The sequence below is a fragment of the Rhizobium leguminosarum bv. trifolii WSM2297 genome (assembly GCF_000271845.1).
This window is the reverse complement of sequence record NZ_JH719392.1, coordinates 463,807-578,540: the sequence shown is the minus strand read 5'-3', so window position 1 is coordinate 578,540 and position 114,734 is coordinate 463,807. Positions and strand designations below refer to the sequence as shown.

Here is a 114,734-nt window from a genome sequence, read left to right as displayed (position 1 = left end):
CTGCTCGCCGCCCAAAAGATGCTGATCGGCCATCGCGCCGAGGCGATCATAATCCTGTCCGGCTCGCCGCCGGCAAGTTTCCTTGAACTCGCCCAGCGAAACGGTCAGCCGCTTGTCGTCATCGGCCGGTCGGAGCCCGACGCCGACCATGTGCGTGCCGGCAATTCCGAAGCCTCGCGCAAGGCGGCAACTGCCTTCTACGCCAGCGGCCGGCGGCGGCTGGCGGTGATCGGCTCCAATTCCAGAACGCCTGCGATCGTCGAGCGCGAAAACGCCTTCCTTTCGGCAGCCGAGTCGCTCGGCGCGTCCGTTGTTATCGCCCGCGGTGAAGATTCCGATTACGAGGGCGGCGTCACCGCCGGTCGCGCGCTGTTTTCGGAGCAAATAAAGCCCGACGCCGTCTTTTGCGCCAATGATCTGATCGCCTTCGGGCTGATGGATGTCCTGCGCCTGGAAGCGCGGCTGCGCGTCTCCGAGGATGTCGCCGTCATCGGTTTCGACGACGTGCCTGAATCCGCCTGGCTGAGCTATCAGCTGACCACCTTCCGCCAGGACCCGCTGATCATGGCGCAACGCGCCGTCGCGCTCATGGAGCGGCGGCTTGAAAATCCCGATGCCCCTCCGGCTTCCGAACGCGTCATCCCCGAGCTGGTCTTCCGCCAAAGCTTCAGACAGTGACCTCTTCCCGCACGGCTTTTCGCAGGGGTCATCCTGTGGCAAGAAGGGCAGAACGCTTAGATCAAAGTGTTACAGCGCCCTGTGCGCGGCTAAAAAGACGCGCGGCGCCGTAACGGGAGGAAGATCGCCTGAGATGAAAGGAATCCGCCAGCTCGCCGAGCATCTCGACATTTCGATCGGAACCGTGTCGCGGGCGTTGAACGGCAAGCCCGACGTCAACGAAGAGACGCGCCGGCGTGTGCTCGCCGCAGCCGAAGAACTCGGTTATGTCGCCAACCAATCGGGCCGCAGCCTCCGCCAGGGCATGACCAACGTCATCGGGCTGATGCTCGAAGTCAGCCGCGAGACGGTCGAAAACAGCGACGACTTCTTCCTCGGCGTCATCGATGGACTGCAGAGCGTCTTTTCCCGCCACAAGCTCGATCTGGTCATGCTGCCCTGCCCCGATGACGAGGATCCGCACGAATATCTGAAGCGCATGGTGGCGCGCCGGCTTGTCGACGCGCTGATCATCTCGGCGACACGCCGCACCGACCGACGCATCGAGCTTCTGGAAAAGGCCCGCATTCCCTTCGTGGCGCTCGGCCGCAGCGCGTCCGGCGGCAGCTACACCTGGATGGACCTCGATTTCGAGGGCGTGGCGGCGCGCGGCGTCGACCGGCTGGTCGCCAAGGGCCATCGGCGGATCGCGGTGGCCGCCCCCTCCTCCGACATCAATCTCGGCTACATCTTCCTCGACAGTTACCGTCAGGCGCTGAAACGCCACGATATCCCGTTCGACCCGGCCCTCGTCATCCGTGTCAAATCGAGCGAACAGGGCGGCTATCAGGCCGGCCACGAATTGCTGATGATTAAAGAACAGCCGACCGCAATCATCCTGATCCACGAGCTGATGGCGATCGGACTTTACCGCAGGCTGGCCGAGGCCGGCATCGTGCCCGGCCGCGACCTCGCCGTTGTCGGTTTCCGCGAGGAGCCGCGTACACATTTCCTGCAGCCATCGCTGACTTCCTTCCGCATGTCGCTGCGCGATCTCGGCGCCCAGCTCGGCGAAACCCTGCTTGCCAGCATGCCGGCCTATGCCGAGCACTACCCGCAGGGCGCCCGCAACCGGATCTGGCCGCTGGAACTCGTTCCAGGCGAAAGCGATGCTTTCTCACTGAAGGGCTAATACGCCCTCAAACCCGGCTCGGCGCCGCCGGCGGCTCCCGGCTCGACAGCTGACGCGTGACGAAGAACACCAGCAGGGCGCCGGCGGCAAGGCAGGCGGCGAGGAAGAACATCGGCGCGATCGTGCTGCCGCTTGCATCCTTGATCCAGGGAACGACGTTCTGGGCGACGAAACCGCCGAGGTTTCCGACCGAATTGATGGCGGCGAGGCCGGCTGCAGCACCCGCACCTTTGAGGAAACGCGAGGGCAGGCTCCAGAATACCGGCTGCGGTGCGAAGATGCCGGCGGCGGCCACACAGAGGAAGGCGAATTGAAGCGTGTGGCTCGGGATCAGCGCCGAGAGCAGCAGGCAGGCGGCGCCGATGAAAGCCGGAATGACGATATAGGGCGTCTTCGATTGTGCCTTGTCGGCCATCGTGGGCACGGCATAAAGCGCCACCGCCACCAGCAGCCAGGGAATAATGTTGAGGAAACCGTTGACCGTGTTGCTGACGCCGAAGGCCTTGACGATGGTCGGGAGCCAGTAGCTCAGCCCATAGGCCGACAGCGGAAAAGCGATATAGCAGAGCGCCATCAGCAGAACGCGCGGGTCGACGAGCGCCTTAAAGCCGTTTCCGGCATGTTCGCCCATGCCGGCATTTTCCGAGGCGAGCCGGCGTTCGAGCCAGGTCTTTTCCTCGTCGTTCAAAAAACCAGCGTTTTCAGGCTTGCCGGGAAGATAGAAGAAGGTCACGATACCGGCAATCACGGCCGGAATGCCGGTCGCCAGGAACACCCATTCCCAGCCGGCAAAGCCATAGAGACCGTCGAGATCGAGCAGCACGCCGCCGAGCGGCGCGCCGACGGCGTTGGCGATGGCGCTGAAGATCATGAACAGCCCGACCATCCTGCCGCGATAGTCCGCGGGGAACCAGAGCGTCAGCAGATAGAGCACGCCGGGAAAGAAGCCGGCTTCGCAGACGCCGAGCAGAAAGCGCAGGATATAAAACATCGTCGCGTTCTGGGTGAAGGCCAGCGCAATGGTGACGATGCCCCAGGAGACCAGGATGCGGGCGAACCAGACACGGGCGCCGAGCCTGTCGAGGAACAGGTTGCTGGGCACCTCGAAAAGAAAATAGCCGATGAAAAAGAGAGACGCGCCGAGACCGTATGCGTATTCGCTCATCCCGAGCGCATCGACCATCTGCAGCTTGGCGAAGCTGACGTTCTGACGGTCGATATAGGCGATCAGATAGAGGATGCCGAGAAACGGCATCAGCTTCCAGGTGATTTTCGAGATCAGCCGTTTCTCGTCGACCATGCGTATTCTCCGGACTATCAATGTTTCGTCAGGGGTAGATAGCGCGGTCGGGCAATATTCAATTGCGCGAGGTATTTTCTCCGAAGCCGCAACCCTGATTGGTAGCCGCACCCGAGACCGGGTGCGGCCAGCCCTTGATCATTCGGCAGCGGCAACGGCGGCGCGGCGGCCGATCGTCGCCTGGGTCAGCACGAAGGCTGCGAAGGCGCAGAGTGCGATGCCGGCGGCCATCGGAACGGCAGTGCCGTCGAAGAACAGGCTCGAGATTACCATGGCGACGGCGGCAATGACGAAATGCAGCGTGCCCATCAGCGACGAGGCGGTGCCGGCGATGGCGCCATGATCCTCAAGGGCGAGCACCGCGCTCGTCGGAATGACGAGGCCGAGGAAGCCGTAGCCGATGAAGAGGAAACTCGCCATGACGGGCAGCTGGTTGAAGCCTGCAGCCATCGTGACCGCCATGACCACCATGGCAAGCGCGAAGGCGCTGACGGCAATCCGCATGACCCGCACCAGGCCGAAACGCTCGCCGAGCCAGCCGGTCGCCTGCGACACCGCAAAGAAGGACACGGCGTTGATCGAGAAGGCGAAGCTGTATTCGGTCGGGGTCAGCCCGTAATGCTGGATCAACACGAAGGGCGAGTTGGCGAGATAGACGAGGAAGCTCGAAATCCCCAGGCCACCGATGAAGGTCAGCGTCAGAAAATTGCGGTCGGAAAGCAGCAGCCGGTAGGCCGCCATGGCGCTCTTGAGGCCGCTGCCGCTGCGCTCCTTGGCCGGACGGGTTTCCTCAAGCTGGGTGGCGAGCAGGACAAGGCCGATGGAGGCCGCGATCGTCACCGCCCAGAACACCCCGCGCCAGCCGTAGAATTCGATGACGGCGCTGCCGGTCAGCGGTGCCAGGATCGGCGAGATCGAAAAGACCAGCATCAGCAGCGACATCAGCCGCGCCGCCTGCACGCCGGTATGCATGTCGCGGACGATGGCGCGCGGAATAACCATTCCGGCAGCACCGCCGATGCCCTGGACGAAACGGAAGGCGATCAGCGTTTCGATATTGGTCGCAAGCGCGCAGCCGATCGAGGCGACGGCGAAAATGCCGATGCCGAGGTAAAGCGGCAGCTTGCGGCCCCACATATCCGACAGCGGACCGTAGACGAGCTGAGCGAGCGCAAAGGAGATGAAGAAAGCGAGAAGTGTCAGCTGGGTGACATTGTTATCGGCATGCAGGTCCTGGCCGATGGAGGGCAGAGCGGGCAGATACATGTCGATGGCGAAAGGCCCGATGGCAGAGAGAAGGCCGAGAATGAGGGCCATGCGAAAGAAGGAAGCCGTCATAGGGGTGATCTTTCATAAAAGCGCAGCGGAGGCGCCGGATCGTCGCTCCGTCGCATTCTCTTAAGGGTTCAATGATGATCGTTCGCGCGAAGACGAAGTTGGGAGCTCATATCTCCAGCGCGGAAACCAAGCGTGTCAATAATTTTGGACACTGATGTAAAACTAGACGCCATTGTCTAATACGTCAAAACGCCTTATCCTCGTCTTCATGAAAGATCGCATGACACCGGCAGGCACGGCTGGGCATACGCAGCGCGGACAATGCGCCAAGCGCATGTCGATCCTCGATGCCGCCGCCGACGTGTTCTGCCGCCAGGGTTTTGCCGGCGCCAGCATCGACGAGATCGCCGCCGTTGCCTGCGTCTCCCGCCAGACAATCTACAATCACTACCGCGAAAAAGAGACGCTGTTCGTCGCCGTCGTCGAGGACGTCATGAACCGCGCCAATGCCATGCTCTTCTCCGTGCTGTCGAGTTTCCCTGAGAAGGCCGACAATCTGGAGGACGGGCTGACGGAATTTGCCGTGCGCCTCAACAAGAATTGCATCTGCAATCACGACGGAAAATTCCTGCGCAAGCTGGTGCAGACCGAGGGTGAACGCTATCCGCACCTGTTCGAAAGCTGGCGCCAGCAGGGTCCGGGCAAGCTGACCACTGCCCTTTCAGCACTTCTCGCGCGGCTTGCGCATAAGGGCGCGCTCGTCATCGACGATTTCGACGTCGCCGCAAGGCAGTTCGTGGCGCTCGCCAATGCCGATCTGCAGATGATGACGCTTTTCGGCGAAACCCCCACCGATGAAGAGCTTGATAAGGCGGCGCGTAACGCCGTCCGTACTTTTCTCAAGGCCTATGGCAGGCCTGGGGCGGATATTGCCGGCCGTCCGCCGGAGCTTGCAGCCATCGCCGGCTGATCAGGCAAAGACCGTCATCTGCGAAGGCACGACAGCGAACATGCCGACGCGGCGTGCTGCGAGATAATTTACCAGTTGCTGTACGACAGAGGGCATGACCGGCTTCTGCACGACCCCGACTGCGCCCTCGACGCCCTCGGCGACAACCTCCGGATTGCCGGTCATGAAGACCACCGCAACGCCGTGCTCTTGCGCCAGCCGCCGGCCGATCTCGGGCCCAGTCGGGCCGTCGGCGAGATTGACGTCGACGAAGGCGATATCGGCCAGCGGTGCCAGCCGCAGCGCCTGTTCGCGATCGCTCGCAAGGCCTGCCACCTGCATGCCCATGCCTTCCACCGTCGCCCCGAGATCGAGCGCGATCAGGAATTCATCTTCGACGATTAATACTCTCTGTCTCATGAGATCATCTCGTTGCCAGCGCCGCACGACATTGGTGGCCATGATACGTCCCCTTGTTACGCCATAATCCGAAAGAGGGATCCGCTTCGGCAGCTGTCCTGCTCGAAACTCATTGTCGTAACGGGTAACTAAACGATATGTTCCGCGGTGGAACGCGATTTGTCAGAATTAAGATATTGTTAACGTTGACGAATTCCTAACAAGGAGGCCGCAAAGAAAAACTGGCGGCGGATTGTTCTAAATCTCAAGGGCACTGGTGGATGAGGGCGCGATGGCGCGATATGATTATTTCCTTGGCTTGAGGATCGAGGATCGGGATTGAGAAAAAGACTCATAGTACTGGCCATCGTGGTCGTCAGTCTTTTCGCCTATACGAAATTGATGGCCAGGATCGGCTCGGGCTCACTGCCCCCGGATGCGCCGCAGGAGCAACAAGCCGATCTCATTCGAGTTTATAAATCCGAACGGCGCATGGTCCTTCTCAAAGGAGATGTTCCAATCTCGACCTACCGGATTTCGCTGGGACAGGCTGCCGATGCCGGGCCAAAGCACCAGGAAGGCGACGAAAAAACACCGGAAGGGCGGTATGAAATCGACTGGCGCAATCCCAAGTCGATGGCGCATCTCAGCCTGCATATTTCCTATCCGAACCCGGACGATCGGCGGAACGCGCAATCCCATGGCTTTCCGCCCGGCTGGGGCCTGTTCGGCAATACCCATCGCCTATGGGATTGGACGGATGGCTGTATTGCCGTCACCAACGCCGAGATGCGCGATATCTGGGCCCGCGTTCCCGATCATACGCCCATCGACATCATGCCCTGACGGGAGTCATCCCTTGGCCTTCCTGACGAGAACCGGCTCGTTGCGGTAATCGGCCGGAAATAGCGACTTCAGGTTCTCGATTTTCGGCAGATCGTTGTAGACGATATAGGGATAGGTTGGATTGAGCGTTAGAAAATCCTGATGATAGGCTTCGGCGGGATAGAAGCCGGCGGCATCAGACACCTTGGTGACGATCGGTTTGGCAAAGACATGTGCCTTGTCGAGCTGGTCGATATAATGCTCAGCCACCTTTCGCTGCTCGGGACCGGCGACGAACAGCGCCGAACGGTATTGCGTTCCCTGATCCGGACCCTGGAAATTCAGCTGCGTCGGGTTATGCGCCACTGAGAAGAAGATCTGCAGCAATTTCCCGTAGCTCACTTGTTTCGGATCGAACTTCACCTCGACGGATTCGGCATGACCTGTCGAACCGGTGCTGACGGTTTCGTACTGCGCCGAAGCCGCCTCGCCGCCGGCATAACCGGAGACGGCGCTCTTGACGCCCTTCACGTGTTGGAAGACGCCCTGGACGCCCCAGAAGCAACCGCCGGCGAAAATGGCGGTCTCGGTCCCCGCCCCGGCGGCCTCGTCGACGGCGGGCGGCGGGATGGTGACGGCATCTTCAGCCGCGCCTGCGGCACCCGCAGCGATTGAAAAGACTGCGGCAGCCAGGAGCGCGACAAGGCTCCGGCGACGAGATGATGTGGACATGGCGCTACCTCCTGCGATCGTCCAAATACTTGCCTATTCCTGCAAAAGCCGCAAATCACAAGGCGATCACTCACGCCGATGTGACAGCCGCACGAAAGTGCCTGTGCGAAGATGAAACAGCGCCCGAGTGGAGATTGACAATCTCTCGTGGAGTGAGGAGAGTGCCCGCCGGTCAGAGCCTGCATCGCCTGTATCCTTGGGGGGAACCAATGTCCGTGCGCTCGTTCTTTGCTTTCGTGACAATCGCATTTTTTTCCACGATCGCCGTCAGTTTTCCCGCCGCGGCTGCGGAAACCAAGCGCGACATCCAGACGATCAAGGACGCCGATTTCTTCGGTTTCGATCTTCGCACCGAGCAGAACGTCTCGCTCGATCAGTGCAAGACCTCCTGCATCGGCGACAAGAGCTGCAAGGCCTTTACCTACAATCCCAAGGTGAAGTGGTGTTTCCTGAAATCGGACTTCAAGACGATGAACGCCTTCCCCGGCGCCATCGCCGGCAAGATCGTCGAAACCGCCGGCCAGAAGGAGCCGGATCTCGGCGCCGCGCCGCGCCTGACCTTCCTGACCAACGACCTCATTCAGCAGGCCCACGATTACAAGGACAATCTGGAGCTTGCCGACGGCCAGCAGGGCCAGGGCGTCGACAGCCTGACGGCCAACGCCCGTCTCGACATGACCGCCAACAATATGAACGATGCGTTGATTGCCTTCCACGGCGCGCTGTCGCTCACACCCGACGATCCCGATCTCTGGCTTGAAACCGCTCGTGCTGCAATTTCGTACGGCAGCACCGAGAGCAGCGTCACGGGCCAGGCGGTGGTCGACGCGCTGAACGGCTACGAGCTGACCCGCACCAAGGCCAAGCGCGCCGAGGCGCTCTCCGTGCTGGCCACTGCTCTGGAACGAAACGCCAATTACCGCCCGGCGCTCGACGCCTACAAGGCTAGCCTGGCGCTCGTTGCCTCCGACGATGTGCAGGCGGCCTACCTGCAGCTGAAAGCGACGCAGGGCTTCCGCATCACCGAACACACGGTCGATGCCGACAGCGCCACGCCGCGGGCCTGCGTCACCTTCTCCGAGGCGCTCATCAAAACAACCGACTACACGCCCTTCGTGACGCTGAACGGTGCAGCACCCAAGGCGCTGGAAACCAAAGACAAGCAGATCTGCGTCGAGGGGCTGACGCATGGCGAGACCTATAAGATCGCCTTCCGCACCGGCCTGCCGTCAGCCGTCGACGAGGCGCTCGAAGCCCCCGTCAGCATCGACGTCTATATCAAGGACCGCAGCCAGATGGTGCGTTTCACCGGCGACAGCTTCGTGCTGCCCTCGACGGCGCGCCGCGGCATCCCGATCGTCTCGGTCAACATGGCGTCGGCCAACCTCAAACTCTACCGCATCGGCGATCGCGCCATTGCGCCGCTCTTGACCAATTCGCAGTTCCTGACCCAGCTCGACGGCTACAGCGCCCAGAACATTCAGGACCAGAACGGCGAACTCGTCTGGCAGGGCTCGATCGACATCGCCAACGAGCTCAATAAGGACATCGTCACCAGCTTCCCGGTCGATGAGGCGCTGCCCGAGCGCAAGCCCGGCATCTACGTGATGACGGCGACCGGCCCGAACGGCCCGACGCAGGAGTGGGATTCGCAGGCGACGCAATGGTTCCTCGTCTCCGATATCGGCGTCACCACCTATGCTGGCACCGACGGGCTCAATGTCTTCACCCGTTCGCTCGCCTCGGCCAAACCGATAGCAGGCGTCGAGCTGCAGCTGCTTGCCAAGAACAATGAAGTGCTCGGCACTGCGACCACTGACGCGGACGGCCGCGCCACCTTCACCGCCGGCCTGATCCGTGGCACGGCGGCGCTGACGCCCGCCGTCATCACCGCTAAAAACGGCGCCTCGGACTATGTCTTCCTCGACATGACGCGCGCCGGTTTCGACCTCTCCGACCGCGGCGTCACCGGCCGCGCCGCACCCGGCGCGATCGACGTCCTGACCTTCACCGAACGCGGCATCTACCGCGCCGGCGAAACGGTGCATACGCAGGCGCTCGCCCGCGACACCGACGGCAACGCCATCGAGAACCTGCCGCTCACCTTCATCTTCAGCCGCCCGGATGGCGTCGAAGACCGGCGGATCGTCAGTGAGACCAGCAATCTCGGCGGTTACAGCGTCGATTTCGCCACCCAGGAAAACGCCATGCGCGGCACCTGGACGATGAACATCTATACCGATCCCAAGGGCAGTGCGATCGCCAGCAAGAGCTTCCTCGTCGACGATTTCGTACCCGATCGCACCGACATGGAGATCAAGACCGAGGCCAAGGAAATCGGTCCGGATACGCCGGCAACGATCACCATATCCGGCAAGTATCTTTATGGCGCGCCGGCCGCCGGCCTGACGCTCGAAGGCGATGTCGTCGTCAAGCCGACGCGCGAGAGCGCGGCTTACAAGGGCTTTCTCTTCGGGCTCGCCGACGAGGAGGCGAGCGAGGATTCGCGCCTGCCGATCGACGGGCTGCCCGAACTCGACGAGAACGGCGAAGCCTCGACCGACCTCACCGTCGGCGACCTGCCGGCGACGACACAGCTGCTCAACGCCACCGTCTATGTGAGAATGCAGGAGGCGGGCGGGCGCGCCATCGAGCGCTCGCTGGTGCTTCCGGTGAAGAGCGATCGCGCTTCGATCGGCATCAAGCCGGAATTTTCCGACGAGCTGCCCGAAAACTCCATCGCCAACTTCACGGTGATCGGTGTCGACGCCAACGGACAGAAGCAGGAGAGCAAGGGCCTGCGCTGGAAATTCTACAGCCTCAACCGCGAGTACCAATGGTATCGCGAGGGAACCGCGTGGAAATATGAGCCGGTCTATACCGCCGAGCAGGTTGCCAACGGCAGCGTCGATGCGACGATGGATGGCGGCAAGATCTCCGTGCCGGTGAAATGGGGCCGCTATCGCCTCGAAGTGGAAAGCTCGGATGCCGACGGCCCGACCTCGAGCGTCGAATTCGACGCCGGCTGGTTCGTCACCTCGACCTCCACCGAAACACCCGACGGGCTGGAAATCGCCCTCGACAAGGACAGCTACAAGATTGGCGACACGGCCAAGCTGAAAGTCACCTCGCGCTACGGCGGCGAATTGATGGTGACGGCCGGGACAGAAAAGCTGGTCGCCGTTCAGAATGCGACGATGGGCGAGACCGGCGGCGAGGTCGACATCCCCGTCACCGCGGACTGGGGCGCCGGCGCCTATGTCACCGCCACCCTCTTCCGCCCCGGCGATGCCCAGGACAGCCATATGCCAATGCGCTCGATCGGCATCAAGTGGCTGAAGGTCGATCCCGAACAGCGCGCATTGCAGGTCAAGCTCGACACGCCGGAAAAGATGCTGCCGCGCGGACCGCTTGATATTAACCTGCAGGTGGCGGGCGCCGGCGCCAATGAAGATGCATATGTCACGGTTGCCGCCGTCGACGTCGGCATTCTCAACCTGACGCGCTACGAACCGCCGAACCCCGAGGACTGGTATTTCGGCCAGCGCCAGCTCGGCCTTGAAATCCGCGACCTCTATGGCCGGCTGATCGACGGCTCGCTGGGTGCGACCGGCAAGCTCCGCACCGGCGGCGACGGCGGCGCGGTGGCGCTGCAGGCAAGCCCGCCGACGCAGAAGCTCGTCGCTTACTTCTCCGGCCCGGTGAAGCTCGACGCCGAGGGCAAGGCGCATGTTTCCTTCGACATTCCGCAATTCAACGGCACGGCCCGCGTCATGGCGGTGGCATGGTCGAAATCAGGTGTCGGCCACGGCGTCAAGGATGTCATCATCCGCGATCCCGTCGTGGTCACCGCCAGCCTGCCGAAATTCATGGCCCCCGGCGACAAGGCCAATCTGCGCCTCGACATCGCCAACACCGATGCGCCGGCCGGCGACTACAAGCTGCAGCTGACCGGCAACGACGCCGTCGGCATTGAAGCAGCCTCCGCCGCGCAGACGATCCGCCTCGAAGCAGGCGCCAAATCCGAACTGACGCTGTCGCTGATCGGCAAGCAGCCGGGCGCCGGCAGCGTCTCGATCAATCTCTCCGACGCCTCCGGCCTGTCGCTCGACCAGACCGTCGACGTGCCGGTGCGCCCGTCATCCCTGCCGATCACCGAACGCAGGGTGCTGGCCCTGAAGCCCGGGGCCAAGCTCACCGTCGACAAGAATCTGCTTGCCGACAGCGTGCTGCCCGGCGCTTCGATCAGCGTCAACGTCACCCGTTCGGCCGCTTTCGACATTCCGGCACTGCTGATGACGCTCGACCGCTATCCCTTCGGCTGCGCCGAGCAGACCACCAGCCGGGCGCTGCCGCTGCTCTACCTCGCCGAAGTGGCGAAGCAGGCCGGCATCGAAAATGACGACGACGTGCACAAGCGTGTGCAGGATGCGATCTACCGCGTGCTCTCCTACCAGGCCTCGGCCGGCAGCTTCGGTCTCTGGGGACCGGATTCGGGCGACGTCTGGCTCGATTCCTACGTCACCGATTTCCTGACGCGGGCCCGCGAAATGAAATACGACGTGCCGGAAAGGGCCTTCGTGCAGGCGCTCGAAAACCTGCAGAACACGCTCTCCTACACCACCGACATCAAGGGCCAGGGCGACCAGATCGCCTATGCCGTCTATGTGCTTGCCCGCAACAAGAAGGCGGCGATCAGTGATCTGCGTTATTATGCCGATACGATGATCAACGACTTCCCGACGCCGCTCGCCAAGGCGCATATCGCCGCCGCATTGGCGCTCTACGGCGATGCCCAGCGTTCGAAGAACATCTTCCTCGACGCGCTGCAGATGTCGCAGCAATCGATGGTGTCGCGGGTGAACCTGTCGCGCACCGATTACGGCACGATCCTGCGCGATGGTGCTGCGATCCTGGCGCTTGCCGCCGAAAGCCGGCCGGTACCGCCGGTCATTCCGGAGCTCTCCAAGGCCGTCGCCAAGGAATGGGGACGCAGCAAATACAAGAGCACCCAGGAAGAAACCTGGATGCTGCTTGCCGCGCGCGCCATCCAGGGCGGCGATGACGACCTGAAAATCGATGTCAACGGCGCCGCCCATACCGGCGCCTATATGGCCCGCATGACCGGCGATGCCCTCGCCGACCATCCGCTGACACTGACCAACCAGACGAGTGACGAGGTCTCGGCCATTGTCACCACCGTTGCCGCCCCGGCCGTGCCGCTGCCGGCCGGCGGCGACGGTTTCCTCATCGAGCGCAGCTATTACACGCTCGACGGCGAAGAGGCGAATGTCAGCGAAGCCAAGCAGAACGAGCGTTACGTCGTCGTCATCCATGTGCGCGAAACCAACGACTGGCCGTCGCGCATCGTCATCACCGACCTTCTGCCGGCCGGTTTCGAGATCGACAATCCGAACCTGGTCGACAGCGCCCAGATGACGAATTTCGACTGGATCGGCGAAATATCAGCGGCCCATACCGAATTCCGCTACGACCGCTTCGTCGCCGCCTTCAACCGCGCTCAGGGCGACGAACGCGAATTCAACGTCGCCTATGTCGTGCGCGCCGTCACCCCAGGCACCTACGACCATCCGGCCGCAACCGTCGAGGACATGTACCGGCCGGAGCTTTCGGCCCGCACGGCGACCGGCAAGATGGAGGTCGTGACAGCGCAATAATGAGGCTGTGGCACAAGTTTGCGATTGGGTCCGCCGCCGGCATCGTTCTTGCCGGCGCGGCCCTCTTTGCGCTCGACGCCGCCGACAAGGCCTTTCCGCCGCCGCTTGAAAAAGCGGACCTCGTCTCCGCCGAGGTACTCGATGCCGACGGCCAATTGCTGCGCGCCTTTGCGACATCGGAAGGACGCTGGCGACTGAAGACGACGGTCGCCGACGTCGATCCGCAATTCCTGCGCATGCTTGTTGCCTATGAGGACCAGCGTTTCTACGATCACAGCGGTGTCGACGCCTGGGCGCTCGGGCGGGCAGCCACGCAATTCATCAGGAACGGCCGCATCGTCTCCGGCGCCTCGACGCTGTCGATGCAGGTGGCGCGGCTTATCGAGCCCCGCGCCGGGCGCTCGCTTTCGGCAAAACTGCTGCAGCTCGCACGCGCCGTGCAGATCGAGCGGCGGTTGTCGAAAGAGGAGATCCTCGATCTCTATCTCACCCATGCGCCCTATGGCGGCAATCTCGAAGGCGTGCGCGCCGCAAGCCTTGCCTATTTCGGCAAGGAGCCGCGGCGCCTGACGGTCGCCGAAGCCGCCCTGCTCGTCGCCCTGCCGCAATTGCCGGAACGGCGACGGCCGGACCGCAATCTGAAGGCGGCGCAAGAGGCACGTAAACGCGTGCTCGAGCGTGTCGCCGTGGCTGAGGCCGTCGGCGACGGCGAGGCGGAGCGGGCCGAGGCTGTCGCGATCCCGCCGCGGCGCCTGCAGTTGCCGGCGCTCGCCGCCCATGTCGCCGAAGCGGCTCTGCGTGAGGAACCGACTGTCCTCAAGCACCAGACTACCTTGAAGAAGCAGGTGCAGCAGGGGCTGGAATCGGTGGCGCGGGCGGCGGCGATGAAACTTGGGCCGAAGCTTTCGCTCGCCATGGTGATGGCGGATGCGCAAACCGGCGCGATCGTCGGCGAGGTCGGCTCGGCCGATTACTTCGACGCCAGCCGCTCCGGCTGGATCGACATGACGCGCGTCAACCGCTCGCCGGGCTCGACGCTGAAGCCCTTCATCTACGGGCTCGCCTTCGAGCAGGGCCTCGTCTCCCAGGAGACGATCATCGAAGACCGGCCGGCCGATTTCTTCGGCTACCGGCCGCGCAATTTCGATATGAGCTATCAGGGCGACGTCACTGTGCGCGAGGCCTTGCAACTCTCCTTGAACGTGCCGGCCGTCAAGCTGCTCGACGCCGTCGGTCCGTCGCGGCTGCTGGTGCGCTTCCGCCGCGCCGAGGTGCGGCCGGTGCTGCCGCCGAACGAGACGCCGGGACTGGCGATCGGTCTTGGCGGCATCGGCATCACGCTCAAGGATCTGGTGCAGCTCTATACGGCGCTTGCCAATCGCGGCCAGCCGGCAAGGCTCGGCGACGGCATTACCGGTCAACCGGGCAAGCTCGACGGCGAAGCCCTGCTGGAGCCGGTGGCGGTCTGGAACGTCGCCGATATTCTCTCCGGCGTCATTCCCCCCGCCGGCGCGCCGCAGCGCGGCATCGCCTACAAGACCGGCACGAGCTACGGCTATCGCGACGCCTGGTCGGTCGGCTATGACGGGCGATACGTGCTCGGCGTCTGGGTCGGACGGCCCGATAACAGCGCCGTGCCGGGTTTGACCGGCTACGGCACCGCCGCACCGATCCTGTTCGAGGGTTTCGCCAAATCCGGCATCGCCACCACCCCCCTGCCCCGCCCGCCCGCCGGGGCCGTGCGCATCGCCCAATCCGAGCTGCCGATCAGCCAGCGGCGTTTTGCGCTGAATGCCAGCGGCCTGCTCGTCGCCTCCGGCCGCGAGGCCGCGCCACAGATCGTCTATCCGCCCGAAGGCGCCCATATCGATCTCGGCGCCGGAGCAGGCGACCTGTCGCCACTGATGCTGAAGCTGCAGGGCGGCCGCGCCCCCTTCCGCTGGCTTGCCAACGGCAAGCCGCTGCCCGACCTCTCCCGCCGCCGCACCCAGCAATGGCTGCCGGACGGCGGCGGCTACTCGAAACTGACGGTCATCGATTCAGCCGGACGCGCCGCAAGCGTGGGCGTTTTCATCGACTGAGGGAACCAAAACCCGGCCACAACCGTTGGAATGGGTCTCCCTCCAACGTCAGACGGCCTCATGACACTTCCGACAGCGACCTACCGGATCCAATTCCGCAACGGCATGACGTTCGATCGTGCCTGCGGCCTCATTCCCTATCTCAAGACGCTTGGCATCAGCCACCTCTACGCCTCGCCGATCTTCACCGCCGTCAGCGGCTCGACCCACGGCTATGACGTCACCGACGCCAACGAAATCGACCCGGCGCTCGGCGGCCGGGCGGGGTTCGAGCGGCTGACGGAAAGCCTCGCCGCAGCGGGCATGGGCCTCATCCTCGACATCGTTCCGAACCATATGGCCGCCTCGCCGGAAAACGGCTGGTGGCGCGACGTGCTGGCAATCGGCCGGCAAAGCGCCTATGCCGGCCACTTCGACATCGACTGGAGCGAGCCGCTGACCCTGCCGCAGCTCGGCCAGGATTTTGAAGCGGCGCTCGACGCCGGGGAGCTGCGGGTCGTGCTCGACGAAACGCATGGCAATTTCGCGCTTGGTTATTTCGAAACGCTGCTGCCCCTGAACCCCAGCAGTTACGGCGCGATCGCAAACCGGCTCGACGATCCGGTGGCGACGAGAATGGCGGAGGCTGCAGCCATAAGCTCCGGCGAGGACTTCGCCCGCGCCATGCGCGACATTCTCTTCGAAGGCGGCGATCGGGCACTCCTCCGGCAAAAGCTCGAAGATGTCTCGTCCGACCGCGATTTCGTCAAAAGCCTGCACGAGGCACAGCATTGGCGGCTGACCCATTGGAAAGAAGCGGCACGGCATCTGAGCTATCGCCGTTTTTTCGAGGTGACCGGGCTGGTCGGCACCCGCGTCGAAGATCCCCCGGTGTTCGAGGACATGCACCGGCTGACGATCGAGCTGGTGCGCCATGGCAAGGTGCAGGGCCTGCGCATCGACCATGTCGACGGGCTGGCCGAACCCAAGGCTTATCTCGACAGGCTGAGGGAGGCGGTCGGGCCGGACACCTATATGGTCGTCGAAAAGATCCTAGGGCCCGCCGAGGTGCTGCCGGAGAACTGGCCGGTCTCGGGCACGACCGGATATGAGTTCATTGCGGCGCTGAGCGAACTGTTCATCGACGGCGGCGGCCTGCGCAGATTGGACGATGCCTATCGCAGCCTCGCAGGCGAGACCGGCAATCTGGAGGAAGGCCGGCGGCTTGCCAAGCGGCTGATGGTCGAGCGCAATTTCGCCGGCGAGGCCGGCAGGCTGGCAGCAATCGCGGCCGGCATCTTTCCCGATATAAACAAAGACGAGATCGCCGCCGCCATCAGCGAACTGCTGATCGCCTTTCCGGTCTACCGCACGTATGGCGACGGCGGTCCGCTCGCCTGGCAGGATTCAGCCGTGCTTGCCGCCACCGCATCGCAAGTCATGGCGCAGCTTGATGATCGGCGCGCGCTCGACCATGTGCTGAAGCTTCTCGAAGGCAAGGTCGACGGTGATGCTGCCCATGAGTTCCGGATCCGCTTCCAGCAATTGAGCGGGCCCGTGATGGCGAAGGCGACGGAAGATACGCTGTTCTACCGTTACAACCGGCTGCTTGCTGCAAACGAAGTCGGCGGCGAACCCGGCAAGGGGCCTGATGGCCCGGAGGGATTTCATCGCCGCATGGCCGAGCGGGCGCGGCTGCAGCCGCATGGGCTGTCGGCAAGCGCCACCCACGATACCAAACGCGGCGAAGATGCGCGCGCCAGGCTGTATGCTTTAACCGAGGGCGCCGATGTTTTCGTGCAGGCGGTGGCGCGCTGGCGTGAGATGAACCGGCCATGGCTGAAAGATCTGCCGGACGGCCCGGCACCGGAGCCGAATGTCGAATGGATGCTCTATCAGGCGCTGGCCGGCGCCTGGCCGGAGGATTTCGACCGCGGGCAGACGCAAGAACTTCGCGAGCGCTTCACCGATTACGCGGTCAAGGCGGTGCGCGAGGCAAAACTCCACACCGGTTGGGTCGATCAGGATGCCGCCTACGAGCAAGCGGTCACGGCCTATGCGGCGGCGCTGATTTCACCCGAGAATGACGCCTTCCTCGAGGATTTCGAAAGGCAGCTGCAGCCTTTCATCGCAGCGGGCTACCTCAACAGCCTGTCGCAGACGCTGCTCAAGCTGACCGCGCCCGGCATTCCCGACATCTACCAGGGCTCCGAGGGTTTCGATTTCAGCCTCGTCGATCCCGACAACCGCCGGCCCGCCGATCATGAACGGCTAGCGGCCTGGCTCGGTCAAACCGGCCCCATTGCCAAGCTTCAGGCGGCCGCGTTAAAGCAGCGCATCGTCGCAATCGGCTTGCAGTTGCGTCAGCGGCAACCGGACCTCTTTGCCAAGGGCGACTATCTGCCGCTGAAGGTGACGGGCAGCCGGCGCGAGCACGTGTTGGCGTTTGCCCGGGTGCACAAGGATAATTTCTCGATTGTCGCCGCACCCCGGCTGATGTTCGGCTGGCTCGACCCCGGCGTGCTCTTTGCCGGCCCGGAATTCTGGGAGGATACGGCGATCGCCGTCCCCTCCCCTCTCCATGGGCTGAAGGCGGATCTGGTGACCGGAAAGACGATCGAACCCGGCGGCAGCATTACGATCGCGGCTCTGCTCGGCAGCCAGCCGGTCGGGTTGATCAGCCCGATCTGAGGGTCAGCCGAGACAGCGATGGTCTTCGAAAAATTGGCCTGGTCAAAATTAGCGCTTGACCTTCCAGTTGCTGGAAGGTGGATAAGCCTCTCCAACTGCCCCTAGGGCATCGGAGATAGTTATGAATATCAAACACGATCACGACCACGCCCATGGCGACGATGCCAGCTGTTGCAGCCATGGCCGGGAAAAGACTGCCACCGTCATAATCCGTGATCCGGTCTGCGGCATGACCGTTGATCCGCAGGCCGGCAAGCCTTCGCTCGACCATCAGGGCCGCATGTATCATTTCTGCTCGGAAGGCTGCCGGACGAAGTTTGCGGTTCAGCCGCAGGATTACCTGACGGCAAAGGATCCCGTTTGCGGCATGGACGTCGATCGCTCGACGGCAAAACATTTCCTGAAAGTCGAAGGCGAGAAATTCTATTTCTGCTCCGCAAGCTGCCAGGCGAAGTTCGAAGCCGATCCCTCGGCCTATCGCGACGGCAAGCGCCCCCCGGCAAAGCCGGCGCCGAAGGGCACGCTCTATACCTGCCCGATGCACCCTGAGGTGGTCAGCGACCGCCCCGGCGACTGCCCGAAATGCGGCATGGCGCTCGAGCCGATGGGCATTCCTCCAGCCGACGAAGGTCCGAATCCGGAGCTCGTCGATTTCACCAGACGGCTTTGGGTAAGCGCCATCCTTGCGGTGCCGCTGCTGGCACTCAGCATGGGACCGATGCTTGGCCTGCCGCTCCGGGAGGCGATCGGTGAGCCGCTGGCCACCTACATCGAACTGCTGCTGGCGAGCCCGGTGGTCCTTTGGGCGGCCCTGCCCTTCTTCCGCCGCGCCTGGTCTTCCCTCGTCAACCGAAGCCCGAACATGTGGACGCTGATCGGTCTCGGCGTCGGCACCGCCTATGTCTACAGCCTCGTCGCCACGCTTGCGCCGGACATTTTCCCTATGAGTTTTCGCGGCCATGGGGCGGCCGTGCCCGTCTATTTCGAGGCGGCGGCTGTCATCGTCGCCCTCGTCTTCGTCGGCCAGGTGCTGGAATTGAAGGCACGCGAGCGCACCGGTTCGGCGATCCGCGCTCTGCTCGACCTCGCGCCGAAGACGGCGCGGCGCATCGATGCCGACGGCAATGAGAGTGACGTCGAGGTGGAGGAGATCAAGACCGGCGACCGGCTGCGCGTGCGCCCGGGCGAACGGGTGCCGGTGGATGGCTCTGTGCTGGAGGGCCAGTCGACCGTCGATGAATCGATGATTACAGGCGAGCCTATGCCCGTCGAGAAGTCGAAAGGCGACGGACTGACCGGCGGCACGATCAACAAGAACGGCAGCCTCGTGATGTCAGCCGAGAAGGTCGGAGCCGACACCGTGCTGTCGCGCATCGTCGACATGGTCGCCAAGGCGCAACGCTCGCGGGCGCCGATCCAGGGCGCGGTCGACCGGGTGTCGGCGTTCTTCGTGCCGGCCGTCGTCGTCGCAGCCATCCTTGCCTTCATCGTCTGGGCCGTGATCGGGCCGGAGCCGAGCCTGGCCAATGCCCTGCTGGCCGCCGTCGCCGTCCTGATTATCGCCTGCCCCTGCGCGCTCGGTCTGGCGACGCCGATGTCGATCATGATCGCGACAGGACGCGGCGCCCACGAAGGCGTGCTGATCAAGGACGCCGAAGCGCTGGAGCGTTTCTCCAAGGTCGACACGCTGATCGTCGACAAGACCGGCACGCTGACCGAGGGAAAGCCGAAGCTTACCGACATCGTCGCCGTGGGCGGGGTCGAGGAAGACCGGCTGCTGTCGCTGGCGGCAAGCCTGGAGCGCGGTTCCGAACATCCGCTGGCCGAAGCGATCGTCTCCGGCGCCGAGGGGCGCGGCGTCACCTTCGTCGAGGTCACCGGCTTCGAGGCAAAGACCGGCAAGGGCGTTCAAGGCCTTGCCGACGGCACGGTGGTGGCGCTCGGCAATGCGGCGATGCTCGCCGAGCTCGGCGTCGATCCGGCAGCGCTTGCCGAAAAGACCGAAGCCCTGCGTGGCGACGGCAAGACGGTGATGTTCGTGGTCTTCGACGGCGCGCTTGCCGGCCTCGTCGCTGTTGCCGACCGGATCAAGCCGACGACATCAGCCGCTATCAAGGCGCTGCATGACAGCGGGCTGAAGATCATCATGGCGACGGGCGATAACAAGCGCACGGCGGATGCGGTGGCAAAGAGCCTCGGGATCGACGAGGTCCGCGCCGACATGCTCCCGGAAGCAAAGCAGGCGCTGATCGACGAACTGCGCGCCAAAGGCGCCGTTATTGCCATGGCCGGAGACGGCGTCAACGATGCGCCGGCGCTTGCGGCTGCCGATGTGGGCATCGCCATGGGCACCGGCGCCGACGTTGCGATGGAAAGCGCCGGCATCACCCTGGTGAAGGGCGATCTCACCGGCATCGTCAGGGCGCGGCGGCTGGCAGACGCAACGATGCGCAACATCCGCCAGAACCTCGGCTTCGCCTTCGGCTATAATGCGCTCGGCGTTCCGGTCGCCGCCGGCATCCTCTATCCCGTCTTCGGCTTGCTGCTGTCGCCGATGATCGCGGCGGCGGCGATGAGCCTCTCGTCGGTCTCGGTGATATCGAATGCGCTGAGACTGCGTTTTGCGAAACTATAGGAGACGGCGATGAATATCGGCGAAGCATCGGAGCGTTCCGGCCTGCCTTCCAAGACCATCCGCTATTACGAGGATATCGGCCTCATCCGCCCCGAAAGGGGCGGAAACGGCTACCGCGACTATGCCGCGACCGACGTTCACAAGCTGCGCTTCCTGCAGCGCTCGCGCGGTCTCGGCTTCTCCGTCGAGGAATGCCGGCAGTTGCTGGCGCTCTACGAGGACAAAAGCCGCGCAAGCGCCGACGTCAAGGATATTGCCGAGACCAAGCTTGCCGAGATCGACCGCAAAATTCGCGATCTCACTGAACTGCGCCGCACGCTGGAGCACCTCGTGCATGCCTGTCACGGCAATGACCGGCCGGACTGTCCGATCCTCGAAGGGCTTTCGCACAGTGGCTGAGCATTTCGGGAGAGCAGGCGGCGCGCTTCAGGAAAGCTGCGGCATGTTCTGGTTGGCTGCCAGCGAGCCGGAAACCCGCTCGTCGGCCTCCTCGTCTTCGCCGTCATCCAGCACGCCGTCATCCAGCCGATGCTTGATCGCCAGCGCGTAGATCACGTCGAGAATATTGCGGTCCTTGAGATGAGGATCGAGGAGAGCGAGAAGCGAGGCCCGAACGATCTTCTTGCTGGTGGCCTTCGGACAACGCGACTTGACGAAATCATAAAGCGCCTGATCTGTCAGCCCTTCCATGGCGCCGTCTACGAGAGCTTCGTAGACTCGCTTCTTTTCCTTCATTCTTGATTTTCCCCTTCAAATCAGCGGCGTTATGATCTGTCATGTAATTGTCATAAACAATCGCGGATTTGAGGCGTCCGTCCGCAGAAGAGGATATTTCGGGCTTTCCGGGGATGTACCTCGGCCGGCATGATTTTTTTATCCCTGCCTGGAATAAAACGCATCGGACTTCCGTATACTCAATCATGGAACGGAAAGAACGCCCCTTCGACGTCATCGGACAGCTTGCAGCGCTCAGGCGCTACGCTCGCTCGCTGGTGCGCAATTCGGACGAGGCAGAGGATCTGGTGCATGACGCGCTGGTGCGCGCGCTCGAAAAGAAAAAGAGCTTCCGCAGCGGCGGCAATCTGCGCACCTGGCTGCTCTCCATCCTGCACAATGCACATATCGACCGCCTGCGCCAAAACCGGTCGCTGACGCGCCGCCATGACGAGGCGGCTGTCGAGGCCGAGCAGTCTCTGCCGGCCGGCCAGGAACATGCCGTGCGGCTGCAGCAGGTGCGCGACGCCTTTTTCGACCTGCCGGAGGAACAGCGCGAGGCGCTGCATCTGGTTGCGATCGAAGACTTTTCCTACCAGGAAGCCGCCAATGCGCTCGGCATCCCTGTGGGGACGCTGATGTCGCGTATCTCGCGTGCCCGCGCGCAGCTGCGCGAATTCGAGGCGAAGACACCGCGCGTTTCGCATCTGAGACTGATCGGAGGGGATGGCAATGAAAGCAATTGATCCGATCCTCGATGCCGATCTCGACGCCTATGTCGATGGCGAGCTCGATGTGGCCCGCCGCATCCAGGTGGAATCCTATCTTTCCGACCACCCGGCGATTGCCGCCAAGGTGATGGCCGACCTCAGCGTCAAGGGTGAACTGCGCCTGGCGCTTGCCGGCGAAAGCGCCTTCGGCCGCCCCGAGACCCGCGATGCTGCCCGCCGGCTGGAACGGGGCCTTTCCTATGGCCACATCTTCCATTCCCTGCAGCGCATTGCCGCTGTCGGTATTCTGGTTACCGCCGGCTGGGTGGCGCATAATTCCTTCGGCGCTTTCTCGGCGACGGAAGTGTCGGCATCGGTGCCGGCGCCCGCCTATGTCGAGGATGCCGTGCGCGCCTATCAGACCGCCGTCCTGCGCCAATCAATGCCTGCGCAGACGCCGGCGACCTACAGCGCTGACGACATTCGCGCCGCCACCGCGATCGTGATGCCGGAACTGCCTGGGGATTGGAAGGTCGCCGACGTGCAGATCTTCCCGTCCGAATTCGGCCCCAGCGTCGAGATGGCGATCGAGCAGTCGGATGGAAAGCGGCTATCGCTTTTCGCCGTTCGCCCGGGCACCTTCGAGGTCAAGCCGGTCAGCCATCTCGCACTTGAGAAAGCAGAAGCCGCCTATTGGCAGATCGGCGAGGTCGCCTATGCGCTGATCGCCGCCGATAGCGGTCTCAATCTCGATCAGGCGGCCGAACGGCTCGCCCGCTCGCTCTATTAGTTCAAACCGAGGAGATCAGCATGAACCCGATCAATTCCCGCTACGGTGCCGTCGCCGGCTCCCAGGCCGTCTTCGACGAAGGCCTGCGCCAGCACATGCTGCGCGTCTACAATTACATGGCTCTCGGCCTCGTCATAACCGGCCTCGTCGCCTTCGTCGTCGGCTCGACGCCAGCCCTCTATGTCCCGATCTTCGGCTCGCCGTTGAAGTGGGTGGTGATGCTGGCGCCGCTCGCCTTTGTCTTCTTCTTCTCGTTCCGCATCCAGACGATGTCGGCCAGCACCGCGCAGATCACCTTCTGGGCCTTCTGCGCCGTGATGGGCCTGTCGCTCGCCTCCGTTTTCCTGGTCTTCACCGGGACGAGCATCGCGCGGACCTTCTTCATCACTGCAACGATGTTCGGCGCCACCAGCCTTTACGGCTATGTGACGAAGCGTGACCTCTCGCGCATGGGCTCGTTCCTGATGATGGGCCTCATCGGCGTTGTCATCGCCAGCATCGTCAACATCTTCCTCGGTTCGTCCGCGCTGCAGTTCGCCATCTCGGTGATCGGTATCGTCGTCTTCGTCGGCCTCACCGCCTACGACACGCAGAACATCAAGGAACAGTATTCGGAAAACTACGATCAGGAATCGAACCAGAAACTCGCCGTCTTCGGCGCACTCTCGCTCTACCTGAACTTCGTCAACATCTTCCAGCTTCTGCTCAACTTCACGGGCGAGCGGGAATAGGACCGCGCTTCCGGGGGCAATGGAAGCGCAAGAGCGCCCGGTCTGCCGATCCGTAACAGGGTGGCAGATCGGGTGTTCACTTAAAGGAGATGGCCGGGCTCGATGCCCGGCCGTCTTCGTTTCAGATGATGCCCCAGGCGCGATAGCGGCCGCGGCCGGTGATTTCACGAATGCCGATCTCGTTGACGAGGTTCAGCGCGCCGCGTGGGGTGATGCGCAGATGGCGGGCAATCATCGCCGCCGAGACCATCGGCCGCGACAGGATAAAATCGGCAAGGTCCGGCAGGCTGCTGTTCGACCGGCGGCCGCGAAAGCGCAGCTCCATCTGAGTGCGCGCCAGCGTCAACCGGTCGAGTTCCTTCAATCCGGCAGTAGCCCCAAGATGCATCGCCTCCAGAAAGGCCTGCAGCCGCGTTGCCCGGTCGCGTGACCGGCGACGCTCATGGCGCACCAGCTTCAGCCCGCCGTAGAAAGAAAAGAGATGCGAGGCGATCTTGCCGCGGGCACGCAGATGACTAGCGACCAGAAGACCGCCGAGCCAATGCTGACGCCGCAGCGGCTCGATCCTCTCCCACGCTTCGAAAAGGATGATCGCGCCGAGAACCGCCGGCAAGCTATCCGCCAATGGCAATAGCCCGCGCCACTCGGCCAGCCGCTGTTCCTCGTTCCATTCGTCATCGCCGAGCAGGCCCAGAGGATCCTCGTTTCGCCGTGCCGCCGCGACTGCGACCTGTTCGCCGGCCGGCGTCTTACCCGTGTGGATATCGAGGAGCTTCTGCGAGCGCGCGAGGATGGCGTCGATCTCCGCCATCTCGGAGGCGAGCGGCCCGTCTTGATCCTCGCCCTCGTCGTCGGTCTCGGCGGGCACCTCGGGAGGCTTCGGTTCCCGCGTATCCCCCTCCCCTTCCCCGAGCGTCGCCGTCAACGTTGCCAGTCCCGGCGCTCCAAGCGCCCAGGAGGGGTCGCCGGTCCAGATGCGCCGACGTGCCCGCAGCACGGCGTGGGCGATGGTCAGCTCGTGGCTCGGGGCGCGACTGTCCATATGCGCATCGTGCAACACTAGATCCTCGACATGCACGAGTTCGCCGGCCACCCACAGCGCGCCGGCGGAATCGAAGAAATGGCTGCGTTCGGCAAACCCCTCCCCGACCGGCGAACGCAACACTCGCTCGTCCAGCCGTGCCAGCGCATCCTCTGCCGCGGCAAAGGATGGAAGCAGAGTTTGAAGCATCGCACTGTCGAGTTCGTAGCGCATTGTTAAGCTTTACGGTTTTTCACAAATGGAAGCAAAACGCATGTTTTCTTCCGTCATCTATGACATGGTTAACGGCATATTTCAACAAAAGTGCTGGGAAAGGATGCGGTTAGGTGGCTGATTGCCAGGCCGCACCTTCTTCTAACCGCCGCAACTGGCGCGAAGCTTTTTTCGCCTCCGCTCATCCGGTTTTCCCCACCAACGGACCATTGGCCCGCATCAGCGCCATCAGCATCGGCCCGAGCGAGAATTCGCCCCGCTCCGCCCGCCGCGTCAGATCACGCAGGTAGCCGCCGGCCGAGTTGATATGTCCGCCTCGTTCCAGAATGCAGGCGATCACCGTGGCGGCGTTTTCCGGCCCCATGACGTCACAGGCCAGCTGATAGGCGCTCGGGCTGACACCCAGCGTCGAACGGACGATGACGGCCGCCGCCATCAGATCCCGCCAGCTGCCGATCTTGCCGCCTGGGCCGTAAGCTGCGACCTCCGGGCAGGCCTGTAGCACCATGGCGAGCGGGAAGGATTTTGGCGGCTCCCGCCACGGCCGCGGTTCTTCCTCCGACTTTACGCCCTGCTTCGTTTCGAAGCTTGGTTCAAGTTCAGATAAGGCGTGTGGGTTTGAATTATGTATGTGCCGACCGTTTTGGCTATCATTGGCGTCTGTTTTTTCTGTTTTCGTCTTCAATTCCAACGTTTTGACGATCATTTCACGGAAAGCTTCGAGGTCGGCCAGCAGATTTTCCATCTCGACAGCCGACGGGCGGCGCGGAAGGCTTGCTGAAAGCAGATTGAAATGCTTCTGCATCTCGATCCATTCGCCGGCAATTTCCTCTTCCAGCGCGATTTCGATGAGTTTGGAGATGTCACGACGGCACAATGTCAGCCGCTCCCGCAGGCGCTTCCATTCGAGCTTGCCGGCGAGCACTTGGGCCGCCTGCGCTTCTATCTCGCCGGCGCGCGCAACCAGTGGCGCCAGACTGAAACCAAAGGCCTCTCCAAGCCCGCCCTCGCCGTTGCGGCGGGCAAAACGTTTCCCGTTCGGGCTATCGCGCCGGATGATCAGGCCCGCCTCCACCAGCATCGCCAGGTTCCGCCGCAGCGTCGTGCCGGCCATGCCATGCGTGCGCAGCGAAAGCTGCTCGTTGGAGGGGAAGACGACGAAGCCGTTGGCCTCGGCAATCTCGGTCTTCGGATAGAAGGTCAACAACGCGTTGAGGACAGCCAGGGCACGATCGGATACGCCGACCATCTCCTTTGCTTCGCAGAGCGCGCGAAAGATCTTCCACTTGTCGACCGATGCGTCCGGATCGACCTTGCTGGCATTTTCCTGGCTTGCCAGCATGCCAAGCGTCATCGATCGCCGCCCAAAGGGCGTCGATACATATTGAGGCTCCATGTCCCTCACCTTTTTTCAAGGCAAAAGAAACCTACCACCCAAAAGGATGCCGAAGACGCTTGACAGTGATTCGAGGAAGTGCGATTCTCAGATTGTCCAGATATGAGAAAGGCTTCCGCGGCGGCAACGTTCGGAGGCTTTTTTCTTTTGCGGCCTACTCTCCTGCTTGCAACTTGCCGGCCCGATAGGCTTCGTAAAGCTCATCGAGACGGCGTGAAATGTAAGCGCCGAAATCCGGCGCATCGCCGGTCTTCAACGCGATCGTGAAGGAATTGCCGGCGCTCTTGATTCGGCCCGCAATCTTGCCGCCGCTCTTCGGCTTCCAGTCATATTCCGCGGGCTCCGGCTTCGCCTCTTTTCTGGCGAGTTCGGCAACCATGAGCTCGAAACGCCGGTCGCTCTCCTCAGCCATGAAACTTTCGGAGCCGATGAGCTTGGCAAGCCGCACCGCCGTCATCCCGTTCCAGTTCTGGGCAAGCGCCATCCATTTGCGTCGCCCAATGCTGGGTGCCGCCCCGACCGACCTGACGATCTCAGTCGGAATAGCCCTGGCGACGGAGAGCAGCTTCGACAGCTCCGTTTTATCGGTCGACAGCGCCTTCATGATCACGGGGCGCTCAAAGCCCTTGAGTTCGAGATTGAGAGCAAAGACGGCCCGCTCGATATAGGAAAGATTGCGGCGCGCCGAATTCTCGATGCCCTGCGCGATAACGACATCGGTATCGTCGAGCTTGCGGACGATCGCCTGCACCTTGCGTCCTAGCAGCTTGACGGCCTGCAGGCGGCGGTGGCCGTAAGCGATCTGATAACGCTCCTCATCCTCAGGATGACGGCGCACCAGGATCGGCACTTCCTGACCATTCTCGGCAATCGACTGCACCAGCTCGTCCTCGATATCGATCGGCTGGTCGGCGAGGCGGTCGCGGACGAAGGACGAATCGATCAGATCCGGATCGAGTTCGACGATGCGTTCACCGGAGAGCAAAGCCTCCTGCATCGCCCTGCTCTCTTCCTCCATGCGCCCGAGGGTCAGCGCCATCGTGCGAACCGGCCCGGCCGATCCACGCGAAGACGTCTCCTCGTAGTTGGCCGCGGCCAACTCCTGCGCTGTATCGTCGAATAGACCTTTCAGGCGATCGCGTCTGCTCATGTGCGGCCCCAGGCTTTGTGAATGCCGGCGAGAACTTCGCTGTTGGCGGCTGTGACCGATTCCAGCGCCCGATCATAGGTCGAGCGGCGCACCTGCCCCTTCTCGATCTCGTAGAGAGTCTGCTTGGTCAAGCCGGCATCGGCGATCGCCGTCGATTTGAGAATGGTCGCCGTCAACACGTCGTCGCTGAACAGGCTGCGCAATAGCGCGACGATCTGCGACTGCGGCGCATCGAACGGCTCGTGACGGGTAACGACATATTTGATGAAGTCGTGCTGGAGATCGCCACCGGCCTTGCGCACGACCGAGAGCAGATCCGAGGTCATTAGCAGAAACTGCGACATCGAGGCGACATCGACCATCTGCGGATGGATGGTGATCAGCAGCGATGTGGCGGCGCAGACGGCGCCGAGCGTGAGGTAACCGAGCTGCGGCGGGCAATCGATCACCACGACGTCATACTCGGCCTCGACCTCGGCGATCGCAATACCGACGCGGCGGAAGAACAATTCAGCCGGCTTCTGCCGATCATTCAGCGCCCGCGGCGTCTCGTGCTCGAACTCCATCAATTCGAGATTGCCCGGCACCAGATCGAGCCCCTCGAAATAGGTCTTGCGGACAATCTCCTTCAGCGGCTTGCGCCCGGCATCGTAGCGAATGGCGCCATAAAGCGTATCGCCATCGGCAAGATCGAATTCCGGCTGAACGCCGAGCATCGATGAGAGCGAGGCCTGCGGATCGAGATCGATGGCGAGCACCCGATACCCTTCCAGCGCCAGATATTGCGCTAGATAGAGCGTCGTCGTCGTCTTGGCCGAGCCGCCCTTGAAATTGGTAACGGCAACCGTCTGCAGCTTCTCGCCGGGGCGCCGCCATGGAAGATAGGAGAGCGCATCCTTCGGCTTGAGCTTTGCCATATAATGGCGCAATTCATTGATCTGACCAAGCGTATAGGAGCGCCGGCCATTCTGGGAAAGTTCCGGCTGCGGCCCCTTGCCATCCAGCGAGAGCTGGCGAAGATAGCCGTCGGAAACGCCGATCATCTGGGCCGCTTCGCCGGAGGAGAATGTCCGCAGCGTCTTCTGCGACAGCGGCGGAAACAGCTTTTCGCGCAGCAGCTTCAATTGCCGCGAAAGCTGGGTCGCATGCCGCTCGATCCGCACATCTGTCGTCGATACGCTAATGTTGTCCAAAACACCCAATCCTTTTCGATGCGCTTTTCTATCAACATAGCGTCAAAAAGCGTATCGAACGTGACACGATTCGGGATTTCCGGCAACAATGGGGCCAGAGCGGCCATTCCCCACCGGGTTGGCCGCGGCCAACTGCCCTCCCGCCCTTGCGGCGCCGCGGCTTTTTCGGCAAGACCGCGAGGACTCAACGGGGAGCGTCTGCTTGAAGCACATCCATATCATCGGCATCGGCACAGGCAATCCGGAGCACGTCACCATACAGGCGATCAACGCGATGAACGCCGCCGACGTGGTCTTCCTGCCGGTCAAGGGGACCGGCAAAGAAGAGCTCGCCGAGATCCGGCGCGACATCTGCGAACGGTATATCACGCGGCCGGGCAGCAGGATTTCCGAATTCACCGTGCCGCAAAGGCAGACGGCGGAAAGGACCTATCCCCAAAGCGTCGACGCCTGGCACGGTGAGATCGCCCGCATCTATATAGACCTAATCTCCGGCCTGCCCGATGACGGCAGCGGCGCCTTTCTCGTCTGGGGTGATCCCAGCCTCTACGACAGCACGATCCGCATCGTCGAACGTGTGCGTGAGCTCAGCACCCTGGATTTCGACTACAGCGTCGTTCCCGGCATCACCAGCATCCAGGCGCTGGCGGCCAGCCACAAGATCCCGGTCAACCTGGTCGGCAAACCGGTCGAGATCACCACAGGGCGCAGGCTGGCGCGGGAGGGGCTCACGACCGACAGCACGGTCGTCATGCTCGATGGCGAACAGGCTTTTGCGAAAATCGACGATCCCGATGCCGAAATCTACTGGGGCGCCTATCTCGGTACCAAGGACGAGATCGTCAGATCGGGGCGGCTCGGCGAGATCGCCGCCGAGATTCTGGCGCTGAGGGCCGAGGCCCGCCAACGACACGGCTGGATCATGGATATCTATCTCCTGCGCAAGGGACGGGATTTCGAGGAATAGCCGAGCCGACCGTTTGCATCATGTTTTGCCGCACCGGCTGCGATCATGTAAGAAATGGTCAGAGGATTGAGAATGATCATTGAGGCTGCAACGGCGACCGACGGGATACACGAGGCGGATCTGCAGCACCGCCCGACGGCGAAGATGCGCACGCGCGGCGCCTGCCCCACACTGGCAGCACCGATGCCGACCGGCGATGGTTTGCTGGTCCGCCTGCGGCCGGCCGGCGGCGCCCTGACGCCGTCGCAACTCGCTACCCTTGCTCGCTCGGCTGCGGCGCACGGAAACGGCATTCTGGAGATCACCGCGCGCGGCAATCTGCAAATCCGCGGGCTGCGAGCCGAGAGCGTGGAGAAGCTCGCCGCCGATATCGATGCCGCCGGGATTACCGTGCCGAACGGGCCGGCGATCGAGATCTCGCCGCTGCACGGCATCGATCCTCAGGAGACGAGCGATCCGGCCGCCATGGAAATGGCATTGCGCAGCGCGCTCCGCGATCTCATCGCCTCGCCGCGGCTCGCGCCGAAACTGTCGATCGTCATCGACGGCGGTGGAGCATTCGGGCTGTCGGCGCTTTCCGCCGATATCCGCATCGTCGCCTTATCCCCCACGGATTGGCTTGTCGCCATCAATGGTGACGGTGAGACCGCAACGCGGCTGGCAACGGGACCTACGGCGGCGGCGATATCGGTCGTCGACGAAATTCTGAACCTGCTCGTAACTCTCGGGCAGGGCAGGCGAGCACGGGATATCGATCCGGCGCTTCTGCGGCCACGTTTTCCCGCTGTGGATAATCTTCGCCCTCCTCCCTCACCCGCAGTAACGATGCCGCTTTCCGGCCTGCATCGGCTTGCAGACGGGATAACCCTGCTCGGCGTCAGGCCGGAATTCGGACAAATGCGGGCGAACGATCTGACCGCCCTGCTCGAGCGCGCAAGCGCCCTTGGCGCAACAGCCATCCGGCTGGCGCCCGGCCGCGGTTTCTTCCTTATCGGTCTGCCGGCAGACAGAGTGGCGGCTGTGCAGACCGCGGCCGCCGGATATGGCTTCAGCGCGCAAGACGGCGAGACCAGCGAGCACATCGCCGCCTGCTCCGGCGCCGGCGCCTGCGGCTCCGCTTTCTACGAGACACGAAGCCTGGCGCGCCGCGTCCTTGCAGCCGCACCCGTGCTTTTCGACGGTTCGCTCACCCTGCACCTGTCCGGCTGCGCCAAGGGCTGCGCTCATGCCCGGCCGGCGCTGACCCTGACGGGCACGGCGGAGGGTTACGACCTCATCCTCAACGGGTTGGCAGCCGGTCAGCCGGACGAACGGATCGCTGGCGGTCGGATCGATTTCGCTATAGAGAGGCTCGCCCGGTCCATCGAAGACAACAGAGGCGCTGGCGAATCGGCTGCCGCCTGCCTTACACGGCTTGGCGCAACCGGCGTTTCGAAGGCGCTGCGACAGGAATAGGAATGCCAGACTACGATTATATCCGCAGCGGCGACGCGATCTACGAGCGTTCCTTTGCGATCATCCGCGCCGAGGCCGATCTTTCGCGCTTCACTGAAGATCAAGCCGACATCGCCGTTCGCATGATCCATGCCTGCGGGCTGGTCGAGGCGGCGGAGCATTTCGTCTTCTCCGCCGATGTCGTCCGTGCAGCGCGCGAGGCGCTGAAGGGCGGGGCGCCGATCTTCTGCGACGCCGAAATGGTCTCGCATGGCGTCACCCGGGCCCGGCTTCCGGCGCTGAACGAGGTGATCTGCACGCTGCGCGATCCGGCAACGCCGGAGCTGGCGCGCCAGACCGGCAATACGCGCTCGGCGGCCGCCATCCATCTCTGGCTCGACCGGCTCGGCGGCAGCGTCGTTGCGATCGGCAATGCACCGACGGCATTGTTTCACCTGCTCGAACTCCTGCGCGACGGCGCCCCGAAACCCGCAGCAATCCTCGGCATGCCTGTCGGCTTTGTCGGCGCGGCGGAATCCAAGGATGCACTGGCGGAAAATTCCTATGGCGTGCCCTTTGCCATCGTCCGCGGCCGGCTCGGCGGCAGCGCCATGACGGCGGCTGCGATCAATGCGCTGGCGAGGCCCGGCCTATGACAACATCCGGCCGTCTCATCGGCGTCGGCACCGGTCCCGGCGATCCGGAGCTTCTGACCCTCAAGGCCGTCCGCGCCATCGAAGGCGCCGACGTGATTGCCTATTTCGCCAAGCAGGGCAGGGGCGGCAATGGCAAGGCGATCGTCGAACCGTTGCTGAAACCCGGCGTGACGTTGCTGCCGCTCTATTATCCCGTCACCACCGAGATCGACAAGAATGACGAACGCTACCAGAGTCTGATCACGCAGTTCTACGATCACTCCGCCGAAGCCGTCGCCGGGCATCTTGATGCCGGGCTGACCGTTGCCGTGCTCAGCGAAGGCGATCCGCTGTTCTACGGCTCCTATATGCACCTGCATGTCAGGCTGTCCCAGCGCTACCCGACGGAGGTGATCCCCGGCATCAGCGCCATGTCCGGCTGCTGGTCCTTGGCCGGCATGCCGATCGTTCAGGGGGACGACGTGCTTTCCGTACTGCCCGGTACGATGGGCGAGATCGAGCTGACCCGCCGACTTGCCGACACCCAGGCCGCCGTCATCATGAAGGTCGGCCGCAATCTGCCGAAGATCCGCCGGGCCTTGGCGGCGGCCGGCCGGCTTGCCGAGGCCGTCTATGTCGAGCGCGGCACCATGGCGAATGCGGCGATGGAAAAACTTGCCGACAGGACTGACGGCGACGCGCCGTATTTTTCGCTCGTCCTGGTGCCGGGCTGGGAGAGCAGCCGATGAGCGGCAGGCTTTTCGTGATCGGCACCGGCCCCGGCAATCCCGAGCAGATGACGCCGGAAGCGCTTGCCGCCGTCGAAGCGGCAACGGATTTCTTCGGTTACGGCCCTTATCTCGACCGGTTGCACCTCCGCAACGATCAATTGCGGCATGCCTCGGACAATCGCGAGGAGTTGGATAGGGCGCGGGCAGCCCTTTCGATGGCGGCGGATGGAGCCAAGGTCTGCGTCGTCTCCGGCGGCGATCCCGGTGTCTTCGCCATGGCTGCCGCCGTCTGCGAGGCGATCGAGAACGGGCCGGCGGCGTGGCGCGCGGTTGATCTCACCATTCTGCCCGGCATCACCGCGATGCTGGCGGTGGCGGCAAGAGCCGGCGCGCCGCTTGGCCACGATTTTTGCGCCATATCGCTGTCAGACAATCTAAAGCCTTGGAATATCATCGAAAAACGCCTTGAACTGGCGGCCAAAGCAGGCTTCGTCATCGCTCTCTATAATCCGATCAGCCGGGCGCGGCCCTGGCAGCTCGGCGAGGCCTTCAAACTGTTGCGCGAGCATCTCCCCGCAACAACGCCGGTTATTTTCGGGCGAGCAGCCGGGCGCCCGGACGAGCGCATCGTCCTACAGCCGCTGTCAGATGCCGATGCGTCGATCGCCGATATGGCGACCTGCATCATCATCGGCTCGGCCGAGACGCGGATCGTCTCGCGGCCCGGCAGGCTGGATCTCGTCTATACCCCGCGTTTCATGGCGGGGGACACGAGGTGATCGATTACCGCCAGCGCCGCCTCGACAGTGTCGACCGTCTTGACCGCGGACGCCGGCGCGCGCGCCACCATCATCACCTCGATGCCGAGTCGGCGGGCTGCCTCGATCTTCGCATAGGTGGCGGCACCACCGCTGTTCTTGGCAATGATGACGTCGATGTGGTGCTGCTGCAGCAAAGCGCATTCACCTTCCAGCGTGAACGGGCCGCGATCGAGGACATAGTCGACATGATCGAGTGCAAGCGGCGGTTCTACGGGATCGACACTACGGACGAGATAGAAATGCTGCGGCGCCGCTTCCGCATGATGCGCGCCCTGCCGTCCCGTCGCCAGAAAGACATGGCGAGGGGAGGGGCCGAGCGCTGCGATCGCAGCCGGAATGCTCTCCACCTCCCGCCAGCGATCGCCGGGCAGGCGCTGCCATTCGGGGCGGCGCAGTGCAATCGCCGCTGTGCCGGTGGTCTCGGCGGCAAAGACGGCATTGGCGGAAATGCGCTCGGCAAAGGGATGCGTGGCGTCGATCAGCAGGTCATAACTGCCGGCCTTCAGGAAATCGGCAAGCGCCGCAGCACCGCCGAAACCGCCGATGCGAACCGGAACCGGCTGTGCGGCCGGTATTTCGGTACGTCCGGCCAGCGACAGAAGGACATCGCAATCGTCCCGCGCGGCGAGCGCTCCGGCGAGCAGGCGCGCCTCACCGGTGCCGCCGAGGATCAGGATGCGAGGTCTTCCCATGTCTGACGGTTCTCCTGCTTGCGGCCAGCGCTGGCTGACTATTATCGGCATCGGCGAAGATGGTCCAGAAGGGCTCGGCGACGAGGCGAGACGCCTGATCGCCACCGCGCCCGCCGTCTTCGGCGGCGCGCGGCACCATGCACTCGCCACGCCGCTGATCACAGGGGAACGGTTTTCCTGGCAGAGCCCGTTCGAACGCTCGGTCGATGCCATCCTCGAACGGCGCGGCACACCCGTCGTTGTGCTCGCCTCCGGCGACCCGTTTCTCTACGGCGTCGGCGCAACGCTCTCCCGCCACGTGGCGACGGAAGAGATGCGCACCATCCCCGCGCCCTCGGCCTTCAGCCTCGCCGCATCCCGCCTTGGCTGGCCACTGCAGGAGGTCGCGACAATTTCGCTGCATGGTAGGCCGATCGACCTGATCCGGCCGCACCTGCACCCCGGACGGCGCATCATCGCGCTGACCTCCGACCAAAACGGGCCGGGCGAGCTGGCTGCCCTGCTTGTTGCCGCCGGTTTCGGTCAGTCGCAGCTTACCGTGCTCGAGGCGCTTGGCGGCGCGCGGGAACGGCAGAGAAGCGTGGCGGCGGCGGATTTCAATCTCGTCGACATCGATCCCTTGAACGTCTGCGCGCTCGATGTCGCGGCAGGGGAGGGGGCTCGCATCCTGCCTTTTAGCCCCGGCCTCGAGGACGAACTGTTCGAGCATGACGGACAGATCACCAAACGCGAAATCCGGGCGATGACGCTGTCGGCGCTCGCACCGCGCCACGGCCAGCTGCTGTGGGATATCGGCGCCGGTTCGGGATCGGTCGGCATCGAATGGATGCTGGCCGACCCGTCGCTGAAGACGATCGCCATCGAGCAATCGCCGGAGCGGGCAACAAGGATCGCCCGCAATGCATCCGCCCTCGGCGTGCCGCATCTGGCCGTCGTCGAAGGGGCGGCGCCTGATGCACTGACAGGCCTGCCGCAACCGGATGCAATCTTCCTCGGCGGCGGCGGCAGCGAGCCGGGTGTTGTCGATGCTGCGATTGCCGCGCTGAACCGGGGAGGGCGGCTCGTCGCCAATGCCGTGACGCTGGAGATGGAAGCCGTCGTGCTCCTAGAACATGCAAAACGCGGCGGTTCGCTGACGCGGATCGATATATCGCGCGCGGCGCCTGTCGGCAGCATGAGCGGCTGGCGGCCGGCCATGCCGGTGACGCAGTGGCGCTGGACAAAAGGATAACGGGATGACGGTGCATTTCATCGGCGCGGGGCCAGGGGCTGCGGATCTGATCACGGTGCGGGGCCGCGACCTTATCGCCCGATGCCCGGTTTGCCTCTATGCCGGCTCGATCGTCTCGCCGGAACTGCTGCAATATTGCCCGGCGGGTGCGCGCATCGTCGATACAGCGCCGATGTCGCTGGACGAGATCGAGGCGGAATATCTGAGCGCCGCTGAGGCCGGCCAGGATGTCGCCCGCCTGCATTCCGGCGATCTCTCGGTCTGGAGTGCTGTCGCCGAGCAGGTGCGCCGGCTCGAAAAACACGGCATCGCCTATACGATGACGCCTGGTGTGCCGGCCTTTGCGGCGGCCGCCGCAGCACTCGGCCGCGAGCTGACGATCCCGGCCGTAGCCCAAAGCCTGGTGCTCACCCGCGTTTCCGGCCGCGCCTCACCGATGCCGAACGACGAGACGCTCGGAAATTTCGGCGCGACGGGCGCGACGCTGGCGATCCATCTGGCAATCCATGCGCTGAAGCAGGTTGTCGAGGAATTGACGCCGCTTTACGGTGCCGACTGCCCGGTCGCGATCGTCGTCAAGGCCTCCTGGCCGGACGAGCGCATCCTGCGCGGCACGCTTGCCGATATCGAGGTAAAAGTTGCGGCTGAACCGATCGAACGCACGGCAATCATCTTCGTCGGCCCCTCGCTGGCGGCGGAGGATTTCCGCGAGAGTTCACTCTATGATCCGGCCTATCAGCGGCGGTTTAGAGGCCGGGACCAGTTTTAAAGATTGGCCGCGCCGGAAGCGCGACCCCTCATGAGGACATTCGTCGGCGCACAGGCCCGACGCCGCTGGTGGCGTCAGGCGAGGCTTCGCTCAGGTCTCAAACCCGCGCCGTCAGATAATCCATGCTGGCGCGAAGCGCGCCGGCCGGATCCTTGACCGCATGCACTTCGGCCGCAAAAGGCTCGAAGGAGAACGGGCCGGCATAACCCGCCTGCAGCAGCGCCTTGATCTGCCCGGCATTGTCGAGCCGGTCGTCGCCGTCGACGAGCACACGATGGGAATCACGCATATCGGCAACGGATACGGCAGCATCGCTGACGCCCGAGATATGCACGAGACCGGCGAGCTCCGGGAAGGTCGCGGCTTCGCCGGCGAGATGGTGGTGGAATGTGTCGTGGACGAGCTTGAAGGTCGATTGCGCGCCGAGCTCCCTGATCGCCTCGGCCGCCTCGGTCTTCGAGCGCAACGAGCAGCTCTCGAAACCGAGCGGCTCGACGAGGCCGATGATGCCGGCCTTCTCCAGCATAGGCTTCAGCGCCGTCAGCGACTGGCGCAGATTGGCCTGGCGTTCGCCGTCGGCGCAGCCGGTGCCGTCGTTCTTTGGCACGAGGACCAGCGCCTGGGCGCCGCAGGCGCCGGCGTAGTCGATCAGTTCCTGCGCTTCCCCAGCGCGGGCTTCATTCCACTCGTTGAAGCGCTGCAGGGCGTTGATCGAGATGATCGTCAGACCGTGACGGGCGGCGGCCTCTTTGATCGTTTCGGGTTGGGTGCCGTCGAGAATGGCGTTGCCGGAAAGGTCGTTGCGGATCTCGACCGAGCCGATGCCGAGCGACTTTGCCAGCGCGAAGAAATCGTCGATGGCAAGCGACGGGGCGGCCATGTGGTTGAGCGCAAAGCGGATCGAAGTCATGACGGATTATCCTCCTCGTCTCCGCGACATAAGCGGAGCAGTATCTCGTGAATGGGCGAGCGAATCTCTACCGGAATTCCCGTGGCAATCCATCCGTCATCACCGGCGGCCGCTCTCATCGCTGAAAGAATTTCAGGCGAAATGATACAATTCCATCATTCCTCAGATGTTCTCTGAGAGATAGATGTCGAAGGGCAGGAAGGACTGGCCGGGGATGGCGGTTTCACTGTTTTCGATCGCATCCTTCATCAGCACCATCAATTGCTGACAGAGCCCGGGCAGAGGGGTGCCGATCGCCATGGCGACGATGTCATCGGCAAGACCCGCCTTGCTGTCGGGCGTCAGTTCGTTGACGACGAGGACGATCTTGCCGCCAAGACCTTCTTCACGGAACGCCGAGATCGCGCCTTCCATGCCGCCACCGCAGACGTAAAGGCCGACGAGATCGGGATGTTTCTCCAGCAGTGTCAGCGTTGCCTCATGCGTAATCTCCGGCGTATCCAGATTGATCAGTGTGTCGATAACGTCGAAATCCGGCGCATTTTCACGGAAATAAGAGCGGAAACCGATTTCCCGCAATTCATGTCCGTGGAAGCGATGGCTGCCGACGAAGCAGGCGACCTTGCCGGTCTTGCGCGCCGTTCGCGCGATTACCCATGCGGCGGTGCGGCCGACCTTGCGGTTGTTGACGCCGATATAGCCAGTGCGCACGCCCGATGCGAAATCGGAGAGCAGTGAGAAGACCGGGACGCCCTTTTCCTTCAAATCCTCGATGGCGGCCGTCACCGCAGGGTAATCCGGGGCGACCAGGGCAACGGCCTGATTGCGCGCACCGAGAGCCTTGAGTTTCTCGACGATCGCAGCCGGCGTCGCGGCTGATGGAAAGTCGATCTGCGTCTGGATGCGGGCGGTGGTGACGGAGCGCGCTGCGGTTTCGATCTCGCGGGCGAACGCCTGGTAGAACTGCTGCGTCGGCTTCTGCAGCAGGAAGGCAAGCTTGTATTGCGGCAGATCCTCGAAAACGCGCTGCCTGATCAGGCCGACGGCGTGATAGCCGATCGACTGTGCCGCGTCATAGACACGCCGCGCCGTTTCCTCCCGCACGCGATGGCGGGCGTTGAGAACACGATCGACGGTGGCGACACTGACGCCGGAGGCGCGGGCGAGATCGGATATGGTTGGGCGGCGCATCGGCGTTCCTGATGGATTCAATCATGATTGCGAGCCATTCATGATGGCTTTTGATAGATTACATCAAACCTGCATTGAGCGTCTTGCGAAGTCAACCTATTCTCCAGGCAACAGCATAACGGGAGGCGGATCATGGCGATTCAGGCAAAGAAACGTGACTATGACCTGCTCGGAGAAAGCGGCCGCACCGCCGTCGAGACGGGGCTGGCGGCAGCCGAGTGGTATCACACCGACGTTGCGCGCAAGGAGATGAAGGCGCTGATGCAGCGCTCCGATGCGCCGGCGATCCGCGACACGGTCATCTGGCTCGGCAGCATGGTGATCTTTGCCGGGCTCGGCATCTATTTCTGGGGCTCGTGGATCGGGCTGCCCTTCTTCCTCGCTTACGGCGTGCTCTACGGCTCAGCCTCCGACAGCCGTTGGCACGAATGCGGGCACGGCACCGCCTTCAAGACGCGCTGGATGAACGATGCCGTCTACCAGATCGCCTGCTTCATGATCATGCGCAATCCGGTCACCTGGCGCTGGAGCCATACACGCCATCACACCGATACCGTCATCGTCGGCCGCGATCCCGAAATCGCAGTGATGCGGCCACCGGATCTCCTGCGGCTGGTTCTCAATTTCTTCGGCATCCTCGACGTCTGGCATGCTGTTGTCGACATGCTGCGCAACGCCGCCGGCGTCATCAGCGCGGCGGAAAAGACCTTCATTCCCGAGATGGAACAGCCGAAGACAATCCGCATCGCCCGCATCTGGCTGGCGATCTATCTTGCCACGATCGCAGCGGCCGTCGCCACGACTTCGATCCTGCCGCTGATGCTGATCGGTTTGCCGCGCCTTTACGGCGCCTGGCACCATGTGCTGACCGGACTGCTGCAGCATGGCGGCCTGGCCGACAATGTGATCGACCATCGGCTGAACAGCCGCACTGTCTATATGAACCCGATCAGCCGGTTCATCTACTGGAACATGAACTACCACGTCGAACATCACATGTTCCCGATGGTGCCCTACCACGCGCTGCCGAGGCTGCACGCGATGGTCAAGCACGACCTGCCGGCGCCGAACCGGTCGATCCTGTCCGGCTACCGCGAGATGATCCCGGCCTTCCTGCGCCAGTTGCGCAATGAGGATTATTTCCTGAAACGAGAGCTGCCGGCCACCGCGCGGCCCTACCGCGAAGAATTCCACAACGAGCTGGCCCCGGCCGCGCAATAATCACAATCAAGGGAGGACAAGATGAGCGGAAATTGGATCGAGGTTTGCGGCAAGCACGAGATCGACGAAGAGGATGTCATCCGCTTCGATCATGACGGGCGCACCTTTGCGGTCTACCGCAGCCCCGACGACGAATTCTTCGCGACCGACGGGCTCTGCACCCATGAACAGATCCATCTCGCCGACGGGCTTGTGATGGATGAGATCATCGAATGTCCGAAACATAACGGCCGCTTCAATTACAAGACGGGCGAAGCCAAGGGCGCACCGGTCTGCGTCAATCTCAAGACCTATCCCGTGAAGGTCGAAGGCGGCGCCGTCTTCATCTCGCTCTGATGGAGGCTGGTGTGGCTCATTTCGTTATTTTGGGGGCAGGCGAATGCGGAGCACGCGCCGCCTTCGCCTTGCGGGAAAAGGGGTTTGACGGTGAAATAACGCTTGTTGGCGCCGAACCCCTTCATCCCTATGAGCGGCCGCCGCTTTCCAAGGCGGGTTCCGCCGATGCGGACAATCCGAAATTCATCGCCGCGGTGGAAAAATACGCCGAAACCAGCATCCGGCTGCTGACCGGCCTGGAGGCGAAAGATCTCGTTACCGCATCCAGGACCGTCACGCTTTCGGACGCTACGACGCTCTCCTACGACAGACTTCTGCTGGCAACGGGCGCAGCCGCGCGTTCGTTCCCCGGCGCGCCGGAGGGCAGCGCCCATATTCGCTCGCTGCGGACCCATCACGACGCGGCGGCACTGCGCGATGTGATGAAACCCGGGAAACATATCGCCATCATCGGCGGCGGCTTCATCGGGTTGGAACTGGCGGCGACCGCGCGCCTGCTCGGCGCCGAGGTCGCGGTCATCGAGGGGCTGGAACGCGTGTTGAAGCGGGGCGTGCCGGAGGAGATTGCTCATCTGCTGACCGAGCGCCATCGCGCCGAAGGCGTCGATATCCGCTGCGGCGTCTCGATCGAGGCGCTGACCGAGGAAAGTGGGAAAGCCCTGATTCGGCTGTCGGGCGGCGATGTGATCGAAGCCGATCTTGCCCTTGTCGGCATCGGCGCCCGGCCGAATGTCGAGATCGCCGAAAGGGCAGGGCTCACAATCGACAACGGAATTGCCGTCGATATCAATCTCCAGACCTCGGCACCGGATGTTTTTGCCGCCGGCGACTGCTGCTCTTTTCCGCTGTCGATCTATGGCGGCCGGCGGGTGCGGCTGGAATCCTGGCGCAACGCCCAGGAGCAGGGCACATTGGCCGCGGCCAACATGCTCGGCCTCGGCCAAGCCGTGTCGGCGGTGCCGTGGTTCTGGTCGGATCAATACGACATGACGCTGCAAATATCGGGCCTTGCCGAAGGGGCCGCCACCCATCAGCGCCGCGACCTCGGCGCGGGCGCCTTCATTCTGTTCCATCTCGACGCCGATGGACGGCTGATCGCCGCCAGCGGCATCGGACCCGGCAATGCGGTGGCGCGCGATATCCGGCTCGCCGAAATGCTGATCGCGGCCCGCGCCCATCCGGATCCGGCTGCGCTCGCAGCCAGCGACATCAAACTGAAATCCCTGCTGGCCGCGTGAGCTGGCCGAAATTTTTCAAAGGAATTGACGATGAAGAAACATCGACGCGCGACCGTCGCCGATCTGCTGGCGGAGAAGGGCAAGCGCCAGCTCACCATGCTGCGCGTCACCTCGCTGGAAGAGGCCGAAGCCGCCGAAAAGGCCGGAATCGACATCGTCTCGGTGCCGCCTTCGCTGCTCGGCCCGGTCTTTCGCGAAATCGCCCCGACACCCTTTGCCATTCCCGGCCTCGAATATGGCGACCATGTCACGGCAGAAGACTATATCAGGGCAGCTTTCGCCACGTTGAAGGCGGGTGGCGATGCGGTCTATTGCGCCGCCAGCCTGCAGACGATCCGGCGCATGCGTGATGAGGGCATCCCCGTCTGCGGCCATCTCGGGCTGATCCCGTCGAAGGCGACCTGGACCGGCGGCTTCCGCGCCGTCGGCAAGACGGCGGCGAGTGCGGCCGAAATCTGGCGGCAGACCAGGGCGCTGGAAGAGGCCGGCGCTTTCGCCGCCGAAATCGAAGTCGTGCCGGGCGATGTCGCCGCCGCCATCAGCAGCAACACCTCGATGCTGATGATTTCCATGGGCGCCGGCAGCGGCTGCGACGCCCAATACCTCTTTGCCGACGACGTGCTCGGCGCCAATCGCGACCATTATCCACGCCATGCCAAGGTCTATCGCAACTTCGCCGCCGAACACGACCGGCTGCAGCGCGAACGCATCGCCGCCTTCACGGAATTCGCTGCGGATGTCCGGACCGGCGCCTATCCGGAACAGCGCCATTGCGTCGGGATCGACGAGGCGGAGTTGCAGATTTTCCTGGATCGGCTGGCTGGAGAGACGGGCAAGAGCTGAGGATCGGCGTGATCGTTGCCTTCGCTAACGCTCACCTCGATGATGTGGGAAGCGCCGCCAAGTTGCTTCCGCTCCATTGGCTTCCGTCCCTGCCTGTGTCAGGAATGGCCCTTTCGGAACGGAGTATTCGGTCCCCTGTGACGATCGGCTTTGCGCATGCGGAATTGATTGCGGTGCTCGTCGCGGTGACGGGGGACGAGCCGCGCGTGATGACCATCCGTTCCGGCAATGCGCTGCCGTCAGGCCCGTTCGAAATGGGCCATCGCACCCTGCAATCGGGCCTGCGCGAATGGGTGCAGGAGCAGACCGAGCATCCGGTCGGCTATCTCGAACAGCTCTATACCTTCGCCGACCGTGACCGCAACAACGATATCCCGGGCGGGCGGACGATCTCGATCAGCTATCTCGGCCTGGTCAACGAACAGTCGGGCGCCGGCCGGCCGGGATGGCACGGCTGGTACGAATATTTTCCCTGGGAAGACCACCGGCAGGGCCGGCCGGCCGTGCTCGACGAGATCGTCGCGCGCCTGAAGAGCTGGGCGGATGCCGATCCGGCCCGGCGCAACCACCGCCATCGCCGGGCGGATTTCACCTTCGGCCTCGATGGCGGCGGCTGGAACGAGGATATGGCGCTGCAGCGTTACGAACTGCTCTATGAAGCAGGGCTCGTCACGGAGGCCGGATGTACCGCCGAGGCCAATCTCGGCCGGCCGATGTTTGCCGATCACCGCCGTATCCTGGCGACCGGCATTGCAAGGCTGCGCGCCAAAATCAAATACCGCCCGGTCGTCTTCGAACTGATGCCGGAGAGTTTTACGCTCTTGCGGCTGCAGCGGACGATCGAGGCTTTGGCGGGACTGACATTGCACAAGCAGAATTTCCGCCGCCTGATTGAACAGCAGGAACTGGTCGAGGAAACCGGCGGCACGGAAAGCGAAACCGGCGGCCGGCCGGCCAAGCTCTTCCGCTTCCGCCACACGGTGCTCGAAGAACGGGCGCTCGCCGGAACGAAATTACCGCTCTCCCGCAATTGACATATGCTCATGGTGAGAATATCTATCTGCCTATGATATGCTCAAATAGAGCATAATTAGGAGCCGGTCATGAATCACCCTGTTTCCGCATCCTCGCTCTACGAGCGCGTCAGCCGCGTCATTCCCAAAGCCGAATGGATGTCATTCGAAAATGATGTCGACGCCATTCTTGAGCTCAAGCGGCGGCGCAATGCCGTCATCCTCGCCCACAACTATCAGACGCCCGAAATCTTTCACGGCGTCGCCGATATTGTCGGCGACAGCCTGGCGCTCGCCCGCAAGGCGATCGAGGTCGATGCCGATGTGATCGTGCTGGCCGGCGTGCATTTCATGGCCGAGACCGCCAAGCTTTTGAATCCTGAGAAAACCGTGCTGATCCCTGATCTCGCCGCCGGCTGCTCGCTGGCGGATTCGATCACGCCTGAGGATATTGCGCTGCTGCGCCAGGCCCATCCCGGCGTGCCCATCATCACATATGTCAACACCTCGGCCGCGGTGAAGGCCGCCTCCGACATCTGCTGCACCTCGGGCAATGCCAAACAGGTGGTGGAATCGCTCGGCGTGCCGAAGGTGCTGATGATCCCGGACGAATATCTGGCCCGCAACGTCGCCCGCGAGACCGATGTCGAGATCATCGCCTGGCACGGCCATTGCGAGGTCCATGAACTCTTCACCGCCGATGACGTGCGCCAACTGCGCGAAAACCATCCGGGCGTGACGGTGCTCGCCCATCCCGAATGCCCGCCCGAGGTGGTGGCTGAAGCCGATTTTGCCGGCTCCACCGCAGTGATGTCGGATTATGTCGCCAGGCAGAAGCCCGCCCGCGTCGTGCTGCTCACCGAATGCTCGATGAGCGACAATGTCGCCGTGCACCACCCCGAGGTCGAGTTCATTCGCCCCTGCAATCTCTGCCCGCATATGAAGAGGATCACGCTTGCCAATATCCGCGCAGCACTCGAGGAAAACCGCCACGAGGTAACCGTCGATCCGGCGATTGCGGTCGCCGCCCGCCGTGCCGTCGAAAGGATGCTGGCGATATGACCGAGATCCTCGACCACCTCTCTGGCCGCACGGTGATTGTCGGCAGCGGCCTTGCCGGGCTGATGACGGCGCTGACGCTGGCGCCCGAACCTTCCGTCATCGTCACCCGCGCCGCCCTCGGCGCGGAGACATCGAGCGCCTGGGCGCAGGGCGGTATTGCCGCCGGCATGGGTGCCGACGACAGCGCGGCGCTGCACCTTGCCGATACGCTTGTCGCCGGAGACGGCCTTTGCGATCCGATGGTCGCCGCCGGCATCGTTGTCGAGGCACCGGCAGCGATTGCCGCACTGGAGCAAGCCGGTGTCCGCTTCGACCGCAATGCTGCTGGCGAACTTTCGTTCGGGTTGGAGGCCGCCCATAGCCGCCGTCGCATCATCCATGCCGAAGGCGACGGATCGGGTGCGGCGATCATCGCCGCGCTGGGGCGGGCGGTGGCGCAAACGCATGCCATATCAGTGCTCGAAGGTTTCGAAGCCCGGCGGATTTTGCTAGACGGCGAGCACGTGGCCGGGCTGCTCTGCGCCACCGCAAACGGGGCCGCCATCCTGCCGACCTCCAAGCTGGTGCTTGCCACCGGCGGCATCGGTGGGCTTTATGATGCGACCACCAATCCGATGGGCAATTTCGGCCAGGGGATCGCGCTTGCCGCAAGGGCAGGGGCCGATCTCGCCGATATGGAATTCGTGCAGTTCCATCCGACGGCGCTCGATTCCCGCCGCAGGCCGTTGGCGCTGGTCAGCGAGGCGGTGCGCGGCGAGGGGGCTCTGCTCGTCAATGAACGCGGCGACCGGTTCATGGCCCGCATTCCGGGCGCCGAGCTTGCGCCGCGCGATGTCGTGGCGCGCGCCATCAGCGCCGAAATCGCCCGCGGGGGCCGGGTCTTTCTCGATGCCCGCGATGCCCTCGGCCGCCGCTTTGCCGCGCGCTTTCCGGTCATATCGGCCCTTTGCAGCGAGGCCGGCATCGATCCGGGGAAGGATCTTATTCCAGTGCGCCCGGCCGTTCACTATCACATGGGCGGCGTCGCCACGGATGCAAATGGGCGCAGTTCGGTGCCCGGCCTCTGGGTCGCCGGAGAGGCGGCCTCGACCGGCCTGCACGGCGCAAACCGGCTTGCCAGCAATTCGCTCCTGGAGGCAGCGGTGATGGGCATGCGGGCGGCGCGCGACATTTCAGGTGTCTCGGCAAGCCGGGCCGGTGCCGTCTCCGTCGAAAGCCTGCCGGCGCCGGCCGATGCATCGCTTGTCAGGCCGATCGTCTCGCGCCATCTCGGCGTCTTGCGCAATGCAGGCGCCATGCAGGGCGCGATCGCCGCGCTGCTGCCGCTGGCCGAAGGCGACGGCCCCGCCTCCGATCCGGCTATCGTCGCGCTGCTGATCGCCGTCTTTGCCAGCCTGCGGATGGAATCGCGCGGCGCCCATGCCCGCACCGATTTTCCGCTGAAGCTTGCCAAGGCCAACCGGCGGCAGATGCGCCTTGCAGATGCGCTGGAGATCGCCCGCGCCACCCCGCCCTATGCCTTTGCCAGGAGTGCCTGAGATGAACCTTGTTCCGCTTCCGCGCCTGATCGTCGAACCCTTGGTCCGGGCGGCCCTGCTCGAAGATCTCGGCCTTGCCGGCGATATCACCTCGGCATCGGTCATCCCCAGCGATCATCGCTCGACAGTCATCATGGCCGCCCGCCAGCCAGGCGTGATCGCTGGCCTCGATACGGCCGAACTCGCCTTCGCCCTGGTTGATCCGGAGATCACCATGCGCCGCCATTTCCAGGACGGCGATGGGGTCAAGCCCGGCGACATCATCGCCACCATCGAAGGCCCGTCACGTGGCCTCCTGACCGCTGAGCGCACCGCGCTGAATTTCCTCGGCCATCTCTCCGGCATCGCCACCGTGACGGCGGAGATCGCCACCGCCATCCGCGGCACCAAAGCCTCCGTCGCCTGCACCCGCAAGACGACGCCGGGGCTGAGGGCACTGGAGAAATATGCGGTACGGGCCGGCGGCGGCATGAACCACCGTTTCGCGCTCTATGACGCGGTGCTGATCAAAGACAATCACATCGCCATATCAGGGGGCGTCACCGAGGCCATCCGCCGGGCCCGCGCCGGCATCGGCCATCTGGTGAAGATCGAGGTCGAAGTGGACACCCTCGATCAGCTGCGCGAAGCGATGGACACCGGAGTCGACGCGGTCCTGCTCGACAACATGACGCCGGATCAGCTGCGCCAAGCCGTTGCCATCGTCGCCGGCCGGGCGATCACCGAGGCATCCGGCCGGGTGACACCGGCAACCGCTGCCGCAATCGCGGCATCCGGCGTCGACCTCATCTCCGTCGGCTGGCTGACGCACAGCGCGCCCGTGCTGGATATCGGTCTCGATTTCCTCGAGGCCGCGGCCGCAGCGGAAACAAGCCCGAAACGGCTTGCGCAAGTGCTGTAACGGGGCAGTTCGAATAGCGCGCCGCATCCGGACGTAGAAAACGGCGGCCACCGCAAGTTTCGACGAAGCATCTTATCGGCGAGCGACACACGGAAATGCAAATATTCGCTGAAATTTTGCCATTTTACAGCAAAACCGCTATGCGCGGCGGCTTTATAGCACTAACATGATCTCTGGACCGCCGGTGCGTTTTTACGCATTGGCTTCAGGGGTGAGAACCGGGATGCAACGGACATCCGGACAGATGTCGACGAACAGGCTCTGCCTGCTCGGACGACCGCGATTGCTGGCGGCGGGGAGGGAACTCCCCTTGCCGGAGAAGTCTTATTTTCTCCTCGCCATGCTCGCGGCCGAAACCAATCTCGAACTCGACCGCGAAACCGTCAGGCGCCAACTCTGGCAATCGGAACTGCCGGAAAAACGGGCAGGCAGCCTGCGCCAGCTTTTGGCGCGCATCGAACAGAGCATTCCCGCCGACCTTCCGCCACTGCTTGCCGCAACCCGAACCCATATCGGGCTTGCCGATGGCTGGGAAGTCGACGTCCATATCCTGAAGCAGAAAGGGCCGCTCTCCCCCGAAGACAGCGATATGCTGAACGGCGAATTGCTCGAAGGCGCCAAATCGCCGACCCAGGGCGCCGAGGACTGGCTGACCTTCGAGCGCCAGCGTATCGACGAATTGCGCTCCGCCCACCTCACGCGGCTGATCGAGACATCGGAAGACAGATCGGACGAAGAGCAGGTGGCCCTTGCCCGGCGTCTGCTGGAACTCGACCCCGCCAGCGAAACCGCCTATCGCGCCCTGATGCGCACCCAGGTCAGGCTGAACGACCCGGCCGCGGCCCGTCAGGCCTATTTGAAATGCAAGAGCCAGCTGAAGGATGATTTCGACACCGAGCCGGAGGAAAGCACCACGGCGCTTGCCCGCGAACTCGGCCTGATCCCTCCAGCACAAGCTGCCGCGCCGGAGCGCACGTCGGCGCCTGGCATGTCTGCCAATCTGCTTGGCCAGCCGCGCATCATCATCCTGCCGCCGGAAAGCATCTTCACCGATCCGCTGATGGAGCGCGTCGGCAGGGCGCTTCTCGAAGACGTGACCATCGGGCTTAGCCAGCAGCGCGGCTTCAAGGTGATTGCGGCGCATACGAGCCTGGAGATCCTCAGCCGCTCGATCGATCCGGCCCGTGCGGTGCCCGGCCCGCTCGACCTCAGCTTCGACTATGCAGTCTATGTCACCATCCAGGGTCGCGACGAGGATGTCTATGCCACTTGCCGGCTGACGCGGACGACGACATCGGAGGTGATCTGGGCGCTGGAACTGCCCCTGGTCATGCAGAAGATCAGCGAATCCTTCGCGCATCTGACGCGGCGGATCGTCTCCTCGCTCGCCGACACGATCGAACGCCACGAACTGGCGATGCCGATCGGCGAGGCGCCGGCGTCTGCCTACCGTCTTTACCTGGAAGGCAAGCGGCTGATCGCCCAGACCGACCTCCAACATCTGCGTCAGGCGCGCAAATGGTTCAAATCCTCGCTCAACCGCTATGAGCATTTCTCCGCCGCCCATGCCGGCGTGTCGCGCGCGCTTGGCATGGAATGGCTGATCCGCGGCATGCGCGACAAGGAACTGCTCGATGAAGCCAATGGTGCTGCCCGGCTGGCGCAGCAGTCCGACCCCAATAGCGGCCGGGCCTACCGCGAGCTTGGTTTCGTCGCGCTCTATCGTCGCCGCTTCGACGAAAGCCTGGAATATTTCCAGCAGGCCCAGGATCTCAATCCCAACGACGCCGACATCCTCGCTGATTTCGCCGACGCCCTTTCCCATGACGGCGATTTCGACCGGGCGCTGGAACTCAGCCGCGCGGCCTTCAAGCTCAATCCGCTGCCGCCGGATTATTATTACTGGAACCTCGGCGGTATCCATTTCATGCGTGAAGAGTATGAAAAGGCGATCGACGCCCTGGAGCCGGTGAAGACTAAACAGGCAACGGCGCGTCTACTCGCCGCCTCGCATGCGATGGCGGGCGATAAGGGCAAGGCGGGGACCTATGCCAGGACGGTTCTGGAAAACTTTCCGGATTTCCGCAGCGAGGACATCCGTCATTTCGTCCCCGATCGCGATCCCACCTTTACCGAACCGCTGATAAAAGGCCTGCAACTCGCCGGTCTTCCCTGATTGCACGGCCTTTTAACGAAGCCTGTAACGCTTAAATGACGCAGGCAATGTTTCCCTCTGATGGTTAACGGCAGCGAGGCTGCCCAATCAATCGGAGATGAAACATGAAGACGAATGCTGAAACCACGACAGTTCAGACACAGTCCCTGCGCTTCTCTGCAGCTGCCAGAGCAGCGATGAAACAGGACGAACTCACCGTATCCGCCAATGCGCTCGAAAGCCTGACGCATGCGCTGAGATTCCGCTGAGGACAAGATCGGTATGTCCGCTTTCGCCGATCTAGAGCAATTCCAGCAAAAATGTGAAGCGGTTTTGCGTCCGGAATTGCGCGAAAACAAAGAGCATTTTCGTGTTTCCAAGAAAAACGGAAATGCTCTTGAAGCGCTTGCCGATGACCTCGAACGATCATCGGCTGGCGTCAGCGACTATCATGACCGTGCAGTCACGCCGGCTCAGACACTTGCAGCCATCAGGCCGCATCTGCGCGAGTTCGGCATCACCCGCGTCGGCCTGCTGACCGCACTCGACGTCCTGAACATCCCCGTCGCTTTCGCAACCCGGCCGAACAGCCATACGCTCTCGGTGTTTCAGGGCAAAGGCATCGACAATGATGCCGCCATGACCTCGGCCGCCATGGAAGCGATCGAGACTCGGATTGCGGAAATTGCGCCCGCCGACCTGACGCAGGCGAGCGTCGCCGGCATGCGGGCGGAGCATGCGGCCATGATCGATCTCGACAATGTGGCACGCTGCGCGCCCGATGAGATCGGCAGCGGCCTCATCCCCTGGTGCTCCGGGCTCGACATCCTTTCCGGCAGCAGCGTTTTCGTGCCCTGGTGGCTCGTCGGCCTCGACCATCGCGGCGAAAGGCCGCCGGGCTTCGAGCAGTCGAGCGATGGGCTCGCCTCCGGCAACACGCCGTCCGAAGCGGTCCTGCACGGGCTCTGCGAACTGGTGGAGCGCGACGCCTGGGCCCTGACCCAGCTGAAATCGCCCGAGCAGCTGAAGGAGAGCCGGATCGACCCCGCCTCCTTCGGTGATGCGGTCATAGATGTCATGACCGATCGGATCGCGCGGGCCGGAATGCGGCTGCTGCTCATCGACATGACCACCGATATCGGCGTTCCCGCCTTTCTCGCCGTCATCATGCCCGGCAATCTTTCCGACCGCGTCGATGCGCGCTGGGCCCATGTCTGCGGCGGCTGCGGCTGCCATCCCGATCCCGTGCGCGCCGCACTGCGTGCCATTACCGAAGCGGCGCAGAGCCGGCTGACCGCAATTGCCGGCAGCCGCGACGATTTTTCGCCGCGCGTCTATCAGCGGCTCGACCAGAGCGCTGCGATGCAGCAGGTGGTCGAACTCTGCGAGGGAGGCGGCCGGATGCGCGCCTTCCAGCCGCGTCATCCCCGCCCGGCGACGATCCAGGAAACCATCGCTCATATCGCCGGCCGCCTGGCGGCGAGCGGCATCGGGCAGATCGTCGTCGTGCCGTTCGCGCACCGGGCTATGCCGGTCTCCGTCGTCAGGGTGATCGTGCCGGGCCTGGAGGTCGATATTTCGGGCCAGTACATCCAGCTCGGCATGCGGGCGGTCAACACCATGAGAGGAGCCGATTCATGAAGGTGCTGTTCGTCGGTCCGAGCCTTGGCAGCGATCTCACTGCAGCGAGAGCCATGTCCCCGCGCATCGATTTCCGGCCGCCGGCTGCCTGCGGCGACATCCTGAAGGCCGTTCACGACGGCGCTACCGCCATCGGCCTCGTCGACGGCTATTTCGGCGATCTGCCATCGGTATGGCACAAGGAAATTCTGTTCGCGCTGGATCATGATGTCGCCGTTGCCGGCGGTGCCAGTATGGGCGCCTTGCGAGCAGCCGAATGCGCGCCTTTTGGCATGGTCGGGATCGGCTCGATCTTCGAGGATTACGAAGCCGGGCGGCTGCTCGACGACGAGGCCGTCGCGCTGGTGCATGCGCCACAGGCGCTTGGCTGGCTGCCTCTTTCGGTGCCGTGGGTCGATTTCGAGCCGACGATCGACGCGCTTCTTGCCGGCGGCGAGATCTCGTCCGGCGAGCGCAAGAAACTGCTGCTTGCCGGCCGTTTCCTGCATTTTTCCGAGCGCACCTATGCCAAGGTCGTCGACGAGTGCCGTTTCCGCAAGCCGCGCCGGGACACCATCCTCGCCGCTATCCGCGGGAATCGCATCGAGCGCAAGCGCAACGACGCCCGGCTGGTATTGGAATGGTTGCGCCGGGACGAATTCCTGCCCGTCGACCGTGACTGGCGCTTTGCCGCAACCTCGCATTGGCAGCTGCTGCACGCCCAAGTCACGCGCAATGCGGTTCCTGTAACGCTTGAATAACGGTAACGGCAGAAAGATGCAGTGGTGATGGAATCGTAGGGTTTCACGGCCAAAGGGGCGGGATGATGTTTGAACAACGCAACGAAGGTACCGGCAGCGAATACGCAAGGATCTTCCGGCTGCTGTCGGCGGCCAAAGAGGAGGCTGAAAAGCTTCAGCTGCGTAATTTGATGCACCTGACGAACATGGCGCTGCTACAGGTCGTCATCGATTGGGACGGCATAGATCCCGACAGGGAGCTAGACGTCAATCTCGAGAAGCTGCTCGGCAGCAAAGCCAAGATCGCAATGAAGGATGCCAGCGAGAATCTGATCCTGATCGATCGTCATTAATTCCGATCGATTGTATTGATCCCAGTCGATTCCCATCGATCTCGATGAGTTACCATCAAGCTCGATTAATCTCCATTGATCCCGATCGATCCAGATCAGTTATCCTCATGCGGTCCGCCCCGGTCGCGTGAGGGACAACCGGTCTATTCGGCCGCGTCGCTTTCCAGTTGCTCGGTGTTGGCAATCGCCTGGACGAGCTTCAGGATCTTCTTGCGAAGAGCTTCGTTCTTGATCGAAAAGAACGCCGCATTGAGAAGCACGCCTTCGCGCGAAATGATGAATTCCTCGCTGGGGGCCGGATTGTCATTGGCCGTATCGGGTGTCGACAGATCGTCGAAAAACGTCCGGACGTCGACCTTCAGAGCGCCGGCGATTTCAACCAGCATGCTGGCGGAAACTCGGTTGGAGCCCTTTTCGTATTTCTGGATCTGCTGGAACGTTACGCCGACACGATCGCCCAGTTCCGTCTGTGAAACCTTCCTCAGCAGACGCTGTATACGGATGGTCTTTCCGACATGAACATCGACGGAATGCGGTTCTTCTTTCATTTGTTTCCCTCCTGAGGACACCGGATTGAATTATTCGCCAAATCCGTGTCTGACAACTTTTACCTGAGATGGTTAAAGCTAGCAATTGCTTGGTGGTAAGTCGTCCCAAACCGAAACACTTGCGTTGCTTCATGCTTACTCAAGCAAAAGACATGCCAAAGTAGCACTTTTGTAAGGCACAGCACATCCTTTGATTTCGTGACGTCAAAGGGACCAGAGGCGCTGCGCATTGGCAAAAAGCAGCTTGGACCGCTCGGCCTCACTGCTGCCGGACAGCACCGCATGGGTCGCCGCGACCCAGGTGGAAAGTCCGCCGCCCAACGTGCAGACCGGCCAGTCGCTGCCCCAGACGACGCGATCCCAGCCGAAACTTGCCGTGACATGCTCGATATAGGGTCGCAGCGTTTGTGCCGTCCAAGTCTCGGCATCGGCATAGGCAACGACGCCGGAGATCTTACAGACGACGTTCGGCCGCCGGGCAATCTCCGATAGGCCGGCTTTCCATGGGTCGAATGCATCGGAGCGGATATCGGGCACGCCGCAATGGTCGAGCACGAACTGCACATCCGGCGCCAGATCGATAAGGGCGGTCACACGGCCCGCCTGGTGCGGCACGGTGCAGAGGTCGAAGGTCAGGCCGCTGCCGCCGATGCGCTTGATATTTTCACGAAACAGGGCGCCTTCCGACACATCATCGGGCACCACATGCAGCACGCGGCGGAACCCCTTGACGAAGCGATCGGCCTTTTGCCGTTCGAGATAGGCGGCAAAGCCCTGCTCTTCCGGCCGGCAGGAAACGATGGCGCCGGCAATCAGGCTGCCCGCCTTTCCGGCGATGCCGGCGATATGATCGGTCTCGGCCTGCATGGCGGCCGGATCGACGTCGACCTCCATGTGCAGCGCCGCGGTGATGCCGCAGCGCCGCGCCTCGGCCGCATAGGTCTCATAGAGAAAATCATGATCGAGATCGGGCACCCCGGAGAGCCAGGGATAGGGCAGCGCCGACCGATCGATGATGTGCAGATGGGTGTCGATGAGCACGCTTTTTCCTCCAAACATGGCTTTGCCGCAGCCTATTTCTGGTGAATGGATTGTTCAAATAGAAATTTTTCGTGCAGGAGTGCTGCCCGGTTTGAACCTGTGATTTGCCCCTCACCCTAAGCCTCTCCCCGTAAAAACGGGGCGAGGGGACGTGCCAAACGCAGCGTCGAGATTGGGGAAGCCGGTGCGGCATGTCCCTTCTCCCCGCCAGTCGGGAGAAATGCCGGCAGGCGGATGAGAGGCAGTTCCCGACCATCAAACAGGATTGCCGATATCCGCACCGGCCAGCAGCGAAAGCTGGGCGGCAGCCTTTTGCACCAGCGTGATCGCCTGAGTGATATCGGGCGCGGTCGGCGCATTGACGAGGGCGATGAAGGGGCAGGTGAGGGCGGCGATGCAGCGCCCGTCCGGCCCGAGAACGGGTGCGGACAGATTGTAGACGCCTGACGTCTGGGCGCTTGCCATCATCTCGTAGCCGCGCTCGCGGATCTGATCGAGACGATCGTAGAAATCGGGCCCAAGTTCGATCTCCGCGCGGCTGCGGACATGCTCTGAGATCATCATCTCCCGCTCCTCGGCGCTGCGGAAGGCGAGCAGCACATGCCCAGAACCAGTGTCAAACAGGCTGATATGGGCGCCGATGCGGATCGAGAAGCCCCAATAGTCCGGCGCCTCCTGCTGGGCGATGACAACGGCAGCACCGCGATCGAAGACGGCAAGGTGATTGGCCTGGCGTGTGCGCTGGGCGAGATCGCGCATCAGCGGCGTGGCGTAGGAAGCGAGCCGGCGCACCGGCGCATGCAGTTGCGCGAGCCCGAAGAGCTTCAGCGTCAACGAATAGCGGTCGCCATCCAGCCGGGTGACGTAACCGCGGCGCACCAGGCGGTCGAGCATGCGGTAGAATTCGTTGGGGCTGCGATCAAGCCGCTTGGCGATATCGGCCTGGGTGAGGCCGCTGTCGACGCCGGCGAGCAATTCGAGGATATCGAGGCCCTTGTCGAGCGCAGGAGCGCGATAGCGGTCTGACTCGTCGGTCTCCATTCCTTCCTCCTGTAAATATCATTCTGCATATACGCAGAACCGCAGTCCGAAAAGGAAAAGTTTGCGCTTGACCCTTGGCCAACCGTCTGTTTGTCTATAAACAGACAAATCATCACTGAAGACGACCTTGGCTACTTTGGATATCGCACGCTTTTAGAACTCAGACTAGGCCGGCCGCAGGCCGCATCTTGCCGGAGGGCGGTCAAAGCGCGCAAAGTGGGAAAAGGGCGCATTCCCAGCCCTCATCAAGACAACCTGCATTCGATCGTTCGGCATAGACATTTCCAGAAAAGGCCCGTGACATGACAAACAGACTTTCCGGCAAGACCGTTCTCATCACCGCCGCCGGCCAGGGCATCGGCCGGGCGACGGCGGAAGCCTTTGCCGCGGTCGGTGCCAAGGTCCACGCGACCGATATCAACACCGGCGCGCTGGCGACGTTAGCCGCGGAAACCGGGGTTTCCACCCATCAGTTGAACGTGCTCGAAGAGGATGCGGTCAAGGCCCTCGTCGCCGAGATCGGCGCTGTCGACGTGCTGTTCAACTGCGCCGGCTTCGTTCATTCAGGCTCGATCTTAGAGATGAAGGATAGCGATTTCGAATTTGCGCTTGACCTCAACGTCAAGGCGATGATCCGCACTATCCGCGCTGTGCTGCCCGGCATGCTGGAGCGTAAGGACGGGGCGATCATCAACATGGCCTCCGTCGCCTCCAGCATCAAGGGCGTGCCGAACCGCTTCGCCTATGGCGTCACCAAGGCCGCCGTCATCGGCCTGACCAAATCCGTCGCTGCCGACTATGTCGCCGAAGGCATCCGCTGCAACGCCATCTGCCCCGGCACGGTGGAAAGCCCGTCGCTGCAGGACCGCATGCGCGCCCAGGGCGATTATGACGCGGCGCGCGCCGCCTTCATCGCTCGCCAGCCGATGGGCCGGCTCGGCTCGCCGGAGGAGATCGCCGATCTCGCCGTTTATCTCGCCGGCGCCACCTATACCTCGGGCCAGGCGATCGCCATCGACGGCGGCTGGACGATCTGAACTGATACATGTCGCCCGGAAGTGTGCAGCGGTTCCGGGACAACGACATGCATAAAAACAAAGTGACGATACGGCCGGCGGCCATGCCGGCTATTGCAATCGGCCGGTCCCATGTAATCGGGAGGAACAATCATGACCCGCATCACCGAACTTCGCGTCTTCGATCTCCGTTTTCCCACCTCGCAAAGCCTGGATGGATCGGATGCGATGAACCCCGATCCGGACTATTCGGCCGCCTATGTCATTCTCGATACCGATGCGCCTGATCTCGCTGGCCACGGCCTGACCTTCACCATCGGCCGCGGCAACGACATTTGCTGCATGGCGATCGAGGCGATGCGTCATCTGATCGTCGGCGCCGACCTCGCCGACGTGCTGGCCCATCCCGGCAAATTCTGGCGGCATCTGACCAGCGACAGCCAGCTGCGCTGGATCGGCCCGGAAAAGGGCGCCATTCATCTGGCGACCGGCGCTGTCGTCAACGCCGTCTGGGATCTGCTTGCCAAACAGGCGGGCAAGCCGGTCTGGCGGCTCGTCGCCGAGATGTCGCCGGAGGAGATCGCCGATATCGTCGATTACCGCTATCTCACCGATGTGCTGACGCGCGAGGAGGCCATCGAGATCCTGAAGCGCGCCGAGGCGGGCAAGGCCGAGCGCATCGCCATCCTCGAAAAGGAAGGCTATGCCTGCTACACGACCTCGGCCGGCTGGCTCGGTTATGAGGACGAGAAACTGCGCCGCCTCTGCCAGGAGGCGATCGACGCCGGCTTCAACCATATCAAGATGAAGGTCGGCCGCGACCTCGAAGACGATATCCGCCGCCTGAGGATCGCCCGCGAGGTGATCGGTCCCGATCGTTACCTGATGATCGACGCCAACCAAGTCTGGGATGTCGGCCAGGCGATCGACTGGGTCAAGGCGCTATCGTCGGCAAAACCTTTCTTCATCGAGGAACCCACCAGCCCCGACGACGTCGCCGGTCACCGCAAGATCCGCCAGGCGATCGCGCCGGTAAAGGTCGCGACCGGCGAGATGTGCCAGAACCGCATCATGTTCAAGCAGTTCATCGCCGAGGGCGCAATCGATATCGTGCAGATCGATTCCTGCCGCATGGGCGGGCTGAACGAGGTTCTCTCCGTGCTGTTGATCGCCGCCAAGTTCGGCCTGCCGGTCTGGCCGCATGCCGGTGGTGTCGGCCTCTGCGAATATGTGCAGCATCTGTCGATGATCGATTACATCGCCGTGTCCGGCACCAAGGACGGCCGCGTGATCGAATATGTCGATCACCTGCACGAACACTTCCTCGACCCCTGCCGGATCGACAACGCCGCCTACATGCCGCCGACCCTGCCGGGCTTCTCCATTGAGATGAAACCGGCCTCGATCAGCAACTATACGTTTCGGGGTTAAGAAAACTTCGCCGGAGCTGACGTATCCATTGCGCGCTTCAGGATAATTTTCCTGATTTCGACAGTCTTTCCTGCCGCCGATGGGCTTCCAATCTGAGGGGACTGCTCCAATTCACTTGGAGGCGGCGAAGCTTGCTTTTTACGGCGCTGAGGAATATTTTCAAAGTGTGAATGCCGAGGGGGCCCAGCACCAGCAGGCCAGCAAATTTTATTGAACTTAAACAATAGAATGTTTGCGATCGAGCCATGCCCAAGTTTCACGACGTCAAGAGACTGTGCGCTTACCTGCTGATCCTAGCGGCAATGCTGCTGTCGATCGGCACGGCCTATGCCGCCATCAGCGAAGGTGAGAGTGGACGCCGCGTCGCCCTCGTCATCGGCAACTCGGTTTATAAGACGCTGCCCTCGCTTCCCAATCCCGCCAATGATGTCGAAGAGGTGGCGAGCACGCTGCGGGCGGCCGGTTTCGACGTGACGATCGGCGTCAATGTCGACCGCATCGGGCTCGAGGATACGGTGCGCCGCTTCCTGCGTTCGACCAGCAATGCCGAGGCCGGCCTGATCTATTATTCCGGCCATGGCATCCAGGTGGGAGGGCAGAATTTCATCGTGCCGGTCGATGCAACGTTGGAGACGCCCTATGACGTCGAGACGCAGACCATGCCGCTCGACCTCATCCTCAATCATCTCAAGCAGAATTCGCGGGTGCAGCTGATCTTCCTCGACGCCTGCCGCAACAATCCCTTCAACGCCCAGAAATTCTGGATGGCGGAAAAGCTGGAGCCGGTCGGCGCCACCCGCGGGCTTGCGCGCATCGACAGCGATCTCGGCAGCCTGATCGCCTTCTCAACCGAACCGGGCCAGGTGGCGCTCGACGGCACCGGGGCGCTCAGCCCCTATTCCGAATCCTTCATCAAACGCGCCAGCGAACCCAACAAGGAAATCCGCCAGGTCCTGACCGACGTGCGCCGCGACGTGATCGCCATGACCGGCGGCAAGCAGGTCCCCTGGGAAAACTCCTCGCTGATGGACAGCTTCTATTTCATTCCGGCGCCGCCGCCGCCGAGCGTCGAGTCGATGCAGCAGGTGAGCGTGCCGGAGGGCGCTGCCAGCACCAAGCTGCCGATCTCCCCGCCGCACGACGAGACCGGCTCGGCGCTGCTCGTCACCCTGACCCAGCTTCCCCAGACCGGCAAACTCAGCTTCGACGGCAAGCCGGTTGCGCAGGGCGACAAGATGCCCGCCGCGGCGCTGACGGCGCTGAGCTATGATTCATCCGGTGTAACCGCCGGAACCGTCGGCCTGATCGGTTACACCGTCAGCGATCCCTATGGCCAGGCGACTCAGGGCGTCGTCGCCATCACCGTCTCGGCGGATGCCGGCGCCAAGCTCGCCCAGCTCGAAGAGGAAAAGCAGGTGCGGCTTGCCGATGCCGACGCCTATCTGAAGACGCTGTCGCGCGACATGGATACGCCGATCGGCGTCGGCCCGGTCAAGACCAGCCTGCCGATCGTCCCGGCATCGGCCGCGGAAATGACCTTCAAGGTCGCGACCCTGCCCGACAAGGGCACGCTGCGCGCCGGCGACCGGGTGATCGGGCTCGGCCATGTGCTGGAGGCAGCCGATATTCCGGCCCTCTCCTACGAGCCGCAGATCGGTACCGAGAACCAGCCTTTTGCTCTGACACTGCAGGCCGCCAACGACGATCTGCCGCCGGCGACCGTCACCTTCAAGCCGGTGCTCGACGCCTGCGACGCCGCAGCCGCAGCACCCCTCGACCTGCAGGGCGTGACCGCAGGCAAACTTCCGAACGAAATCGATCCTGATGTCGCCGTGCCCGCCTGCACGGAGGCTATGAAAAACTATCCTGAGGTGGCGCGTTTCGTCTATCAACTCGGCCGCGCCCAGCTCGCCAATCGCGACACCAAGACGGCTTTTGCGACAATCAAGAAGGCAATGGATGCCGGGCATGTGCGGGCGATCTACGAACTGTCGAGCCTTTACGAGTTCGGCGCTTCCGTTCCGCGCGATGCGGCCAAGGCAAGCGAGATCGCCAAGGGTGGTGCGGCCAAGGGCGACCCCTTTGCCCTGCACAGCTACGGCAAATCCCTCTATTACGGCCGCGGCACCAAGGCCGATCAGCAGTTGGGATTGCGCCTGATGCTGCAGGCCGCGGATCTCGGCCACACCTATGCTATGAACGAGCTCGGCTACATCTTCCTGAACGGCGTCAACGTTCCGGCCGATCCCGACCGCGGCATTCGCTTCTACGAGGCCGGCGTCCAGCGCAACGACATCTATTCACTGAACAATCTTGCCCTCGTCTATCGATTTGGAAAGGGCGCTCCGGAGGACCTTCCGAAAGCGCTTGAACTTTTCACGCGCGCGGCAGAGGGCGGTCAGCCCTATGCTCCGACCAATCTCGGACGCATGTACCGGGACGGCGTCGGCGTTGCCGCGGACAAGACCGAAGCAGTGAAATGGCTGGAGATGGGCGCCGAACGCGGCGACTATTGGGGCGCGCTGGACCGTGCATTACTGGCGAAGGAAGATGGTGCCGACGCTGACGGCCTGGCTACGGCCGCCCGTTATTTCGCACTGGCGACCGCCATCAACCTGCCGAGCAATGGTGATCCCAAGAACCAGGCAAAGGTAGCACTCAAGACCTTGCCCAATGCTGCAAAGAAGAAAGCGGAGGAGACCTTTGCCGCTGAGCTGACTGCTCAGGAGAAAAAGGCGCTTCCGAAAACCAAGTCGCTCGATGACAGGCTCGTTCAGCTCGCCAAGGCGACGTGGGTCAAGCGAAATCCGAGGTACGATCTCTTCTAAATGGCGATCCGGGGGCGCCCTACATGAACAGCAAGCTCATCATCCGTATTCTAATGTGCTCGACTTTTATCGCGGGCTCAGGCGCAATCCTACAGAGTTGCATCTTTGATCCTGGCGCCAAGACGCTGTTCGCCAGCGAGGAGCCAGCAAGGAACGCTACGCCTGCCAGGAAAACCACGCCCACCGTTCGAAAAGTGGCCGCGAAGAGCAATACACCGGTTTTTGCCAGCTCCGGCAATGACTCCCGTTCGGGTTCGAACTCCGATTCCGGTGGAATGGGCGGCGGCTCTGGTGGTTCCTCGGGTTCCAGTGGTTCCAGCGGCTCCAGTTCTTCCAGTTCGAGTTCCAGTGGCGGTTGGTCCGACCGTCGCCTGAAGACCGATATACGTCGCCTCGGCACCTCGGCTGAGGGCATACCCATCTACGCCTTCCGCTACATCTGGGGCGGGCCGATGTTCATCGGCACGATGGCGCAGGATCTGCTGGCCATCAGACCTGAGGCGGTCATCAATACTGGATCGGGCTATTACATGGTCGATTACGACAAGCTCGATATTGCGATGGTCTCGTTGCTGGAGAATGCATCTCCGCTGACGGATGAAGCCGCAGTTGCGCTCGCGGTGCAGGCGGCGCGGAAACGGCGCCCCGTCTTCTCGCAGCCTTTCGTCCAGCCGGTCCGGTGATCGAAGAAGCTGAGCGCGTGCCACGACAGCAGGAGAGGGATACCGTTAACGGGAGCCCTCTCACCATCCAGGCTGCGACGCTTATCGGGGCCTTGGTTGGCATTGTACTTGCGACCTATCTGCAGCTTGAACCCGGCAAGGCCATGGCATTTGCCGTCGCCTGCCTTCTCTTGGCGTGGATCGTCGCCGACGGCATATCCGCTGCTCGTCGGGCATGGACATATCGAGAGAGGCGGGGGGAGGCTCCCGCCGTCTTTTGGCGCCGCGTCGGAACGAAGCTCGTCGGACTCGCTGCGCTTTTGGGCGGGGTCGTCATCGCCTGTTCGTTGTTTCCGTTTTTCACGCAATCGTCGGCGGTCCAATGGATCGTCGAGGCCAGCCACACGACGATCCCTATTTCCATCGCACTCGCCATCGCCACCATTCTCTACGTCGCGGTCACCGATCTGGTCGCCGACGAACCCGACGATTATCTCAATCAGGTCGGCCGTGCGGTGCTGATGCAGGATTTTCGCGAGGAGGACGTGCTGTTTGCGCTGCGCCTGCTCGCGATCAAATGTTTCTTTCTCGTGCTGATGTTCTCAGGCGGCATGGCGGGTCTTTCCGAACTCGTCGATAAGCCCGCATGGGTGTTTGCACCGCTCTCGACCGCCTGGTTCGAAGGCCTGATGCGGCTTGTCTTTCTTCTTGACCTCGTGCTTGCGGCCGGGGGCTACATCGCCACGTTCAAGCTTTTCGGATGGCATGTCAGGGCGACGGAGACGACAGCGCTCGGCTGGCTCGTCTGCCTCGTCTGCTATGAGCCGTTCTTCCCTGCGATTTCACATGCCTTCGTGCCCTATGGCGAAGGGCCGGGCTGGGATACGATGATCCGGGAAGGCTCGGCTCTCTTCATATTGTGGAGCGTGGCGATGCTGTTTTGCGCCCTGATCTATGTCTGGGCCACCGCCGCCTTCGGGCCGCGATTTTCCAACCTGACCCATCGCGGCATCATCACCACAGGCCCCTACCGCTTCATCAAACATCCAGCCTATGTCTCGAAGAACATTGCCTGGTGGCTGTTTGCGGCTCCGAGCTTTATCGCCAGCGGTCTTGCCGAAGGCCTTGCGCGGGCCGGCATGCTGGCGATCGTCAGCCTCATCTACCTCATGCGCGCACGCGCCGAAGAGCGCATGCTGAGCCGGGATCCCGCCTATCGGGACTATGCCGAGAGCGTCGCGGCGCACGGGCTTTTGGCGATGGCGAAGCGGCGCCTGGCGCCGACAGCGCCGCGCGCCTGAAAGACGCGCAAAGGACGCGGTAACACTGAATGGCTCGTCAGCCCACGGCCGCTCAACCATCCAGCCCCTTGAAGCGCACCGGTTGGTAGCCGCGCATCAGCAGGCTGCCGAGCGAATAGGTGTTGCGACAGACGCGACCCTTGCAGGCGTTCGGCGAGGCCTCCATCACCTCGACCTTGCGGTCGTCGGTGAAGCGCATGAACAAGAGCACATGCGAGCCCGGCTTGTTCAGCGCGTCGCCCGGCCGCAGCGACCAGGGGTCGGAGAGGCGTTTGGTGATGCCGGGAATGGCGCGCGTCGACACGTGCATCTTCAGGCCCCAGGCGTCGCTGACGAAACCGGAGCAATCGACGCCGAGGATATTGGATTGCGGCGCGCTCTTGGTGCAGACATTGCCGGCGGTCTGGCCCTTTTCGACGCCGCCGATGAAATTCTCGAGCGGCGTCTTGCAGCCCCAGCAATAGGGAACGCCCTTCACCGTCTGGCCGCGCTTGCCGATCAGATAGATCGGCCGGCGCAGCCGGTTCATGTTGACGCAGCCGGGCCCCGGATCCCCGCCATAGGCAGCCGGCGTCACCAGCCAGTTCAGTGTCTCGAAGCCGATCGCCCGCTCGATGACGTCGCCGCGCGACTTCGGCACGATCGCCACCTTCGGCATCTTGCCGGGTTTGCCGGCATTCAGCTGTTTTGCCGGAAGCGCGACGGCCAATTTACGGCCGGGGTCCCGGCCGTCGAGCCGCAGCACCTGGGACCGGCTTTCCTGAGATCGTAAATAAAGCACGTCGCCGCGCGGGCCGATCGCCACGAAACGCCTGGAGAAGACCGTGCCCGAATCAATCGGCAGGTCGTAGACCCGGTCCATCGCCCCGTTCGGGGTGAAGCGCACCACCAGCATGCCGGTGCGCTCGGGCCGGTCGGCCGGCACCAGTTCGACCAGCGCATAGGGCCGGCCCGTCGTGTCGATGTCGAGAAGTTCGACGGTGCCGATGCGACCCTCTGCGGTGAGCGGCAGCGACAGGAAATTCTCTTCCGAGCTGCTGCGCCGCAGCAGGATCTCCGCCTTGTCATTTGCAGCCGAGACCTCGGCAACGATATCGCCGAGCCCGCGGCTCGGCACATATTGAATGACCGGCGGGCGGGCCGCGGGCCGGCTGGTGCTGCGGCCGATCTCGTCGACGATGCTGTTCAGCGGCCCCGGCGGCACCGAGCCCATCGAGGCGAACACCGAGCGGGTATAATCGTCGGCATCGCCGCCGTCGACGGCGCGCAGCGTCTGCGACCGGCCGTCGGCCTCGGTGGAACGCTCGAGCGGCACGACACCATCCGACCACAGGTAGAGCTCGTTATGGACGACCGCCAAATCCTCCGGCGTCGCATTCTCCGGCAGTGGCAGGATCTCGGGCTCGGCTTGCGAGCGTTCGGCATCGATAGCGAGCACGCGGCCGTTATTCTGGTCGAGAATATAGATGGTGCCGTCGTCGCCGACGGTGATCGCCGCCGGACCGGATGCCTCGACTTCCTCATTGGCGGAAATGATGCCGACCGAACGCCCGCCGTCGCCGCCCGGAAGCTCGATCATCACAGTGTCTTTGGCAAAAACCGGCCAAGCAACCGCAAGTGCCGCGGCAATCAGAACATGCGACGCTAAACCACGCATTGCCTCGACCCCCAAAAGACCGTCAAGTCTTTAAAATGGTAGGACAGATGTGCCTTGTCAGCAAGCTGTTGCTTTCCAAACGATTTGGAGATCGGCGCCGGCAATAGTACAAGATCATCGCAGCAAAGATTTACTGGCAGGGAATGCTTATGCTGGAATGGAACGGTGACGAACTGGCGCTCGATATCAGCCTGCTGGAGCAGGTTCGCGCCGCGAGAATAGGCTTCTCCGATCGCGTCTGCGCGGCTTCCGCCAGCAAGGACGACAAGCACTTGGCGCAGCTGCGCTCGGAGCCGACTTATCTGATGGCGGAATTCCTCTATTCGATGAAGGTCTTCGGTATCAGTACGGCTGCGGATATCGAGCGTTTCGCCGATCTTCACAATGATTACGTGGTTTCGCTCACCCGCGATCCGGCCAAGCTGCAGCGCTTGGGGCTGTCGCAGGATCGCGCACTCGCCTCGATGTTCACCGCCGACACCAAGCCGCGGCTGATCCAGAACTGGGCGGAGAAGGCAGGCGCGATCGACCAGTCCAATCTTGCCCGCTTCCTGGTGGCGGTGATGTCGAGCGAGACCTGCCGCAAGACGCTGATCGATTTCGAGACGGCGGGCTTCATGCAGCGCAAGCGCTCGCCCTACGGCACCATGGTCGTCTGGTCGACGGGAATGATCGAGGAGATCTTCGGCGAGATGCTGCGCGATCTCCGCCTCAACCTGCAGCAACAGAAGATCCTCTGACCGCAGCGCCGCGACCCGATTTTCCGGCCGATGCGCTCGCGGCCAGCCGATTTCGACCCTCCCAACCGATTGCCACCGAGCGCCGTTGCCATCTTTCCGGCCTCTGCCTATTGTCGGGACGCTTGTCGCGCGCAATGGCGCCTCTAAGACGGATGTGACCACGATGACGAAATCCCGGCTCATAACCCTGTCGATCGGCCTTCTCATGGTCTTGGAGATGCCTGAGCTTGCCCATTCCGGCCCGGCCGAGGATGCGCTGGCGTCACGCAACCCCGCGCTTGCCACCCTACGCCAGCATGACGAAAAGGCCTTTGCCGCGGCGACTGCGATCATCGCCGACCATGAACGCGCCAAGGGGTTGACACCCGGCGAAACCAAGCTGCCGGAAACGACCTCGCCGGGGCGCGACATGGGTGCTGCACCCGGCCACGAATTCACCGTCGACAATCCGGATATTCTCTGGCTCTACAATTCCTCGCCCGAGGGCATGAGCGACCTGATCTCGATTTTGAAATCAGCCGGGCAGAAACCCAAGAACTAAGCAGCGCTCCAAAGTTAAAAAGGACTAGATCGGACGGCCGATATTGCCGATCCTGAGTCTTGCGCGCGTCTTTTCCGGGACGGTTTCTTCCAGGCTCCAAATAATTTGTAACCCTCCCTCAAGCAAGACAGGCAAAGCCATCCCAATTTCGCCGGTCAGTGCTATTCTCAACTTCGACACAGTGTGAGATTGTTCGAAAGAGGAGGTTTTCCAATGCCGAACCGCAAAGCCATCCTAGCCGCAGCCACCTTTCTCTCGTTCTTTGCGGTGGTTCCCGCCGTCGAGGCGCAGAACGAACGCACACTGACCGAAGCGCCGGCCCAAACCGGGCCTGTCAGCATTACCTTCGATCGCGCCGAGGCCAAATACGCCATCGGCGAAGTTGTCGGCCTCTTTATCCAGTCGAGCGAGAATTCCTATGTCACGGTTCTGAACGTTTCGCCGAACGGTTCCGTCGTCAAACTTTTCCCGAACAAGTACCAGACCGACGCCCTGGTTGCCGCCGGCAAGCGCGTGCAGGTGCCGGATCCGGCCAGCGGCGCGCGGCTGCAGGTCTCCGGCCCTGTGGGACAGGAGCAGATCAAGGTCTTCTATTCCTCCAAGCCGCTCAATATCTTCGCCGATCTCGGCGGCAGCGGCAGTGGCATGTTCCGCTCGATCGACGGCGGCATGGATGCCGTTTCCCGCAGCCTTGAAGAAGCCCGCAGCCTTGGCACCAAGATCAGCAGCAAGACGCTGATGCTGACGACGGTCGACAGTCCGGCTGCCCTCCCGCCCGCAACAACCCCGCCCATCGCTGCCGCACCCGCCGCAAAACCCGCACCGGTCGAACAGGCGGCAAAGCCGCCGAAACCTGCGGCCGCGCCGAAGCCGGTGATCAAACCCGAGGTCGCCAAGACACCGGAAACGGTGGTGGAAAAGCCGAAGCCAACCGCGCCGAAAAAAGTCGCGCCGAAGCCTGTGGAGCAGGTGACGACGCAGCCGCCGAAGAAATACAAGATCGTCACCAATCTGGCGCCCGGCCAGGAGCTTGCCGCCGACGAGCTGCAGCTGATCGGCCCGGCCGACACCACCGCATCCACCCGGCCGAGCCAGTATAAGCAGCCGGCCCAGTCATCCCAGACGAAAATGCCGAAGCTGCCGATGCCGCAGCTCAAGATGCCGCAATTCAAGCTGCCCGGCGGTTTCAGCATCAAGATGCCGCAGCTCAACCTCGGCCGTTCGGCAGAGCCCAGCCAGGCCGGCGAAGGCGATGAGATCGAGGTGGCGAACGCCGATACGCCTGCCTGCACCGCCCTTCTCGACAAACTGAACACAGCCGTTGCCGCCAAGGATATCACGGCTGCTGCGTCTGAGGCCGATGCGATCGCCGTCAGCGCCGAATGCGGCCAGTTTCAGGTGAATGCCCAGCGCCGCGTCGCAGCGCTTAGGCTTTCCGCCGCCCAGGAAATGATGGCTACCAATCAGCCGGTTGCCGATTACGAGCCGCTGCTGGTTGCCGCCGACAGTCCGCAGGTGCTCTGGCAGGCCTCCGCCACGCTCGGCGAGATCTATTTCTCCGCCCGCCGCTTTGCCGATGCCGCTGCCGATTACCAGCAGGCGATCGAGATCATCAAGAACGAGACCCGCACGCCGAAGGCGCCGCCGGCCGATACGATTTCCGATCTTATCCAGCGCGCCGCCCAGGCCCGCATCCTCGCCGCCAATCCGACCAGCGACAACCCGCAGGGCAGCTTCGTGCCGGCCGAGAAGGATCACCGCAGCGGCGTGCTTGGCGGCATCTATTCCGAAAATGTCCGCGGCATCGTGCCGGTCTCCATTCCCGTGCCGATCACCTTCGACTTCAACAAATCGAGCTTCACCGCGATTGGCACCGAGGCCGCTCAGGAACTGCTGGAGGCGCTGAAGGAGCAGAAGCCCGGCCGCGTCATCCTCGTCGGCCATACCGACCGCCGCGGCGGTGACGATTACAATCAGAAGCTTTCCGAGCGCCGCGCCCAGGCCGTCGCCGACTTCCTGAAGAGCCACGGCATCGACGCAACGATCGATGCCGAAGGCCGCGGCGCCTCCGAGCCGGTGGATGTGACGGCAACCGAAAACCTCACCGAAGACGATGTCGATGCGCTGAACCGCCGCGTCGAATGGCGTCGCGAATAGCCGGGGCGAGGGGAGTTTGGCCATGTCCGCATCCGTTTCCATGGCCGCAGCTTTTGCCCTCTTCACCCTGGCGGTCACCAACAGCCTGGCAAGGACGATCGAAGCGCCCGAGCGCGGCGCCGTCCGGGCGGTGCTGATCGGCATCGATCTCTACCGCAACGTTCCGCCGCTGCATGGCGCCGTCGCCGATGCCGAGGACCTTTCCCTTTCACTGCGTTCGGTCGGCGTCGAGGACATGACGCTGCTGAAAAATGGCTCTGCCGACCGCGAAGGCATCTTCCACGCGATCGAGGCCGTGACGGAAAGGGCAGGGGCCGGCGACCTCGTCGTGCTCGGCATCGCCGGCCACGGATCGAGCGAGCCGGAGCGCGTCAAGGGCTCGAAACCGAGCGGCCGCGACGAGGTCTATGTTCTCGCCGGTTTCGATACCCGCCTGCCGGGCTCCCGCGAGCGCATCTTCGGCGACGAGTTCAAGGTGCTGATCCGCAACCTCGAGGCCAAGGGCGCCGATGTTGTCTTCATCGCCGATACCTGCCACGCCGGCGGCATGACCCGCGAGGTCGATCCGCGCGGCGCCGAGATCAGCTGGCGCCAGGCGCCCTCCTATACGATCGAGGAAGACGACCTCGCGCCGATTTCGACGACGGCGGATGCGCTCTCTACCGGCTTCGATTTCAAGCGGCTGACCTTTCTCGCCGCCGTCGACGACAACACCAAATCGCCCGAAATATCCATTCCCGGCATCCCGCAGAAACGCGGCGCGCTGAGTTATGCCACCGCTCGCGCCTTCGAAGGGGCGGCCGACCGCAACGGCGACGGCGCTGTCAGCCGCCGTGAACTCTTCGAATATGTCCGCCAGGCGGTCTATCAGTTCACCGACCAGCGGCAGAACATCTTTACCGAAAGCCCGCCCGGAACCGATCTCGACCGCGCTATCGTCTATGATTATGGCGGTGCGGTCACGACAGCGGCGGCAGCGAAATCAACCACTCCGCCGCCGGCCGAGCCCGCGCCGATCGCCGTCGCCGCCCTTGGCTCCGAGCCGGTGCTGCAGGGCATCGAGCCGGCCGTCACGCCGTTCAAGCTGACGGATGGCGCCAATGCCGAACTGGTCTTCGATCCGGAAAAACGCGAGGCGATTGCCGGCGGCGATGTCGTTGCCTCCGGCATCGGCGCCGGCGACATGCCTTTCGTCGTCGACCGGATGGCGGCGCTCGACACGCTGAAGCGGCTGTCGGAGGTTAATCCGCAGACAGTGCGTGTGACGCCTTCCGACACCGTCCATCGCGAAGGCGAGCGGGTCGGCGTTACGGTTTCGGACCTATCTGGCCGCAAGCTGGTGCTCTTCGACGTCACAGGCGATGGAACCGTGCAGTTCCTCTATCCCGGTGAGAAGGATGCCGATGCCGGCATGCCTCAGAATTTCGACCTCGATCTTTCCGTCGTCGCACCTTTCGGCACCGACCTGCTGGTCGCCGTCACCTCGGAAAGCCCGATGCCCGACCTTGTCGAGTTCCTGAAGCAGAACGACCGGCGCCGCACCGCCGGCAATATCGCCAGGCACCTTGGCGACGTCCTGCCCGAGGGCGCCCGCGTCGGATTTACGGTCCTCTATACCTCCGCCGGAGCCAAGCTATGAGCGCCTCGATCAGCCGGATCCTCACCATTGCCTCTGTCGTGCTGCTTCTGGCCTCGCCCGTGCTGGCGCAGCAGGATACGGATTTTGCCGGCGAGGATGGCGGGCGCGTCATCGGCGGCCAGGCGGCGAAGAAGGGCGAATGGCCCTGGCAGGTGAAGATCCTGGCACCCGATCCCGAACAGCGCGGCCGCTTCGGCGGCCATTGCGGCGGCTCGCTGATCGCGCCGCGCTGGATCCTGACCGCCGCCCATTGCGTCACCAGCGGCCGCTCCGGCAAGCAGGATCTGTTCGCCCGCGATCTCTTGATCGTCGAAGGCAAATCGAAGATCGACAAGGTCATCTCCGTCGACGGGCCGGATAAACCCGGCCTTGCCGTCGAAGACGTTGTCATTCACGAGGATTTCGACCGCAAGGTCTTTGCCAACGACATCGCCCTGATCAAGCTTGCCGAACCGGCCGTCTCGAAGTCGGCAGTGCTTGCCTCGGTCGCCGACGACGAAGTCGAGGCCGCCGGCCGCAAGGCCGTCGTCACCGGCTGGGGTTACACCAAGGCCGACCATGGCTGGGACGATAAATACCTGCCGACCGAGCTGCAGGAGGTCGAGCTGCCGATCGTCGCGCGCGAAGAATGCCGCGCCGCCTATCGCGACAGCTCGATGCGGATGAACCCGATCGACGAACGCAATGTCTGCGCCGGTTATGCCGAAGGCGGCAAGGATGCCTGCCAGGGCGACAGCGGCGGGCCGCTGGTTGCCCAGCGTCCCGACAAGAGCTGGATCCAGCTCGGCATCGTCAGTTGGGGTGCCGGCTGCGCCGAGGCCGAGCATTACGGGGTCTATACCCGCGTCGCCGCCTTCCGCGACTGGATCGCCGCCAAGACCGATGGCGATGTGCCCAATGTCGAAGGCCCCAATATCGAAGCGCCCGCCGGCGATCAGGTCGCCTCGACCACCACCGATGCCGGCACAAAACAGCGGCAGTCCGGCCAGAAACTGGCCAACCTCGCCATTACCACGCCCCCTGGCGATACCGCGCCTGCCGCCACGACCGAAATACCCGACGCCCCCGCCGCCAACGAACCCCCAGTCCAGGCGCCCGCCGTTCAGACGCCTGTTGTCCAGACACCGGCGATCGAAAGCTCGCCCGGCGACCGTGTGCTGCTGATCGGCATCGACGATTACGAAATGCGCGAGGCCAAACTGACGGGCTCCGCCTCCGACGTGAAGGCGATGCAGCTCTTCCTGGTGAAGACGCTCGCCTACCGCCCGGAACAGATCCACACGCTGACCAACCGCAAGGCGAGCCGCGAGGCGATCCTTGCCGAAATCGACGACTGGTTGGTGCGCCAGTCGACGCCCGGGAGCCGCGTCTTTCTCTATTTCAGCGGCCAGGGTTCGGAGGAAATGGGCGCCGAGGCGACGACGAGCCCGACGCTTGTCGCGGCCGACGCCAAACTGCTGCGCGAGGCCGGCAAAGTGACGGTCACCAACCAGATCCGCGAAACAGAAATCGCCGCGCGGCTGAACAGCCTCAAGGACCGCCGCGTCACGCTGCTGATCGATGCCTGCCATGTCGGCCCCGGCAGCCGCAGCGCGGTCGCAGCCCCCACGGGCTCGGTGCGTTGCCTCGGCCCGGCGCTGGCAGCGCTCGAACCGCCGAACAAATCGGGCAAGGAAGCAAAATTCTCCTTCGGCGGCGAAAACGCCATGGTCTGGTCGGCCGTCAACGCAGGCCAGTGGGCGCTGGTCGACCGCGAGGCAAAGCCGCCGATCGGCGTCTTCACCCGCGGCTTCATTGAAGGCGTCGAGGATGGCGTGGCGCGTGCCGCCGACAAGCCGAATGTCAGCAATGCCGCCCTGCTCGATTATGTCCGGCGCAAATCGGACGAATATTGCCGGACTCATGCCGAGGACTGCCGCTTCACCCCGGTGCCGCAATTTTATGGCCAGCCGGATGCGCTCGGCCGCGACGTCATCACCGGCGAGGAGGCGAAAACCCCGGTTGCCGCCGTCGAAAACACGCTGAAGACCGACAATGAAGCGGGCGTTGCAGTCGACGTGCTGCCCGGCACCTCGGTCGGCATCGGCGACAAGGTGGCGATGCGCGTCTCCACCAAAAAATCCGGTTACCTGATCCTGGTCGATATCGACGCCTCGGGCAAGCTGACCCAGCTCTACCCGAACAAGCGCTCGATGGGCCTGAAACCATCAGCCAAAAGCGGCGACAACCGGCTCGATCCGGCAAGGCCTGTGGTCGTGCCCGATGCGCGCAATCCTTATACCGGTTTCGAATATGTGGTGGAGGGGCCGGCCGGCGTCGGCATGGTCGTCGCCATCCTCAGCGACAAGCCGATCGAGGTGCTCGACCTGCCGGATGTGCCGACACCGCTCGTCGGCCAGCGCGCCGCCTTCAACTATGTCTACGATCTCGCCCGCACCTTGAGGATCGTCGGCGACGACGAGACCGGCGCCCAGGGCAAGTGGTCGTTCGATTCCAGATTCTATCGCATCCGCTGAAGAGGAGGGAACCGATGCCGAAATCCACTCTGCTGGCGGGTCTTGCCGCTTTTCTGATGACGTTCGCCCCAGGCCATGCCGGCGATGCCGGTGACGGCAAAACGATGCTTGCCGCCCAGGCCGGGCTTGCCGCCGAACTCATCGACCGCACCCTGGCAAAGGAGGGTGCTGCCAATATCATGGTGTCGCCGGCAAGCCTGGCCGCTGCCCTCGGCCTTGCCAGCCTCGGCGCCTCCGCCGAGGGCAAGGCCTCGATCGCCAAGGGCCTCGGCTTCGGCGGCGAGGTAAAGGGGCCGGAGAAGGTGCTTGCCGCCATGACCCCGGAGCAGCCGGCGGCCGCCGATGCACCTTTGGCAACCGCGGTTGCGATCGTCTTCGACGATCAGCTGCTGCTCGTCCCCGGCGCGCTCTCCATGCTCGCCACCCATCACGTCAAGCCCTCGATCGAGGATCTCGACGGACCGGCATCGGTCGAGCACATCAACGGCTGGGTCAAGCAGACGACGCGCGGCGCCATTCCCGTGATACTGGACGCACCGCCCGGCGGCGGTTTCGTCAGCCTCGGGGCGCTCTCCTTCAAGGCGCGCTGGAAGACCGCCTTCGATAGGGAAAGCCCGGCCGCCGCCTTCCAGCGGCCGGACGGTTCGACGATTTCGGTGCCGATGATGCATCTTGCCGGCGACGGGCAAAAATTCCGCGTCGACGAGAAATTCGCCGCCGTCGACCTTGCCTATTCAGGCGAGATCTACAGCATGGTGGTGGTGGCGGCGCGCTCCGGCAAGGGTGTCGGCGGCGCCGACCTGCAGGCGCTCACCTCCTGGCTGCAGGGGGAAAAATTCGAGGCTGCCAAGGGCGAAATCTTCCTGCCCCGCTTTTCTCTGAACGACGGGCGTGATTTGATGCCGGTGTTGAATGCGATGGGCGTGGCGCCCGACAAGGTCAAGGATGCGGCCTTTCCGGGTTTCACCAAGGAAAACATCCGCTTGTCGCGCGTCCTGCAGAAGACCATGATCAAGGTTGACGAAAACGGCACGGAGGCGGCGGCAGCCACGGCAGCGATGTCAGAACGCAGCATCGATCCGAAACTCGTTCGCGTCATCGCCGATGCCCGGTTTGCCTTCGCGCTCAGGGATACAACGACCGGCCTGCTGCTCGCCGCAGGCCTGATCGGCGACCCGCTCCTAGAACAGGATGATTGAAGGCCGGGCGGCCTTCAATCATCCTGTTCTACATTAAAGAGTTAGAGCATGATGTCGTCCGAAAACCGCTCACACTTTTCGGCATCATGCTCTGGCAGGCGAATAGAAATGCCAATGATTGCAGGGGGACACGTGCATGAGAAGTGATCTGATCGCCCGCTACACGATCGGCGAGCCGGTCTATGAGAACGAGTTCATCGTCTATCCCGCCCAGGACAAGCGGATGGACCATGCGGTCTTCATCGTCGCCCCCGATGTGGCGCTGAAACTCGACAAGGCGCGGTTCGAGCGGGTCTGGACCTCGATCAACGAGGCGAAGTCTTTGACGGCACGGCGCTTCGTCGAAATCGAGGACCTCATTCCGCCGTCGCCGGAAGACGACAATTTCTACATCGTCGAGAAGCGGCCGTCGAAGACGCTGCGCCAGTATCTCGACGAAACCGAGATGGTGGCCTATGAGCGCGCCGCCGAGATCGGCCGCCACATCCTCGAAGGCCTGGCGACGCTGCACGGCGCCGGTTACGCCCACAATGCACTGACCGACCAGTGCATCTATGTCTCCGAGGATTATTCCGGCCTGTCGGTCAGGATCGGCAACCTGCACCTGATCTCGAAGATCGGCGAGCACATCATCCCGCCCTATGTGCCGGAATTCGGGGCGCCGGAGATCTATGCCAGCGGCACCTTCTCCGCCTCACCGGCCCTCGACATCTATGCAATGGGCATGATCGCCTACAAGCTTTTCCTGCCGCGCCAGACCTATGCCAGCGTCTTCGACAGCGTCATGGTATGGGAAGACGAGCACCAGCGCGAGCAGAGCTGGAAAAACATCCATCTCGATCCTGCCAATGTCTTTCCCCGCCTCGACGTGCTGATCCCCGGTTTTCCCGAGGGCCTTGCAAGCCTGGTCGAAAGAATGCTGAGCCGCGACCCGGCCGGGCGCCCGCGCACCGGCGCCGATGCGCTCGGCGAATACACACGGGTGACGACAGGCATCCAGCCGATGGCGTGGGATCCGCGCGGCGGCATGCAGCAGCAGCCAGAGGCGGCAAAACCGAAAAAATGGACGCTTGCCAAGATTTCGATGATCGCAGCACTGCTCTTGATCTGCATCGGCGTCGGTATCGTCACCATCCCGAAATTGCTTGCCCCGGATCCGAAGCTGGTTGCCGACGTCGGCGTCTGGAAGAAGGAGGCCGAAACCCGCAAACAGCAGGCGATCGCCGCCAAGGCGCCCGAGCGGCCTGCCGGCGACCAGGCGAAGCTTTCCTATGACACCGGCGCTGCGGCGCTGACCTCGGCCGATGCCCTGCTGAAAGACGAAGATTACGACAAAGCCCTTCCGGGCTACCAGACCGCCGCGATCAATCTCGGCAATGCGCTGATCGCCATATCAAAGGAGGGCGCCGAGAAGGCGAAATCCGCCGCTTCGGCTGCGGGCGGCGACAAGGCGCCAAGTTTTGCCGAGGCCGATACCAAGATGAAGGCTGCCGCCGACAGTGCCACCGCCAAGCAGATGCATGGCGCCGTCGACGGCTACGACGCGGCGAAGGCGGCTTTTGAAGACCTTTCCGAGGCGCTCACCGCGCTGACGGCAGCCGAAAAGAACGCGGCGGCCAAACGCGAAACGGTCAATCGCATCGGCGCCGGCGACAGCCCAGACGTCGCCAAGGCGAGCGGCCTGATGGCGGATGCCAAGGCCAAGGCCGAGCAATGGCAGATGCCGGCCGCGACATCGGGCTATGGCGACGCCGCCAAACTTTTCGACGCTCTCATCGCCGATGTTATGGCGTCGAAGGACGAGGCGACGGCGCTGAAGCAGAAAGTCACCGATCTCAACGCCTCGATCGCCACCCGCGCCGGTGCCGCCGATCCGGCGCTTGCCGCCCTCGCGCCGAAGATCGGCGAGGCCGACGGCCGCTACAGCGCCGAGGCCTATAAACTCGCGGTCGCAGCCTACCAGCCGATCCTTGCCGATCTCGAGGCGCTGTCGGCGCGCGGCTTCTGCCCGGTCTCGCCGACCCTTGCCTTCGAAACCGTGCCGGCCGGAAGTTATTCGCTTGATAATGTCCGGCTGATGACCGCCTCGATGAAGGAGCTCGGCGGCATGCTCGGCGTAGCCAATGGTGCCGTGAAGGTCGAAAAATCCTTCTGCATGCAGACGAAAGCCGTCACCCGCGCGGAAATGGCGCAATATTACACCGCCAATTCCGATCCCTCTGCGGCCCAGGCCTATGCCGACAACCCTGAGCAGCCCGCCGACGACGTGCCGCTTGCCATAGCGCAGAACTATACTGCCTGGCTGTCGAAACAGCTGAACGCCCCCGTCCACCTGCCGTCGGCAACGGAGTGGATGGCAAGTGCCACGAAGATCGCCACGGAAAAACTGCCCGACAATGGCGACATCATCCTGCAATGGAGCGCCACCCCCTGCGAAGCCGGCGGCAACGTCGCCTTCATGGCCCAGGAAGGCTCCACCTTCGTCGTCTGCTCGGACGCCTCGGCCGGTGGGATTTTTCGAGTTACTGCTGAGTTGCGGTGAGGTGCCAAAACGTGGAAAGCGGAAAGGGAGAGCGGTATGCCGCTGATCGCGAGCGCCGGATAATTTCGGGGTTCGGTATCACGTGGCGGCGCCTCACCGGCCTATAACTATGCGCAAGAGGCGGCGGGAGACAATTTCCGCTTTGCGCCCCCATTTCAGCCGTTCAGACACCATGGTCAGTGTCCCAAAACCTGCCATCGAGCTGAGTCCCATAAAACTCAAAGATGGCAGCAACGCCAGCCATGCTGGCATGTCGATGGCGACAGGTGTCACCCGGCACTGCCGGGTGACAGATCGTCCGGCCGACGTTGGGTGGAGGCCGCGGTCTGGTCGATGTCGTCAAGACCTGATGAACGAGAGCAGGTCGGGGTTGAGGACATCCGCATGTGTGGTCAGCATGCCATGGGGGTAGCCCGGATAGGTCTTCAGCGACCCGTTCTTGAGCAGGTCGACCGCGCGCGGCACGGAACTTGCGAAGGGGACGACTTGATCGGCCTCGCCATGCATCACCAGCACCGGCACGGTGATCTTCTTGAGGTCTTCGGTATAATCTTCCAGCCAAGAGTCGACAGTCGCGTAGTGAGCCAGAGCACCACCGGCCATGCCCTGGCGCCACCAGTTCGCAATGATCGCCTCCGAAGGCTCGGCCCCGTCGAGGTTGTAACCGTAGAACGGGTTCTCAGGGACGAACCGGAAGAACTGCGACCGGTTGCCCAGCACGCCCGCGCGGATCGCTTCGAACCACTCCGGCGGCTGACCGGACGGGTTGTCCTCGCTCCGGTACATGTTCGGCGTCAGGGAAGCGACCAGTACCGCCTTCGCGACCCGCTCCGGGTGGCGGGCGACATAACGAGCTACCTCACCGCCACCCGTGGAGTGGCCGATGTGGATCGCGTCGCGCAGGTTGAGGTGCTCGGTCAGGGCCGCCAGGTCAGCAACCCAGTGGTCCATGTCGTTGCCGGTGCCGGGCTGATCGGACCGGCCGTGGCCGCGCCGGTCGCGGGCGATCACCCTGTAGCCGTGGTGAAGGAAGAAGGTCATCTGGGCGTCCCAGTCGTCCGCCGAAAGCGGCCAGCCATGGCTGAAAACGATCGGCTGGCCTGAGCCCCAGTCCTTGTAGAAGATGTTTACGCCGTCCGTGGTAGTGATTATAGGCATCGGGTCTCTCCATCTGCGTTGTTAAACATTCCTTTGATGGTCAAAATTAATCATTTAGAGCCATTCATCCACGCGCTACTGCAATAATCAACGCAAGATTGCCACGCATGCCTCATCTTTGTTTTCGACGCGCAGGCGAAATACTCCGGTAGACGCGTTCGATTATATCCCGAAATTGCGACGTTAATTAAATCCCCCTTTTGTCGAAGACAAATACCTTGTACGTTCGAGCTATGCCTTAAAGGTATAGCGAGGACCCGATGGAACTGAGGCATTTGCGCTATTTTATTGCTGTTGCGGAGGAGGGAAGCTTACTGACCGCAGCACAGCGGCGGCTTCACACGTCCCAGCCCTCACTCAGCAGGCAAATTCGCGATCTGGAAACCGAAGTCGGTGTAAAACTGTTGGAACGGCAGTCGCGCGGCGTGACGCTCACCGCCGCCGGTAAAGTGTTTCTTGATCACGCGCGACTGGCGTTATTGCAAGTCGAGGCGGCTGCGGAAGGGGCCCGGCGGGCAGAACGGCCGGAAAAGCAGTCATTCACTATCGGTTTTCTCGCAGGGCAAGAGGTCGTGTGGCTACCCCATGCATTGCGCATTATTCGTGAGGAAGCGCCGGAGGTTGAAATCATATTGTCCAGCCAGTCTTCCCCGGATCTGGCTCTGGCACTGATGCGAGGCAAGCTGGACGTCGCTTTCCTTCGCCCCGAGACGCAGAGTGTTGGTGTGTCCTTCAAGTTTTTAGCCAAGGAGCCACTGATCGCCGTGCTGCCGGCGGACCATCGCTTGACGTCGCGCAAAAAGATCCTGCCGCAGGACCTTGCCCGCGAAACTTACGTCAGTTCGGCTAGAATTTCTCCCGTATTGCAATCCGTGATCCAGGATTACGCGTCGAACGTTGGGATCACACTCAAGGCAGAGTACGAAGGCGAAGGCCTACCATCAGCAATGTCGCTCGTCGTGTCTACGGGTGGAATAACGCTTATTCCGCTTTATGCGCAAAATATGCTTACACCAAATGTCGTCGCCAGGGCACTTGAGGGTGTGCCGCCGACAATTGATCTCACCTTAGGATACAACGATTCAAATTCCTCACCTTTGCTCCGCCGATTTTTGTCTCGTTCTGATGAATTAGTCGCCAACGTACAAAGTCAGAGCATCATCCGCTATGCTGAGGTTCCATAGTAGAGATCAAGCTTATGCGATTTCTGCTCGTTGGCGTGCTCCCCAATTTTGTTCAGTATTCTCGATTTCGGGTATCGATCCATCTCGACTTTTCCGATCAAGGAGCGCGAGGCAAAAGTGGAGGGCAGGCTTCACCATTATCAGAGGTCGACCAATTCAAGGGGTGTGACAGCTGTTTTGTGGGCCGGAGGCTCTCCAAGCAGATCGGAACTCAGGACGAGTGACCTGCCACTGAACTTTCATCCAGCGGCGGTTAGAGCCTCGGCGGCTTTGAATACGCCAAATGGCGCGGTGTGAGCAACCGGCGGAAACGCGAAGCTTTCATCTTGCGCAGCGTTGGAGCCGGTTGCGGCGATGGTCCCGGCATAGTCTGCCGGGGTCTGATATCCGAGCGATGAGTGCGGCCGGAAATGGTTATAGTCCTCAGCCCATTCAGCGATGGCGCTGCGGGCGTGATCGAGGCCGAAGAAGAGGCTCTCGTTGAGCAACTCGTCGCGCATCCGACCGTTGAAACTCTCCACATAGCCGTTCTGCATTGGCTTTCCCGGCGCGATGTAGTGCCACTCGACCTTGTGATCCTTCGACCAGGCCAGAATGGCATTCGAGGTGAATTCGGTGCCGTTGTCGGAGACAATCATGTCAGGCTTGCCGCGTCGTTCGATCAGCGTCGTCAGTTCCCGAGCAACACGGCGACCGGAGATCGACGTGTCGGGGATTGCCGCCAGGCATTCACGCGTCACGTCGTCGACAACATTGAGCACCCGGAAGCGTCTACCGCAGGCAAACTGGTCGTGGACGAAATCCAGCGACCAGCGGGCATTGGCCTTCGCTTCGACCAGGATCGGCGCACGCGTGCCGACAGCACGCCGACGGGCTTTTCGCTTGCGAACGGAAAGCCCTTCCTCGCGATAAAGACGGTATATGCGATTGACCCCGGACGGCTCCCCGTCTCGCCGAAGCAGGATGAATAGCCGCCGGTAGCCGAAACGCCGTCGCTCATTAGCGAGGTCACGCAGCTTCGCTCGCAGATCGACCTCCGGCGGTCGATTGGACCGATAACGGATCGTCTTGCGGTCGGCGGATACGATCTGGCAGGCCCGCCGTTCCGAAAGACCCATGACGGCCTTCAGATGCGTGACGGCTTCACGCTTGGCGGCAGGCCCTACCATTTTTTTGCAAGAAGCTCGCGGAGTGCGGCCGCATCCAGCATCTGCTCGGCCAGCAACTTCTTTAGCCTGGCATTCTCGTCCTCAAGCGCCTTCAGCCGCTTCGCCTCGGAGACTTCCATGCCGCCGTATTTGGCCTTCCAGTTATAAAACGTTGCTTCTGAAATCCCGTGCTTGCGGCAGAGGTCGGCTGCCGTCGCGCCAGCCTCCTGCTCCTTCAGCACACCGATAATCTGCTCTTCCGTAAATCTCTGCTTCTTCATTCGTCCGTCCCTTAATAGGCCGGACTCTAATCCATTCTGGAGGAAATTCTCAGTGGCAGGTCACGAGGTCCAGAGTTTCGCCTCCTAGTCGAGCTTGATTTCGATCTCGGACAGCGCTCCACATTCGATTGACCATCGCCAACCGAAATCCGCAGGATGTTCAAGTTTCGCAAATAGGACGAAACGACTGGACCTGCCAGCGTCACCAGCCTAGCTTGCGAACTGATCGGAGGCCGTTCATGCTCCAGGAGTTAACACGAAACGAAGCTCTAGCCGGCGACATCGGCCCCGCGATAAAATGACGCTGAACCCCATGCTGCCGAAACACCGCCTCATCCTTCTGCGCCACGCCAAATCCGCTTGGCCCGACGGTGTGGCCGACCGTGAACGGCCGTTGGCGGATCGCGGGCGTAAGGCAGCACCCGTCATCGGCACCTATATGGTGCGCGAAAAGCTGATCCCCGATCTCGCCCTCGTCTCGCCGGCCCGCCGGGCGCAGGAAACCTGGAAGCTCGTTCGCGAGGCCCTTTCGAAAAAAGTCTCCGAGCGCGAGGCGGCGGATATCTACGAGGTGTCGGCTGAGCGCATCCTCGATGTGATCCGGGCCGTCGAACCTGGCATCCGTACGCTGCTCATCGTCGGCCACAATCCCGGCATGGAGAATGCGGCCTCGCTTATCGTGGCGGACGGCGATGCCGATGCCGTGGGACGCATGCGGGAGAAGTTCCCGACGGCCGGACTCGCCGTCATCGACCTCGATCTCGACAGATGGGATGAGCTTGCGGCGGGCACCGGTTATCTCGAGCGGTTCGTAACCCCCCAATCGTTAGGATAAGAAGGGCACTTTCCGGTGTGACTTTGGTGGACATGGTGCACGGCCTCATTCTACCAACGCTTGGGTCGCTTCGCGCCAAAAGCCGCCATTCCGCCCCAGCGGTGATTAGATCACGAATTCCTCCTCGTACGTCTGTGGCTCGGGAACGACCGTGACCTCCACCGGAATGATCCAATTGGCCGCGTAGCTCTCGCAATCGGAACGCTGGAGGTCGGGCTGCAAGCGCCCGGCCCCATCGATCGCGCGACATCGCAGTGTATATCGCCCCACTTCTTCGGGGGTCCACATGTACTCCCACAAGCGCCAAGCAAAGGGACGTTCTGTTTCGAGGAGCCTTGCCTCGCGCCAGCCCCTGCCATCTCCGGTGCAGACCTGCACCTGCCGGATAGGAGCCTCTCCGCTCCAGGCGGCACCGAAAATCCGGTACGGTTGGCCGACGCTGAGACGCGCCCCCTGTACGGGACGCGCGATCTGCGCTTTGACCTCCATCTCTGCAAGGGGGACCAGCGTGGGTTCCCCGAGGCTGCGCTCCCAACGGAAATAGTCGCGCGCCTGCCAGTAGCCAAGGAACGGTTGCTCCACAACCGTGATATCAGTGATCCACTTGACCCAAGCCATGCCGAACCAGCCACCCACGACCGCGCGTAGCGGGTAACCGTGATCGCGCGTCAACGGCTCGTCGTTCATCGAATGGGCAAGGATCGTGCTGTCAGCGATGGCCTTCTCAAGCGGTAGACTGCGCGCAAAAGCGATGGGGCCGGGAGAAGCCGTTTTCTTGTTCGAGTCGACGATGCCGCTGTCTGCACCAACGAGCAGAACCTCACATGCGGTTGGCTTAACGCCCGCCATTTCCAAAATCTCGCGCAGAAGAACACCTGTCCACGCGGCATTGCCGACGGCTCCGTTCTGCCACTGCAACCCCTCCCTCGGCGGCTCATAGTAGACGCGCCCGTTCCCTGCGCACTCGACGACGGCGGTGAAAGTCGTGCTCCGCATTGCCTTGATGCTGTCGAGGTCAAGTTCGAGCGGCCGCTCTACCGCCCCGCCAACGCGCAATCTCCAGTCTAGCGCATCGAGGTTCGGCGACGGGAAATGGTTTCGCACGAAAAACTGCTCGGTTGGGATCAGCCAATCGGAGAGCGACGAAAACGGAAACTCGATGTTTTGTGGGGATTTCTGTCGAACGATTAGACTGGGTTGCTGTGGTGTCGGCATCGTCCTCGTCTCTCCTTCCAAGAGCACAACGTCGGCCCTCGATCGCGCGAATTCCGGTTCGATCACACCGCACCTCGAGAGTGCGTCTGTCGCATTCCGCCTTCGGGCCGTATGCTAGCACATACCGCACGTTTCCCGGATCGACCTCGAACGGCAACAAAGGGCCGACACGAGCCAAGACTCAGAAACGTACACATTTTCATATGCTACGTTCTTCAAAAGCAACTTCAACCACGCTTTGTCACGCTTTAAACTCGCCTGCATTCGGGAGGAATGTCGCCAGCCCGCCGATCGCTGGGAGGAAGGCGCAGAGATCGAATACTTCGGAAAGGCCTACCTCGGACTGCGCTGACCGCGCTCCGTGAATGCTTCTGAGCCGGAAAGGCTCTAGCCGCGGGCAAACGCCGCCAGCGTCTCTCCCGCCATCCGATAGCGGATCCATTCCTTCTGCGGCTCCGCGCCGATCGCCTCATAGACGCGGATCGAAGGTTCGTTCCAGTCGAGCACGCTCCATTCAAAGCGGCCGCAGTTCTTCTCCAGCGCGATCTGCGCCAGGCGCCGCAGCAGGGCCTTGCCGGCCCCGGAGCCGCGCGCGTCCGGTGTTACATAGAGATCCTCCAGATAAAGGCCGTTCTTCGCTTGCCAGGTGGAATAGCTGAAGAAATAGACCGCCATGCCGATCGCCTGGCCGCCGTCGCGTTCGCAGATCAGCGCATGCGTGACCGAACCGTCGCCGAAGATCGCCGCACGCGTGCTCTCCTCGGTCGCCTCGACCTCGTCGATCGCCTTTTCATAATCGGCCAATTCGCGGACAAATCGCAGGATTGTCGCGGCGTCCGAAGGCATTGCGGGGCGTACGGTAAGGGTCATGTGAGAGGCTCCTGATCTGGCGCTTGGCGCTCCAGATGAAAGAACCGTCCCGGCCTGTCAACCGTATGAAGTGCGGAGTGCGGCTGCGGCAGCGGTAATTTCGGCAGCCTCGCGTTCAAGCAGTGTCGTTAAAATAAATTTCAATTCCCAATTTCAAAATACGCGCGTATATTGCATATGGGGATTGCATTCCGTGCCTTGAGGGGTCGAGGAGAATGTGCTGGAATACGTCGTCTGCATTCACGCCGGTCGGGCTTTCTTTGGGCAGTCCGGCATCTCACAGGATCGTACGAACGCTGGGTGACGCCGCGTATCTGCTGATCAACGACTGGCCTTTCGATGACGGCGAGGAATATGTCGCTGCCGTCAAAGCCTGCGTCGACGCCATCAGCGGAAAAATCACCCCGCAGCAATTCCAGCAAGCGCTTTTGCGAGCGGCCAATGAGGCGGGCATCGCTGCGCTCACCGTCGTCCAGCAGGGAGCTGGTGAGCGGTGGCCGGACCTGCCTTCGAGCGCGCAAGGATAGTCCTTATTTCAAAGGTCGCATTGATTTGCGCAGAATTGAACGGTGATAGGATGTCAGGCAGCTCCGGCGTGCCGCTAAGCCCTCTTGAGGCGAACTAGGATTGTTTTCGGGTTATCCGGTGCTCGCTCGACATCGACGATACCGGACGCACTCACGAGATCGCTTAGCCTGGGGAAGCCGTAGTTGCGCGCATCAAAGTCGGGCGCTTGCTTCGCCAGATGCCCGCCCACCTGGGCCAGATTGGCGCGACCGTCTTCATCAGCAGTTGCGATAATCGCTTTGGTCAACATGTCTCGCGCCGCTTTATTCAAGCCCGCCTTTTTAGGCGTCGCATTCGCGGCGGCAAGTTTGGCCTGAGCGGGGTTTTGGGCGGGAGGCGCCGCTTCTTCAACCTCCGTAGCCTGAGCATTGAGCACGTCGAAATAGACGAACTTGTCACAGGCAGTGATGAAGGGGCGCGGAGTCTTCCGCTCACCGAACCCATAGACGGTAACACCTTGTTCCCGGATTCTCGCCGCCAGCCGCGCAAAATCGCTGTCGCTGGAGATAATACAGAATCCCGAGAAACGACCAGTATACAGCAAGTCCATGGCGTCGATGATCATTGCGCCATCGGTCGCGTTCTTCCTGGTCGTATAGGCGAATTGCTGAATTGGATGGATGGAATGTTCGAGCAGGCATTCCTTCCAACTCTTGAGGTTGGGGCCGGTCCAGTCACCATAGATGCGTTTGACGCTAGCCGTTCCGTAGATGGCAATCTCAGCCAAGAGGCCGACGACGATCTTTGACGAAACGTTGTCGCCATCAATCAGCAGCGCTAGGTGTTTAGTTCCGGAATTTCCCGTTGCCATTGTTCCCTCCAACCTTCCCCGCAAAACTATACGTTGTGCAGGATATACTGCAACTTCGACTATGTGAGAACATTTGGGCAGCCGCCGCGCAGTATGTCTATCCGAAGTCGCGAACAAAACCTCCTCGCGAACATCACGACAACGCTCACCCCGGTACTGCTAGCCGCCGCGGCCGGCCAAGCTGATTGCGATCAACTTCCGGACGGCGTGAAGGTCCGCCAATATACAGTCACAGCGGCCAAGAAGATCTGGAGCAGGCTGAACCAGATGGGCAGGTTGAGCCGCTCGGCGGCCAGCAGGTATGGAGCGGGATGCGGTTTTCCTGCGATATAATCGCCATCGGCGACAATGGTTTGAAACCGACCGTCTAGCCCGGCTGCCGAAAGGTGCTCCTCGACCGCCGTCCGGCTTGATGAGGTTACAATGGCCGAAGGGATCCGCTCGGCTGCGAGGAAGGATAGAATTTCCGGCACGCCTGCTTTCGTTCGTAAATCCGTTTGAACCATCTGGGTGAAGAGTTCCGAAGCCTGCCTCCAGAAATCCTCCAGAGGGGCATCCTTACCGAACTGGGCCAACAAGAGTTCGCGGACATTGGAAGCCGGCATACCAATGGTTTCGAGATAGGCCGACAGCGGCAGTTCGAAACCTGCATTGCGTGGCGCCGCTATCGTGGCATCTCGATACAGAGCTTCGGTGTCGAAAATCAAACCGTCCATATCGAACAGGACGGCTTTGGGGGTACGGGGCAGGCGCAGCATTGATAGCCTTCGACAATTGGCATTCGCCTGACTGTATACAGCGTTGCCGTGAAGACGCCATGGAAACACAAAGCGGTTTGTCCGCTTCGGGCCGCCATGGCTCAGTCGCACCAAAAGGCAAACTCCCGGCGAAATCGGGCTGACCGCAGGCCGGCGGCGTCACGGCGGAATTGTCATCTCGAACGCTGCTTCAGGCCACTGGGCACCACCCGGCGGTGGGTCGTCGAGCAAGTTTTGGCTGTTAATGCGCGACTTCGGAAGCTGCCGACATCAATTCCTGCGAATTCGGTGCCTTGTATGTTTGGAACCCAGGCTCCAGAGCTTCCGTGAAGCTCCAGCGTACGATGCCCTCCCGGTCGAGGAGGAACTGACCGACAAGCTGCCCATGGTCGGCAGTCATCATCTGCTGGTCGGCTTCGGTCACTTGATATCCTTCCTTCTCGTTGAGAAATTCGTCCATCGCCATCACGCTCATGGGCTCGGGCAACTCGCCCGGAAGATCGATCCGTATCGCCATGGCCGCGTCGATCCCGATCTCGGGTAAGCCGAAGGCTTGGTGCGAAGCCCGCACCGGGTCGGAAGCAGCAAGAAGATCGGCTATCGGATGGTAACGGAAATAGAGCCGCGCGCGCTCGACCGGGGTGTTGACCACCGCCAGGGATTGGACGCCTTTCTCACGCAGCATCGGGTTGAGATAGGCCATCGCCGCGACGTGGCGGCGGCAGAACGGACAATGCAGGCCGCGAAACAAACCGATCAACAACGGGCTGCGGCCACGAAAATCATCAAGGGCGATCTTCCCCTCGCGTGAGATCGCATCAAACACAACATTCGGAACCCGGTCGCCGGGTTGTAGCGGATGGTCGACAGAGCGCGTGGACATGGACAACCTCCTCGCTCGGGGATCAGTCGAGAAAGGCGCCGCGTGCTTCGAGGTCGAGATTGACGTTGCTAGGCCTGACCTCTCGTTTTACCGCACCGCCAGGATCCAATATTAGAATGGCCTCACATTGGCTCATGGGCAAGCGATAAACAGCGAATCGCGAATGGAAAAAGCCTGTTTTCTGTAAACTCTGATATTTTAGGAGCCGTAGAGGCCGACACAGGGGCATGCCAACAACCCTTGCGCGCTATGAAAGTTATGCGCCAGCTACGGCCATTGACCAAGGAGACAATCGGCTCAGCAAACCGTTATAGTTGGTCCCGGCACGACCTTCTGGGTGACCCTCAGGCACTCGGGGATCGCTCGCCACTGGCAAATATGTCGGGAACGACGGAGAGCCCGATGTACAAACTTTATGGTGGTGACTTCACCCGTGCAACGCTCGTTCAATGGGTTCTCGAAGAAGGCAGGATCGAATACGAACTTAGAAAAATCGACATTCTCAATGGCGAGCACCGTTCCGCGGAATTCCTCGCCATAGACCCGGCCGGTTTAGTCCCGGTGCTGATTACCCCAGAAGGCGACGCGCTCTATGAGGTCGCCGCACTGATGTTGTACCTGGCTGACCGGCACCAGCTCACGGAACTGGCTCCTCCACCGACCGATCCGGACAGGGGGCACTTTCTCTCGGCGATATTCCATGTCGCCGGGGACATACAATCGGAGATGAAGCGCTTCCATTTTCCACACCGCTTTTCCCTCAGAAGCGAAGACAACGCCGGAATTCAGGATTTGGCAAAGTCGATCGTCCTCAGCCGATTGAGCGTGATGAACACCAGACTGGCGCAAAGAGGTCCTTACGTCCTGGGAACCCGATTTTCCCTTGCGGATTTCTATCTGAGCTTTTGGGTCGCATACCTCGACCGCGAAGCCGTCTGCCGGCAGTTTCCGTCGATTGCCAAGCTTTATCATCTGGTTCGCGCTCGCACGACCGCAATTCCGTATCTCGAAGAGACCGAGAGGATGGCAGATGCCTATGCGGAGATGATGAAACAGAACCCGAGCGGCGTCATTGCCTGACCAAAGCTGCGCTGTTGCTCCGCTCGAAATGGCAACCGGCGTTAGGGCCTCCCGGATTCCGGAATGGGCCGAACTCGGCCTTGGCCTAAAAGCATCCAGCGAAGTCGCTTGCCGAAAGGCTTGGGACGTCGAGTTGCGGCAGCCACCAAATCAATCATCGCCTGCCTGGGCCAGCACGGGAGCCGAGTGCCGGCTCCGCGGCCAATACCATGGTGGCGGCGTCCGGCAACTCGCTCCTTCAGCGCTGCGGGCCGTCTCTCAGGCCTCGGATTTCAGCTTGCCGCCAACCGCCCAGGAATCCTTGGCGATCTCGGTGATCAGGATTTCCAGCGATTCCGGCGGGCACGCCAGGGTTTCGACGGCGGCCTTGGTGGCTTCGCGCACGAAAGCGCGCTTCTGATCGTCGGTGCGGCCGGGATGCATCTGCAGGTGAAGGATGGGCACGTTTTTCTCCTTGGTCATGTTGTTCATGTCCGTCGCCTTGGCGCGGGCAGGACCACTATGTTGTAAATGCCGGGGTTGATAAATAAGCTGTTGGTGTCGTCATTCGAAACCAACAGGTAGGCAATCATGGACAAGCTGGCCGGCATGGCGATGTTCGTCAGGGTCATCGACAATGGCAGTTTCGCCGCCGCCGCAGAGATCGCGCAGGTGTCGCCTGCCATGGTTGCCAAGCATATCAAGACGATCGAGACCCGGCTCGGGGCAAAGCTGATCCACCGCACCACGCGTCGCCATCAGCTGACGGAGGTTGGCCAGCTCTATTACGAGCGCTGCAAGCGCGCGCTTTCGGAAGTGGCGCTGGCCGAGGCTTCGGCAAGCGAGCTGCAATCGGCGCCGCGCGGTCGGCTTCGGCTGGTGGCCCCCGTCAGCTTTGGGACGCAAATCCTGGTGCCGACGCTGGTCGAATACCAGAACGCCTATCCCGACGTCAGCATCGAGCTATCGCTCGACAACAATGTCCATGATCTCGTCGGCGAGGGGTTCGAACTCGGCATCCACATCGGTCCGCTATCGGACAGCAGCCTGGTCGCCCGCCCGCTCACGCCCTACCGGCGGATCCTCGCTGCCTCGCCGGACTATCTTGCTCGCCATGGCCGGCCGGCCACGCCGGAGGCGCTGACGAACCATCTCTGCCTCGGCCATTCCTATTGGCGCATGCAGGATCGCTGGCATCTGGTCGGGCCTGGCGGCGAAATGCGCGATGTGTCGATTTCCGGAAAATTCTCGACCAACCAGGGGGCAGCACTGCGCATGGCAGCGCTCAGCGGCGCCGGAATCGCGCTTCAGCCGGAACTGCTGCTCGCCGCCGATATCACAGAAGGACGGCTCGAGCAGGTGCTGCCGGAATGGTCCTACAAGCCTGTCCCGATGTCCCTCATCTATGCCCCGAACCGTCGGCCGACAGCGATGTTGCGGACGGTGATCGATTTCCTGGTGGAACAGTTTGGCTGACGACAAGCGGGGTCACACCGAACGTACGGATGTGCGCTCGACCAGCTTACAGGAGATGACGCGAGTGCTCGGTCGAACATTGCCGCCGGCCACCACGTTGTTCAACCATTCGGCTCCCTGAAAGCCGAGGTCATAATAGGGTAAAGCGGCTGTCGTCAGTTCGGGCTTCAATGCCGTTGAAACCGTCCGAAAGTCGTCGAAACCGACGATGCTGACATCCTCGGGAATTCGCAATCCCAGCGCCAATGTCGCAATGTAGACCTGAATCGCCATCTCATCGTTCCCGCTCATAATTGCGGTGGGACGATTCTTTTGTCGAAGCATTTCGGTTGCCGCGGCAAAGACATAGTTCTCTTCGGCCCCAACCGGGCCTTCCATGCCAAGACGAATAGAGAGATCGTCCTCTGCAAGTCCGACTTCCCCCGTGGTTTGACGGAAAGCCTTCAGGCGAAGTTCGGCGCCCAGCAGAACGGGATTGAGCTTGATATATCCAATTTTGCGATGCCCCCGTTCGATCAGATAGCGGGTGAGATCCTGCGCTCCCTGAAAATCGTCCGGCTCGATCGATGGCAGGAGTTCGTTCGTTTGCGATCTGCAGTTGATCATCACGGTGGGAATGCTGACATCACCCGCTTCGGGGTGGACAATGCGGTGGTACATCGTCACATAGAGAACACCATCAATGCGATGGGATTGGAATATTTTCCAAATCTCTGCCTCCCGCTCGGAAGAACCGCCTGTGTTGGCCATCAGGATGGTTTTTCCATTCGCATTTGCCCAATCCTGAATCCCGCGCACAATGTCGACCGAATAAGGCGTGGTAGACACATAGTCCGTAATGATTCCGAAGGTGTTCGACCGGCTGGAACGTATCAGCCGCGCAGCCATATTGGGGATGTAACCGAGGTCTCGGATGGCCTTTTCCACCCGCTCCCGCGTCTCTTCGGTTACATAGGGCTCACCGTTTATGACCCGAGAAACTGTCTTATTCGAAACCCCAGCCGCTTTTGCGACGCTGACAATGCTGACCATGCCGGTGAAATCTCCTATCGGGCCTCATATCTAACCCAGACGCATGACAACGTCGACATTTTTCTCTGACAACGTCGACAATGGCGATTGACAACGTCGTCATAGCGCGATTATTGTTCAGGCAATGCGGGCCGCTGTGATGGTGGCGGGCCTAAACAGGGAGGAAACGATGAAGAATCTACTTAGTGCCAGCGCGCTTGCGCTTGTGTTCATGGCGGCCTCCGCCCGAGCCGAAACGATCAACGTCTTGGTGGAGGGCGGCGGCGAGATGCTCCAGAAGGCCGTGGCTGAGAAGTTCACCGCTGAGACCGGCATCGAGGTGAAATTTACTGTCGTTCCTTATCAAGGCGTTTTCGACAAATTCTCGGCCGAGATTGCTTCAGAGTCATCCGCTTTCGACGTCGTGACAATCGATGTGGTCTGGAATGCAAAGTTCGCTAAACATGTCGAGGACCTCTCTCCTCTTTTCACCGAGGCTGTTCGCTCCGACCTGCCGCCTGCCTTGCTCGCCGACGCCAAGGTCGGAGACAAACTGATCGGGATGCCGGCATGGGCGAACGCCGAGATTGTCTTCTATCGAAAGGATCTGTTCGATAAGCCCGAGGAAAAGGACGCCTTCCGGGCGAAATATGGGTATTCCCTTGCTCCGCCCAAGACCTGGCAGCAATGGCGCGATATGGCTAAATTCTTCACGCGCGACACTGATGGCGATGGCAAGATTGACTTCTGGGGCACCGACACCATCGGGACCTTTTCGGAGGAGTGGATGGCACATGTGCTGCAGGCGGGCTCGCCCGGCGTGATCCTCGACAAGGACGGCAAGGTCATCATCGACAACGAGGCGCACAAGAAGGCGCTGGAATTCTACATTGCCCCGCACTGCACCGATCATTCCGTCCCGGAAAACGTCAACGAGATCGGTTGGGGTGAGGCGCAGAACCTGTTTTATCAGGGCAAGACGGCGATGATGAAATTCTGGGCGCACGCTTACAAGATGACGCCCGAGGATTCAAAGGTCAGCGGCAAGGTCGGTGTCGCTCCGATGCTCGACGGCGATGCAGGAATCGCAGCCATTCCCGGTCCCTGGTATAATGTCGTCCCGTCGACCTCGCAGCACAAGGAAGCAGCGAAGAAGTTCATCGCTTTTGCAATCGCCAACAACGCGTTGGGCATCGAAGCCCCGCTTGGCCTCGCCGCGACGAATTCCGCCTATCGCAGTTACGCCGGCAAGCCCGGCTACGAGCACTTCACGCCGCTGCTTGAGACACTCAGTGCGCCTGCGACCCAAGGTCGGCCGATGAACGAGAAATATCAGGAAATCGTTGATGAAACGGTCCTTCCGGCCGTGCAACAGGCCCTGACCTGTAAGGCGGATGTCGGCAAGATCCTGACGGATGCCAAAGAAACGATCGAGGACATCCTAAACTAACCCGCTATCCTCAACGTCGGCGGAGGAGAAAATCCTCCGCATTTCATCAGTTCGGAGACAGCCATGTCGGGTGAAGACCGATTTGTGCTTTACATGCTTGCGCCGGCGCTTGCCATTCTGGGCCTGCTGGTCGCCTACCCGATTGGGCTGTTGGTGTTCGATTCGTTTTTCAAGGTCGACACCATCACCCCCCACATACGCGAGTGGGTCGGGCTGAGGAACTATATCGACGCGCTCACCTCTAAGCGCGTCGCCGAAAGCGCACTGAGAACGATTCAGTATTCTGTCTTTGCGCTGTTCTTCGAGTTTACCTTCGGCTTCTGCGCCGCTCTCCTGTTTTCGGCACTTCCTGGCCAATCGCGCTGGCATCGCACTGTGTTCACGCTGCCCCTGATGGCGCCACCGATAGTCGCCGGCCTGCTGTGGCGCTTTCTGTTGGTCGGCAACATTGGCATTCTTAATTATGGGCTTGTCCATCTGGGTATTATCAGCGACCCCGATGCGATCGCCTGGCTGTCCGATGAGGACATCGTGATTTATTCTGTTTCCTTCGCCGATATCTGGCTGACGACCTCGTTTGTCGCGCTCGTGTCTTACGCCGGGTTGACGAACATTCCGAAAGACTTGCTCGAAGCAGCCCGGATAGATGGTGCGAATGCATTCAAGCGGTTTTGGCACGTCACCTTGCCGTTGATGCGTCCGGTTATCGCCGTCATCGTCATCGTGCGCGGTGTAGATGCAGCCAAGACCTTCGACCTCATCTGGATACAGACGCAAGGCGGCCCCAATCACGCTTCGGAAGTGTTCTCGATGAACATCTATCAGAGGATGGTTCGTTTCGGCGATCTCGGTGAAGCATCGGCGTCCGGCACCTTGTTCCTATTCGTCATGATGGTTCTGGCCGCGATTGCCTATTGGAAGATTTGGAGGCCGGCCCATGCATAGCGTGTCCCGCCCCAATATTAGCGGAGTCCTGATTAACACCGCAGCCCTCGTGCTCGTGCTGTCTTATGCGCTGCCCTACATCTATCTGTTAATGACTTCCATCAAACCGGCGGCCGATGTCCAGCAGATCCCCCCGAGGTTCTTTCCCGCCGTCATATCGTTCGAGAATTTTCGCGCGGTTTTGCAATCGTCTACTTTGCCGAAGGCCTTCGTCAATTCCCTCACAGTGGCGGTGCTGACGACCGCGCTCTCGCTGGTGGTGGCCGTGCCGGCCGCCTATGTCGCCACCCAGTATCGCCGCCGAACCACGACGCTTTTCCTGCTCTTTGCTTTGGTCACCCGCATGGTGCCGTCGGTGTCGCTCGGTGTGCCTCTGTTCCAGCTTTTGAAGTCCATGGGCCTGCTCGACACCATTCCTGGCCTGGTTCTCGCTCACAGCTCGGCTGCTGTGCCGCTGGCGCTGCTGCTCATGTCGGCTTTTTTCGAGAGCGTGCCGAAGGAACTCGAAGAAGCCGCGCGCATGGACGGATGCACACGGTTCCAGGCCTTTCGCAAGATCATCCTTCCGATCATGACGGGCGGGATCGCGGTGACCGCGCTCTTTACCTTCATCACCAGCTGGAACGAGTTCCTCTACGCACTGCTGCTGACGTCTGAAACGACCAAGACGGCGCCGATCGTCATTGCCGAATACAACTCGGTCTATGGACTTGCCTGGGGAGCGATGACCGCGGCGGCCGTGCTCTATTCACTGCCCGTCATCATCGTAACGCTCGCACTTCAAAAACAGATTGTCGGCGGGCTGACGTTCGGCGCTGTGAAGGGATGAGGAGACAAACATGGCCGATATAGAACTGCGCAATATCAACAAGGTTTACGGTAACAGCTTTCACGCTCTTCATGATCTCAACTTCGACATCAAGGACGGTGAGTTCATGGTCTTTGTCGGTCCGTCGGGATGCGGGAAGTCGACGGCACTTCGGATGATCGCCGGCCTGGAGAGTATTTCTGGCGGCGAAGTCAGGATCGGCAATACGGTTGTCAACGATATCGATCCCAAGGATCGCGACATCGCCATGGTCTTCCAGTCCTACGCGCTCTATCCGCACAAGACGGTGCGGGAGAACATTGCCTTTCCTCTGCTGATGGCAGGCCTTCCGAAGTCCGAGATTTCCAGCCGCGTGGACGAAGCCGCACGCATCCTCGAACTGACGGCTCTGCTCGACCGCAAACCGGCGCTCCTCTCCGGAGGTCAGCGTCAGCGTGTCGCCATGGGAAGAGCAATCGTCCGCAAACCGGCGGCTTTCCTGATGGATGAACCGTTGTCGAACCTCGATGCCAAGCTGCGCGTGCAGATGCGCGCCGAGATCGCCAGCCTGCAAAGAAAACTGAATGTCACTACGATTTACGTGACCCACGACCAGGTCGAGGCGATGACGATGGGTGACCGTGTCGCTGTCATGAAAGGCGGCGTGCTGCAGCAAGTCGACACACCGCAAAACCTGTACAATCGTCCTGACAATGTCTTTGTCGCCGCCTTCATCGGATCGCCCTCGATGAATCTCTACGAGGCCGTGCTCAATGGACAGACGCTGACCCTAGGCAGCAACAGTTTCGGAATTCCCGACCAGGTTTTCGAGCGCCGCCCCTCGCTGAAGGGTACGTCTAACCGTCAGGTGGTTGTCGGTATTCGGCCAGAGCACATGAACGATGCCGCAATCCGGCCTTCTTCAGCTGAGATCTCGGCCGCGGTCACTCTTGTCGAGGCGCTGGGCTCTGAATCCATGGTGCATCTGAATATCGACGCACCTTGGGTGGATGCGGGCGACCCTGACGCCATCACCGACATCGACGAAAAAGCTGCTGTAGCCCGTTTTTCTCCGAAGAGCACAGTACGCGCAGGTGACATCGCGCGTATCGCTGTCGATGCCGAAGAACTTCACTTCTTTGAACCGGACACCCGCACCAGCATCTGGTGATGGCATTGCCAGGAGAATACCAACAATGACTAGCGGATCTATCGCCACCGATCGCCTGCAACGAACAATGGTTCGTGAAAACTACTACGACGCCACGAAGTATCCCGTCGGGAACCCTTATGAGGATATTGGAGCGGTCATCAATAGCATCATTTCAGATATTAAAAGCAGGCAACAGGTTTCCGACCTAAATGATGGCGGAAAACCTGGAGCAGTGATCTATATCCCGCCAGGCGATTATCGTCTTGTCACTCAGGTCGTTATAGACGTGAGCTTTCTGAAAATTATGGGCTCCGGACATGGCTTTACGTCGTCGAGCATCCGGTTCAACACACCCGCAAGCGAGCTGGAGCACTGGCACGAAGTGTGGCCGGGCGGAAGTCGCATCCTTGTGGACATGTCTCCAGAGGCCACTGACGGTGAAGCTGCGGGAGCCGCGTTTTATGTTAAGCGCACCGGAAGTCCCCGCATAAGCTCTGTGGAGTTTGCTGACTTTTGCATCGATGGTCTGCACTTCACTGACGACGGTTCGGGGCAAAAAGATACAGAAAATACATACAAGAATGGCAAAACGGGCATTCTTGTCGGCAGCGCCAATGACTCATTCCGAATAACGGGAATGGGTCTTATCTATCTGGAGCACGGCGTTACTGTTCATGATGCTGATGCGCTCGCGATAGATAACAATTTCATTGCTGAATGCGGCAACTGTATCGAATTAAAGGGTATGGGCCAGGCCTCAAGAATAACGAATAATTTCGTCGGAGCCGGATATCAGGGACATTCCATTTACGCGGAAAATTACGGTGGCATTCTAGTATCGTCAAACAACATATTCCCTCGAGGCGCTAGCAGCGTCTATTTTTCCGGCGTGGTGCGCTCCTCGGTCACAGGAAATAGATTCCATTCCTTTTACCCCGGAATGTTGGTTTTTGCTGCTAATTGCTGCGAGAATTTGGTTTCCTCAAATCACTTTTTGCGGGATCGCGAGCCGTGGGCGCCTATGCAGAAGTACGACAACGGCTTGGATGATCTGTTCGGGCTTTTACGAATTGACGGCAGTAACAACTCGGTAATTGCAAACCACATTTCGGAAACATTGGATACTCAATATATCAGGCCCCTCGGCGTAAAGCCGGTGATCATTAATGTGGTTTCCGGTAGCGGCAATTACATAGCCAATAATCACATTGTGGCCACAACCGAAACATCGCGAATCAGTGACGCACCGAACAGTGCCTGCTTTTCAACCCAAGTGGGCGCATTGCTGTCAACCGACAATCTGAAGCCGCTCGAAGTGACGTCGGTACTGGTGCAAGAGGGATCGGTGCGCAATACAGTCCTGGATTCCGGCAATGACGAACAGGTTGTGATCGACAGAAGCGTGAATGCTTTTAGAGGCACTCCAACGTTTAACGCAGTTGTTTCCAATCCCTGATCAATTCCAAACCAACAGACGGCCAGAAGCCCAGTGGCCGGACTGTCGATTGTGCGCCCTGGCGTCAGGTTAAAGAAGCAGCCCAGCTACGACTTTACGCTCGGAAGGAGGAATGAATGAAGACGCGGGTGCAATTGAGTGCTGAGCGGGGTGCGCGGTTAGAGATCTGGGCTCGGCAAAAACCTGGAAAATCCGCTGCTGAAGATCACGTCGATGCCTTCGTTTTGCGTGTCGGCGATTGCGTCGTTTACCGGATCGCGCATCTGCCGCCCTGTTTTCAATTCTATTTCTATACCCATTATGCGGCTGGCCCGCTCACGCTGGAATGGGACGACAGCGCAATTGAAATCCCGCTGCTCTACAGCTTCAATTCGGAGAATGTGACTGAGAAAGGCGTGACTTTCCTGGAGTTGCGTGATGGCCACGTCTTCGCCCGACCGAGCACATCCTGGCCGGAATGGTATGAGAGCGATACCAATCGTCCGCAGCTCAGGTTCTCGCCGTTTCAGGCCTGGATGAACGACCCCAACGGGATATGTTTCATCGACGGCCGCTATCATCTGTTTTACCAGTTCCATCCCGTCGAGTCGGAATGGGGGCCGATGCACTGGGGCCATGCCGTCAGCGATGACCTTTACCGCTGGATCCATCTGCCGGTCTTCCTGCACCCGGAGCAGAACCTTTGGTCGCTGGGTGCCACCGGTGGGGCCTTCTCGGGAAGTGCCTTCGTCGGCCCGGACGGCAAGCTCAGCTTCTACTACACAGAACGACTGCCGGCGTATGACCTGTTCAGGGACTACAAAGAAGTTCAGAAAAGAGTCTTGCCATCCGCCGATCTGCTGCGTCCGGACGCCAATAAGCTGGTGCTGGTCGACGGTCCTTCCGGCAGCTCCCATGACCTTCGCGACCCAAAGGTTTGGTACGATGCGGCGTGCGGGGCTTACCGAATGGTGCTGGGCGCCGCGATCGATGGTGATCCCGCCGTCCTGCTCTATGGGTCCGAGGACGGCGAGGACTGGAAATTCTTGTCCGTCCTCTATCGCGCTTCCGAGCATTTTCGCCAGCATGGCGCACGCTGCGTGGAGTGTCCGGATTTCTTCGAGCTCAATGGTTACTATGTCCTGGTGATGGGCTTTGTCGGCTACACCGAACCGGAAACCGGCCGTCACAACTTGCTTTACGCCCAGGTTGGCACCTTCGAGGGCGATTGCTTCATGCCGGCGACCCCGGCTTTGCAGGAATTGGATTTCGGCACCGATTTTTACGCGATGCAGAGCTTCCGGGCAAAGGACAGCCAAATCGCTTTTGCCTGGCTCTTCAATTGGGAATTCCGCAAGCCGCCGGGTTCGCCCTATAGCGGCGAGCTGTCGCTGCCGCGCGTGCTCGGTCTAGATGCCGAACGGAATTTGACAATGATGCCAGAGAAGGGTTGCCAGCGCCTGCGCGCCCGCACTCTTCCACTGATTGCGCCGCATCAATTTGCATGCGAACCAAGGCGCCCCGTCGAATTGTCTTTGGAAGGCGATCTGGATGGAGTTCAGATCGTCGCGCGGGGCAGTGACGGGGAGAGCTTCAGGTTGGCCCACAGCGCGCGGCGGCTTGAGCTGACCGTGGCGGAGGATAATGGTGGGATCAAGTACCGCTCAGCGCCGCTGAAGCTCGAACGGTTAACATTGTTCTTCGACCGCGGCGTCGTCGAGGTCTTCGCCAATGGGGGCGCGGTCTGCGGCACCCGCCGCACCTATAAAATCACAGACCTGACCTCGCTCGAAGTGAAGTCCGCAGACAGCGGCCGAATCGAAAGCTACGAGGCATGGAGCTATAATTCCGCTTGGAGCAACTAACATAAGCGACGAGGCGGTCGCAGGCCTCGCCACGACCCAGCCGTCGACAGGGTTATTAACTTCACCAATCACGGCGCGGCGATAGGAGGCGATCCGCTCGTGGCAAAGCGACTGGGAGGAAAAGCAATGATGGGTTGGCCCGTGTCGCTTGGTAAAGGCCACGCACTTCGGCCTCGATCCGATAAAGCTCGCCAACCCCTCTAACGCCTCCCTCGATGGCGGCGGTTCCGAGCAGTTGATCACCGGTCTACTCCGGTAATCCTGCCAATCGCAATCCTTCGACATACCTCGCGAGCAATGCCTTGTCCCGATAGGGAGCACGCGACGTGTATCGCTCGATCGAGAAGTCCGGATTGATTTTCAGCAGTTCGCTCGCTGCGCGGCGCGCCTCCTCCAATCGCCCCAGTTGTGCATAGGTTGCCGCCAGCAGCCGGTAAGCGGGGCCCGGCTCCGTCATTTTCTCCAGAAGAGACAGTGCACCAAGGTAGTCTCCGGAAAGATACTTGCTGGCCGCAATGTCCCAGAGATACCAGTCGGGTCGACTTGGATTGAGCCGGACAGCCATCTCCCCGATCCTGATCGCGTCTTCAAGACGCCCCAGATAGCCCAAGGCATCGCAATATTCGGCAAGGAGATCGCAGTTGTAAGGCGCCAGCTCGCGAGCCCGATCGTAGCAACCTATGGCGCGCTCGGCCTCGCCTCTCCATAGGTGGATCACGCCAAGCGCATGATGCGCGTCGGATTCGGTAGGATTGAGCTGCAGGGCCTTGCTCGCCCATGTGAACGCAGTGGCCAGGGCGGTATCGATGTCGACGCTTTCATTCCATTTCAGCTTTACGAGCTCGAGCCAGGCGAGCCCCAGATATGGGCGCGGGTAACTCGGATCATCCGCGATGGCGGCGAGGAACATATCCTTCGCAATCCCGGCATCCTCCGGTCTCCGGCTGTGTTGAAGATGCTTGCCGCGCAAATAAAGATCATAGGCCCTTAAAGCCGTTGCCGGTTTGGCAAGGACGCGTTGACGTTCAGCCTCTTCGATCTTAACGTTCAGCGCGGCTGGGATCGATTGGGCAAGTTCGTCCTGAATGGCGAAGACGTCGACAAGGTCGAAGTCGTATTTCTCAGCCCAGATGTTTTCGCGTAAAACGTTGGTCAGGCTGGCATTGACCCTAACGCGACTGCCGAGCCGCCTGATACTGCCCTCGAGGATGTAATAGGGTGTCGACCCGGCTCGCCCGGGTTCTAAACGGGGCGGCTGGACGATCACGTTCAACCTCGAGAAGCGCGACAATGCAGCCACCACATCCTCCGCTATGCCGGCCGCAAAGTACTCCTGATCCGGATCGCCGCTGAGATTTGAAAATCTTGAAACATAAAGGATAGTTCGGTTGGACTCGACAACCTGATCATTTTGTATGGAGGCCGATGGCGCTGCCGATGCAGAAGCGGGAGCACGTTCTCGTTGCGGCGTTTCGCCATCATCGAGAATGACATTGAAGATGCGCAGTGGACGTTCGATATTCTTCAACGCCTGCTCGCCCGCATCCTCGAAGCCGATATTCAGACGATTGCCCAAGGTGTCGCGCATCGATGCGGAGACCGCGATGCCTCCGGGCTTGGCGATGGTCTCGATGCGCGATGCAACGTTCACACCGTCACCATAGACATCGTCATCTTCAAAAAGGATGTCGCCGATATTGATACCGATCCGAAACTCTATTCTGCGACCGGGCGGAACATCCGCGTTCCTCATGCGCATTTCCCGTTGGATGTCGACAGCGCAGAGAACCGCCTCTTCTGCGGTCCGGAACTCGGTCAGCATTCCGTCCCCGATGAGCTTGATGATGCGGCCGTGATGCAGGGCGATTTTGACATCGAGCAGTTCCTGCCGGTGCCGTTTGAGAGCCGACAGAGTGCCCCTCTCGTCAATGCCCATCAGGCGGCTGTAGCCGACAACGTCAGACGCCATGATGACGGAAAGCTTTTGTTCCATCGGCACCCCCAGGACACCAAGGTGACCATCCACTCCATAACATACCTTCATTTTCCCGGCGGGACTACACAGCCAGCCTGCCATGGGTCGAACGAAGGTCGCTTCGGGCCGAATGCGGTCAGTTAGGTGGAAGCGCAACCGATCTTGAGGGAGCGGTATCACCGCCGCCCGCAGGCTGCCGACAAACCACTGCAGAACCCGCGACGTCATCCTCGGCCTTGTCCCACAGCTCTCCTGTTCAAGACTCAAGGCCTGCCCCTCACCCTAATCCTCATATGCGCTAGGTTAGGCTCTGAACCGTCCGGCAGCCGCGCTTGAACCTTCGGCTAGGGGTCCAAAATATCGGGTCAAATCGACATTTCAGGTTTGATTCACAACCAAACTCCTGGCCGTTTGTACCCTAACCGAGCGCATATGACCCTAATCCTCTGAGGGGACGTGCCACACGAGATGTCGGCGAGGGACGGAGAGGCCACGGCTATCTCCCTTCGCCCCGCAAGCAGGGGTCCGAAGGACGGGTTGAGACGAGTGGCTCAACCCAGGCAAAGGTGCCGGCAGGCAATGAGAGGCCGCTCTCGCCAATCTCCTGGGCCGGGATGCCGCGTTTTCGTCTCGTCTGTCTGAGGCTTGCGCTGAGAAGCCTCGCCTCAGGCGACAGACCATCCACCGTCCACCAGCAGGTTCGCGCCGGTGATCAGGCTCGCAGCCGGCGATGCCAGGAAGACGACGGCACCCACCACATCATCGGTTTCACCGATCCGGCCGAGTGGAATGTGATCGAGCGTCGCTTTGCTATTGTCGGGATCGGATAGAAAAGGTGCTGTACCGTCCGTGTGGATGAAGGTCGGCGATACGGTGTTTACGGTGACATTATAGGGCGCCCATTCGGCGGCAAGGCAGCGCGTCAGGTGATTGATGGCCGCCTTGCTCATGCAATAGATTGCCTCGCCGCGCAGTGCCACCGTGCCGGCCTGAGAGCTGATGCTGATGATCCGGCCCGCATTGCGCTTGATCATCTGACGTCCGACCGCCTGCGTCATCAGAAAGGTGCCCTTGATGTTGACGTCGAGGATCTCGTCAAGGTCCTTCTCCTCGACCAGTTCCGCAAGATTGCCGGGAGCGACGCCGACATTGTTGACGAGGACGTCGATCCGACCAAATGTCGTCAACGCTGCGTCGACGGCTTGGGCGATATGGCTCTTATTCGGAAGGTCCAGTTCAACAGGGAGGACTTTGCGTCCCGTGCCCTCGAGTTCGGCAACCAGATCCGCCGACGCTGCGACATCGCGGACCCCCAAAACAATATCGGAGCCTGCTGCGGCACAGGCAAGCGCGCAAGCCCGACCGATGCCACGGCTCGCTCCTGTCACCAAAGTCACCTTGCCCTGAAGGCTGAAGTCCGGCGCTTTCTTCTGCATGATGATGCCTCCCTCGATGAAATTAATTTATGGCAGGGTCGGCGGGCGGATGCCAGATATTCCACGCATGCGGAGGAGCGTCCCTTTGGGACGCAGAAGCAACCTAAGCAGACTGCCGTTTTGCCGGTATGCTGGTTGCGGGGCTTCGATGGGTGTAGACTGCCGACACGATTGCATGGTCATGCAAGGCAACGATGATGGGCACCCCCGCGCTCGACCGAAAGCTGCTGGCGATCCTCGCGGCGGATATGGTCGGCTACTCCAAGGCGATGGAGGCCGACGAGGCTGGCACTATCAAGCGGCTGAAAGCCATCCGCGCCGAGCTGATCAATCCCGCTATCTCCGAGCGCCACGGCACCGTCATCAAGCTGATGGGCGACGGCACACTTGTCGCCTTCGACAGCGTGGTTGATGCGGTTGCCTGTGCCGCGGAGTTTCAAAATGCCGTGGCAGCGCGCAATGCCGACCTGCCGGAGCCAGAGCGCATCATATTCCGCGTCGGGATCAATCTCGGCGATGTGGCCTTGGTGGATGGTGATATCTACGGAGATGGGGTGAATGTTGCCGCGCGGCTGGAGCATTTGGCCGAGCCGGGCGGCGTGGTGGTGTCGGGCACGGCATATGATCATCTCCAGGGCAAACTCGACTGGCCGCTCGATTTCGCCGGCGAGCAGCAAGTCAAGAACATCAGTCGCCCGGTGCGGATGTATCGGTTGAGGCTCGACGGCGAACGGGCGCGTCGGCCGCTTCTTAGAATGATACCGCGCTGGGGCAAAACGGCTGCCGCGGCGATCGTCGCGTTGGCTCTGGCTGGCGGCGGGGTCTGGTGGTTCCTGCAGCCCGAGCCATTGAGCGGCAAGCCGTCGGTCGCGGTACTGCCCTTTAACAATTATGGCGGCGACGAAGCGAGCGGACGTCTGGCCGATGGCCTGACTGAGGACGTCATCACTGACCTCGCGCGGTTTCCCGAATTCGATGTGGTGGCGCGGAATTCGACGGAAGTTTACAAAGGCAAGCCGGTGGATGCCCGCCAGGTCGCAACTGCGCTTCATGTCGGCTTTGTCCTGGAAGGCTCGATCCAGCGGCAGAGTGGCCGGGTGCGGATCACAGCACAGTTGATCGATGCAAAAACCGGTCACCATCTTTGGTCGGAGAATTGGGACCGGCCCGCTGAGGACGTGTTTGCCGTTCAGACCGAAATCGCAGAACAGGTCGCCAACCGCCTCGGCGGCGGCGTGGGACTGATCCAAGAGGCCGGGCGGGCGGCAGCCAAACGCAAACGGCCTGAGAACCTGAATGCCTACGATTACTATCTTCTCGGCTCCGAGAAGATCGAAAAGCTCACCAAAGCCGATGACGAGGAGGCCATCACCTTTCTCAACCGCGCCGTCGAGCTGGACCCGGGGCTGGCACGGGCCTGGGTCGAACTTTACCACGCGCATGATCTGATGGGTGTGTTTGGCGTCGACCCCGAGAGCAACCGCAAGGTGGCCGCCGATGTCGCCGTACGCGCGGTGCGGCTTGATCCGAGCGACGCCGAAGCCCATGCCGTATTTGCTATGAGTCTGGCAAACAAGGGCGACATGGGCCGCGCCAAGTCCGAATTCGACACGGCGCTTCGTCTGGCTCCGGGTTCGTCCGAAATCCTGACTTTTTACAGCGGCTATGCCGCACGCTTCAACGACCCGGAACGCGGTGCTCAAATGGTCGACACGGTCATGCGGCTCGACCCCAACTATCCGATGTGGGCATCCAACTTCTTCGCACCGGCCTATTTTATGGCAGGACGGTATGAGGATGCGGTGACGATGCTGGAGCGCATGACGGCCGACAACTATCAAAGGTGGACATGGGTGGTGCGCAGCAGCTCGCTTGCGGCACTCGGTCGAACCGATGAGGCGAAGGCTTCAGCCATGGAAACTCTCAAGCAGCACCCCGAGGTGACTGTCGAGAGCATGATTAATGAACCGGGCCTGAGCACAGTGGAGCGTAACCGGTTCATGGAGACGATGCCGCTCGCCGGCTTCCCGGCATGCGCCAGGCCCGAGGCGCTGGCGACCCTCGCCAAACCTGTACGACTGCCGCAATGCGAGGCGGGGCAGGCGAAGCCGCTCGTGCAGCCATAGAACAGCCCTGTACAACGTGCGCGCCGCTGATCGCCTCGGCTTCGGCGCGCGTCCGTTACCACCGATTCCGTGGCGACCGCTTTTCCCCCGTGAACTTGGCGGCTTGATCGCCGCATTTCCCAGAACGGCGGTTTCAGCCGCAACAGCCGCTTTTTGCCGTTGATGGACCGCAGCAGACCGATGGTTTGCGGTTTTCTGCTTTCAGCCATCGATCGCGGGGCTTGCAGCTTGCCGGACGCGGCGGCAGCTCGACATGCAGAGCACCGTCCTGCACGGTCGGCATTGAGGCACAATAAAAGGTGCATCGGCCGGATCCCGTCGCTCACCTCGAAGGTCAGCTTGGCAGAACCATCAAGGCGCAGATGCTCCGACCCCTTGCGAATGGTTGCCGCGAACTTGCCGCCCAGCCTATGCCTGCTGTCGGCTTCCACAATGTCCCACAGCTGAACGAAGATTTCGAACCAGGCTTCCGGATTGGCGCCGCAGTCAAGGGCCGCGAACTGTCCCGCCTTCACCTCGGTTACATGATAGCCGGGTTCTACCTGCCGGCCGTCGTAGGAGAAGATCAGCGGTAGATGCCGGAGCCCATCGATTGGCTGATGTCGCTTTCGAGAAGGGCCTTGTCGATCGCATGCATTTCGGCTACTCCTATTTCAATACTTCAAGGATTGTAGAAATATGGAAGAACGTCAAGCCCTCACGTCCTTTGCAGCACTTTCACAGGAAACCCGCCTGCACATCGTGCGCATGCTGGTCGTCGCCGGCCCGAACGGGATGGCTGCCGGTGTCATCGCCGAGAAGGCAGAGGTTTCGGCCTCCAACGTCTCGTTCCATCTGAAGGAACTGGAGAGAGCCGGACTGATCAACCAACAGCGGGAATCCCGCTCGATCATTTACACCGCTAACTACGAAGGCATCGGCGCGCTCATCCGCTACTTGATGGAAGACTGCTGCGGCGGCCATCCTCAGATCTGCGCGCCAGCCGCCGAAGTCGCCGCTTGCTGCGCCCCAGCCCCGAAGGAAAAGCTGCAATGACCGCCGATCGCGTCTACAACGTCCTTTTCCTCTGCACGGGCAATTCCGCCCGCTCGATCCTGGCCGAATCCATCCTCAACCGCGAAGGCAAGGGTCGCTTCAAGGCCTATTCGGCGGGAAGCCGGCCCAAGGGTGAAGTCCACCCGCTAGCGCTGGAAACGCTGCTTGCTCTTGGCTACGACAGCACCGGGTTCAACTCGAAGAGCTGGGGCGAGTTTGCCGAAGCCGGCGCGCCGCAGCTGGATTTCATCTTCACGGTCTGCGACAGCGCCGCGGGCGAAGCCTGCCCTGTGTGGATCGGCCACCCGATGACGGCGCACTGGGGTGTCGAGGATCCGGCGGCCGTCGAAGGTACGCTGATCGAGAAAGGCCAGGCTTTCTCACAAGCCGCGCGTTTCCTCAAGAACCGGATCATCGCATTCGTGAGCCTCCCGCTGGCATCGATTGACAAGCTGGCGCTTGAAACACAGCTGCGCGCCATCGGCACGATGGAGGGTACGACCAATAGCCGGGGCAACGTCGCATGAGCGGGGAACTGGACCAGCAGCCGGTCAGCAGCGCAGATGAGGACCTGCGAACGGCTTTGCAGGCTGCCCAACTTCCAACCGATGATCTCGACGAGGACGGCCGCAGCTTCTTCCAGTTTACGGATCGGAGCGCGACTATCGGCTATGGGGGCCTCGAACACTACGGGGACTGCGCGCTCCTGCGTTCGTTGGTGGTCCTGCCGCAGCAGCGCGGGCACGGTTATGGCGAAGCCATCACCCGGCAGTTGCTTGTCCAGGCTACGCGCGGTGGTGCCGATACAATCTATTTGCTGACGGACTCGGCAATCCCGTTTTTTGAGCGCCTCGGCTTCGCCAGGGTGGATCGTGCGACGGCTCCTGCCGCAATCCTGCAAACTCGGCAGGCTACAGGCCTGTGCCCGGCCTCGGCGGCGCTGTTGACCAAGACAGCCCAGGGGGAAAAATCATGTCCACTTTTGAACGTTACCTGACCGTCTGGGTCTTCCTCTGCATCGTTGTCGGCGTCGCCCTCGGCCATGTGATGCCAGGCGTCTTCCAGGCGATCGGCGCAGCCGAAGTCGTCAAGGTCAATCTGCCGGTCGCAGCGCTCATCTGGTTGATGATCATTCCGATGCTTCTGAAAATCGACTTTGCTTCACTGAGCCAGGTTGGGCGCCATTGGCGCGGCATCGGTGTCACGCTCTTCGTCAACTGGGCCGTCAAGCCGTTCTCGATGGCGCTGTTCGGCTGGCTGTTCGTCGGCTATTTGTTTCGACCCTACCTGCCGGCCGATCAGATCGATAGCTACATTGCCGGCCTGATCATCTTGCCGCTGCGCCGTGCACGGCGATGGTCTTCGTGTGGTCGAACCTGACCAGAGGCGAGCCACACTTCACGCTTTCCCAGGTGGCGCTGAACGACACCATCATGGTCGTCGCCTTCGCACCGATCGTTGGTCTGTTGCTCGGCCTTTCGGCCATAACGGTGCCGTGGAACACGCTGATCCTGTCGGTGGTGCTTTACATCGTCCTCCCCGTGATCGTCGCGCAGATCCTGCGCCGCATGACTGACGTCAACCGCCTCGGCGCCAGGCTGCAGCCAGTGTCCCTGCTGGCGCTTCTCGCCACCCTGGTCCTGCTGTTCGGCTTCCAGGGCGAACAGATCATCGTCCAGCCGGCGCTCATCGCGCTGCTGGCCGTGCCGATCCTGATCCAGGTCTACTTCAATTCAGGCCTCGCCTACCTGCTCAACCGCATGAGCGGGGAGGAGCACTGTGTTGCCGGACCCTCGGCGCTGATCGGCGCTTCCAACTTTTTCGAACTGGCGGTGGCTGCGGCCATTAGCCTGTTCGGTTTCAACTCCGGGGCGGCGCTTGCCACGGTTGTCGGCGTCCTCATCGAGGTGCCGGTGATGCTGTCGGTCGTCTGGATCGTCAACCGCAGCAAGGGCTGGTATGAGCGCGGCGCCGCCGTCCAGACCAGCGCCGCCACCATTAAGAGGGTCTAACATCATGGACGTCACCATTTATCACAATCCCGACTGTGGCACTTCGCGCAACACGCTTGAAATGATCCGCAATGCCGGCATTCAGCCCACGGTCATCGAGTATGTGAAGACACCGCCCAGCCGCGACCAGCTCGTCAGAATGATCGCGGAGGCCGGCCTCACCGTCCGCGAGGCGATCCGCGAAAAGGGCACGCCTTATGCGGAACTTGGCCTCGACGATCCGAAGCTGACCGACGATCAGCTGCTTGACGCCATGCTTGAACACCCGATCCTGATCAACCGGCCGTTCGTAATCACGCCGATCGGCACGCGGCTGTCGCGTCCTTCCGAACGGGTGCTCGACATTCTGCCGGACACCCACAAGGGGGCGTTCACCAAGGAGGATGGCGAACAAGTCCTCGATGCGGAGGGCAAGCGTGTTGTCTGACTTGCCTGCCGCATCCCTAGATCATCTGCGCCAGCCGGACCTGGACGCATTGCGTCCGGCGTTTTCTGCTCACAAGCCACGCATACTGATCCTCTACGGCTCGCTGCGGGCTGTATCCTATAGCCGCCTACTGGCTCATGAAGCCGCCCGGCTGCTGGAGCATTTCGAGTGCGAAGTGAAGATTTTCGATCCCACTGGCCTGCCGCTTCCAGACGCGGAACCGGCCAACCATCCCAAGGTGCAGGAACTGCGTGATCTCTCTGCCTGGTCGGAAGGCCAGGTCTGGGTCAGCCCGGAGCGACACGGTGCCATGACGGGCATCATGAAGGCGCAGATCGACTGGATCCCGCTTTCGGTCGGATCGGTGCGACCGACTCAGGGCAAGACGCTGGCGGTGATGCAGGTGTCGGGCGGCTCGCAGTCGTTCAATGCGATCAACCAGCTTCGTGTCCTCGGCCGTTGGATGCGCATGATCACCATCCCCAACCAGTCCTCAGTGGCGAAAGCCTTTCAGGAGTTCGATGCGGACGGCCACATGAAGCCCTCGCCCTATTACGATCGCGTCGTGGACGTCTGCGAGGAGCTGGTAAAATTCACCCTGCTGACCCGCGACGCCTCTGCCTATCTCACGGATCGCTATAGCGAGCGTAAAGAAGAAGCGGAAAAGCTGGAGCAGCGCACGAGACTGAAATCCATATGAGCGGGCGGGTTCCGGGGGTCGAGCACGGCCCCCAGGTCGGCACGCTTCTTGCGCCGTGGTTTGGATGTTCGTGAGTAGCGCTACAGAACCGGCAATCACCGCCGCGCCGGCGGCTTCGTGGCAGCCCGGCGCTGCAGCGCAAAACGGGCCGCAGAGCAGTTGATGTCGGGAACGAGATCGTAGGTCTGCTGGTAAAGCGTCTGCGCCAGCGTTTTGTTGCCGCGGTTTTCCGAGGCAAGGGCGGCAAGCGCCGTGCGTTTATAAGCCTCGACGATCGGCTCGGCGGCCTTTGCCAGTGCGGCGTCATCGGCGGGTTCGGCCGCCAGCGAAAGCGCGGCATAGGTGGCATCGCCATCGCGGCCGACGCGGCCGCCGACGGCGCCGTTGAAGCTTGCTTCGGAAACCTGGCGCATGCGCCTGGCGTTCTTGATGCATGTCGGGATGCGGGCGGCTTCCGCATTGATGCGTTCGGCCGTCGGGCCGCCGTCGGCAGGGCCGCTATCGGAGAGGATCACGTAGCCGATAATGCCGACGATGGCGAGATAGACGAGCCCCATGCCGGCGAGGAAGGCCGGCTGCTTGAGCAGCGGTTTCTTCGGCTTATCGTCACCGGTCTTGGCCGCCTCCTTCTTCGGCGCCTCCTTGGCGGCGGCTTTGACGACGAACTGGAATTCGACGTCCTTGCCGAGACGGAAGTTGTCGCCGGCTTTCAGCGAGGCCGTCTGCAGCAGCGCTTCGCCGCGCAGCATGATCGGGTTCAGCCCCATGCGTCGAATGATGAAGCCGCCGTCGCTCTGTTTTTCGATGCGCGCATGGATCGGCGCCAGAAACGGATCGTCGACGACGATATCGGCATTCGACGCCCGACCGATCGACATCTCCGGCCGGTCGAGCACATGGCTGCGGCTCTGGCCGCCGGGGCCGGTCTGTAAAAGGCTTGGTTTGTTTCCGCGAAAGAAGGAAAAGGCCATGATCAGAACATCCCACTCGACATCATCTCGACAATTGCCGGCGCCAGCACCAGAAGAAGGATCGACACGACGATCATCATCGCCGGCATGACGATCTTGGCTTTCAGCTTTTCGCTCGCCCGGTCGGCTTTCTCCCAGCGGCGGAAGCGCAGGTCGCGCGCGTGTTCGCGCAACAGCTCGACGCGGTTGCTGCCCTCGACCTCGCCCTGAATCACCGCACGGATGACGCGGATGACCTCCTCGGCAGTCATCCGCCGCTCCAGGCGCTGCAGCGCCTCGACCATGCCGGTGCCGAGCGCCACGTCCTTCAGCGTCTGATCGATCTCTTCGCTCATCACAGTGCCCGGTGCCGCCTCGGCATAGAGCCTGAGGCTTTCCGGCAGCGTTGCCTGCGCCTGCTGCGTCATGACGACGAGATCGAGGAAATAGGGAAATTCGCGCGAGATGCGTTCCTTGCGGTCCTGCATCTTGTCGTCGGCGACCACCCAGAAATAGATGGCGGGGATCAGCCCGAGGATCAGCCCGGCCACCAGCCCGCCGATGATGCTGCCGCTGGCAATGCCGAACAGCACGCCGAGCAGGATGAAGCCGAACAGGCTCATGACGACGAGAAGCGCGATATATTCCCGCCCCGTCACCCCGCCGAACGGCCGGCCGCCATAGATCAGCTTCTGTTCGAGTTGCGCGCCATAATCGGCAAGCAGCGGCTCGAAATGGGTCAGCACGAATTCAACCGGCGTGCGCATGCCGATGCTGTCGACGATATTGGGTGGCGGGCCATCGCCGCTGCGGGACCGGCGCACCACCTGGATGCTGCCGAGCAGATCGCCGATCCACCAGACGAAGAGGGCCGCGGTGATGCCGGCAAAGACGACGGCGATCGGGGCGAGCGGGATCTGGGACATCATACCGACACCTTCATCATCGAGCGCATCCAGAAGAAGCCGGTGGCATAAAGAATGGCGCCGACGATCGCGATGACGATGCCGATGGCGTTGCCGAACACCTTGTCGATCAGCTCCGGCTGGCCGAAAAAGATCATCAGGATCATGAACAGCGCGCCGCCGTTGACGACGCGGAAATTCATGCGCGCCTGCGACGACGAGGTGCTGATCTTCTGATCGAGCTTCCAGATTTCCTTGAAGGATTTCGACATTTCGGTCAGCGGCTCGGAAATGTCGCCGCCCTGGCGGGCAAAGAGCCCAAGCGCCGCATCGACCATCTTGAAGTGCAGGCTCGGCACGGTGCGGCCGTGGCGGTCGAGCGCCTCGACCAGGCCGATGCCGAGTTTCTGTTCGCGGGCGATGCGCTCGAACTCCCGCGAGGCCGGCATCTGGCCGGTATCGGCCACCGCATTGACGGCGATGGCGAGCGGCTTGCCGGTGCGCACCGCCGAGACGATCTGGTCGACGGCATAGGGAAGCTGCGATTCGATCTGCAGCCAGCGCCGCTGCAGGAAATAGCGGATCATCGCCTTGGGCAGGAAGAAGGCGACCGGAATGGCGACGACGATGCCGAAAATCGGTCCGAGGATCAGCGAGACCACTGCGAAAACGACGATCGCCGTAATGCCGTAGGCAAGGATCATCGTATAGGGCGGCACGGCATCGCGCCCAAAGACCTGCGCGGCCTCGCTGGCGAGCGCGATATCGCGTTCGGTCGCGCGCAAGAGCGGCGCCGGCCAGCGCACCGGCGCGCCCCAGACGAGCAGCCCCGCCGTCACCGCGCCGAGGGCGACCGTAAAAATCTGCAGAATGCTGATATCCATGGTTTCCCCCTAAAAACAAAAGCTTAGAGCGGTTCTGCGCTTCCGTGAAACGCTGAACCGCTCTAGACGAACATATCCAGTTTTTCGATTTCACCGTCTTCCCCGAACTCGACGAGCTCGGCGACGAAACTCGGCAGGTAGCCGGTGAAGGCATGCACCGCCTGGCCGCCGGCGCGGCCGACGAGATGGAAGATCGGCTCGACGATGACGAGACCGGTATCCGGATCGATGCCGATCACCTCTGAAATCTCGGTCACCGCACGCCGCCCGCTTTCCAGGCGGTTCAGCTGCACGACGAGTTCGACGGCGGCAACGATCTGCTGGCGGATCGCCATCACAGGCAGCGAGCTCTGGCCCTGCAGCACCATCACCTCCAGGCGGGTCATCATGTCCTGCGGCGTATTGGCATGCGCCGTCGTCATCGAACCGGCATGGCCGGTATTCATCGCCTGCAGCATGTCGATCGCCTCGGCCCCGCGGCACTCGCCGACGATGATGCGGTCGGGGCGCATGCGCAGCGCATTGCGCACGAGATCGCGGATGGTGACACTGGTTTCGGATTCGGCCGTCTTCGGCCGCGATTGCAGGTAGACGACATGGATGCCGTCGAGCTGCAGTTCGGAGGTGTCCTCGACGGCAACGACACGCTCGCCGATCGGGATGAATTGCGACAGGCTGTTCAAGAGCGTCGTCTTGCCGGAGCCGGTGCCGCCCGAGACGACGATGTTCTTGCGGGAGCGGACGGCCGCCTCGAGGAAGGCGCGCATCGGTTCGCTGAGCGCGCCGGCCGTGACCAGCTTGCTGATGTCGAGACGCGACTTGCCGCCGAACTTGCGGATGGTGAGGCAGGCCCCCTTGACCGCCAGCGGCGGAATGACCGCATTGACGCGCGAACCATCCGGCATGCGGAAGTCGGCCATCGCCTCGCTCTCGTTGATCGAGCGGTTGGAATCGACGGCGATGCGCTCGATCACCTTCATCAGCTGCCGCTCATTGGCAAAGGCAAAGGGATAACGTTCCAGCAGGCCGAATTTTTCGACGTAGATCTCGTCGTAGCGCGTCACCATGATTTCCGAGATGACATCGAGATCCATCAGCTCCGAGATCGTACCCCAGCGGTACATCAGCTCCTCGATATTGGAGCGCAGGTGCATATGGGCGATCTCGTAGCGGTCGCCGGCATTGAAGAGGGCCTGGCGGGACTGGAAGGCGGCGCTGAAACGTGTGTCGAGCTGGGCGAAGTCGGCGCGGGTGGATTCGAAATTCAGCTTCAGCTGCAGCGCCGAAATCAGCGCCTTGCCGACATCGAACAGGCGGCGATTGTCCTGCTCCTCGCGCAACAGGCTTGCGGCATTCGACGACGCGTCGCGCCGCCCGGTCCGGGCGATGCGTTTTGCCAGCCAGCGATAGACGGCGTTCTTGATGACGAGGATGACGAGATCCTGGGGTGCAGCGTCCAGCGCCTCCTTGATGAACATGTCGAGACGCTCGCGAATGCGGTTTCGCGTATCCTCGCGACCGAAATCGGAGGACTTCACCAGCCGGTCATATTGCGTGTCCTTTAGCAGTCGCTCATGTATCTCCATCTGCAACGCCAGCACCCGCTCCTGGTCCGGAAACTGCGTCACCGCCTCGGCGGCAGCAGTCGGCTCGACCAATTCGATGGTGACGTTCGGCACCCAGATCGACATGCCGGCCGAAACCGCAACCGGCGTGCCTGCCCTGAGCGGCTGGTCGTCAACGCGCGTCGGGTTGCGGCCATGATGCTGCACCGACCAGCCCTGACCGGATTTGCGGAGCACGAATTGCGGCGAGGAGACATGGCTGCCGCGCAGCCGCACGACGCCCGCACCGGCCGGCAGCGTCAGCGTGCTGCTCTCGCCGACGAAATAGGTCTCGTTCGCCGAAAGCGGGATCACCTCCCGACCGCTGCCGTCCTCATAGGAAATCTTCAACAGCATGGCTTTACTCTCCCGCGACTTGTCACATACGCGTCCAGTTGATGCTCGGCAGTTCCTCGACAGTATTGTCGGCCGGATTGCGCAGCACGAGGTTCAGGCTGCCGTTCGACTGGCCCATGGCAAAAATCAGCATTTCCGCTTCCGCCGGCGTCACTTCGACGGTGACGTTGTTGTAGGTGCTATTGGCCTTGGTGACCGCACCTTCCGCCGTCGTCGCCGCGCCGACGGCCAGCACTTTGACATTCTGCAGGAAGGTGCGGGTGACGACGCGGGTGCGCGAGCTGATGCCGAGTTTATAGTCCTGCGCCTGTTTGCGGTAGGCATTGACATCGTTCTCGTCGGCGCCCGGATATTGGGTGAGATAGTTCTTCAGCATCTGCTCGACCGGCGAAGCCGGCTGGGCCGGCGCCTGCGGCTGCCCGGCTGCAACCGGCGCTTGCCCGGGGACGGCAGGCGCCTGGCCGGGCGCTCCCGGCTGGGCTGCGGCGGCGGGGGCGACCGGCTCGACCGGCTCATCGACGGTGCCGAGAATATCGACATAGCTGCCCGGCTCGACGAAGTGGCCGACGGCTGCGGCCGCATTGACGGGAAGGGTGAGCGCGCGTTTTCCGGGCGCAATCATCGTTGTCAGGCGTCCGCCGTCATTGTCATCGAAATACTGGAAGAGCAGCACCGAGCCGGCCGGAATGTCGGCCGCGGCCGTCCTGTCCTTCAGCCATTCCTGGTAAGCGCTCGCCGCAGGCACCGCGAGCTTGGCGAGCGCCCCGAAGCTTTCCGGCAGCATGACCGGTTCGGCCAGCATATCAGGCGTGATCGCCTGACCTCTGGTCACCTTCCGGTCGGGCTGGAGCCGCATGAAGGCATAGGCCACCTGCTCGTTCTTGACGCTCTCGGTCCAGAAGTAGAGCAGAACGCCCGTGATGAGCCCGACGATGACGGCTGCAATGAGCTTCCAGTTCATGGTGTTATTCCTTCGACGAAGGGTTGCCTGATTTGAATGACCTCGACGGTCCGGCCGTCGGCTCTGCTGCGGGTATAGAGAACATTGGCCTCGACGCTGCCGCGCCGGCCATAAAGGGCGGTGACCCCGCCGCGCTGCGCCGGCGGCGCCTCAATGGTGAAGCCGTCACGGACAAGCAGATCGGCGCGCGCATCCGACCAGCGCGCCGCCGACAGCGGGCCTTTCGACACGACCGTGCGCGACGTATGGCCCTGGTCGCGGTCGCCGATATCGCTCAGCACCTCGACGCCTGCCGGCGGGCGTAGCGACGGCGGCAGCTTGCTGGCATCGGCTGGGGCCGCAAAGGCAGGCAGCGTCGAGGCGACGTCCTCGAAGCGGCTCATCAGCACCTCGGTCACCGGCGCATCGGCCGGCCGGCGGATCATGATCGAGACGCCAGGGATCGGCGCTTTTGCCGAAGGATGTGCCGGGTCCTGCCGTCTGAGATAATCGAGCGCGGCCTCGCCGTCGCCGTCGAAGAAGCGAACGACGACGGCAAGATCGTCGCGGATGCGGCTGACCTTCGGGACGATCAGCATGTTGGCGGCGATGACGGCGGTCAGCTCTTGGCTGTCATTGCTCTTCGGCAAGGCCGGCCGGGTATTGGCGGCCAGCACCCGCAGCCATTCGTCGGTGATCTCGGAAATGCCGCGATCGCTCTGGTAAGGTGTGAACTCCAGCGGCTCACCGTTGATGACCAGATCGCGCGGCGAACGTTCCGGCGCGCCGACGATGCCGGCCAGCATCGAATTCAGCGTCGCCCGGAAATCCTTGTAGACCTCGGCGCGGCCCGGTGTCGCCGCGCCCATGGCGGCAAGCCCGACAACGAACGCGGTGCCCAGCAGATGAACGGAGATGCGCGCGCCCTGTCTCATCTATTTCGCTCCCGGAAAGACGCCGTCGAAAAGGTCGCCGGAATCGTCGGCGACATCACGGATTTCGCGGCGGAGCGTCGGGTCGTAGCCGCGGCTCGTGGTGTCGTTGTTGTGCGAGGCAAACAGCGTTGCGTCGTCCACCGTGAACGCATCCTTCCAGCGGATGCTTCGGATCGTATCGAGGTCGTCGGAATCCCTGAACTTGTAGACGCGGTCAGCCGTCGCGGTGACCAGCTGCGGCTTTTCATTGGCGAGGTCGCCGACCATATCGCCGAAGTCGCGACCGTCGCTCTTCAGCGTGTTCTGCACGTCGTCCCAGACAAAGGTGCGCTGCGGGTCGCCGCCGCCTTCATGCGATGGCGTGCGCGAGCAGTTGATGGCGTCCCCTCCCGGCAGGGCCGGCAAGGCCGGGAGCGGAAAGACGTTGGAGAAATCCGACGTGCAGTACAGCCCGTTCGCCTCGGCGAAGGCGGCGTTACGCATGGCGAGCATGGTCCCGACCTTCTTGGTGGAAATCCTATTGGCGTGGATCATGAAGATCACGATCAGCAGGATGACCGGTGCTGCGAGCACGAATTCGATCGAGGCCAGGCCGCGGCTGTCGCGGTGCAACCGCATCATGAGGCCGCCGGCCGGCGCGCCGCCTCTCTGTTCAGTGTGTATTGACGGCAGCCCAGGCATTGGCTCCTCCCTGGTCGAAGACGCGGGTCAGGCCGGTGAAACTGTCGGCGGCCGGGCTCTGCTTGATGGTGTTCGAAACCTCGCCGGTATCGTCGGCAAGGGTGGCGGGCGCAAGCGATGCAAGCCAGTCCTGGGTGTAGAGGTCGAAGGCCGTGTAATTGTGGACCCAGCTCTGCGCCAGACCATAGGCGGATGGCGTCTTGTCCTTGAAGATGCGGATCTGCAGCCTGGCCCGCGGGGCGCGGGAAACGATCGCCAGCGTCTGGTAGTCGTCGAGCTGCTCGCCGCCAAACGGCGTGAAGTTGAAGGGGATTCGTCCTTTCAGCCAGTAGGGCTTCGGGAGGGAGATGACGGGCAGGGGAGCCCCCGCCACGGAAATCGCGCCACCAGCGGGGCCGCAGACCTGGTTCCAGATCATGTCGAACTTGCGGGTGAAATCGTTCTCGTCTTTTGTCTGCTTGTCGGAATAACGCGGTGGCACGTCGATCGGCAGCTGGAAGGGGTTGACGACGCCGAACTCGAGGCCGAAGAATTCCTCCGCGACAAAAAAGCTGGCGTCGAGGGTAAGTTCTTCCCACCAGCTGAGATCGGCATATTGCTCGATGATCGCCTTGAACGGGATCTTGCTCAGATATTTCGGGCCGAAGGCTTCATAAAAAATGTAGAAGTTCACCAGCGCATTGTCGATGCCGCTCTTGTGGTTGACCCAGTCGCGGATATGGCTGCCGTCGACGCCGCCTGCGGTCAACGGACCCTTGCCGTTGGGGAAGCCGCGATTGGCAAACTCGCCACGCATCAGGAATGGGTCCTGCCCCTCCGTACCCCTGCTCATCGCAAGGCACATTTCAGCATAGGCTGCAGCGGGATTGACGCCGTCGCGATCGACCGGCAGGTTGCCGCCGGCACCTTCTCCGGCGTCGTTGCAGGACTCGCACGGGGGATGGAAGACGACATGATCCGACTTGTTCATGCGCACAAGATGCAGCGCTTCGTTTCCGACCCTCTGCGGAAAGCTCTCGACGAGGTAGTCGTTGAGGTCGTTCATGCCGTCGATGATGTCGCTGGACTTCTCGATCAGGCCCCAGGGATCATAATCGATCTGTGCCTTGACCGTATATGCAATCGCAATGGTGGCTTCCGTCGCCCGGAACCCCTGGAACGCCAGGCAAGCACCGTAAATGATGCCGCCGACGATCGGGACTTTCTGCCAGCCCGGGCAATAGGGCATCGGCGGAAGCGGTGGCAGGAGCGAGGCCGGTCCAAAACCTTCCGTGAAAGAGTATTCGGCGAGTTTCGCCAGAATGGCGGTCGAGCGCAGAGCCAGTTCCGCCGTGGTCAGCTGGAAGGCGACCGAGGTCGCCATGACGACGGTTGCCTGCGAGGAGGCGACGTTGTTCATCGCCATGATGTTGAGGTAACGCGCCTCCCAGTCGGCATGGACGAGAGCGGCAGCGTCGGCGGTATCCTGCGTGCGCTGCTTGTCGTAGATCATCTGCCCCGTGTTCAGGATCCAGACGATCATCAGGGCGAGCGCGATCGTCATGTAGAGGATGATCGGCGACAGGAAACCGCGTTCGTCGCGGTGCAGGCGCTTGATGAGGGTCGGTGTCATAGCAGGTTCACCTCCGCCTTCGAGATCGTGTAGTAGCGGCCGTCTTTCCTCTGGCCGCGGGCAAAGACCCAGCCGGCATATTCGAGCAGCAGGAAGCGCGCTTCGACCTTGGCGGTCACCGGCACATGCGGCGAGCGGTTGATGGCGGCATAGAGCGCCATCGGCGCGCGGTCGACAGTCACGGTGACGTTCTGCGGGTCGAACATGTAGCGGGCCTGGTTGCGCATCGCCCGCCAGTTCTTCGAAAGCCCCGAGGCATCGGCAAGGCTTTTCAGCGCCTCTTCGGGCGGCTGGCAGGCGCCGACGCATTTCAGCTGGTCGTAGGGAGCAGCCGGGATCAGCGCCAGGCGGGCGGCAAGATCGGCCTTCCCGGGGGCGGCATCGTCATCGCAGGTCTTGGCGTCGATCAGGCTCCGAATGGTGATCGGAAAGGCCGGGCAGAAATAGACGCGGGCGCTGCGCGCCGCCGCATAGGCGGCATAATGGGTGAAGAGGTGGTTTTTGGCGAGGATCGCGAACTGGAAGACCACGAACATGAAGAACACGAAGACCGGCGTGACAAGCACGAAATCCATCATCGTCGTGCTGCCGGATGTGTCGCCGTGAAGCTCCGATATCCGGCGCCGGCGGGCAGAAAGCCGCGGCAGCAGCAGCATCGCGGCAAGTAAAATCATGGCGATCGCGAAGGTGCCGAAGAGCGCGCCGTGATCCTCAGGGATCCAGAAGGTCCGTGAGTGCAGGATTGAACTCCAGAAGGCACCGTCGAAGATGGGGCGTTCGAGTTCTGCGCGCATTGCCGTTACCTCACGAGTGAAAGAGGGGTGAAATCAGGCATGAAAAGGCACCAGATAAGTCCGAGAGCGGCAGCAACGCCGAAGCGGACGGTATGATGTGTCTCGCGCGGCTTCAGCACCGATGCGGCATCGCGGAAACCGGCAGGCAGAAGCAGGGCAAACAGCCCGACATTCCTGGCCAGCACGCTCCACTGAACCCGCCGCGCCATCGAGACTAGAGCAATCACGCCGCCGACCATCAGCGCGGCAAGAGTCACGTCGATGGCGGGCCAGAGGCCGAGAATGGTGCCGAGCGCCGCCATCAGCTTGACATCGCCGCCGCCGCAGCTTCCGGCTGCGAAGGCGATGATGAAGATCATGCCGGCCGCTACCAGGCCGGCAAAGGCAAGGCCGATCCCTGCGAGCCCCCCGCCGACTGCCGCCAGCATGAAGCCGGCAAGCAAACAGGGATAGGTCACGGCATTCGGGATGTGACCCTGGCGGTGATCGAGCACCGCCGCGGTCATGGCGCAGGCGACGGCAAGAGCCGCCGCCGCAGGCATCATGGTCAGATCATAGGTCGTATCCATGATCCCGGCCCACTTATTGACCCGGCTCGGGAATTCTCTCGGCATCCGAGAGCGCCGTGTTCTTTTCGTTGAACCATTCACCGATCTGTTTGCCGAATGCGAGCAGAAGCAGCATCAGCGGAATGACGATCAGGGCGACGGCGAGGACGATCTGGGCCATGTCGCCGCGCTCGTCCTGGTGAAGTGCAATTGCGAGAGTCTTGAGTTTTCCAAACATCTGCGTATTCCTCGTTCCTGAGTTTGTTTCGGATCGAAGACCTTAGAGAAGTTAAGCAAGCATACGGT

The 114,734-nt window shown here is 62.0% G+C and carries 99 protein-coding genes and 2 pseudogenes (1 of these 101 running past the window's edge); 62 read left to right on the top strand and 39 right to left on the bottom strand.

Features of this window, described 5'->3' with window-relative positions:
* Positions 1–678 carry the 3' portion of a LacI family DNA-binding transcriptional regulator gene (locus RLEG4DRAFT_RS02615; RefSeq protein ID WP_003575214.1) on the top strand. The gene continues 363 nt to the left of window position 1, outside the view, so the window shows 678 of its 1,041 coding nt (coding positions 364–1,041); its start codon lies beyond the left edge, outside the window; the stop codon is at positions 676–678.
* A 133-nt stretch (positions 679–811) separates the two neighbouring features.
* Positions 812–1,849, top strand: coding sequence for a LacI family DNA-binding transcriptional regulator (locus RLEG4DRAFT_RS02610; RefSeq protein ID WP_003575213.1), 1,038 nt, complete (start codon positions 812–814; stop codon positions 1,847–1,849).
* 7 nt (positions 1,850–1,856) lie between these two features.
* Here RLEG4DRAFT_RS02610 and RLEG4DRAFT_RS02605 read toward each other — a convergent pair whose 3' ends face one another.
* Together RLEG4DRAFT_RS02605 and RLEG4DRAFT_RS02600 are read right to left on the bottom strand one after the other, a co-directional pair.
* Positions 1,857–3,149, bottom strand: coding sequence for an MFS transporter (locus RLEG4DRAFT_RS02605; protein WP_003575212.1), 1,293 nt, complete (start codon positions 3,147–3,149; stop codon positions 1,857–1,859).
* Positions 3,150–3,287: 138 nt separating this feature from the next.
* On the bottom strand, positions 3,288–4,487 hold the full coding sequence (locus tag RLEG4DRAFT_RS02600) for a multidrug effflux MFS transporter (protein ID WP_003575211.1): 1,200 nt from the start codon (positions 4,485–4,487) through the stop codon (positions 3,288–3,290).
* Between the two features lie 172 nt (positions 4,488–4,659).
* On the opposite strand from RLEG4DRAFT_RS02600, the gene RLEG4DRAFT_RS02595 reads away from it, so the two are divergent.
* A complete protein-coding gene (locus RLEG4DRAFT_RS02595; protein ID WP_037093095.1) occupies positions 4,660–5,397 on the top strand; it encodes a TetR/AcrR family transcriptional regulator in 738 nt (245 codons plus the stop codon).
* On the opposite strand, the gene RLEG4DRAFT_RS02590 is transcribed toward RLEG4DRAFT_RS02595, so the two are convergent.
* Positions 5,398–5,838 carry a response regulator gene (locus RLEG4DRAFT_RS02590; protein WP_003575209.1) on the bottom strand — a complete coding sequence of 147 codons (441 nt, stop codon included), beginning with the start codon at positions 5,836–5,838 and terminating at the stop codon, positions 5,398–5,400. It lies immediately after the preceding gene.
* Positions 5,839–6,114: 276 nt separating this feature from the next.
* On the opposite strand from RLEG4DRAFT_RS02590, the gene RLEG4DRAFT_RS02585 reads away from it, so the two are divergent.
* Entirely contained in the window at positions 6,115–6,621 is a 507-nt protein-coding gene (locus RLEG4DRAFT_RS02585) for a L,D-transpeptidase family protein (RefSeq protein WP_003575207.1), read from the top strand.
* Positions 6,622–6,627: 6 nt separating this feature from the next.
* Here RLEG4DRAFT_RS02585 and msrA read toward each other — a convergent pair whose 3' ends face one another.
* Complete coding sequence (msrA, locus tag RLEG4DRAFT_RS02580; protein ID WP_003575205.1) at positions 6,628–7,332, bottom strand: peptide-methionine (S)-S-oxide reductase MsrA; 705 nt, start codon at positions 7,330–7,332, stop codon at positions 6,628–6,630.
* A 209-nt stretch (positions 7,333–7,541) separates the two neighbouring features.
* Here msrA and RLEG4DRAFT_RS02575 point away from each other — a divergent pair, with 209 nt between their 5' ends.
* The 5 genes from RLEG4DRAFT_RS02575 to cueR all read left to right on the top strand — a co-directional run bounded on the left by RLEG4DRAFT_RS02575 (position 7,542) and on the right by cueR (position 20,795).
* Positions 7,542–13,010, top strand: coding sequence for an alpha-2-macroglobulin family protein (locus RLEG4DRAFT_RS02575; protein ID WP_003575204.1), 5,469 nt, complete (start codon positions 7,542–7,544; stop codon positions 13,008–13,010).
* The gene (pbpC, locus tag RLEG4DRAFT_RS02570; protein ID WP_003575202.1) at positions 13,010–15,091 is read left to right on the top strand and encodes a penicillin-binding protein 1C; all 2,082 of its coding nucleotides are present in this window, start codon (positions 13,010–13,012) and stop codon (positions 15,089–15,091) included. The genes RLEG4DRAFT_RS02575 and pbpC overlap by 1 nt, the downstream gene beginning before the upstream one ends.
* Before the next feature lie 60 nt (positions 15,092–15,151).
* Positions 15,152–17,761 carry a malto-oligosyltrehalose synthase gene (gene treY / locus RLEG4DRAFT_RS02565; protein ID WP_003575201.1) on the top strand — a complete coding sequence of 870 codons (2,610 nt, stop codon included), beginning with the start codon at positions 15,152–15,154 and terminating at the stop codon, positions 17,759–17,761.
* Positions 17,762–17,882: 121 nt separating this feature from the next.
* Positions 17,883–20,396 (top strand): heavy metal translocating P-type ATPase, encoded by a 2,514-nt coding sequence (locus tag RLEG4DRAFT_RS02560; RefSeq protein WP_003575199.1) that lies wholly within the window; start codon positions 17,883–17,885, stop codon positions 20,394–20,396.
* A 9-nt stretch (positions 20,397–20,405) separates the two neighbouring features.
* Positions 20,406–20,795, top strand: coding sequence for a Cu(I)-responsive transcriptional regulator (gene cueR / locus RLEG4DRAFT_RS02555; protein ID WP_003575197.1), 390 nt, complete (start codon positions 20,406–20,408; stop codon positions 20,793–20,795).
* 27 nt (positions 20,796–20,822) lie between these two features.
* On the opposite strand, the gene RLEG4DRAFT_RS02550 is transcribed toward cueR, so the two are convergent.
* Positions 20,823–21,131 carry a hypothetical protein gene (locus RLEG4DRAFT_RS02550; protein ID WP_003575195.1) on the bottom strand — a complete coding sequence of 103 codons (309 nt, stop codon included), beginning with the start codon at positions 21,129–21,131 and terminating at the stop codon, positions 20,823–20,825.
* A 185-nt stretch (positions 21,132–21,316) separates the two neighbouring features.
* Between RLEG4DRAFT_RS02550 and RLEG4DRAFT_RS02545 the strand changes: the two genes are divergently transcribed.
* Genes RLEG4DRAFT_RS02545 through RLEG4DRAFT_RS02535 form a run of 3 tightly spaced genes read left to right on the top strand, consistent with a single transcriptional unit; the run spans position 21,317 to position 23,341 of the window.
* Positions 21,317–21,856, top strand: coding sequence for a sigma-70 family RNA polymerase sigma factor (locus RLEG4DRAFT_RS02545; protein WP_003575194.1), 540 nt, complete (start codon positions 21,317–21,319; stop codon positions 21,854–21,856).
* Complete coding sequence (locus RLEG4DRAFT_RS02540) at positions 21,843–22,610, top strand: anti-sigma factor family protein (RefSeq protein ID WP_003575192.1); 768 nt, start codon at positions 21,843–21,845, stop codon at positions 22,608–22,610. The genes RLEG4DRAFT_RS02545 and RLEG4DRAFT_RS02540 overlap by 14 nt, the downstream gene beginning before the upstream one ends.
* A gap of 20 nt (positions 22,611–22,630) precedes the next feature.
* Positions 22,631–23,341 carry a Bax inhibitor-1/YccA family protein gene (locus tag RLEG4DRAFT_RS02535; RefSeq protein WP_003575190.1) on the top strand — a complete coding sequence of 237 codons (711 nt, stop codon included), beginning with the start codon at positions 22,631–22,633 and terminating at the stop codon, positions 23,339–23,341.
* Between the two features lie 121 nt (positions 23,342–23,462).
* On the opposite strand, the gene RLEG4DRAFT_RS02530 is transcribed toward RLEG4DRAFT_RS02535, so the two are convergent.
* The 4 genes from RLEG4DRAFT_RS02530 to repA form a co-directional block, all read right to left on the bottom strand.
* Positions 23,463–24,596 carry an RHE_PE00001 family protein gene (locus tag RLEG4DRAFT_RS02530; RefSeq protein ID WP_003575188.1) on the bottom strand — a complete coding sequence of 378 codons (1,134 nt, stop codon included), beginning with the start codon at positions 24,594–24,596 and terminating at the stop codon, positions 23,463–23,465.
* A gap of 181 nt (positions 24,597–24,777) precedes the next feature.
* A complete protein-coding gene (gene repC, locus RLEG4DRAFT_RS02525) occupies positions 24,778–25,992 on the bottom strand; it encodes a plasmid replication protein RepC (RefSeq protein ID WP_003575186.1) in 1,215 nt (404 codons plus the stop codon).
* A 154-nt stretch (positions 25,993–26,146) separates the two neighbouring features.
* Entirely contained in the window at positions 26,147–27,142 is a 996-nt protein-coding gene (gene repB / locus RLEG4DRAFT_RS02520; protein WP_003575184.1) for a plasmid partitioning protein RepB, read from the bottom strand.
* Complete coding sequence (repA, locus tag RLEG4DRAFT_RS02515) at positions 27,139–28,335, bottom strand: plasmid partitioning protein RepA (RefSeq protein WP_003575182.1); 1,197 nt, start codon at positions 28,333–28,335, stop codon at positions 27,139–27,141. Before repA ends, repB begins: the two co-directional genes overlap by 4 nt.
* 202 nt (positions 28,336–28,537) lie before the next feature.
* Here repA and cobF point away from each other — a divergent pair, with 202 nt between their 5' ends.
* The 5 genes from cobF (at position 28,538) to RLEG4DRAFT_RS02490 (ending at position 32,881) form a co-directional block, all read left to right on the top strand.
* On the top strand, positions 28,538–29,302 hold the full coding sequence (gene cobF / locus RLEG4DRAFT_RS02510) for a precorrin-6A synthase (deacetylating) (protein WP_003575180.1): 765 nt from the start codon (positions 28,538–28,540) through the stop codon (positions 29,300–29,302).
* A 72-nt stretch (positions 29,303–29,374) separates the two neighbouring features.
* Complete coding sequence (gene cobG / locus RLEG4DRAFT_RS02505) at positions 29,375–30,757, top strand: precorrin-3B synthase (protein ID WP_003575178.1); 1,383 nt, start codon at positions 29,375–29,377, stop codon at positions 30,755–30,757.
* A 2-nt stretch (positions 30,758–30,759) separates the two neighbouring features.
* Positions 30,760–31,392, top strand: a complete 633-nt coding sequence (locus tag RLEG4DRAFT_RS02500; RefSeq protein ID WP_003575176.1) for a precorrin-8X methylmutase — start codon at positions 30,760–30,762, stop codon at positions 31,390–31,392.
* Positions 31,389–32,120, top strand: coding sequence for a precorrin-2 C(20)-methyltransferase (locus tag RLEG4DRAFT_RS02495; RefSeq protein ID WP_003575174.1), 732 nt, complete (start codon positions 31,389–31,391; stop codon positions 32,118–32,120). Before RLEG4DRAFT_RS02500 ends, RLEG4DRAFT_RS02495 begins: the two co-directional genes overlap by 4 nt.
* A complete protein-coding gene (locus RLEG4DRAFT_RS02490) occupies positions 32,117–32,881 on the top strand; it encodes a precorrin-3B C(17)-methyltransferase (protein ID WP_003575171.1) in 765 nt (254 codons plus the stop codon). Before RLEG4DRAFT_RS02495 ends, RLEG4DRAFT_RS02490 begins: the two co-directional genes overlap by 4 nt.
* On the opposite strand, the gene RLEG4DRAFT_RS02485 is transcribed toward RLEG4DRAFT_RS02490, so the two are convergent.
* On the bottom strand, positions 32,845–33,615 hold the full coding sequence (locus RLEG4DRAFT_RS02485; RefSeq protein ID WP_003575169.1) for a cobalt-precorrin-6A reductase: 771 nt from the start codon (positions 33,613–33,615) through the stop codon (positions 32,845–32,847). The genes RLEG4DRAFT_RS02490 and RLEG4DRAFT_RS02485 overlap by 37 nt on opposite strands.
* Here RLEG4DRAFT_RS02485 and RLEG4DRAFT_RS02480 point away from each other — a divergent pair.
* Complete coding sequence (locus tag RLEG4DRAFT_RS02480) at positions 33,614–34,846, top strand: bifunctional cobalt-precorrin-7 (C(5))-methyltransferase/cobalt-precorrin-6B (C(15))-methyltransferase (RefSeq protein ID WP_003575166.1); 1,233 nt, start codon at positions 33,614–33,616, stop codon at positions 34,844–34,846. The genes RLEG4DRAFT_RS02485 and RLEG4DRAFT_RS02480 overlap by 2 nt on opposite strands.
* 4 nt (positions 34,847–34,850) lie before the next feature.
* Positions 34,851–35,615, top strand: coding sequence for a precorrin-4 C(11)-methyltransferase (cobM, locus tag RLEG4DRAFT_RS02475; RefSeq protein WP_003575164.1), 765 nt, complete (start codon positions 34,851–34,853; stop codon positions 35,613–35,615).
* Positions 35,616–35,712: 97 nt separating this feature from the next.
* Here cobM and RLEG4DRAFT_RS02470 read toward each other — a convergent pair whose 3' ends face one another.
* Both RLEG4DRAFT_RS02470 and RLEG4DRAFT_RS02465 read right to left on the bottom strand, forming a co-directional pair.
* The gene (locus tag RLEG4DRAFT_RS02470) at positions 35,713–36,525 is read right to left on the bottom strand and encodes a TIM barrel protein (protein WP_003575162.1); all 813 of its coding nucleotides are present in this window, start codon (positions 36,523–36,525) and stop codon (positions 35,713–35,715) included.
* Positions 36,526–36,687: 162 nt separating this feature from the next.
* A complete protein-coding gene (locus RLEG4DRAFT_RS02465; protein ID WP_003575161.1) occupies positions 36,688–37,716 on the bottom strand; it encodes a LacI family DNA-binding transcriptional regulator in 1,029 nt (342 codons plus the stop codon).
* 132 nt (positions 37,717–37,848) lie between these two features.
* On the opposite strand from RLEG4DRAFT_RS02465, the gene RLEG4DRAFT_RS02460 reads away from it, so the two are divergent.
* The 13 genes from RLEG4DRAFT_RS02460 to RLEG4DRAFT_RS02405 all read left to right on the top strand — a co-directional run bounded on the left by RLEG4DRAFT_RS02460 (position 37,849) and on the right by RLEG4DRAFT_RS02405 (position 50,736).
* Positions 37,849–38,937, top strand: a complete 1,089-nt coding sequence (locus RLEG4DRAFT_RS02460) for a fatty acid desaturase family protein (RefSeq protein WP_003575159.1) — start codon at positions 37,849–37,851, stop codon at positions 38,935–38,937.
* A gap of 21 nt (positions 38,938–38,958) precedes the next feature.
* Positions 38,959–39,273, top strand: a complete 315-nt coding sequence (locus RLEG4DRAFT_RS02455; RefSeq protein ID WP_003575158.1) for a MocE family 2Fe-2S type ferredoxin — start codon at positions 38,959–38,961, stop codon at positions 39,271–39,273.
* 11 nt (positions 39,274–39,284) lie between these two features.
* Positions 39,285–40,511 (top strand): NAD(P)/FAD-dependent oxidoreductase, encoded by a 1,227-nt coding sequence (locus RLEG4DRAFT_RS02450; RefSeq protein WP_003575156.1) that lies wholly within the window; start codon positions 39,285–39,287, stop codon positions 40,509–40,511.
* A gap of 30 nt (positions 40,512–40,541) precedes the next feature.
* On the top strand, positions 40,542–41,354 hold the full coding sequence (locus RLEG4DRAFT_RS02445; protein WP_003575154.1) for a 3-methyl-2-oxobutanoate hydroxymethyltransferase: 813 nt from the start codon (positions 40,542–40,544) through the stop codon (positions 41,352–41,354).
* A gap of 44 nt (positions 41,355–41,398) precedes the next feature.
* Positions 41,399–42,388, top strand: a complete 990-nt coding sequence (locus tag RLEG4DRAFT_RS02440) for an NUDIX hydrolase (protein WP_171898173.1) — start codon at positions 41,399–41,401, stop codon at positions 42,386–42,388.
* A gap of 69 nt (positions 42,389–42,457) precedes the next feature.
* Positions 42,458–43,429: a quinolinate synthase NadA gene (nadA, locus tag RLEG4DRAFT_RS02435; RefSeq protein ID WP_003575150.1), complete on the top strand. Its 972-nt coding sequence runs from the start codon at positions 42,458–42,460 to the stop codon at positions 43,427–43,429.
* The gene (locus RLEG4DRAFT_RS02430; RefSeq protein ID WP_003575148.1) at positions 43,426–44,967 is read left to right on the top strand and encodes an L-aspartate oxidase; all 1,542 of its coding nucleotides are present in this window, start codon (positions 43,426–43,428) and stop codon (positions 44,965–44,967) included. Before nadA ends, RLEG4DRAFT_RS02430 begins: the two co-directional genes overlap by 4 nt.
* Entirely contained in the window at positions 44,945–45,868 is a 924-nt protein-coding gene (nadC, locus tag RLEG4DRAFT_RS02425) for a carboxylating nicotinate-nucleotide diphosphorylase (RefSeq protein WP_171898168.1), read from the top strand. Before RLEG4DRAFT_RS02430 ends, nadC begins: the two co-directional genes overlap by 23 nt.
* Before the next feature lie 223 nt (positions 45,869–46,091).
* Complete coding sequence (locus RLEG4DRAFT_RS02420; RefSeq protein WP_003575145.1) at positions 46,092–48,044, top strand: BTAD domain-containing putative transcriptional regulator; 1,953 nt, start codon at positions 46,092–46,094, stop codon at positions 48,042–48,044.
* A 104-nt stretch (positions 48,045–48,148) separates the two neighbouring features.
* Positions 48,149–48,292: a hypothetical protein gene (locus RLEG4DRAFT_RS40655; RefSeq protein WP_003575143.1), complete on the top strand. Its 144-nt coding sequence runs from the start codon at positions 48,149–48,151 to the stop codon at positions 48,290–48,292.
* A gap of 13 nt (positions 48,293–48,305) precedes the next feature.
* Positions 48,306–49,664 (top strand): YcaO-like family protein, encoded by a 1,359-nt coding sequence (locus tag RLEG4DRAFT_RS02415; RefSeq protein WP_003575142.1) that lies wholly within the window; start codon positions 48,306–48,308, stop codon positions 49,662–49,664.
* Complete coding sequence (locus tag RLEG4DRAFT_RS02410) at positions 49,661–50,404, top strand: TfuA-like protein (RefSeq protein WP_003575140.1); 744 nt, start codon at positions 49,661–49,663, stop codon at positions 50,402–50,404. Before RLEG4DRAFT_RS02415 ends, RLEG4DRAFT_RS02410 begins: the two co-directional genes overlap by 4 nt.
* Positions 50,405–50,469: 65 nt before the next feature.
* Positions 50,470–50,736, top strand: a complete 267-nt coding sequence (locus tag RLEG4DRAFT_RS02405; RefSeq protein ID WP_003594963.1) for a hypothetical protein — start codon at positions 50,470–50,472, stop codon at positions 50,734–50,736.
* Positions 50,737–50,879: 143 nt separating this feature from the next.
* On the opposite strand, the gene RLEG4DRAFT_RS02400 is transcribed toward RLEG4DRAFT_RS02405, so the two are convergent.
* From RLEG4DRAFT_RS02400 to RLEG4DRAFT_RS02390, 3 genes are all read right to left on the bottom strand, one after another.
* Positions 50,880–51,284: a helix-turn-helix domain-containing protein gene (locus tag RLEG4DRAFT_RS02400; protein ID WP_003575136.1), complete on the bottom strand. Its 405-nt coding sequence runs from the start codon at positions 51,282–51,284 to the stop codon at positions 50,880–50,882.
* Positions 51,285–51,488: 204 nt separating this feature from the next.
* Positions 51,489–52,325, bottom strand: a complete 837-nt coding sequence (locus tag RLEG4DRAFT_RS02395; protein ID WP_003575134.1) for an amidohydrolase family protein — start codon at positions 52,323–52,325, stop codon at positions 51,489–51,491.
* A 255-nt stretch (positions 52,326–52,580) separates the two neighbouring features.
* Entirely contained in the window at positions 52,581–53,366 is a 786-nt protein-coding gene (locus RLEG4DRAFT_RS02390) for an IclR family transcriptional regulator (RefSeq protein ID WP_003575132.1), read from the bottom strand.
* A gap of 302 nt (positions 53,367–53,668) precedes the next feature.
* Here RLEG4DRAFT_RS02390 and RLEG4DRAFT_RS02385 point away from each other — a divergent pair, with 302 nt between their 5' ends.
* From RLEG4DRAFT_RS02385 to RLEG4DRAFT_RS02360, 5 genes are all read left to right on the top strand, one after another.
* Entirely contained in the window at positions 53,669–54,403 is a 735-nt protein-coding gene (locus RLEG4DRAFT_RS02385) for an SDR family oxidoreductase (protein WP_003575130.1), read from the top strand.
* A gap of 132 nt (positions 54,404–54,535) precedes the next feature.
* The gene (locus tag RLEG4DRAFT_RS02380; protein WP_003575128.1) at positions 54,536–55,813 is read left to right on the top strand and encodes an L-fuconate dehydratase; all 1,278 of its coding nucleotides are present in this window, start codon (positions 54,536–54,538) and stop codon (positions 55,811–55,813) included.
* A 245-nt stretch (positions 55,814–56,058) separates the two neighbouring features.
* Complete coding sequence (locus tag RLEG4DRAFT_RS02375; protein WP_003575126.1) at positions 56,059–58,641, top strand: caspase family protein; 2,583 nt, start codon at positions 56,059–56,061, stop codon at positions 58,639–58,641.
* A gap of 23 nt (positions 58,642–58,664) precedes the next feature.
* Positions 58,665–59,324, top strand: coding sequence for a tail fiber domain-containing protein (locus tag RLEG4DRAFT_RS41235; protein ID WP_003575125.1), 660 nt, complete (start codon positions 58,665–58,667; stop codon positions 59,322–59,324).
* A 17-nt stretch (positions 59,325–59,341) separates the two neighbouring features.
* Entirely contained in the window at positions 59,342–60,604 is a 1,263-nt protein-coding gene (locus RLEG4DRAFT_RS02360; protein WP_037093145.1) for a methyltransferase family protein, read from the top strand.
* A 52-nt stretch (positions 60,605–60,656) separates the two neighbouring features.
* On the opposite strand, the gene RLEG4DRAFT_RS02355 is transcribed toward RLEG4DRAFT_RS02360, so the two are convergent.
* The gene (locus RLEG4DRAFT_RS02355; RefSeq protein WP_003575121.1) at positions 60,657–62,261 is read right to left on the bottom strand and encodes a hypothetical protein; all 1,605 of its coding nucleotides are present in this window, start codon (positions 62,259–62,261) and stop codon (positions 60,657–60,659) included.
* Between the two features lie 149 nt (positions 62,262–62,410).
* Here RLEG4DRAFT_RS02355 and RLEG4DRAFT_RS02350 point away from each other — a divergent pair, with 149 nt between their 5' ends.
* From RLEG4DRAFT_RS02350 to RLEG4DRAFT_RS02320, 7 genes are all read left to right on the top strand, one after another.
* Complete coding sequence (locus RLEG4DRAFT_RS02350; protein ID WP_003575119.1) at positions 62,411–63,001, top strand: hypothetical protein; 591 nt, start codon at positions 62,411–62,413, stop codon at positions 62,999–63,001.
* 163 nt (positions 63,002–63,164) lie between these two features.
* Positions 63,165–63,542, top strand: a complete 378-nt coding sequence (locus RLEG4DRAFT_RS02345; protein WP_003575118.1) for a hypothetical protein — start codon at positions 63,165–63,167, stop codon at positions 63,540–63,542.
* 213 nt (positions 63,543–63,755) lie between these two features.
* On the top strand, positions 63,756–65,699 hold the full coding sequence (locus RLEG4DRAFT_RS02340; protein ID WP_003575115.1) for a DUF4384 domain-containing protein: 1,944 nt from the start codon (positions 63,756–63,758) through the stop codon (positions 65,697–65,699).
* A 22-nt stretch (positions 65,700–65,721) separates the two neighbouring features.
* Positions 65,722–67,338: a caspase family protein gene (locus RLEG4DRAFT_RS02335; RefSeq protein WP_003575112.1), complete on the top strand. Its 1,617-nt coding sequence runs from the start codon at positions 65,722–65,724 to the stop codon at positions 67,336–67,338.
* A complete protein-coding gene (locus RLEG4DRAFT_RS02330) occupies positions 67,335–69,854 on the top strand; it encodes a trypsin-like serine protease (protein WP_003575110.1) in 2,520 nt (839 codons plus the stop codon). The genes RLEG4DRAFT_RS02335 and RLEG4DRAFT_RS02330 overlap by 4 nt, the downstream gene beginning before the upstream one ends.
* 14 nt (positions 69,855–69,868) lie before the next feature.
* Positions 69,869–71,053, top strand: a complete 1,185-nt coding sequence (locus RLEG4DRAFT_RS02325; RefSeq protein WP_003575108.1) for a serpin family protein — start codon at positions 69,869–69,871, stop codon at positions 71,051–71,053.
* Positions 71,054–71,189: 136 nt separating this feature from the next.
* Entirely contained in the window at positions 71,190–73,595 is a 2,406-nt protein-coding gene (locus RLEG4DRAFT_RS02320) for a protein kinase domain-containing protein (RefSeq protein ID WP_003575107.1), read from the top strand.
* 339 nt (positions 73,596–73,934) lie between these two features.
* On the opposite strand, the gene RLEG4DRAFT_RS02315 is transcribed toward RLEG4DRAFT_RS02320, so the two are convergent.
* Entirely contained in the window at positions 73,935–74,753 is an 819-nt protein-coding gene (locus RLEG4DRAFT_RS02315; RefSeq protein WP_003575105.1) for an alpha/beta fold hydrolase, read from the bottom strand.
* 260 nt (positions 74,754–75,013) lie between these two features.
* On the opposite strand from RLEG4DRAFT_RS02315, the gene RLEG4DRAFT_RS02310 reads away from it, so the two are divergent.
* On the top strand, positions 75,014–75,937 hold the full coding sequence (locus tag RLEG4DRAFT_RS02310) for a LysR family transcriptional regulator (protein ID WP_003575103.1): 924 nt from the start codon (positions 75,014–75,016) through the stop codon (positions 75,935–75,937).
* A 239-nt stretch (positions 75,938–76,176) separates the two neighbouring features.
* Here RLEG4DRAFT_RS02310 and RLEG4DRAFT_RS02305 read toward each other — a convergent pair.
* A protein-coding gene (locus RLEG4DRAFT_RS02305; protein ID WP_088941441.1) for an IS3 family transposase occupies positions 76,177–77,366 on the bottom strand; the annotation gives its coding sequence in 2 pieces (ribosomal slippage) (positions 76,177–77,114 and positions 77,114–77,366; 1,191 coding nt in all).
* Positions 77,367–77,664: 298 nt separating this feature from the next.
* Between RLEG4DRAFT_RS02305 and RLEG4DRAFT_RS02295 the strand changes: the two genes are divergently transcribed.
* Positions 77,665–78,201 carry a SixA phosphatase family protein gene (locus RLEG4DRAFT_RS02295; protein ID WP_003575100.1) on the top strand — a complete coding sequence of 179 codons (537 nt, stop codon included), beginning with the start codon at positions 77,665–77,667 and terminating at the stop codon, positions 78,199–78,201.
* 105 nt (positions 78,202–78,306) lie between these two features.
* Here RLEG4DRAFT_RS02295 and RLEG4DRAFT_RS02290 read toward each other — a convergent pair whose 3' ends face one another.
* Both RLEG4DRAFT_RS02290 and RLEG4DRAFT_RS02285 read right to left on the bottom strand, forming a co-directional pair.
* The gene (locus RLEG4DRAFT_RS02290; protein WP_003575098.1) at positions 78,307–79,416 is read right to left on the bottom strand and encodes a sulfite oxidase; all 1,110 of its coding nucleotides are present in this window, start codon (positions 79,414–79,416) and stop codon (positions 78,307–78,309) included.
* 387 nt (positions 79,417–79,803) lie between these two features.
* Positions 79,804–80,286: a GNAT family N-acetyltransferase gene (locus RLEG4DRAFT_RS02285; RefSeq protein WP_003575096.1), complete on the bottom strand. Its 483-nt coding sequence runs from the start codon at positions 80,284–80,286 to the stop codon at positions 79,804–79,806.
* Positions 80,287–80,501: 215 nt separating this feature from the next.
* Here RLEG4DRAFT_RS02285 and RLEG4DRAFT_RS02280 point away from each other — a divergent pair, with 215 nt between their 5' ends.
* A complete protein-coding gene (locus tag RLEG4DRAFT_RS02280) occupies positions 80,502–80,813 on the top strand; it encodes a DUF982 domain-containing protein (protein WP_003575094.1) in 312 nt (103 codons plus the stop codon).
* Positions 80,814–80,887: 74 nt separating this feature from the next.
* Here the strand turns inward: RLEG4DRAFT_RS02280 and RLEG4DRAFT_RS02275 are convergent, their stop codons facing one another.
* From RLEG4DRAFT_RS02275 to RLEG4DRAFT_RS02265, 3 genes are all read right to left on the bottom strand, one after another.
* Positions 80,888–81,664 carry an NYN domain-containing protein gene (locus RLEG4DRAFT_RS02275; RefSeq protein WP_003575092.1) on the bottom strand — a complete coding sequence of 259 codons (777 nt, stop codon included), beginning with the start codon at positions 81,662–81,664 and terminating at the stop codon, positions 80,888–80,890.
* Between the two features lie 191 nt (positions 81,665–81,855).
* Entirely contained in the window at positions 81,856–82,422 is a 567-nt protein-coding gene (locus tag RLEG4DRAFT_RS02270; RefSeq protein WP_003575090.1) for an HAD family hydrolase, read from the bottom strand.
* A gap of 241 nt (positions 82,423–82,663) precedes the next feature.
* The gene (locus tag RLEG4DRAFT_RS02265) at positions 82,664–83,305 is read right to left on the bottom strand and encodes a redoxin family protein (protein WP_003575089.1); all 642 of its coding nucleotides are present in this window, start codon (positions 83,303–83,305) and stop codon (positions 82,664–82,666) included.
* Between the two features lie 402 nt (positions 83,306–83,707).
* Here RLEG4DRAFT_RS02265 and RLEG4DRAFT_RS02260 point away from each other — a divergent pair, with 402 nt between their 5' ends.
* Positions 83,708–84,385 carry a glutathione S-transferase family protein gene (locus RLEG4DRAFT_RS02260; protein ID WP_003575087.1) on the top strand — a complete coding sequence of 226 codons (678 nt, stop codon included), beginning with the start codon at positions 83,708–83,710 and terminating at the stop codon, positions 84,383–84,385.
* Between the two features lie 258 nt (positions 84,386–84,643).
* Here RLEG4DRAFT_RS02260 and RLEG4DRAFT_RS02255 read toward each other — a convergent pair whose 3' ends face one another.
* On the bottom strand, positions 84,644–84,847 hold the full coding sequence (locus RLEG4DRAFT_RS02255; protein ID WP_085061874.1) for a 4-oxalocrotonate tautomerase: 204 nt from the start codon (positions 84,845–84,847) through the stop codon (positions 84,644–84,646).
* Between the two features lie 108 nt (positions 84,848–84,955).
* Here RLEG4DRAFT_RS02255 and RLEG4DRAFT_RS02250 point away from each other — a divergent pair, with 108 nt between their 5' ends.
* Positions 84,956–85,840, top strand: coding sequence for a LysR family transcriptional regulator (locus RLEG4DRAFT_RS02250; RefSeq protein WP_003575082.1), 885 nt, complete (start codon positions 84,956–84,958; stop codon positions 85,838–85,840).
* 12 nt (positions 85,841–85,852) lie between these two features.
* On the opposite strand, the gene RLEG4DRAFT_RS02245 is transcribed toward RLEG4DRAFT_RS02250, so the two are convergent.
* Positions 85,853–86,872 (bottom strand): LacI family DNA-binding transcriptional regulator, encoded by a 1,020-nt coding sequence (locus tag RLEG4DRAFT_RS02245; RefSeq protein ID WP_003575079.1) that lies wholly within the window; start codon positions 86,870–86,872, stop codon positions 85,853–85,855.
* Between the two features lie 169 nt (positions 86,873–87,041).
* On the opposite strand from RLEG4DRAFT_RS02245, the gene RLEG4DRAFT_RS02240 reads away from it, so the two are divergent.
* From RLEG4DRAFT_RS02240 to RLEG4DRAFT_RS02215, 6 genes are all read left to right on the top strand, one after another.
* The gene (locus tag RLEG4DRAFT_RS02240; protein ID WP_003575078.1) at positions 87,042–88,301 is read left to right on the top strand and encodes an ABC transporter substrate-binding protein; all 1,260 of its coding nucleotides are present in this window, start codon (positions 87,042–87,044) and stop codon (positions 88,299–88,301) included.
* 63 nt (positions 88,302–88,364) lie between these two features.
* On the top strand, positions 88,365–89,246 hold the full coding sequence (locus tag RLEG4DRAFT_RS02235; protein WP_003575076.1) for a carbohydrate ABC transporter permease: 882 nt from the start codon (positions 88,365–88,367) through the stop codon (positions 89,244–89,246).
* Positions 89,239–90,075: a carbohydrate ABC transporter permease gene (locus RLEG4DRAFT_RS02230; protein WP_003575074.1), complete on the top strand. Its 837-nt coding sequence runs from the start codon at positions 89,239–89,241 to the stop codon at positions 90,073–90,075. The genes RLEG4DRAFT_RS02235 and RLEG4DRAFT_RS02230 overlap by 8 nt, the downstream gene beginning before the upstream one ends.
* Positions 90,076–90,085: 10 nt before the next feature.
* Positions 90,086–91,225, top strand: a complete 1,140-nt coding sequence (locus RLEG4DRAFT_RS02225; RefSeq protein WP_003575072.1) for an ABC transporter ATP-binding protein — start codon at positions 90,086–90,088, stop codon at positions 91,223–91,225.
* A 67-nt stretch (positions 91,226–91,292) separates the two neighbouring features.
* Positions 91,293–92,663: a NosD domain-containing protein gene (locus RLEG4DRAFT_RS02220; RefSeq protein WP_171898172.1), complete on the top strand. Its 1,371-nt coding sequence runs from the start codon at positions 91,293–91,295 to the stop codon at positions 92,661–92,663.
* A gap of 116 nt (positions 92,664–92,779) precedes the next feature.
* Entirely contained in the window at positions 92,780–94,507 is a 1,728-nt protein-coding gene (locus RLEG4DRAFT_RS02215; RefSeq protein ID WP_003575068.1) for a GH32 C-terminal domain-containing protein, read from the top strand.
* Positions 94,508–94,754: 247 nt separating this feature from the next.
* On the opposite strand, the gene RLEG4DRAFT_RS02210 is transcribed toward RLEG4DRAFT_RS02215, so the two are convergent.
* Together RLEG4DRAFT_RS02210 and RLEG4DRAFT_RS02205 are read right to left on the bottom strand one after the other, a co-directional pair.
* A complete protein-coding gene (locus RLEG4DRAFT_RS02210) occupies positions 94,755–96,500 on the bottom strand; it encodes a tetratricopeptide repeat protein (protein ID WP_037093091.1) in 1,746 nt (581 codons plus the stop codon).
* Between the two features lie 647 nt (positions 96,501–97,147).
* On the bottom strand, positions 97,148–97,918 hold the full coding sequence (locus RLEG4DRAFT_RS02205) for an SDR family NAD(P)-dependent oxidoreductase (RefSeq protein WP_003575064.1): 771 nt from the start codon (positions 97,916–97,918) through the stop codon (positions 97,148–97,150).
* 197 nt (positions 97,919–98,115) lie between these two features.
* Here RLEG4DRAFT_RS02205 and RLEG4DRAFT_RS02200 point away from each other — a divergent pair, with 197 nt between their 5' ends.
* Positions 98,116–100,044, top strand: a complete 1,929-nt coding sequence (locus RLEG4DRAFT_RS02200) for an adenylate/guanylate cyclase domain-containing protein (protein ID WP_037093089.1) — start codon at positions 98,116–98,118, stop codon at positions 100,042–100,044.
* Positions 100,045–100,177: 133 nt separating this feature from the next.
* Here RLEG4DRAFT_RS02200 and RLEG4DRAFT_RS41230 read toward each other — a convergent pair.
* Positions 100,178–100,637 (bottom strand): annotated as a pseudogene (locus tag RLEG4DRAFT_RS41230) (DUF6428 family protein).
* An 85-nt stretch (positions 100,638–100,722) separates the two neighbouring features.
* On the opposite strand from RLEG4DRAFT_RS41230, the gene RLEG4DRAFT_RS02190 reads away from it, so the two are divergent.
* The 6 genes and pseudogenes from RLEG4DRAFT_RS02190 (at position 100,723) to arsH (ending at position 104,218) form a co-directional block, all read left to right on the top strand.
* Positions 100,723–101,079, top strand: coding sequence for an ArsR/SmtB family transcription factor (locus RLEG4DRAFT_RS02190; protein WP_003575057.1), 357 nt, complete (start codon positions 100,723–100,725; stop codon positions 101,077–101,079).
* A complete protein-coding gene (locus RLEG4DRAFT_RS02185) occupies positions 101,076–101,606 on the top strand; it encodes an arsenate reductase ArsC (protein WP_003575056.1) in 531 nt (176 codons plus the stop codon). The genes RLEG4DRAFT_RS02190 and RLEG4DRAFT_RS02185 overlap by 4 nt, the downstream gene beginning before the upstream one ends.
* Positions 101,603–102,076 carry an arsenic resistance N-acetyltransferase ArsN2 gene (arsN2, locus tag RLEG4DRAFT_RS02180; RefSeq protein ID WP_003575054.1) on the top strand — a complete coding sequence of 158 codons (474 nt, stop codon included), beginning with the start codon at positions 101,603–101,605 and terminating at the stop codon, positions 102,074–102,076. The genes RLEG4DRAFT_RS02185 and arsN2 overlap by 4 nt, the downstream gene beginning before the upstream one ends.
* Positions 102,052–103,091: pseudogene (arsB, locus tag RLEG4DRAFT_RS02175) on the top strand (ACR3 family arsenite efflux transporter). The gene arsN2 and the pseudogene arsB overlap by 25 nt, the downstream one beginning before the upstream one ends.
* Positions 103,092–103,095: 4 nt before the next feature.
* Positions 103,096–103,518, top strand: a complete 423-nt coding sequence (gene arsC / locus RLEG4DRAFT_RS02170) for an arsenate reductase (glutaredoxin) (protein WP_003575050.1) — start codon at positions 103,096–103,098, stop codon at positions 103,516–103,518.
* Positions 103,493–104,218 (top strand): arsenical resistance protein ArsH, encoded by a 726-nt coding sequence (gene arsH, locus RLEG4DRAFT_RS02165; RefSeq protein ID WP_037093086.1) that lies wholly within the window; start codon positions 103,493–103,495, stop codon positions 104,216–104,218. The genes arsC and arsH overlap by 26 nt, the downstream gene beginning before the upstream one ends.
* 95 nt (positions 104,219–104,313) lie before the next feature.
* On the opposite strand, the gene RLEG4DRAFT_RS02160 is transcribed toward arsH, so the two are convergent.
* The 11 genes from RLEG4DRAFT_RS02160 to RLEG4DRAFT_RS02110 form a co-directional block, all read right to left on the bottom strand.
* On the bottom strand, positions 104,314–105,189 hold the full coding sequence (locus tag RLEG4DRAFT_RS02160) for an FHA domain-containing protein (protein WP_003575047.1): 876 nt from the start codon (positions 105,187–105,189) through the stop codon (positions 104,314–104,316).
* Between the two features lie 2 nt (positions 105,190–105,191).
* Positions 105,192–106,097, bottom strand: a complete 906-nt coding sequence (locus RLEG4DRAFT_RS02155) for a type II secretion system F family protein (RefSeq protein ID WP_037093084.1) — start codon at positions 106,095–106,097, stop codon at positions 105,192–105,194.
* Positions 106,094–106,957, bottom strand: coding sequence for a type II secretion system F family protein (locus RLEG4DRAFT_RS02150; RefSeq protein WP_003575044.1), 864 nt, complete (start codon positions 106,955–106,957; stop codon positions 106,094–106,096). Before RLEG4DRAFT_RS02150 ends, RLEG4DRAFT_RS02155 begins: the two co-directional genes overlap by 4 nt.
* A 62-nt stretch (positions 106,958–107,019) precedes the next feature.
* Complete coding sequence (locus tag RLEG4DRAFT_RS02145) at positions 107,020–108,918, bottom strand: ATPase, T2SS/T4P/T4SS family (RefSeq protein ID WP_003575042.1); 1,899 nt, start codon at positions 108,916–108,918, stop codon at positions 107,020–107,022.
* 22 nt (positions 108,919–108,940) lie between these two features.
* A complete protein-coding gene (gene cpaB / locus RLEG4DRAFT_RS02140) occupies positions 108,941–109,879 on the bottom strand; it encodes a Flp pilus assembly protein CpaB (protein ID WP_003575039.1) in 939 nt (312 codons plus the stop codon).
* Positions 109,876–110,793 carry a hypothetical protein gene (locus tag RLEG4DRAFT_RS02135; RefSeq protein WP_003575037.1) on the bottom strand — a complete coding sequence of 306 codons (918 nt, stop codon included), beginning with the start codon at positions 110,791–110,793 and terminating at the stop codon, positions 109,876–109,878. The genes cpaB and RLEG4DRAFT_RS02135 overlap by 4 nt, the downstream gene beginning before the upstream one ends.
* Complete coding sequence (locus RLEG4DRAFT_RS02130; protein ID WP_003575036.1) at positions 110,794–111,474, bottom strand: TadE/TadG family type IV pilus assembly protein; 681 nt, start codon at positions 111,472–111,474, stop codon at positions 110,794–110,796. It abuts the gene before it with no gap.
* The gene (locus tag RLEG4DRAFT_RS02125) at positions 111,446–113,086 is read right to left on the bottom strand and encodes a Tad domain-containing protein (RefSeq protein WP_003575034.1); all 1,641 of its coding nucleotides are present in this window, start codon (positions 113,084–113,086) and stop codon (positions 111,446–111,448) included. The genes RLEG4DRAFT_RS02130 and RLEG4DRAFT_RS02125 overlap by 29 nt, the downstream gene beginning before the upstream one ends.
* Positions 113,083–113,880: a TadE/TadG family type IV pilus assembly protein gene (locus RLEG4DRAFT_RS02120; RefSeq protein WP_003575032.1), complete on the bottom strand. Its 798-nt coding sequence runs from the start codon at positions 113,878–113,880 to the stop codon at positions 113,083–113,085. Before RLEG4DRAFT_RS02120 ends, RLEG4DRAFT_RS02125 begins: the two co-directional genes overlap by 4 nt.
* 5 nt (positions 113,881–113,885) lie before the next feature.
* Positions 113,886–114,449 (bottom strand): A24 family peptidase, encoded by a 564-nt coding sequence (locus RLEG4DRAFT_RS02115; RefSeq protein ID WP_037093082.1) that lies wholly within the window; start codon positions 114,447–114,449, stop codon positions 113,886–113,888.
* 13 nt (positions 114,450–114,462) lie between these two features.
* Entirely contained in the window at positions 114,463–114,666 is a 204-nt protein-coding gene (locus RLEG4DRAFT_RS02110; RefSeq protein ID WP_003563674.1) for a hypothetical protein, read from the bottom strand.
* Between the last annotated feature and the right edge of the window lie 68 nt (positions 114,667–114,734).

Coding starts and splice junctions, on each gene's coding strand:
- cobM (WP_003575164.1), top strand. CDS start 34,851: ATGACGGTGCATTTCATCGGCGCGGGGCCAGGGGCTGCGGATCTGATC.
- RLEG4DRAFT_RS02590 (WP_003575209.1), bottom strand. CDS start 5,838: ATGGCCACCAATGTCGTGCGGCGCTGGCAACGAGATGATCTCATGAGA.
- RLEG4DRAFT_RS02350 (WP_003575119.1), top strand. CDS start 62,411: ATGCTGGAATGGAACGGTGACGAACTGGCGCTCGATATCAGCCTGCTG.
- RLEG4DRAFT_RS02320 (WP_003575107.1), top strand. CDS start 71,190: ATGAGAAGTGATCTGATCGCCCGCTACACGATCGGCGAGCCGGTCTAT.
- RLEG4DRAFT_RS02230 (WP_003575074.1), top strand. CDS start 89,239: ATGCATAGCGTGTCCCGCCCCAATATTAGCGGAGTCCTGATTAACACC.
- RLEG4DRAFT_RS40655 (WP_003575143.1), top strand. CDS start 48,149: ATGAAGACGAATGCTGAAACCACGACAGTTCAGACACAGTCCCTGCGC.
- RLEG4DRAFT_RS02265 (WP_003575089.1), bottom strand. CDS start 83,305: ATGTCCACGCGCTCTGTCGACCATCCGCTACAACCCGGCGACCGGGTT.
- RLEG4DRAFT_RS02445 (WP_003575154.1), top strand. CDS start 40,542: ATGAAGAAACATCGACGCGCGACCGTCGCCGATCTGCTGGCGGAGAAG.
- RLEG4DRAFT_RS02135 (WP_003575037.1), bottom strand. CDS start 110,793: ATGAGACAGGGCGCGCGCATCTCCGTTCATCTGCTGGGCACCGCGTTC.
- RLEG4DRAFT_RS02110 (WP_003563674.1), bottom strand. CDS start 114,666: ATGTTTGGAAAACTCAAGACTCTCGCAATTGCACTTCACCAGGACGAG.
- cueR (WP_003575197.1), top strand. CDS start 20,406: ATGAATATCGGCGAAGCATCGGAGCGTTCCGGCCTGCCTTCCAAGACC.
- RLEG4DRAFT_RS02295 (WP_003575100.1), top strand. CDS start 77,665: ATGACGCTGAACCCCATGCTGCCGAAACACCGCCTCATCCTTCTGCGC.
- RLEG4DRAFT_RS02550 (WP_003575195.1), bottom strand. CDS start 21,131: ATGAAGGAAAAGAAGCGAGTCTACGAAGCTCTCGTAGACGGCGCCATG.
- RLEG4DRAFT_RS02490 (WP_003575171.1), top strand. CDS start 32,117: ATGAGCGGCAGGCTTTTCGTGATCGGCACCGGCCCCGGCAATCCCGAG.
- RLEG4DRAFT_RS02385 (WP_003575130.1), top strand. CDS start 53,669: ATGACAAACAGACTTTCCGGCAAGACCGTTCTCATCACCGCCGCCGGC.
- RLEG4DRAFT_RS02345 (WP_003575118.1), top strand. CDS start 63,165: ATGACGAAATCCCGGCTCATAACCCTGTCGATCGGCCTTCTCATGGTC.
- RLEG4DRAFT_RS02335 (WP_003575112.1), top strand. CDS start 65,722: ATGTCCGCATCCGTTTCCATGGCCGCAGCTTTTGCCCTCTTCACCCTG.
- RLEG4DRAFT_RS02145 (WP_003575042.1), bottom strand. CDS start 108,918: ATGCTGTTGAAGATTTCCTATGAGGACGGCAGCGGTCGGGAGGTGATC.
- RLEG4DRAFT_RS02280 (WP_003575094.1), top strand. CDS start 80,502: ATGTGCTGGAATACGTCGTCTGCATTCACGCCGGTCGGGCTTTCTTTG.
- arsC (WP_003575050.1), top strand. CDS start 103,096: ATGGACGTCACCATTTATCACAATCCCGACTGTGGCACTTCGCGCAAC.
- RLEG4DRAFT_RS02245 (WP_003575079.1), bottom strand. CDS start 86,872: ATGGTCAGCATTGTCAGCGTCGCAAAAGCGGCTGGGGTTTCGAATAAG.
- RLEG4DRAFT_RS02185 (WP_003575056.1), top strand. CDS start 101,076: ATGACCGCCGATCGCGTCTACAACGTCCTTTTCCTCTGCACGGGCAAT.
- RLEG4DRAFT_RS02455 (WP_003575158.1), top strand. CDS start 38,959: ATGAGCGGAAATTGGATCGAGGTTTGCGGCAAGCACGAGATCGACGAA.
- RLEG4DRAFT_RS02155 (WP_037093084.1), bottom strand. CDS start 106,097: ATGATGTCCCAGATCCCGCTCGCCCCGATCGCCGTCGTCTTTGCCGGC.
- RLEG4DRAFT_RS02210 (WP_037093091.1), bottom strand. CDS start 96,500: ATGGAACAAAAGCTTTCCGTCATCATGGCGTCTGACGTTGTCGGCTAC.
- RLEG4DRAFT_RS02325 (WP_003575108.1), top strand. CDS start 69,869: ATGCCGAAATCCACTCTGCTGGCGGGTCTTGCCGCTTTTCTGATGACG.
- RLEG4DRAFT_RS02200 (WP_037093089.1), top strand. CDS start 98,116: ATGGGCACCCCCGCGCTCGACCGAAAGCTGCTGGCGATCCTCGCGGCG.
- RLEG4DRAFT_RS02340 (WP_003575115.1), top strand. CDS start 63,756: ATGCCGAACCGCAAAGCCATCCTAGCCGCAGCCACCTTTCTCTCGTTC.
- RLEG4DRAFT_RS02275 (WP_003575092.1), bottom strand. CDS start 81,664: ATGGCAACGGGAAATTCCGGAACTAAACACCTAGCGCTGCTGATTGAT.
- RLEG4DRAFT_RS02545 (WP_003575194.1), top strand. CDS start 21,317: ATGGAACGGAAAGAACGCCCCTTCGACGTCATCGGACAGCTTGCAGCG.
- msrA (WP_003575205.1), bottom strand. CDS start 7,332: ATGTCCACATCATCTCGTCGCCGGAGCCTTGTCGCGCTCCTGGCTGCC.
- RLEG4DRAFT_RS02260 (WP_003575087.1), top strand. CDS start 83,708: ATGTACAAACTTTATGGTGGTGACTTCACCCGTGCAACGCTCGTTCAA.
- RLEG4DRAFT_RS02255 (WP_085061874.1), bottom strand. CDS start 84,847: ATGACCAAGGAGAAAAACGTGCCCATCCTTCACCTGCAGATGCATCCC.
- RLEG4DRAFT_RS02610 (WP_003575213.1), top strand. CDS start 812: ATGAAAGGAATCCGCCAGCTCGCCGAGCATCTCGACATTTCGATCGGA.
- RLEG4DRAFT_RS02285 (WP_003575096.1), bottom strand. CDS start 80,286: ATGACCCTTACCGTACGCCCCGCAATGCCTTCGGACGCCGCGACAATC.
- RLEG4DRAFT_RS02405 (WP_003594963.1), top strand. CDS start 50,470: ATGTTTGAACAACGCAACGAAGGTACCGGCAGCGAATACGCAAGGATC.
- RLEG4DRAFT_RS02390 (WP_003575132.1), bottom strand. CDS start 53,366: ATGGAGACCGACGAGTCAGACCGCTATCGCGCTCCTGCGCTCGACAAG.
- RLEG4DRAFT_RS02150 (WP_003575044.1), bottom strand. CDS start 106,957: ATGGATATCAGCATTCTGCAGATTTTTACGGTCGCCCTCGGCGCGGTG.
- RLEG4DRAFT_RS02500 (WP_003575176.1), top strand. CDS start 30,760: ATGCCAGACTACGATTATATCCGCAGCGGCGACGCGATCTACGAGCGT.
- RLEG4DRAFT_RS02485 (WP_003575169.1), bottom strand. CDS start 33,615: ATGGGAAGACCTCGCATCCTGATCCTCGGCGGCACCGGTGAGGCGCGC.
- RLEG4DRAFT_RS02480 (WP_003575166.1), top strand. CDS start 33,614: ATGTCTGACGGTTCTCCTGCTTGCGGCCAGCGCTGGCTGACTATTATC.
- RLEG4DRAFT_RS02465 (WP_003575161.1), bottom strand. CDS start 37,716: ATGCGCCGCCCAACCATATCCGATCTCGCCCGCGCCTCCGGCGTCAGT.
- RLEG4DRAFT_RS02120 (WP_003575032.1), bottom strand. CDS start 113,880: ATGCGCGCAGAACTCGAACGCCCCATCTTCGACGGTGCCTTCTGGAGT.
- RLEG4DRAFT_RS02540 (WP_003575192.1), top strand. CDS start 21,843: ATGAAAGCAATTGATCCGATCCTCGATGCCGATCTCGACGCCTATGTC.
- RLEG4DRAFT_RS02375 (WP_003575126.1), top strand. CDS start 56,059: ATGCCCAAGTTTCACGACGTCAAGAGACTGTGCGCTTACCTGCTGATC.
- RLEG4DRAFT_RS02535 (WP_003575190.1), top strand. CDS start 22,631: ATGAACCCGATCAATTCCCGCTACGGTGCCGTCGCCGGCTCCCAGGCC.
- RLEG4DRAFT_RS02600 (WP_003575211.1), bottom strand. CDS start 4,487: ATGACGGCTTCCTTCTTTCGCATGGCCCTCATTCTCGGCCTTCTCTCT.
- nadA (WP_003575150.1), top strand. CDS start 42,458: ATGAATCACCCTGTTTCCGCATCCTCGCTCTACGAGCGCGTCAGCCGC.
- arsH (WP_037093086.1), top strand. CDS start 103,493: ATGCGGAGGGCAAGCGTGTTGTCTGACTTGCCTGCCGCATCCCTAGAT.
- RLEG4DRAFT_RS02460 (WP_003575159.1), top strand. CDS start 37,849: ATGGCGATTCAGGCAAAGAAACGTGACTATGACCTGCTCGGAGAAAGC.
- repC (WP_003575186.1), bottom strand. CDS start 25,992: ATGGAGCCTCAATATGTATCGACGCCCTTTGGGCGGCGATCGATGACG.
- pbpC (WP_003575202.1), top strand. CDS start 13,010: ATGAGGCTGTGGCACAAGTTTGCGATTGGGTCCGCCGCCGGCATCGTT.
- nadC (WP_171898168.1), top strand. CDS start 44,945: ATGCCTTTGCCAGGAGTGCCTGAGATGAACCTTGTTCCGCTTCCGCGC.
- RLEG4DRAFT_RS02430 (WP_003575148.1), top strand. CDS start 43,426: ATGACCGAGATCCTCGACCACCTCTCTGGCCGCACGGTGATTGTCGGC.
- cobG (WP_003575178.1), top strand. CDS start 29,375: ATGATCATTGAGGCTGCAACGGCGACCGACGGGATACACGAGGCGGAT.
- treY (WP_003575201.1), top strand. CDS start 15,152: ATGACACTTCCGACAGCGACCTACCGGATCCAATTCCGCAACGGCATG.
- RLEG4DRAFT_RS02290 (WP_003575098.1), bottom strand. CDS start 79,416: ATGCCGACACCACAGCAACCCAGTCTAATCGTTCGACAGAAATCCCCA.
- RLEG4DRAFT_RS41235 (WP_003575125.1), top strand. CDS start 58,665: ATGAACAGCAAGCTCATCATCCGTATTCTAATGTGCTCGACTTTTATC.
- RLEG4DRAFT_RS02420 (WP_003575145.1), top strand. CDS start 46,092: ATGCAACGGACATCCGGACAGATGTCGACGAACAGGCTCTGCCTGCTC.
- repB (WP_003575184.1), bottom strand. CDS start 27,142: ATGAGCAGACGCGATCGCCTGAAAGGTCTATTCGACGATACAGCGCAG.
- RLEG4DRAFT_RS02190 (WP_003575057.1), top strand. CDS start 100,723: ATGGAAGAACGTCAAGCCCTCACGTCCTTTGCAGCACTTTCACAGGAA.
- RLEG4DRAFT_RS02130 (WP_003575036.1), bottom strand. CDS start 111,474: ATGCCTGGGCTGCCGTCAATACACACTGAACAGAGAGGCGGCGCGCCG.
- RLEG4DRAFT_RS02315 (WP_003575105.1), bottom strand. CDS start 74,753: ATGCCTATAATCACTACCACGGACGGCGTAAACATCTTCTACAAGGAC.
- RLEG4DRAFT_RS02250 (WP_003575082.1), top strand. CDS start 84,956: ATGGACAAGCTGGCCGGCATGGCGATGTTCGTCAGGGTCATCGACAAT.
- RLEG4DRAFT_RS02575 (WP_003575204.1), top strand. CDS start 7,542: ATGTCCGTGCGCTCGTTCTTTGCTTTCGTGACAATCGCATTTTTTTCC.
- RLEG4DRAFT_RS02310 (WP_003575103.1), top strand. CDS start 75,014: ATGGAACTGAGGCATTTGCGCTATTTTATTGCTGTTGCGGAGGAGGGA.
- RLEG4DRAFT_RS02330 (WP_003575110.1), top strand. CDS start 67,335: ATGAGCGCCTCGATCAGCCGGATCCTCACCATTGCCTCTGTCGTGCTG.
- RLEG4DRAFT_RS02220 (WP_171898172.1), top strand. CDS start 91,293: ATGGTTCGTGAAAACTACTACGACGCCACGAAGTATCCCGTCGGGAAC.
- RLEG4DRAFT_RS02495 (WP_003575174.1), top strand. CDS start 31,389: ATGACAACATCCGGCCGTCTCATCGGCGTCGGCACCGGTCCCGGCGAT.
- RLEG4DRAFT_RS02560 (WP_003575199.1), top strand. CDS start 17,883: ATGAATATCAAACACGATCACGACCACGCCCATGGCGACGATGCCAGC.
- RLEG4DRAFT_RS02470 (WP_003575162.1), bottom strand. CDS start 36,525: ATGACTTCGATCCGCTTTGCGCTCAACCACATGGCCGCCCCGTCGCTT.
- RLEG4DRAFT_RS02125 (WP_003575034.1), bottom strand. CDS start 113,086: ATGACACCGACCCTCATCAAGCGCCTGCACCGCGACGAACGCGGTTTC.
- arsN2 (WP_003575054.1), top strand. CDS start 101,603: ATGAGCGGGGAACTGGACCAGCAGCCGGTCAGCAGCGCAGATGAGGAC.
- cpaB (WP_003575039.1), bottom strand. CDS start 109,879: ATGAACTGGAAGCTCATTGCAGCCGTCATCGTCGGGCTCATCACGGGC.
- RLEG4DRAFT_RS02160 (WP_003575047.1), bottom strand. CDS start 105,189: ATGGCCTTTTCCTTCTTTCGCGGAAACAAACCAAGCCTTTTACAGACC.
- RLEG4DRAFT_RS02115 (WP_037093082.1), bottom strand. CDS start 114,449: ATGGATACGACCTATGATCTGACCATGATGCCTGCGGCGGCGGCTCTT.
- RLEG4DRAFT_RS02605 (WP_003575212.1), bottom strand. CDS start 3,149: ATGGTCGACGAGAAACGGCTGATCTCGAAAATCACCTGGAAGCTGATG.
- RLEG4DRAFT_RS02410 (WP_003575140.1), top strand. CDS start 49,661: ATGAAGGTGCTGTTCGTCGGTCCGAGCCTTGGCAGCGATCTCACTGCA.
- RLEG4DRAFT_RS02530 (WP_003575188.1), bottom strand. CDS start 24,596: ATGCGCTACGAACTCGACAGTGCGATGCTTCAAACTCTGCTTCCATCC.
- RLEG4DRAFT_RS02400 (WP_003575136.1), bottom strand. CDS start 51,284: ATGAAAGAAGAACCGCATTCCGTCGATGTTCATGTCGGAAAGACCATC.
- RLEG4DRAFT_RS02270 (WP_003575090.1), bottom strand. CDS start 82,422: ATGCTGCGCCTGCCCCGTACCCCCAAAGCCGTCCTGTTCGATATGGAC.
- RLEG4DRAFT_RS02415 (WP_003575142.1), top strand. CDS start 48,306: ATGTCCGCTTTCGCCGATCTAGAGCAATTCCAGCAAAAATGTGAAGCG.
- RLEG4DRAFT_RS02380 (WP_003575128.1), top strand. CDS start 54,536: ATGACCCGCATCACCGAACTTCGCGTCTTCGATCTCCGTTTTCCCACC.
- RLEG4DRAFT_RS02225 (WP_003575072.1), top strand. CDS start 90,086: ATGGCCGATATAGAACTGCGCAATATCAACAAGGTTTACGGTAACAGC.
- RLEG4DRAFT_RS02355 (WP_003575121.1), bottom strand. CDS start 62,261: ATGCGTGGTTTAGCGTCGCATGTTCTGATTGCCGCGGCACTTGCGGTT.
- RLEG4DRAFT_RS02215 (WP_003575068.1), top strand. CDS start 92,780: ATGAAGACGCGGGTGCAATTGAGTGCTGAGCGGGGTGCGCGGTTAGAG.
- RLEG4DRAFT_RS02235 (WP_003575076.1), top strand. CDS start 88,365: ATGTCGGGTGAAGACCGATTTGTGCTTTACATGCTTGCGCCGGCGCTT.
- RLEG4DRAFT_RS02240 (WP_003575078.1), top strand. CDS start 87,042: ATGAAGAATCTACTTAGTGCCAGCGCGCTTGCGCTTGTGTTCATGGCG.
- RLEG4DRAFT_RS02205 (WP_003575064.1), bottom strand. CDS start 97,918: ATGCAGAAGAAAGCGCCGGACTTCAGCCTTCAGGGCAAGGTGACTTTG.